Source organism: Sphingobacterium sp. UME9 (assembly GCF_014170215.1).
Taxonomy (GTDB): Bacteria; Bacteroidota; Bacteroidia; order Sphingobacteriales; family Sphingobacteriaceae; genus Sphingobacterium; species Sphingobacterium paramultivorum.
The window spans coordinates 749,730-865,072 of record NZ_LZZP01000003.1 but is presented as its reverse complement, the minus strand read 5'-3'; the positions used below and the strand labels follow the sequence as shown (position 1 = coordinate 865,072).

At 39.9% G+C, this 115,343-nt stretch carries 106 protein-coding genes and 1 tRNA gene (1 of these 107 only partly in view); 46 read left to right on the top strand and 61 right to left on the bottom strand.

Going from position 1 to position 115,343, the window contains the following annotated elements:
* A protein-coding gene (locus tag A9970_RS05125; protein ID WP_182981555.1) for a sensor histidine kinase crosses the window boundary here: on the bottom strand, positions 1 to 183 show its 5' portion. The gene continues 927 nt to the left of window position 1, outside the view; only the first 183 of its 1,110 coding nucleotides appear in the window; it begins with the start codon at positions 181 to 183; the stop codon falls past the left edge of the window.
* A 395-nt stretch (positions 184 to 578) separates the two neighbouring features.
* On the opposite strand from A9970_RS05125, the gene A9970_RS05120 reads away from it, so the two are divergent.
* The 4 genes from A9970_RS05120 to A9970_RS05105 all read left to right on the top strand — a co-directional run bounded on the left by A9970_RS05120 (position 579) and on the right by A9970_RS05105 (position 4,719).
* Positions 579 to 1,031, top strand: coding sequence for a DinB family protein (locus A9970_RS05120; RefSeq protein ID WP_182981554.1), 453 nt, complete (start codon positions 579 to 581; stop codon positions 1,029 to 1,031).
* Positions 1,032 to 1,215: 184 nt separating this feature from the next.
* The gene (locus A9970_RS05115) at positions 1,216 to 1,686 is read left to right on the top strand and encodes an OsmC family protein (RefSeq protein ID WP_182981553.1); all 471 of its coding nucleotides are present in this window, start codon (positions 1,216 to 1,218) and stop codon (positions 1,684 to 1,686) included.
* A gap of 135 nt (positions 1,687 to 1,821) precedes the next feature.
* Positions 1,822 to 3,057: a TCR/Tet family MFS transporter gene (locus tag A9970_RS05110; RefSeq protein WP_353852368.1), complete on the top strand. Its 1,236-nt coding sequence runs from the start codon at positions 1,822 to 1,824 to the stop codon at positions 3,055 to 3,057.
* A 426-nt stretch (positions 3,058 to 3,483) separates the two neighbouring features.
* Positions 3,484 to 4,719 carry an MFS transporter gene (locus A9970_RS05105; protein WP_182981552.1) on the top strand — a complete coding sequence of 412 codons (1,236 nt, stop codon included), beginning with the start codon at positions 3,484 to 3,486 and terminating at the stop codon, positions 4,717 to 4,719.
* Positions 4,720 to 4,834: 115 nt separating this feature from the next.
* Here the strand turns inward: A9970_RS05105 and A9970_RS05100 are convergent, their stop codons facing one another.
* Positions 4,835 to 5,704, bottom strand: a complete 870-nt coding sequence (locus tag A9970_RS05100; protein ID WP_182981551.1) for a pirin family protein — start codon at positions 5,702 to 5,704, stop codon at positions 4,835 to 4,837.
* A gap of 246 nt (positions 5,705 to 5,950) precedes the next feature.
* Here A9970_RS05100 and A9970_RS05095 point away from each other — a divergent pair, with 246 nt between their 5' ends.
* Positions 5,951 to 6,820: an alpha/beta hydrolase gene (locus A9970_RS05095; protein ID WP_182981550.1), complete on the top strand. Its 870-nt coding sequence runs from the start codon at positions 5,951 to 5,953 to the stop codon at positions 6,818 to 6,820.
* A 42-nt stretch (positions 6,821 to 6,862) separates the two neighbouring features.
* Here A9970_RS05095 and A9970_RS05090 read toward each other — a convergent pair whose 3' ends face one another.
* Both A9970_RS05090 and A9970_RS29020 read right to left on the bottom strand, forming a co-directional pair.
* Positions 6,863 to 7,789: an SRPBCC family protein gene (locus A9970_RS05090; RefSeq protein WP_259655331.1), complete on the bottom strand. Its 927-nt coding sequence runs from the start codon at positions 7,787 to 7,789 to the stop codon at positions 6,863 to 6,865.
* 51 nt (positions 7,790 to 7,840) lie between these two features.
* Positions 7,841 to 7,960, bottom strand: coding sequence for an EthD family reductase (locus A9970_RS29020; RefSeq protein WP_202883770.1), 120 nt, complete (start codon positions 7,958 to 7,960; stop codon positions 7,841 to 7,843).
* A 176-nt stretch (positions 7,961 to 8,136) separates the two neighbouring features.
* Here A9970_RS29020 and A9970_RS05080 point away from each other — a divergent pair, with 176 nt between their 5' ends.
* The gene (locus A9970_RS05080; RefSeq protein ID WP_182981549.1) at positions 8,137 to 9,126 is read left to right on the top strand and encodes a GlxA family transcriptional regulator; all 990 of its coding nucleotides are present in this window, start codon (positions 8,137 to 8,139) and stop codon (positions 9,124 to 9,126) included.
* Between the two features lie 7 nt (positions 9,127 to 9,133).
* Positions 9,134 to 9,934: a GNAT family N-acetyltransferase gene (locus A9970_RS05075; RefSeq protein ID WP_182981548.1), complete on the top strand. Its 801-nt coding sequence runs from the start codon at positions 9,134 to 9,136 to the stop codon at positions 9,932 to 9,934.
* Between the two features lie 60 nt (positions 9,935 to 9,994).
* Here A9970_RS05075 and A9970_RS05070 read toward each other — a convergent pair whose 3' ends face one another.
* Positions 9,995 to 11,197, bottom strand: a complete 1,203-nt coding sequence (locus A9970_RS05070) for an MFS transporter (protein ID WP_182981547.1) — start codon at positions 11,195 to 11,197, stop codon at positions 9,995 to 9,997.
* Positions 11,198 to 11,367: 170 nt separating this feature from the next.
* On the opposite strand from A9970_RS05070, the gene A9970_RS05065 reads away from it, so the two are divergent.
* The gene (locus A9970_RS05065) at positions 11,368 to 12,966 is read left to right on the top strand and encodes a sulfatase (RefSeq protein WP_182981546.1); all 1,599 of its coding nucleotides are present in this window, start codon (positions 11,368 to 11,370) and stop codon (positions 12,964 to 12,966) included.
* Between the two features lie 42 nt (positions 12,967 to 13,008).
* Here the strand turns inward: A9970_RS05065 and A9970_RS05060 are convergent, their stop codons facing one another.
* From A9970_RS05060 to A9970_RS29015, 7 genes are all read right to left on the bottom strand, one after another.
* A complete protein-coding gene (locus tag A9970_RS05060; protein WP_182981545.1) occupies positions 13,009 to 13,806 on the bottom strand; it encodes a GIY-YIG nuclease family protein in 798 nt (265 codons plus the stop codon).
* A 47-nt stretch (positions 13,807 to 13,853) separates the two neighbouring features.
* Positions 13,854 to 16,790: a DNA polymerase III subunit alpha gene (gene dnaE / locus A9970_RS05055; protein ID WP_182981544.1), complete on the bottom strand. Its 2,937-nt coding sequence runs from the start codon at positions 16,788 to 16,790 to the stop codon at positions 13,854 to 13,856.
* Positions 16,771 to 17,955 carry a DNA polymerase IV gene (gene dinB, locus A9970_RS05050; protein ID WP_120336176.1) on the bottom strand — a complete coding sequence of 395 codons (1,185 nt, stop codon included), beginning with the start codon at positions 17,953 to 17,955 and terminating at the stop codon, positions 16,771 to 16,773. The genes dnaE and dinB overlap by 20 nt, the downstream gene beginning before the upstream one ends.
* 162 nt (positions 17,956 to 18,117) lie before the next feature.
* Positions 18,118 to 20,151: a heavy metal translocating P-type ATPase gene (locus A9970_RS05045; RefSeq protein ID WP_182981543.1), complete on the bottom strand. Its 2,034-nt coding sequence runs from the start codon at positions 20,149 to 20,151 to the stop codon at positions 18,118 to 18,120.
* Between the two features lie 34 nt (positions 20,152 to 20,185).
* Positions 20,186 to 21,496, bottom strand: a complete 1,311-nt coding sequence (locus tag A9970_RS05040; protein ID WP_182981542.1) for an efflux RND transporter periplasmic adaptor subunit — start codon at positions 21,494 to 21,496, stop codon at positions 20,186 to 20,188.
* A 7-nt stretch (positions 21,497 to 21,503) separates the two neighbouring features.
* Complete coding sequence (locus A9970_RS05035; protein WP_182981541.1) at positions 21,504 to 25,826, bottom strand: CusA/CzcA family heavy metal efflux RND transporter; 4,323 nt, start codon at positions 25,824 to 25,826, stop codon at positions 21,504 to 21,506.
* Between the two features lie 152 nt (positions 25,827 to 25,978).
* The gene (locus A9970_RS29015) at positions 25,979 to 26,308 is read right to left on the bottom strand and encodes a DUF6660 family protein (RefSeq protein WP_346069325.1); all 330 of its coding nucleotides are present in this window, start codon (positions 26,306 to 26,308) and stop codon (positions 25,979 to 25,981) included.
* 509 nt (positions 26,309 to 26,817) lie between these two features.
* On the opposite strand from A9970_RS29015, the gene A9970_RS05030 reads away from it, so the two are divergent.
* Positions 26,818 to 28,422 carry a fimbrillin family protein gene (locus tag A9970_RS05030; protein WP_182981540.1) on the top strand — a complete coding sequence of 535 codons (1,605 nt, stop codon included), beginning with the start codon at positions 26,818 to 26,820 and terminating at the stop codon, positions 28,420 to 28,422.
* A 79-nt stretch (positions 28,423 to 28,501) separates the two neighbouring features.
* A complete protein-coding gene (locus A9970_RS05025; RefSeq protein ID WP_167512273.1) occupies positions 28,502 to 28,672 on the top strand; it encodes a hypothetical protein in 171 nt (56 codons plus the stop codon).
* A gap of 101 nt (positions 28,673 to 28,773) precedes the next feature.
* Here the strand turns inward: A9970_RS05025 and A9970_RS05020 are convergent, their stop codons facing one another.
* From A9970_RS05020 to A9970_RS04990, 7 genes are all read right to left on the bottom strand, one after another.
* Complete coding sequence (locus A9970_RS05020; protein ID WP_182981539.1) at positions 28,774 to 29,433, bottom strand: DUF6266 family protein; 660 nt, start codon at positions 29,431 to 29,433, stop codon at positions 28,774 to 28,776.
* Between the two features lie 384 nt (positions 29,434 to 29,817).
* A complete protein-coding gene (locus tag A9970_RS05015; RefSeq protein ID WP_153845979.1) occupies positions 29,818 to 30,984 on the bottom strand; it encodes an alpha-hydroxy acid oxidase in 1,167 nt (388 codons plus the stop codon).
* 99 nt (positions 30,985 to 31,083) lie between these two features.
* Positions 31,084 to 31,854: an SDR family NAD(P)-dependent oxidoreductase gene (locus A9970_RS05010; protein WP_182981538.1), complete on the bottom strand. Its 771-nt coding sequence runs from the start codon at positions 31,852 to 31,854 to the stop codon at positions 31,084 to 31,086.
* Between the two features lie 57 nt (positions 31,855 to 31,911).
* Positions 31,912 to 33,555, bottom strand: a complete 1,644-nt coding sequence (locus A9970_RS05005; protein WP_182981537.1) for a sodium:solute symporter — start codon at positions 33,553 to 33,555, stop codon at positions 31,912 to 31,914.
* 9 nt (positions 33,556 to 33,564) lie between these two features.
* Positions 33,565 to 34,785, bottom strand: coding sequence for an enolase C-terminal domain-like protein (locus tag A9970_RS05000; protein WP_182981536.1), 1,221 nt, complete (start codon positions 34,783 to 34,785; stop codon positions 33,565 to 33,567).
* A gap of 48 nt (positions 34,786 to 34,833) precedes the next feature.
* Positions 34,834 to 35,880 (bottom strand): alpha-L-fucosidase, encoded by a 1,047-nt coding sequence (locus A9970_RS04995; protein WP_182981535.1) that lies wholly within the window; start codon positions 35,878 to 35,880, stop codon positions 34,834 to 34,836.
* 45 nt (positions 35,881 to 35,925) lie between these two features.
* A complete protein-coding gene (locus A9970_RS04990) occupies positions 35,926 to 36,354 on the bottom strand; it encodes an L-rhamnose mutarotase (protein WP_259655330.1) in 429 nt (142 codons plus the stop codon).
* A 167-nt stretch (positions 36,355 to 36,521) separates the two neighbouring features.
* Here A9970_RS04990 and A9970_RS04985 point away from each other — a divergent pair, with 167 nt between their 5' ends.
* The 3 genes from A9970_RS04985 (at position 36,522) to A9970_RS04975 (ending at position 38,771) form a co-directional block, all read left to right on the top strand.
* Entirely contained in the window at positions 36,522 to 37,400 is an 879-nt protein-coding gene (locus A9970_RS04985; RefSeq protein ID WP_182981534.1) for an AraC family transcriptional regulator, read from the top strand.
* A gap of 135 nt (positions 37,401 to 37,535) precedes the next feature.
* Positions 37,536 to 38,027 carry a low affinity iron permease family protein gene (locus tag A9970_RS04980; RefSeq protein ID WP_182332100.1) on the top strand — a complete coding sequence of 164 codons (492 nt, stop codon included), beginning with the start codon at positions 37,536 to 37,538 and terminating at the stop codon, positions 38,025 to 38,027.
* A 243-nt stretch (positions 38,028 to 38,270) separates the two neighbouring features.
* Complete coding sequence (locus A9970_RS04975) at positions 38,271 to 38,771, top strand: hypothetical protein (RefSeq protein ID WP_182981533.1); 501 nt, start codon at positions 38,271 to 38,273, stop codon at positions 38,769 to 38,771.
* A gap of 33 nt (positions 38,772 to 38,804) precedes the next feature.
* On the opposite strand, the gene A9970_RS04970 is transcribed toward A9970_RS04975, so the two are convergent.
* A complete protein-coding gene (locus A9970_RS04970) occupies positions 38,805 to 39,038 on the bottom strand; it encodes a hypothetical protein (protein ID WP_182981532.1) in 234 nt (77 codons plus the stop codon).
* 134 nt (positions 39,039 to 39,172) lie between these two features.
* Positions 39,173 to 39,658, bottom strand: coding sequence for a DUF421 domain-containing protein (locus A9970_RS04965; protein WP_182981531.1), 486 nt, complete (start codon positions 39,656 to 39,658; stop codon positions 39,173 to 39,175).
* Positions 39,659 to 39,888: 230 nt separating this feature from the next.
* Here A9970_RS04965 and A9970_RS04960 point away from each other — a divergent pair, with 230 nt between their 5' ends.
* The 4 genes from A9970_RS04960 to A9970_RS04945 all read left to right on the top strand — a co-directional run bounded on the left by A9970_RS04960 (position 39,889) and on the right by A9970_RS04945 (position 42,439).
* A complete protein-coding gene (locus A9970_RS04960; RefSeq protein ID WP_182981530.1) occupies positions 39,889 to 40,632 on the top strand; it encodes a nucleotidyltransferase in 744 nt (247 codons plus the stop codon).
* Position 40,633: 1 nt separating this feature from the next.
* Positions 40,634 to 41,368 carry a metallophosphoesterase gene (locus tag A9970_RS04955; RefSeq protein WP_182981529.1) on the top strand — a complete coding sequence of 245 codons (735 nt, stop codon included), beginning with the start codon at positions 40,634 to 40,636 and terminating at the stop codon, positions 41,366 to 41,368.
* A gap of 177 nt (positions 41,369 to 41,545) precedes the next feature.
* Complete coding sequence (locus tag A9970_RS04950; protein ID WP_182981528.1) at positions 41,546 to 42,100, top strand: type 1 glutamine amidotransferase domain-containing protein; 555 nt, start codon at positions 41,546 to 41,548, stop codon at positions 42,098 to 42,100.
* 87 nt (positions 42,101 to 42,187) lie between these two features.
* Complete coding sequence (locus A9970_RS04945) at positions 42,188 to 42,439, top strand: Rho termination factor N-terminal domain-containing protein (RefSeq protein ID WP_182981527.1); 252 nt, start codon at positions 42,188 to 42,190, stop codon at positions 42,437 to 42,439.
* Positions 42,440 to 42,501: 62 nt separating this feature from the next.
* Here A9970_RS04945 and A9970_RS04940 read toward each other — a convergent pair whose 3' ends face one another.
* The gene (locus A9970_RS04940) at positions 42,502 to 42,705 is read right to left on the bottom strand and encodes a hypothetical protein (RefSeq protein WP_182981526.1); all 204 of its coding nucleotides are present in this window, start codon (positions 42,703 to 42,705) and stop codon (positions 42,502 to 42,504) included.
* Between the two features lie 279 nt (positions 42,706 to 42,984).
* Here A9970_RS04940 and A9970_RS04935 point away from each other — a divergent pair, with 279 nt between their 5' ends.
* Positions 42,985 to 43,200, top strand: a complete 216-nt coding sequence (locus A9970_RS04935; protein ID WP_182981525.1) for a hypothetical protein — start codon at positions 42,985 to 42,987, stop codon at positions 43,198 to 43,200.
* 134 nt (positions 43,201 to 43,334) lie between these two features.
* Here the strand turns inward: A9970_RS04935 and A9970_RS04930 are convergent, their stop codons facing one another.
* Complete coding sequence (locus tag A9970_RS04930) at positions 43,335 to 43,895, bottom strand: DUF4230 domain-containing protein (RefSeq protein ID WP_153845962.1); 561 nt, start codon at positions 43,893 to 43,895, stop codon at positions 43,335 to 43,337.
* A 202-nt stretch (positions 43,896 to 44,097) separates the two neighbouring features.
* Here A9970_RS04930 and A9970_RS04925 point away from each other — a divergent pair.
* Positions 44,098 to 44,171 (top strand) — tRNA-His (locus A9970_RS04925).
* Between the two features lie 189 nt (positions 44,172 to 44,360).
* Here the strand turns inward: A9970_RS04925 and A9970_RS04920 are convergent.
* Both A9970_RS04920 and A9970_RS04915 read right to left on the bottom strand, forming a co-directional pair.
* A complete protein-coding gene (locus A9970_RS04920; protein WP_182981524.1) occupies positions 44,361 to 44,690 on the bottom strand; it encodes a YegP family protein in 330 nt (109 codons plus the stop codon).
* A 970-nt stretch (positions 44,691 to 45,660) separates the two neighbouring features.
* Positions 45,661 to 46,440, bottom strand: coding sequence for a class I SAM-dependent methyltransferase (locus tag A9970_RS04915; protein ID WP_153845960.1), 780 nt, complete (start codon positions 46,438 to 46,440; stop codon positions 45,661 to 45,663).
* Between the two features lie 174 nt (positions 46,441 to 46,614).
* Here A9970_RS04915 and A9970_RS04910 point away from each other — a divergent pair, with 174 nt between their 5' ends.
* The 7 genes from A9970_RS04910 to A9970_RS04880 all read left to right on the top strand — a co-directional run bounded on the left by A9970_RS04910 (position 46,615) and on the right by A9970_RS04880 (position 52,571).
* Positions 46,615 to 47,571, top strand: coding sequence for a helix-turn-helix domain-containing GNAT family N-acetyltransferase (locus A9970_RS04910; RefSeq protein ID WP_153845959.1), 957 nt, complete (start codon positions 46,615 to 46,617; stop codon positions 47,569 to 47,571).
* Between the two features lie 153 nt (positions 47,572 to 47,724).
* Positions 47,725 to 48,258 carry an RNA polymerase sigma factor gene (locus tag A9970_RS04905; protein WP_182981523.1) on the top strand — a complete coding sequence of 178 codons (534 nt, stop codon included), beginning with the start codon at positions 47,725 to 47,727 and terminating at the stop codon, positions 48,256 to 48,258.
* Positions 48,239 to 48,511: a hypothetical protein gene (locus A9970_RS04900; protein ID WP_153845957.1), complete on the top strand. Its 273-nt coding sequence runs from the start codon at positions 48,239 to 48,241 to the stop codon at positions 48,509 to 48,511. The genes A9970_RS04905 and A9970_RS04900 overlap by 20 nt, the downstream gene beginning before the upstream one ends.
* Before the next feature lie 12 nt (positions 48,512 to 48,523).
* Positions 48,524 to 49,207 (top strand): ATP-dependent Clp protease proteolytic subunit, encoded by a 684-nt coding sequence (locus A9970_RS04895; RefSeq protein ID WP_153845956.1) that lies wholly within the window; start codon positions 48,524 to 48,526, stop codon positions 49,205 to 49,207.
* A 96-nt stretch (positions 49,208 to 49,303) separates the two neighbouring features.
* A complete protein-coding gene (locus A9970_RS04890) occupies positions 49,304 to 49,714 on the top strand; it encodes a glyoxalase/bleomycin resistance/extradiol dioxygenase family protein (protein ID WP_182981522.1) in 411 nt (136 codons plus the stop codon).
* 84 nt (positions 49,715 to 49,798) lie between these two features.
* Complete coding sequence (locus tag A9970_RS04885; protein WP_159726816.1) at positions 49,799 to 50,899, top strand: DNA alkylation repair protein; 1,101 nt, start codon at positions 49,799 to 49,801, stop codon at positions 50,897 to 50,899.
* Between the two features lie 118 nt (positions 50,900 to 51,017).
* The gene (locus tag A9970_RS04880; protein WP_182981521.1) at positions 51,018 to 52,571 is read left to right on the top strand and encodes a M20/M25/M40 family metallo-hydrolase; all 1,554 of its coding nucleotides are present in this window, start codon (positions 51,018 to 51,020) and stop codon (positions 52,569 to 52,571) included.
* Positions 52,572 to 52,575: 4 nt separating this feature from the next.
* On the opposite strand, the gene A9970_RS04875 is transcribed toward A9970_RS04880, so the two are convergent.
* The 8 genes from A9970_RS04875 to A9970_RS04840 form a co-directional block, all read right to left on the bottom strand.
* Entirely contained in the window at positions 52,576 to 54,168 is a 1,593-nt protein-coding gene (locus tag A9970_RS04875; protein WP_182981520.1) for an AraC family transcriptional regulator, read from the bottom strand.
* A gap of 39 nt (positions 54,169 to 54,207) precedes the next feature.
* Complete coding sequence (locus A9970_RS04870; protein ID WP_153845952.1) at positions 54,208 to 54,624, bottom strand: hypothetical protein; 417 nt, start codon at positions 54,622 to 54,624, stop codon at positions 54,208 to 54,210.
* A 165-nt stretch (positions 54,625 to 54,789) separates the two neighbouring features.
* Complete coding sequence (locus A9970_RS04865; RefSeq protein ID WP_200845523.1) at positions 54,790 to 55,335, bottom strand: DUF1573 domain-containing protein; 546 nt, start codon at positions 55,333 to 55,335, stop codon at positions 54,790 to 54,792.
* Positions 55,316 to 57,451 (bottom strand): DUF4838 domain-containing protein, encoded by a 2,136-nt coding sequence (locus A9970_RS04860; RefSeq protein WP_182981519.1) that lies wholly within the window; start codon positions 57,449 to 57,451, stop codon positions 55,316 to 55,318. The genes A9970_RS04865 and A9970_RS04860 overlap by 20 nt, the downstream gene beginning before the upstream one ends.
* Positions 57,438 to 60,254: a tetratricopeptide repeat protein gene (locus A9970_RS04855; RefSeq protein WP_182981518.1), complete on the bottom strand. Its 2,817-nt coding sequence runs from the start codon at positions 60,252 to 60,254 to the stop codon at positions 57,438 to 57,440. Before A9970_RS04855 ends, A9970_RS04860 begins: the two co-directional genes overlap by 14 nt.
* The gene (locus A9970_RS04850) at positions 60,247 to 61,683 is read right to left on the bottom strand and encodes a glycosyltransferase (protein WP_182981517.1); all 1,437 of its coding nucleotides are present in this window, start codon (positions 61,681 to 61,683) and stop codon (positions 60,247 to 60,249) included. Before A9970_RS04850 ends, A9970_RS04855 begins: the two co-directional genes overlap by 8 nt.
* A 12-nt stretch (positions 61,684 to 61,695) precedes the next feature.
* Positions 61,696 to 62,868 (bottom strand): HEAT repeat domain-containing protein, encoded by a 1,173-nt coding sequence (locus A9970_RS04845; protein WP_182981516.1) that lies wholly within the window; start codon positions 62,866 to 62,868, stop codon positions 61,696 to 61,698.
* A 338-nt stretch (positions 62,869 to 63,206) separates the two neighbouring features.
* Positions 63,207 to 64,319, bottom strand: coding sequence for a response regulator transcription factor (locus tag A9970_RS04840; protein ID WP_182981515.1), 1,113 nt, complete (start codon positions 64,317 to 64,319; stop codon positions 63,207 to 63,209).
* A gap of 275 nt (positions 64,320 to 64,594) precedes the next feature.
* Here A9970_RS04840 and A9970_RS04835 point away from each other — a divergent pair, with 275 nt between their 5' ends.
* Positions 64,595 to 65,167, top strand: a complete 573-nt coding sequence (locus A9970_RS04835) for a Crp/Fnr family transcriptional regulator (protein ID WP_182981514.1) — start codon at positions 64,595 to 64,597, stop codon at positions 65,165 to 65,167.
* Positions 65,168 to 65,243: 76 nt separating this feature from the next.
* The gene (locus tag A9970_RS04830; RefSeq protein WP_182981513.1) at positions 65,244 to 65,660 is read left to right on the top strand and encodes a DUF4440 domain-containing protein; all 417 of its coding nucleotides are present in this window, start codon (positions 65,244 to 65,246) and stop codon (positions 65,658 to 65,660) included.
* Positions 65,661 to 65,781: 121 nt separating this feature from the next.
* Here A9970_RS04830 and A9970_RS04825 read toward each other — a convergent pair whose 3' ends face one another.
* Positions 65,782 to 66,510: a CPBP family intramembrane glutamic endopeptidase gene (locus tag A9970_RS04825; protein WP_200845524.1), complete on the bottom strand. Its 729-nt coding sequence runs from the start codon at positions 66,508 to 66,510 to the stop codon at positions 65,782 to 65,784.
* A 107-nt stretch (positions 66,511 to 66,617) separates the two neighbouring features.
* Positions 66,618 to 66,806, bottom strand: a complete 189-nt coding sequence (locus A9970_RS04820; protein ID WP_182981512.1) for a hypothetical protein — start codon at positions 66,804 to 66,806, stop codon at positions 66,618 to 66,620.
* 235 nt (positions 66,807 to 67,041) lie between these two features.
* Here A9970_RS04820 and A9970_RS04815 point away from each other — a divergent pair, with 235 nt between their 5' ends.
* The gene (locus A9970_RS04815) at positions 67,042 to 68,394 is read left to right on the top strand and encodes a DUF3472 domain-containing protein (RefSeq protein WP_182981511.1); all 1,353 of its coding nucleotides are present in this window, start codon (positions 67,042 to 67,044) and stop codon (positions 68,392 to 68,394) included.
* A 493-nt stretch (positions 68,395 to 68,887) separates the two neighbouring features.
* A complete protein-coding gene (locus A9970_RS04810) occupies positions 68,888 to 70,408 on the top strand; it encodes a glycoside hydrolase (protein ID WP_182981510.1) in 1,521 nt (506 codons plus the stop codon).
* A gap of 108 nt (positions 70,409 to 70,516) precedes the next feature.
* Here A9970_RS04810 and A9970_RS04805 read toward each other — a convergent pair whose 3' ends face one another.
* Positions 70,517 to 70,924: a putative quinol monooxygenase gene (locus tag A9970_RS04805; RefSeq protein ID WP_159726826.1), complete on the bottom strand. Its 408-nt coding sequence runs from the start codon at positions 70,922 to 70,924 to the stop codon at positions 70,517 to 70,519.
* A 204-nt stretch (positions 70,925 to 71,128) separates the two neighbouring features.
* Between A9970_RS04805 and A9970_RS04800 the strand changes: the two genes are divergently transcribed.
* Together A9970_RS04800 and A9970_RS04795 are read left to right on the top strand one after the other, a co-directional pair.
* A complete protein-coding gene (locus A9970_RS04800; RefSeq protein WP_182981509.1) occupies positions 71,129 to 71,848 on the top strand; it encodes a DUF3575 domain-containing protein in 720 nt (239 codons plus the stop codon).
* 206 nt (positions 71,849 to 72,054) lie between these two features.
* On the top strand, positions 72,055 to 72,291 hold the full coding sequence (locus tag A9970_RS04795; protein WP_075992529.1) for a hypothetical protein: 237 nt from the start codon (positions 72,055 to 72,057) through the stop codon (positions 72,289 to 72,291).
* Positions 72,292 to 72,820: 529 nt separating this feature from the next.
* Here A9970_RS04795 and A9970_RS04790 read toward each other — a convergent pair.
* Positions 72,821 to 73,906, bottom strand: a complete 1,086-nt coding sequence (locus A9970_RS04790; RefSeq protein ID WP_182981508.1) for a hypothetical protein — start codon at positions 73,904 to 73,906, stop codon at positions 72,821 to 72,823.
* Between the two features lie 151 nt (positions 73,907 to 74,057).
* Between A9970_RS04790 and dapB the strand changes: the two genes are divergently transcribed.
* Positions 74,058 to 74,861 carry a 4-hydroxy-tetrahydrodipicolinate reductase gene (dapB, locus tag A9970_RS04785; RefSeq protein WP_182981507.1) on the top strand — a complete coding sequence of 268 codons (804 nt, stop codon included), beginning with the start codon at positions 74,058 to 74,060 and terminating at the stop codon, positions 74,859 to 74,861.
* A gap of 16 nt (positions 74,862 to 74,877) precedes the next feature.
* Here dapB and A9970_RS04780 read toward each other — a convergent pair whose 3' ends face one another.
* Positions 74,878 to 77,052, bottom strand: coding sequence for an ATP-binding protein (locus A9970_RS04780; protein ID WP_182981506.1), 2,175 nt, complete (start codon positions 77,050 to 77,052; stop codon positions 74,878 to 74,880).
* A 621-nt stretch (positions 77,053 to 77,673) separates the two neighbouring features.
* On the opposite strand from A9970_RS04780, the gene A9970_RS04775 reads away from it, so the two are divergent.
* Entirely contained in the window at positions 77,674 to 78,144 is a 471-nt protein-coding gene (locus A9970_RS04775; protein WP_075992526.1) for a hypothetical protein, read from the top strand.
* A gap of 124 nt (positions 78,145 to 78,268) precedes the next feature.
* Positions 78,269 to 78,679: a DUF6157 family protein gene (locus A9970_RS04770; protein ID WP_182981505.1), complete on the top strand. Its 411-nt coding sequence runs from the start codon at positions 78,269 to 78,271 to the stop codon at positions 78,677 to 78,679.
* A 34-nt stretch (positions 78,680 to 78,713) separates the two neighbouring features.
* Here A9970_RS04770 and A9970_RS04765 read toward each other — a convergent pair whose 3' ends face one another.
* Both A9970_RS04765 and xth read right to left on the bottom strand, forming a co-directional pair.
* Positions 78,714 to 79,181, bottom strand: coding sequence for an NUDIX domain-containing protein (locus A9970_RS04765; protein WP_182981504.1), 468 nt, complete (start codon positions 79,179 to 79,181; stop codon positions 78,714 to 78,716).
* Entirely contained in the window at positions 79,174 to 79,959 is a 786-nt protein-coding gene (gene xth / locus A9970_RS04760; protein WP_182981503.1) for an exodeoxyribonuclease III, read from the bottom strand. Before xth ends, A9970_RS04765 begins: the two co-directional genes overlap by 8 nt.
* Positions 79,960 to 80,188: 229 nt before the next feature.
* On the opposite strand from xth, the gene A9970_RS04755 reads away from it, so the two are divergent.
* The 3 genes from A9970_RS04755 to A9970_RS04745 all read left to right on the top strand — a co-directional run bounded on the left by A9970_RS04755 (position 80,189) and on the right by A9970_RS04745 (position 83,430).
* Complete coding sequence (locus A9970_RS04755; RefSeq protein ID WP_182981502.1) at positions 80,189 to 80,665, top strand: hypothetical protein; 477 nt, start codon at positions 80,189 to 80,191, stop codon at positions 80,663 to 80,665.
* A gap of 298 nt (positions 80,666 to 80,963) precedes the next feature.
* The gene (locus A9970_RS04750) at positions 80,964 to 82,145 is read left to right on the top strand and encodes a glycosyltransferase (protein ID WP_182981501.1); all 1,182 of its coding nucleotides are present in this window, start codon (positions 80,964 to 80,966) and stop codon (positions 82,143 to 82,145) included.
* Positions 82,146 to 82,239: 94 nt separating this feature from the next.
* Positions 82,240 to 83,430, top strand: a complete 1,191-nt coding sequence (locus tag A9970_RS04745; protein ID WP_182981500.1) for a hypothetical protein — start codon at positions 82,240 to 82,242, stop codon at positions 83,428 to 83,430.
* Between the two features lie 78 nt (positions 83,431 to 83,508).
* Here the strand turns inward: A9970_RS04745 and A9970_RS04740 are convergent, their stop codons facing one another.
* Positions 83,509 to 83,862, bottom strand: a complete 354-nt coding sequence (locus A9970_RS04740) for a helix-turn-helix domain-containing protein (protein ID WP_046676278.1) — start codon at positions 83,860 to 83,862, stop codon at positions 83,509 to 83,511.
* A 472-nt stretch (positions 83,863 to 84,334) separates the two neighbouring features.
* On the opposite strand from A9970_RS04740, the gene A9970_RS04735 reads away from it, so the two are divergent.
* Complete coding sequence (locus A9970_RS04735; protein WP_182981499.1) at positions 84,335 to 85,393, top strand: metallophosphoesterase; 1,059 nt, start codon at positions 84,335 to 84,337, stop codon at positions 85,391 to 85,393.
* Between the two features lie 76 nt (positions 85,394 to 85,469).
* Here the strand turns inward: A9970_RS04735 and A9970_RS04730 are convergent, their stop codons facing one another.
* Positions 85,470 to 85,862 carry a DoxX family protein gene (locus A9970_RS04730; RefSeq protein WP_220801515.1) on the bottom strand — a complete coding sequence of 131 codons (393 nt, stop codon included), beginning with the start codon at positions 85,860 to 85,862 and terminating at the stop codon, positions 85,470 to 85,472.
* Positions 85,863 to 86,148: 286 nt separating this feature from the next.
* Here A9970_RS04730 and A9970_RS04725 point away from each other — a divergent pair, with 286 nt between their 5' ends.
* Positions 86,149 to 86,682, top strand: a complete 534-nt coding sequence (locus A9970_RS04725; protein WP_182981498.1) for an O-acetyl-ADP-ribose deacetylase — start codon at positions 86,149 to 86,151, stop codon at positions 86,680 to 86,682.
* Between the two features lie 12 nt (positions 86,683 to 86,694).
* Here A9970_RS04725 and A9970_RS04720 read toward each other — a convergent pair whose 3' ends face one another.
* Positions 86,695 to 87,168 carry a hypothetical protein gene (locus A9970_RS04720; protein WP_182332144.1) on the bottom strand — a complete coding sequence of 158 codons (474 nt, stop codon included), beginning with the start codon at positions 87,166 to 87,168 and terminating at the stop codon, positions 86,695 to 86,697.
* Positions 87,169 to 87,769: 601 nt separating this feature from the next.
* On the opposite strand from A9970_RS04720, the gene A9970_RS04715 reads away from it, so the two are divergent.
* The 3 genes from A9970_RS04715 to A9970_RS04705 all read left to right on the top strand — a co-directional run bounded on the left by A9970_RS04715 (position 87,770) and on the right by A9970_RS04705 (position 93,796).
* Complete coding sequence (locus tag A9970_RS04715) at positions 87,770 to 88,147, top strand: hypothetical protein (RefSeq protein WP_153845926.1); 378 nt, start codon at positions 87,770 to 87,772, stop codon at positions 88,145 to 88,147.
* Positions 88,148 to 88,254: 107 nt separating this feature from the next.
* Entirely contained in the window at positions 88,255 to 92,652 is a 4,398-nt protein-coding gene (locus tag A9970_RS04710; RefSeq protein WP_182981497.1) for a CusA/CzcA family heavy metal efflux RND transporter, read from the top strand.
* Positions 92,645 to 93,796, top strand: coding sequence for an efflux RND transporter periplasmic adaptor subunit (locus tag A9970_RS04705; protein WP_182981496.1), 1,152 nt, complete (start codon positions 92,645 to 92,647; stop codon positions 93,794 to 93,796). Before A9970_RS04710 ends, A9970_RS04705 begins: the two co-directional genes overlap by 8 nt.
* Positions 93,797 to 94,011: 215 nt before the next feature.
* Here the strand turns inward: A9970_RS04705 and A9970_RS04700 are convergent, their stop codons facing one another.
* Together A9970_RS04700 and A9970_RS04695 are read right to left on the bottom strand one after the other, a co-directional pair.
* Positions 94,012 to 94,815 carry a DNA alkylation repair protein gene (locus tag A9970_RS04700; RefSeq protein WP_182981495.1) on the bottom strand — a complete coding sequence of 268 codons (804 nt, stop codon included), beginning with the start codon at positions 94,813 to 94,815 and terminating at the stop codon, positions 94,012 to 94,014.
* Positions 94,812 to 95,447: a peroxiredoxin-like family protein gene (locus A9970_RS04695; RefSeq protein WP_182981494.1), complete on the bottom strand. Its 636-nt coding sequence runs from the start codon at positions 95,445 to 95,447 to the stop codon at positions 94,812 to 94,814. The genes A9970_RS04700 and A9970_RS04695 overlap by 4 nt, the downstream gene beginning before the upstream one ends.
* Positions 95,448 to 95,540: 93 nt before the next feature.
* Between A9970_RS04695 and A9970_RS04690 the strand changes: the two genes are divergently transcribed.
* On the top strand, positions 95,541 to 95,882 hold the full coding sequence (locus A9970_RS04690) for a helix-turn-helix domain-containing protein (protein ID WP_075992508.1): 342 nt from the start codon (positions 95,541 to 95,543) through the stop codon (positions 95,880 to 95,882).
* A gap of 485 nt (positions 95,883 to 96,367) precedes the next feature.
* Here the strand turns inward: A9970_RS04690 and A9970_RS04685 are convergent, their stop codons facing one another.
* From A9970_RS04685 to A9970_RS04650, 8 genes are all read right to left on the bottom strand, one after another.
* The gene (locus A9970_RS04685) at positions 96,368 to 97,171 is read right to left on the bottom strand and encodes a class D beta-lactamase (protein WP_182332156.1); all 804 of its coding nucleotides are present in this window, start codon (positions 97,169 to 97,171) and stop codon (positions 96,368 to 96,370) included.
* A gap of 322 nt (positions 97,172 to 97,493) precedes the next feature.
* Positions 97,494 to 98,144, bottom strand: a complete 651-nt coding sequence (locus tag A9970_RS04680) for an HD domain-containing protein (protein ID WP_075992506.1) — start codon at positions 98,142 to 98,144, stop codon at positions 97,494 to 97,496.
* Positions 98,145 to 98,240: 96 nt separating this feature from the next.
* Positions 98,241 to 98,402: a helix-turn-helix domain-containing protein gene (locus A9970_RS29010; RefSeq protein ID WP_409079948.1), complete on the bottom strand. Its 162-nt coding sequence runs from the start codon at positions 98,400 to 98,402 to the stop codon at positions 98,241 to 98,243.
* A gap of 3 nt (positions 98,403 to 98,405) precedes the next feature.
* Positions 98,406 to 99,095 (bottom strand): hypothetical protein, encoded by a 690-nt coding sequence (locus A9970_RS04670; protein ID WP_182981492.1) that lies wholly within the window; start codon positions 99,093 to 99,095, stop codon positions 98,406 to 98,408.
* Between the two features lie 39 nt (positions 99,096 to 99,134).
* Positions 99,135 to 100,655: a phosphoethanolamine--lipid A transferase EptA gene (eptA, locus tag A9970_RS04665; protein WP_182981491.1), complete on the bottom strand. Its 1,521-nt coding sequence runs from the start codon at positions 100,653 to 100,655 to the stop codon at positions 99,135 to 99,137.
* A complete protein-coding gene (locus A9970_RS04660) occupies positions 100,642 to 101,475 on the bottom strand; it encodes a phosphatase PAP2 family protein (protein ID WP_182981490.1) in 834 nt (277 codons plus the stop codon). Before A9970_RS04660 ends, eptA begins: the two co-directional genes overlap by 14 nt.
* A 331-nt stretch (positions 101,476 to 101,806) precedes the next feature.
* Positions 101,807 to 102,733, bottom strand: coding sequence for an NAD-dependent epimerase/dehydratase family protein (locus tag A9970_RS04655; RefSeq protein WP_182981489.1), 927 nt, complete (start codon positions 102,731 to 102,733; stop codon positions 101,807 to 101,809).
* A gap of 131 nt (positions 102,734 to 102,864) precedes the next feature.
* Positions 102,865 to 104,217: a Gfo/Idh/MocA family protein gene (locus A9970_RS04650; RefSeq protein WP_182981488.1), complete on the bottom strand. Its 1,353-nt coding sequence runs from the start codon at positions 104,215 to 104,217 to the stop codon at positions 102,865 to 102,867.
* Positions 104,218 to 104,412: 195 nt separating this feature from the next.
* On the opposite strand from A9970_RS04650, the gene A9970_RS04645 reads away from it, so the two are divergent.
* On the top strand, positions 104,413 to 105,213 hold the full coding sequence (locus A9970_RS04645; protein WP_182981487.1) for a CPBP family intramembrane glutamic endopeptidase: 801 nt from the start codon (positions 104,413 to 104,415) through the stop codon (positions 105,211 to 105,213).
* 619 nt (positions 105,214 to 105,832) lie between these two features.
* Here the strand turns inward: A9970_RS04645 and A9970_RS04640 are convergent.
* The 4 genes from A9970_RS04640 to A9970_RS04625 form a co-directional block, all read right to left on the bottom strand.
* A complete protein-coding gene (locus A9970_RS04640; RefSeq protein WP_182981486.1) occupies positions 105,833 to 106,279 on the bottom strand; it encodes a VOC family protein in 447 nt (148 codons plus the stop codon).
* A gap of 81 nt (positions 106,280 to 106,360) precedes the next feature.
* Positions 106,361 to 108,595 carry a TonB-dependent receptor plug domain-containing protein gene (locus A9970_RS04635; protein ID WP_182981485.1) on the bottom strand — a complete coding sequence of 745 codons (2,235 nt, stop codon included), beginning with the start codon at positions 108,593 to 108,595 and terminating at the stop codon, positions 106,361 to 106,363.
* A 15-nt stretch (positions 108,596 to 108,610) separates the two neighbouring features.
* Positions 108,611 to 109,318 carry a hypothetical protein gene (locus tag A9970_RS04630; protein ID WP_182332162.1) on the bottom strand — a complete coding sequence of 236 codons (708 nt, stop codon included), beginning with the start codon at positions 109,316 to 109,318 and terminating at the stop codon, positions 108,611 to 108,613.
* Between the two features lie 793 nt (positions 109,319 to 110,111).
* Entirely contained in the window at positions 110,112 to 110,483 is a 372-nt protein-coding gene (locus tag A9970_RS04625; RefSeq protein WP_182981484.1) for a DoxX family protein, read from the bottom strand.
* A 91-nt stretch (positions 110,484 to 110,574) separates the two neighbouring features.
* Here A9970_RS04625 and A9970_RS04620 point away from each other — a divergent pair, with 91 nt between their 5' ends.
* A complete protein-coding gene (locus A9970_RS04620; protein WP_182981483.1) occupies positions 110,575 to 110,940 on the top strand; it encodes a helix-turn-helix domain-containing protein in 366 nt (121 codons plus the stop codon).
* Here A9970_RS04620 and A9970_RS04615 read toward each other — a convergent pair.
* From A9970_RS04615 to A9970_RS04600, 4 genes are all read right to left on the bottom strand, one after another.
* Positions 110,929 to 112,026 carry a DUF2891 domain-containing protein gene (locus tag A9970_RS04615; protein ID WP_182981482.1) on the bottom strand — a complete coding sequence of 366 codons (1,098 nt, stop codon included), beginning with the start codon at positions 112,024 to 112,026 and terminating at the stop codon, positions 110,929 to 110,931. The two genes, A9970_RS04620 and A9970_RS04615, sit on opposite strands and share 12 nt — an antisense overlap.
* A 32-nt stretch (positions 112,027 to 112,058) precedes the next feature.
* On the bottom strand, positions 112,059 to 112,748 hold the full coding sequence (locus A9970_RS04610) for a Sir2 family NAD-dependent protein deacetylase (RefSeq protein WP_182981481.1): 690 nt from the start codon (positions 112,746 to 112,748) through the stop codon (positions 112,059 to 112,061).
* 82 nt (positions 112,749 to 112,830) lie between these two features.
* Positions 112,831 to 113,286, bottom strand: coding sequence for a hypothetical protein (locus tag A9970_RS04605; protein WP_182332168.1), 456 nt, complete (start codon positions 113,284 to 113,286; stop codon positions 112,831 to 112,833).
* Positions 113,287 to 113,446: 160 nt separating this feature from the next.
* Positions 113,447 to 115,285, bottom strand: coding sequence for an alpha-L-fucosidase (locus tag A9970_RS04600; RefSeq protein WP_182981480.1), 1,839 nt, complete (start codon positions 115,283 to 115,285; stop codon positions 113,447 to 113,449).
* Positions 115,286 to 115,343 lie beyond the last annotated feature (58 nt).

Here is a 115,343-nt window from a genome sequence, read left to right as displayed (position 1 = left end):
GATATATGCTGTCACATAAAATATTGTCAACAAAGAAAATACGTCCTTTACAAACAAAATCCAGGAATTATCAATATCTATCCGCTGATAGGAAATGAATTGCATTCCCAAAACCAAAAACCAAAAACACAAGTGAAGGATAATACGTTTCCCCGTATTGTAATTTTGGAAAAACCTGTTCATAGATAGCATACTTTTCAATAATATCAGTCTAATATAATGATATCCTTTAGTTTGTGGTAGTCTGACTTGTCAAGTGATAACGCAAAAAGACATTTCTGCGACAAAAAACAACAACCTATAACGCTAACAATCTGAATATATCCCAATTAAGAACTGAGCAAATTCAAAAAATAGAATTACGCACAAAATAATTAAATTGTAACAAATATATAGCTTTAAAATGACTATGATTTTTAGCGTGAACACAACAGCTAGTTCATCCAGCAAATAAAGTAATTTGCTAGGTTATCAATATAGAATAGCGTTATTCTATAATTTTAATTAATTAGGTAATTTTCATTTACTTCTATCTTCCGTATATTTAATTTTACAGAACCCACATAAACAACAATTAGATGTCAACTACTTTTATGCAGCTTTGGTTATATAATAACTGGGCCAATACAGCACTACTGGATAAACTGAAAAGTGAAGGCGAAAAAGTACCTCATTCTTGCATACGGCTCTTTAGCCATATTGTCAATGCGCAGATTATTTGGTTAAGTCGATTAACTGGTGAAAAACCACCTGTTGGTGTTTGGGATGAGCATAGTATCATCGATTGCCAAAGGTATCACGATTTAGCTTCAGAAGGATTTGGGCAGCAGATTCAGCGCAGAAATGATATGGAGGATGAAATTATCAATTATACAAACACACAGCATCAGGCTTTTCATAATAAGGCCAACGACATTCTGTTACACGTCTTTAATCATGGCACCTATCACAGGGCGCAAATAGCAAGCGAAATGCGAAAAAATGGGATTGAGCCTATCAACACAGATTATATCACTTTTGTTCGCACATAACAGTACTGTAATCAGACGCCACTGTAGTCTGATTACAAACGAAGTAGTTTTATCGAAATGCCGATTTGCTCCAAATGATAAATATAAAATTTTGATCTAGTCAATTCGAGCTATCCTGCACATCTTGTAATTGGCGGACTAGACGTCCTATAATATTGGAGAATACCTTAAATTTGAAACAAAAATGAGTTACAAACATATCTTCAAAGCGTCCTTAACTTGGAAAAATCCTGAACAGCCTACTACTGTGGGTTCAAAAATTTATACAAAGAGCCATCACATCGCGATCGAAGGGAAAGCTGACCTGCAAGTTTCCGCAGCAAAAGCATTCAAGGGTGACCCCGCATTGTACAATCCGGAAGATTTGCTGCTTAGCAGCCTGATTTCTTGCCACATGATGTCCTATTTATACGTCTGCTCGAAAAATAGCATCGAGATTTTATCCTATATGGACAATGCTATCGCTACCCTCGAAACGGATGGAGACGGAAGTGGTCGTTTTACAGAAGTCACACTACACCCCGAGGTTCTCATCACAGATAAATCCCAGATAGAACTTGCTTTATCCTTACATGCCCAAGCAAATAAACTGTGTTTTATTGCGAATTCATGTAATTTTACTGTACGGCACCATCCAAAATGTCAAGCGATCTAATCAGACTTAGGCGTTCTATCGAAAGAAAAAAACTTCTTGTTTTCGGTTTGTTAACACTACCGAAAATATAACACGCAGCACAAATTAGTAATTAAATAACAAACAAGTTTTTAAGGATTTCATTACTTTTGACTCATGATGGAAAATTCCAAGAAAAAAGCAGCAATCGGATTCATATTTATTACACTACTAATCGATATTACGGGTTGGGGAATCATTATTCCAGTCGTTCCTAAACTTATCGAGGAATTGATTCATAGCGACATCAGTGAAGCGGCAAAATATGGCGGCTGGCTCGGCTTTGCCTACGCTTTCACACAATTCATCTGTTCTCCTGTCGTTGGTAACCTCAGTGATAAATATGGCAGAAGGCCAATTATTTTGATCTCACTTTTTGGATTTGCAGTAGACTACATCTTTCTTGCCCTCGCGCCAACTATAGGTTGGCTATTCTTAGGACGCGTTATCGCTGGACTGACAGGCGCTAGTTTTACAACGGCAAGTGCTTATATCGCTGATATATCCACGGATGAAGATCGGGCAAAGAACTTTGGTCTAATAGGCGCTGCATTTGGTCTAGGCTTTATCATCGGCCCAGTTATCGGCGGTCTACTCGGTCACTATGGTGCCAGGGTTCCCTTTTATGCGGCCGCAGGACTGTGTATGCTAAACTTCTTGTATGGCTATTTTATCTTACCTGAGAGCTTAGATAAAGAAAAACGTAGAGCTTTTGAATGGAAACGCGCAAATCCAATTGGATCCTTTAAGTTTCTTGGAAAACATCCAGAAATATCCGGATTAATCGTTGCCTTAATTTTAATATATATCGCAGGTCATGCAGTTCAAAGTAACTGGAACTTCTTCACCATGTATAAATTCGACTGGACAGAAAGAATGGTGGGTATCTCATTAGGTGTTATTGGATTATTGATTGGATTGGTTCAGGGTGTTTTAATTCGATGGACTACACCCAAACTTGGTGAACAAAAAAGCATTTTCTATGGATTGACCCTGTATGCCATTGGACTACTGTTATTCTCATTTGCAAGCGAGGGATGGATGATGTTCGTCTTCCTTATCCCTTATTGCTTGGGTGGTATTTGTGGACCAGCTCTTCAGTCTGTTATTACCAAAAATGTTCCTTCAAACGAACAGGGTGAACTTCAAGGTGCACTAACAAGCTTAATGAGTGCAACATCGATTATTGGTCCACCGATGATGACAAACCTATTTTATTATTTCACCCATGACAAAGCACCATTTAAATTTTCTGGCGCGCCGTTTTTCTTAGCATTTATCCTGATGACGATTAGTGTGTTCATTGTCTATAATGCTTCTCGGAAAAAGAGAAATCAGCAAATAAATCTTTAAACCTGATTGATCAGTCTGCACTATTTTCATCTAAAATTCAACTGGCCTATGCATATAAGAACTGCATAGGCCAGTTGAATTTTAAACCTTTGACTTTAAACGACACACGATCTCCTGTGAAATATTAAGATAAGAAGCAACTATTCTATTGGATAGCCTTCTGACAACCATTGGATTCTCATCCAACAATAAACGATATTTTTCAAGGGCATCTAGCATTAAAAATGGCATCCAGACGCCTCGCAATTGAAAAACCATGACTTAAGTCAAAAAACAGAAACACAATATCTGGTCCAGTACACAATCATCTCACTTCTGGATCAATTTAGGTTAATCAAACTTCAATTCTTCAATTCATGGATCGAATTCTTCAATTCCTACATTACTGATCGCTGTAAATTTGCAGGCAAGGAGATAAAATTCAAAATGATACATACAACAGACATAACAAATCAAAACATAAAACTCCACGTAAACTCAAAACGGGATACACCTATACTGACGAAGCCTCTTTTATGGCTTATTACCTTGACAACTGGAGTAGTCGTCGGCAACAACTATTATAATCAACCGCTTTTGGGATTGATGGCGAAAGACTTTCACGTTAGTGAAGCTGCAATTAGTATGATTGCTATGCTCACCCAGATCGGTTTTGCAACAGGGCTACTCTTTATCGTTCCTTTGGGAGATATGATAAAAAGAAAGAAATTAATATTATCAATTTTTCTACTCATCATAGCCTCCTTATTGGCAATGGTCTTCGCTCCCACTCTTGGGCTGCTCTATATCGCAAGCTTTATGGTTGGATTTAGCTCAGTCGTTCCCCAAATGCTCGTCCCCCTTACGGCCGAACTTGCTACTCCCGAAAAACGCAATTCTTCAATCGGAATGGTCATGAGTGGCTTACTATTAGGTATTCTGCTCTCCCGCGTCGCAGCAGGATTTATTGGCGATATCTGGGGATGGCAGGCGATCTATTATATGGCGATTGCATTAATGGTTCTATTCATGTTCTTATTAGCTTTCGCACTCCCCGATGTGAAACCGACATTTCAAGGAAGTTATCTACAATTAATGCACTCATTGATCCATCTGACAAAAACTCAACCGGTGTTACGGCTATCTGCACTCAGAGGTGCCCTAGGTTTTGCGGGATTCAGTGCTTTTTGGATTACATTGGTATTTCATTTACAGGAAGCTCCTTTCCACGCGGGGTCCGCTGTAGCCGGATCCTTCGGATTAATAGGGGCTGTTGGCGCTTTGGCAGCAGCATTGGTCGGCCGGATCGCAACGCGTGTTTCTACGTATACCGTTATTCTTGGTTCCATATGTATCCTGCTATTGAGCTGGATTGTATTCTACATCGGGGGGAATAGCTATATCGGATTAATAACTGGTGTAATCTTAATTGACTTGGGTTTACAATCAATGCATATCAGCAATCAATCTGCTTTCTTTGCCTTAAATATCGGGGCAACCAACCGACTAAATACAGTCTATATGTTTAGTTACTTTGCGGGTGGATCATTGGGTAGTTACCTGGCCTCTCTCGCTTGGAAATACTTTCAATGGAATGGCGTGGTATTGACAGGCTTTTGTTGTACACTACTGGTTCTCATCATCCATATCTGCTACGACAGACGGCCAAAAAAATTTTCTTAGTCGTTGAACACCATAATCTAAAGAAAAGCTAATTAACAGAAAATCTTCTATATGATGATATCCATTAATGGCCTACATGTTATACATGTAGGCCATGGATGGAAACTTATATCACTTATTCGAGCACACCAAACTTGCCAGCTTGAAAATCTTCAAAGGCTTGGTAAATCTCTGCCTGTGTATTCATTACAAATGGGCCATAGCTCACGATAGGTTCATCAATGGGCTCACCGCTTAACACAAGTAAAACCGCATTTTTATGGGCCTTTATCGAGATCTCTTCACCATCATGGCCAAATAAAACAAAACTATGTTCCTTCGCAAGTTCACCGTTGACCTCGACCTCCCCATTCACAACCAGCATCGCAGTATTATGATTTTGTGGAACTAAAAAATTCGTTTCATGTTGCTCCGCCAATTTGATATCAAATAGATTGACAGGCGTATAGGTGCTCGCTGGCCCTACCGTATCCTGAAATTTTCCCGCGATGACATTAACTACCCCTGCTGCGTCAGGCAATAGTACCTTCCCCATCTGATTGGCTGTAATCGCCTGGTAATGTCCCTCCGTTGATTTATCTTTCGCTGGTAAATTAACCCAGAGCTGAACCATTTCAAACAATCCACCTTTTTTTGAAAATTCCTCTTCATGGTATTCTTTATGTAATATACCCGCACCGGCAGTCATCCATTGTACATCACCCGGACGAATAACACCGCTGTTTCCCGAACTGTCGTGATGGGCTACACTACCTTTGTAGGCGATAGTAACGGTTTCAAATCCTTTATGCGGATGTACATCCACGCCTCTGATATGATCCGAAGGTCCAAAATCAAATGCTGCGTTGAAATCCAGTAAAAGAAATGGACTCATCCTCTTTTGGGAAATCCCATTCCCTGGTATCATATTAAATACACGAAATCCATCTCCTACCATACCCGGTTGAGCTGGACGTTGGAAAATTCTTTCAATTGATTTTTTCATGTTATGATCTCCTTTTTTATCGTTCTTGATGAATTTAAGTTGAAGCCCAAATTGATTCACTTCATTTTAAATTGCTATCTCAAAGGTACGACAAGAAGAAGCCTGCTTCCAACAACCTGGATTAAGGCATAAACTTAACCTAGATTAAGTTTATAAGAAAAGATACTGCTAAAACTAGGAATCCCACATTTTCTGGATGCCATAGAAATGTGTAACTTCAATAAAAATCATAGACCAAGTATCTTTATGCACTCAAACAATACCGTCACATTAACAAAATTCTACCGTCACCTTTGGTTACGTCCAATACTATTACTCTTGCTATTCATCTTTTTATACCCCGCAGTACATGCGCAATCCAACAGTAAATCTAAAGTGAAACCAAACTGGAATGAAATACTTGAAGAACAACTGTTTCCAGGTAAAAAGCTCCAAGATTCCACGTTCCGCTTTCAGGGCAAATTTGAAGAACAATTTATCACAACAGCAGATCATGTTAAACTCCATGGAATCTTGTTTAAGGCAGACAAGAGCAAAGGACTAATTTTCTATTTGCATGGCAGTAATGGGGCTGTAGATACCTGGGGTAAAATTGCCAATATCTATACTGATAACGGATATGATCTTTTTATGCTGGATTACCGAGGTTACGGAAAAAGTGAAGGTAAAGTAACCAATGAAGAACTACTTTATCGTGATCTGCAAACGGTCTATGATAAGCTGACACAACAGTATCCGGAAGATCACATTATCATAATCGGTCAATCTATGGGCACGGCACTTGCTTCAACTATTGCTTCGCATAATTCTCCAAAAATGCTTATTCTTCAGGCACCTTACTATAGTTTTCAAGATTGGACACAACATGTCGCTCCTGAACTCGATACAAGCGGGATCCCCTTTTATTTCGACAATGCCTCGGCATTGCAAAAAGTAAAATGTAGAACGATCATCTTCCACGGAGACCAGGATAATGCCGTCTATTTTGATTCTTCCATTAAACTGAGTAACTTTTTTAAAAAACAGGATAAATTGATACGTTTGGCAAAGGAAGGACATAATGATTTTTCTAAAAATAAAGACTATCTGCATGCGATTGCCGAGCTATTGCGATAGTCTCATTTTATACCAAAAATACACTATGCCCCTTCAGGAATTTTATACCTTAAATTCGGGATAAGGAAAACCCTTTCCTTTTTCACAGAAAAATTTTAAACTCCTGAAAAATAGTGCCCAATCAAAACTGCAGGAAGCAAATTCCGCACTATAATTTGCCCAGCCATCATGGTGAAACAGCAGCATACATCCCTTTTGCTGAGGTTCAAGTTCAAAGGTCAGTGTCGTTCCAATCCATTCCTCAAATGCCTTGACACAGCGCCACTCGACCCTGGAATAAGGCTTCAGCGAAATAACTTCCATATTTTTAAAATAGCTGGGACCAAATCCAAACCGCAGGATCGCACCAATCTCCGGCTTTGCCTTGGTATCTGGTGTCCACCAGCCTGCTAGTCCTTCCGCCGTTGTAAGCGCCTTGTAAACAGTCTCTACAGGGGTTTCAATTAACAGCCTATGGTAGATACTTTTTGTCCCAAGATCATGTGGTATGCGATTCTCTTCCATAGCCCCCAGCGCTATTTCCTCCTTTGGAGTAGGCTGTCCCAGCCCAGTTAAAATCAATTGTCTTAGGCTGTCCGTTATATAATACGTCCAGGCATCATGACATACCTGATAACATTCCATCTGGGAATTAAGCCCACGATGGGTGAAATGTAATGTAGTTGTACCCGCATCTTCCACAATATCGAAGATAATGGAACTATTAGTCCATTCCCGTTCATCCTGGGTGAATTTAAAATAGTTTTCGAGGACCCGCCAGACTACTTTACGATCTGTTTCCATCGTTTCTATTCGTATTCGACAACGATGTACATCCTGATAATGATATATAAACTCATCATGCAAAGCAGCAGTTGGCCCTTCAATATTTTGAGACCACCATCCGCGGACATTATTGATTGCTTCAAATACACGTTGAGCACCTGCTTCAACGGTAATGCTTATTTTAAAATCTTCCTTTTTCATCATTCATCGTATTTTATAACGTTAACTCATACTTCTTATATTCCTATACCTCAATCAAATATGTAAATCTAAACGAATAAGTCCCGGAAGCGTTTTTGCCAAGGGAATATGTGTCTCAAAATAGTGTTTGTCAAAAAACTCCCTATTCGTAGGAGTCTTATATATTGCGATCATTCGTACCATCTTGTGGTATTAATTTAAATTTATAGATCAAATATAGCGGACTTCAAAATACAAAAAGGGGTGTAAAATAGACATTCTCAGCGGTTGATTTAGACAAGTCGTTTCGGTATATTTGAATAGTATCAAATAAGCGTATTATCGTTTATTCAATCTTATAAACTTTCAACATGAAACATCTAACGATCTTAGTTCCAGACAGTCAGACAGGCCCTAATACCATATCGTGCATTGTTGGAACATACCATGTATTCACAGAAGCGAACCGCTATTACGATCAACTGAACAGGGAACCTATATTTAATATAGAATTGGCAGGAGTTTCCAAACAGAGTAACTTTGTCAATGGATTATTAACGGTCATGACGCAGAAAGATATCGCTACGATTCAAAAGACCGACCTCATTATTGTACCCGCTGTCATTTCTAATTTTAGTGCGATAGAAGCTGGTAATAGCATGCTCTCAGCATGGATATTAGACCATTATACCAAGGGAGCAAATGTTGCAAGCATGTGTACCGGCGCATATCTGCTCGCATCCACAGGGCTTTTGGATAACAAAAACTGCTCTATCCACTGGAAATCAGCGGCAAATTTTCATAAGCTCTTTCCAAAGGTTAACTTAAAAACAGAACAAATTATTACTGATGAGCAAGGAATCTATACCAATGGTGGCGGTTATTCGTTCCTTAATCTCCTCCTTTACCTGGTCGAAAAGTTCTACGACAGACAGACGGCTATTTATTGCTCCAAAATATTTCAAATTGATATTGCCAGACAAACACAGTCCGATTTTATGATCTTTAATGGTCAAAAATCACATGGAGATGAAATGGTCATGCGTGCACAGGACTACCTCGAGAATAACTTTTCAGAAAAAATTTCCATGGAGAAGTTATCTGAAAAATTCACTGTCGGACGTCGGAATTTCGACCGTAGATTTATTAAAGCGACAGGCAATACGCCCGTGGAATATCTTCAGCGGATAAAAGTAGAATCGGCAAAAAAAGAGTTGGAAAGCTCGAGGAAAACGGTAAATGAAGTGATGTACGCTATTGGATATACAGACATAAAGGCTTTTCGCGAGATATTCCGTCGGTTTACAGGAGTCTCTCCCCTTGAATATAAAAACAAGTACAATAAAGCAGTAATAAAATAGATGTTAGATGAATTTTGAACCGATTCAGTTTTCTGATCTCCCCGTCATCACAGCATTAAGTCCAGAAGGATGGGGTAATGTGCCGATCAAAATACAGCATTATATAGAAAGCCCTTTTTGTTTCCCCATAAAACTCCTGGTCGATCAGAAAATTGTGGCCATAGGTACGACCATTATCCATAGCAACGTTGCCTGGCTCGGACATATTATCGTCGCTCCCGATGAAAGAGGAAAAGGCTATGGGAAACAAACCACCCAAGAACTTATTCGTATAGCAAACAGCAAAAAATGCAACAGCATTCAACTCATTGCAACGGATATGGGCGCGCCTGTTTACACAAAGCTCGGCTTTAAGGAATCTTCTTCTTATCTTTTCTTTGATGATATACAAGCACCCCATCTTGAAGAAGCGGACAATAATATACAGCAATATCAATCCCGATACAAAGAGCAACTTCTGAGGCTCGACCTGACAACCGCAGCCGAAAATAGACAATGCGAAATAGAACCGCATTTCATTTCAGGTTTTCTATATGTGAAGAACCAAACGCTCCGCGGTTATTATCTTCCTTCTTTGGGAGAAGGCCTTATTGTTGCCAATGAACAAGCTGCTGGAATGGCATTGTTAAAAATGTATTTAATGGAAAATTCCAAAGTTGTGCTACCGAAAGAGAATACAACCGCAGTTTCCTTTCTATTGAACCAAGGTTATCCAATAAAACGCCAGGCCAAGCGCATGTACCTAGGTGAAAATATCGATGTTCAATTTCAGTCCATCTTCAATAGAATTGGTGGAAATCTAGGTTAACACCAATTCTATACGTTATTTTTTTAGGACCGATAGCAAATTTCAAAACAACATAACGGACTACGAAAGCTGACCTACGGCATCCTCAAGAACCTTTTTGGCAGCCACAGCCGGATGCTTTTTGCTTCGTTGGATATAACATAATGAAATTACGATTCCTAAAGCCGCCATTACCGCACCAACCAAGGCCGGAGAAGTATAACCATGGCCTTGATTAATGGGTACGCCACCTAAAAAGGCACCCAATGCATTCGCAATATTAAAACAAGCAGGTCCTAAAGAAGCAACCAACATTTCAGCATCACTTTTTACCGAGTTAAGCAATAATAAGGTTAACGAAGGTACGAGCGCAAAAGTAGTGACTCCGGTTAAAAAAGTCATTACCAAGGATATCCAAACGTTGTCAGACAGCCCGTAAATAACCAACATACATAAAATCTGAACCACCAGTACGGCTACAACCACCTTTGTTGAAGAAAAAGCGTCCGTCAACTTCCCTCCGATCAAATTCCCCACAAACATACCTAATCCAGCCAAAACCATAATATAAGGCAGGTATTTATCAGCAACACCAGACACTTCAGTCATCAGCGGAGCTATATAACTTATCCAGGCAAACAGTGCCCCTGGAGCTATTGAAAATAATAAAACCATAAACCAGACATTCACATTGCGAAAAATGCCAAAGTCCTTCCAAGGATTATTTTTAGGTGCTGCTTTCATTTTAGGCATCCACAACTTTAAGGCTAACATGGTCAAAATACCGACGATAACAATCAATAGAAAAGTATAACGCCATGAAAAATGATGTCCAATATAGGTACCCAATGGAACCCCAAATAAATTGGCAACTGTCAATCCGGAAAACATCGTCGCTACAGCCTGCGCTTCTTTACCAGGATCGGCCAATCGACTGGCAATAACAGACCCTACACCGAAGAAAGCACCATGTGGCAATCCCGAAATAAAACGCGATACCAACAAAAGACCATAGTCTGGAGCAACTACAGATAATCCATTAAATAGGGTAAACAATCCCATGAGGATAATCAAGGTCTTAAGTGGCGAGAATCGATTCATAACAACCACCAACAGTGGGGCACCGATAACTACACCTAAGGCATAAGCTGTAATGAGATAACCAGCTTCCGGAATTGAAACTTGCAGACTTTGGGCAACGTCCGGTAGCATCCCCATCATACTAAATTCGGTAATTCCTATCCCCAATCCCCCCAGTGCAAGTGCTAATAAACTCTTCTTCATATATAATTGAAATTATTAATAACACAAATTTCTATCAGAATAATTTAATAAACAAATCATTTAAATAGTACAATCTATCATTAAACTAATAGCACCGACATTGTCTCAATGAAAACACCTATATTAGCCTGAGGTAAAATCGATCAGCATAACACATTCAAACCTTAACCATGAAACTGCATCATTATATACTTACTTTCACCTTGTACACACTTGTACCTTCTTGGGCATTGGCACAAAAAGGCCATGCAAAAAAGCATCCAAATATTGTATATATCATGAGTGATGACCATGGTTATCAAGCGATCAGCGCTTATGGTTACGGATTGAACGAAACGCCCAATATTGACAGATTAGCAAAGGAAGGTGCCATTTTCACACGTGCGACCGTGACAAATTCATTATGTGCACCCAGTCGGGCTGTACTCCTAACTGGGAAGCACAGTTATATGAATGGGAAAATTGATAATGAGGCAAAATTCGATTGGAATCAGGACAACTTTGCCAAGATTCTCCAAAAAAATGGGTATCAAACGGCATTAATCGGTAAAATCCATATGGATGGCCTACCCCAGGGATTTAACCACTCAGCGGTCCTTATTGACCAAGGCGAATATTATAATCCAAACTTTATTATCAATGGTGTAAAACAACAAATACAAGGCTATGTATCGGATCTCACCACCGATATGACCCTAGATTGGATCGCTAAAAGAGATACCAGCAAACCTTTCTGTGTGCTCTATCATCAAAAAGCGCCACACCGAGAATGGCTACCTGCTTTGCGACATCTTCAACAATATACATCAAAAACCTACAAAGAACCGAATAATCTATTCGACACCTACGAAGGAAGAGGAACTGCTGCTAAAACCGCTGAAATGAATATCCTTAAACACATGAACTGGGCTGGTGACAACAAGATACCTCCTGCGCTAATGGATGAATTGGGACTAAAAGAATATCTATCCTGGGATAAAGCTGCCTTTAATGGAAACCTAGGAAGAATGACTGCAGCGCAGCGCGCAACATGGGATTCAATCTACAACCCAATCATGGCAGATTTTAAGATGAAATATCACAACATGTCCAAAGAAGACCTGATGCGCTGGCGATATCAACGTTATATACAGGATTATCTGGGTACCGTTGCTGCAGTGGACGACGGTGTTGGACGTCTATTGGAATTTTTGAAAGACAATGGACTCGACGAAAATACAATTGTCATTTATACCTCAGACCAAGGGTTCTATCTGGGTGAACATGGTTGGTTTGACAAACGTTTTATGTATGAAGAATCGCTCCGAACCCCCTTATTGATCCGCTATCCAGCAGAAATTAAAGCTGGCCAATCCTCAAAAGCACTTGTTCAGAATCTTGATTTTGCCCCCACAATCCTAGATTATGCAGGACTTGCAATCCCGAAAGATATGCAGGGAAAATCTTTTCGTGGTCTACTCAATGGAAAAGAAAAACAATGGCGCGATGCAGTATATTACACCTACTATGAGTACCCTTCCATTCATATGGTAAAACGACATTATGGGATTCGTACCGAAAGGTACAAACTGATCCATTTCTATTATGACAAAGATGAGTGGGAATTATACGATCTAGAGAAAGATCCACAGGAAATGCAGAATGTATACAATGTACAAGCATACCAAAACGTACGTGAAGAAATGCATCATAAACTGGACGAAGCCCGAGCCTACTATAAAGATTCCGATGAGAACGACAAAAAGTTCTTACCGAAGGTAAAACAATAATTTACTGGCCTACTAAGCCATTAAATTATTGTTGTTAAAAATCTAAACAGGGTTGAGTTTGAAATAACGTCTCAAAATACGTCTAACATCTCTATTATCGGCTTTGAAGATGATGGCTTCTCGCTTTTTCTTTTCGCTATATACACGCTTATTACAGTAGCCAAATCCTTTATACCGACCATCCAACAAGTAAACAAGTCCCTTTTCTTTGGGATTACGCCCTAAAAACTCCAAAAATATTTCGCCCATCGGAAGCTCCGAAGAGGCTACAAATTCCTGCACTCTTCGATTATAGTCTTCTGGAAGCTCCTGCCCAATACATGCCCCTTTGCAGGTCTTCAACATATATTGAAAACAATGTTTCGTATACGTCTGTAATTTGTTTATTTTTTGGCAGAGCTGATAAGCTTCCACAATATTGAATAATTGCTCGCGCCCCTCCTGGTAACTCGAAAAGGTCATGAACTCTTCTCGCTCGGGATCAAGCGCCTCAACTTGAAGAACTTGATAGCCCAATGGATTCACTGCTAGATAAAGGCCAAATCCGTAGTAGGTTCGACGCTGCGCCCGGTTATAATAGGGTTGATATTTTTTGATCAGGTCAGATTCATGCAATAGCGCTAGTAATTCATGGCCAGTCAGTTCAAATCCAACTCTGCAGGCTGCTTCTTGGATTTTGCGTTCCTTAAAATCTGTACTTCTAAAATGCTGCAATAACCTATTTCTAATATCGATACTCTTGCCGACATAAATTAGCACATCATGCTTATCATAAATATAATATACGCCGACTGCAGAGGGTACCCCTTCAAGCAATCCGGCAATTTGCTCTTTCGTCATCACTTTAACAGCAGGTAATATCTTACAAAGGTAATTTAAAAAATAGGCTATTCACTTCGTGGATCAGATTTTAAGGGCATCTTGGCGCATCGTCTCACTTCGAGTGTGGGGCAACCATAGTCAACCACAATTTTCCCTTCGATCAAATAAATGCCGTTTCCCCGAAGTGGAAATTCGACAAGTGTCTGCGGGAAATGAACGGTATCAAAAAAATGCCCTTCAGCATCCAAAAAGGTCCCAAATTTCATTTGCCCTCCATTGCGCATCCTGACAATTTTTTCACAGACGAAATCGCCGACCATCCGAATTGTTTCACCTTCATGCGCCGTCATGTCTTCTGCAAAAATATCACCTCTATAGCTGCTTTTTGCCAAATCAAACAATGTCCCCGTAACACAGAAACCAATCAATTCCAGTTCATCATAATAGTCTTCCAAGATGTTTTCTTCAAGCAAAGGAAGTAGCGGTTTTCTGGTTTCGATTTCAAAGAGAACATTTCCGCCACGGGTAGGTTTATATTTACTCATCATCAAATGGCCTTCCCACAATAATTGCTTTTTCCCTATGGCGGTAAAACGCAAGGCTCCCACACGGATTAAAATGATCAATTGCTCCAAGCTAATTTCCGTCCGGCCAATAAAATTTTCTAAACTGAGATAAGGTCCATTCAATTCCCGTTCATTAACAATCCGTAAAGCCAATTTTTCCTCCAGATGCTGTAGGCAATCAAAGCCCAGATAGATATCCTTTCCAAAAATACGTGCATTTAAACGAGACTGGTTGACACAGGGCCGGCAGATGGTAGCGCCCGCAACGCGCGCTTCATTGACGTAAACTTTACGATTATAAAAACCACCATAATTATTGAGTACCGCAACCATAAACTCCAATGGAAAATACGTTTTTAAGTATAAACTCTGGTAACTCTCAACAGCATAGGAGGCTGAATGTGCCTTGTTAAATGAATAGCCCGCAAAGCTCTCCATCTGTCTCCAGATTTCCAAACTTCCCTGCTCCTCGTATCCTCGAGTTTTGCAATTGGCAAAAAAACGTCCTTTGATGGCCGCAAGATGATCTTTATCACGATACTTACCCGACATCATTCGTCGCAGTACATCTGCATCTGCCATGTCAAGACCACCGTAGGCATTCGCAATTTTCATCACATCTTCCTGATAAACCATCACACCATAAGTTTCCTCCAACTGTTCTTTGAATACTGGATGCGGATAATTCGCAACATAAGGATCGTGGTGACGTCGAATATACTCGCTCATCATTCCTGAACTCGCTACACCAGGACGAATAATGGAAGATGCTGCCACTAATGTGTTATAGGTATTACAGGACAGTTTGGTCAAAAGTTGCCGCATCGCAGGACTTTCTATATAAAAACACCCAATAGTATGGGCTGACTGTAATTGCGTTGCTATGAGCGGATCATGAAAGAAAAGCTTGGGATTGTCGGTATCGATCAGCTCGCCCAAATTCTCACGTACGATTGCTTTACAGTCTTTGATATGCCCTATTCCCCGTTGCGATAGGATATCAAATTTTTCAAAACCAATATCTTCGGCAACATACATGTCAAATTGCATCGTGGGAAGTCCTTTAGGTGGGTAGTCCATAGCTCCATAGCATGCCAAGGGAGCCTCGGAAATGAGGATACCACTCGCATGAATTGAACGCTGATTAGGAAAATCCGCCATCCGATTATAGACACTCAAAATGGTATTCGTTACCTCATTTTTGTTAAGCATATGTTCAGGTTCGTTGATCAACCGATCTATTTCTCCTTTAGGAAGACCATATACCTTTCCGAGCTCACGCAAAATGCTGCGCGACCGAAACGTACTCATTGCGCCCATCAATGCAACATGTCCACTTTTATACTTATTAAAAATATAACTATACATAGCATCACGTTCATTCCAGCTAAAGTCAATATCGAAATCGGGGGCACTCTTCCGTTTCGGATTTAGAAAACGTTCAAATGGCAAATGCAGAGCGATGGGGTCAACATCGGTAATTCCCAAACAATAAGCAACGGCAGAGTTTGCTCCAGATCCACGCCCTACGTAATGAAAGTCGCTATGCCGTGCATAGCGACAGATATCATTCGTTATCAGAAAATAGCTTGAAAATTTAAGTTGTTCAATAATTTCCAATTCCCGCTGGATTCGTTTCCTTGCAACGGAATCATTTTTTCCATAACGTCTTTCCAGCCCCGCGAATGCCTGACTAAAAAGCAATTGCTGATCTGCATAATGACTGTCTGTAAATGTGGTTTTATTTTTAACTGTCTCAAAGTCGAAGTAAAAAGAGCATTGGGCAAGCAGTTGCTCTGTATTGTTCATAAGCTCGGGCAAATCCGAAAACATTTCAGTTAAGGTGATTCTTGACAAAAGTACTTCATCCGGATGGGCCACCTGATCCGCTTCCAATTGTGATATCAACAGATTATTGTCAATGGCACGCAATTGCCTATGTAACACATAGTCATTTTGTTGGAAACTTACCGGTGCTAATATGACACAATTCGCCAAAATTTTCCGGTCCAGCAAACGTACTTTGGTGCGTTCCGAAGGCCTTATGCCAATATATTCATAGTCGCGCAAGCCATGGTGGCTGATCGCTGAAAAAGGATAAACAACAAATACCTCCTCAAAATCAGGAGCACGTTGCGGTACCGATCGTTGCTCCATATTGAGTTTGGTACGATAGGCATTAATCTCCTGAAAACCACGTTCGTTCTTCGCTATAGCGACAAAACAAAGCTTATTATCGGCTCGAAACTCCATTCCTGCGAGTAAATTCAGTCCCTTTTTCCGACCCAACCGAATAAAATCCAATGATCCGGAAGTATTGTTAATATCGGTTAGTACGGCAGTATCGTAACCACCGGACTGAATACCTTCGATAAGGTCTTCTAGACTCAATGTGCCGTAACGCAAACTATAGAAACTACGAAGATTTAAGAGCATCTACCCCTCCTTTCTCCCCGGGCATGGGCACACAGATCCCTTTCATCAAAAACGCTGTACCGTAACGACTTTTAATACGATCCATCGCCTGCATCAGATTTACCTCTTCGGCATTATCCGCAAATAGATCGGTTTGGTAAGCTCCATAGATCAAACCAGAAAACTTAACCCCCACCAACCGAATTAACATGCGGCGACTATATAATTTTTTAAATAGGGATAGCACAACTTCAATCAATTTTCGATCGGAATTGGTATAACCGATCTGCAATTGTTGGGTATGGGTATCAAAATTACTATAGCGTATCTTCAACGTAACACAGCTGGTAAGCCGCTGTTCTTTACGCAATTCAAAGGCAAGATTATCAACCATACCGATGAGTGTCCGCCGCAATACATCCATATCAATCGTATCCTGCTGATAGGTCGTTTCTTTGGACATGGATTTCTGTTCACGAAAAGGGACCACAAGCGTATCATCCAGACCATTGGCCTTCCGCCAGATATTTACACCATTTTCTCCTAAGACCTGTTGTAACGTGAAAATCTCCATTTGTTGCAACGTTCCAATTTTAGAAATCCCCATATTACGCAACAAGGTATACGACTTATCGCCGACCATCGGTATTTTCCGAATAGAAAGCGGCGCCAGGAACTGCTTCTCTGTACCTCCATTTACTTGCAGCTCACCACATGGTTTCGCCTGGCCGGTCGCTATTTTAGACACCGTCTTATTGACGGAAAGGCCGAAACTGATCGGAAGCCCCGTTTCCCGAATAATACGCTGCCGCAATTCCTGTGTCCATTTCCAGCATCCAAAGAAACGGTCCATTCCCGAAACATCAAGATAATGTTCATCGATGCTTGCTTTCTCTACAACCGGTGTCTCAAGCGAAATAATTTCGGTCACCATATTGGAGTAATAACTGTAGAGATCATGATCGCCTTTGACGACAACAGCATCCGGACACATTCTTAATGCCAAGCGCATCGGCATCGCGGCATGCACCCCTGATTTTCTGGCTTCATAGGAACATGAAGCCACCACGCCCCGATCACTGCTACCGCCAATAAGTACCGGTACACCATTAAGTTTACTGTTTATCAGCCGCTCAACTGATACAAAAAATGTATCAAGATCACAATGTACGATGCTCCTTTCCATATCATTCATGTATTGACGTCTTATATCGCCTAAAAGCAATAAAAATCACGCTCAAATATACTAATATATTTAGTATTTATAAATGATAGCGAATAAAAATAGGAATACACCCGCCCTTCATTTCGTTCAATGAAAAGGACGGGTGTAACTTAGCGCCAATTGTTAAAATTTCATTTTCTGAATCCTAATGGCATTCAATATCGCAATTAACGATACGCCAACATCGGCAAATACAGCCTCCCACATTGTTGCCAAACCTCCAGCTCCAAGAATCAACACGATCCCTTTGACTATAAAAGCAAGGCCAATATTCTGATAAACAACTTTTTTCGTTTGTTTCCCAATGCGAATGGCCATTGGAATCTTCGAAGGTTTGTCATCCTGTATCACGACATCTGCCGTCTCGATCGTCGCATCACTGCCCAGTCCACCCATCGCTATTCCAACATCACTCAGTGCGACAACCGGAGCATCGTTAACGCCATCACCAACAAAAGCAACAGATTCATTTAGCCCCTTTATTTCCCTGACCTTATTCACTTTATCTTCCGGAAGCAGGTCACCATAGGACTGATCTATTCCAAGTTCCTTGGCAACATAGGCGACTACCGTCGTCTTATCCCCGCTCAACATCGTCGCTTTTACACCGAGCTTATGCAGTAGCTGAATTGTAAGCGCGGCATCTGCTTTAATGCTATCGGCGATGGTCATGAATCCTACAAATTTACCGTCCAAAGCGATGGCAATGGTCGTATATACGATACTATTCGGATCGATATCATAGGCTACATTAAATTTGTCCAGCAATTTAAAGTTACCCACCAGCAACTCTTTGCCTTCAGTAATTCCTTTTAATCCATGTCCGGCGATTTCTTCTATATTATTGAGATTAATAGACTCGTCGATCGCACCTGCATATTCCCTAATCGCTGTTGCAACTGGATGGCTACTGTGGCTTTCTATTTTATTGACGAGCTTTAAAATTCTTGCCTCGTCGTAACCAGCCTGTAGCTTAATTTCCTGCACCTTAAAAACACCGGCAGTCATTGTTCCGGTTTTATCCATCACCACATGCCGGATATCTGCCATCGCATCCAAAAAATTACTGCCTTTAAAAAGTATACCATTTCTACTCGCGGCACCGATTCCACCAAAATACCCCAAAGGAATCGAGATGACAAGTGCACAGGGACAGGATATCACTAAAAATACGAGTGCTCTATACAACCAGTCGCTAAATACATATTGATCGACAAACAAGTAAGGCAGGAGGCAAATTCCAATAGCCAAAAACACGACAATTGGGGTATATATCTTAGCAAATTTGCGGATAAACAGTTCAGTAGGCGCTTTTTGAGCTGTTGCGTTCTGTACAAGCTCTAGGATTTTACTCAGTTTGCTATCTTGATAAGCTGTTGTCACCCGAATTAAGCTCACCGTGTTCATATTAATCATTCCTGCCAGCACAACATCACCTTTCATTTTTGTATCTGGCTTGCTCTCGCCAGTCAGCGCAGCAGTATTAAATGCGCCTTGTTCAGAAAGCAACTCACCATCGAGCCCGAGCTTTTCGCCAGGTTTCAGCTGAACAATTGCTCCGATACCTGCGCCTGCGGCCTTGATTACTTTGCTCTTTCCATTCTCCAAAATGTTCACTTCATCCGGACGCTGATCCAGTAGTGCCTTAATATTACTTTTAGCTCTACTCACCGCTAAGGTCTGAAATACCTCGCCCACGGCGTAAAATAACATCACCGCTACAGCTTCTGGGTATTCTTTGATCGCAAAAGCTCCTATCGTAGCAATACTCATTAAAAGAAACTCCGAAAAGATTTCCCCTTTAGCAATACTCTTTAGGGCATCTCTGATCACAGGATACCCAACAGGCAGATAAGATACGATATACCAGCCCGAACGAACCCAATCCTTAAACCATGCTTGCGCAATCCAATTATCCATGGCTATTGCTGCAATGAGCAAAATAAAGGAAATTAGCGCGGGTAAGAACAACTGCATCTGACTAACCCCTGCCGTTGAGTGGTCGTGACCGTCTTCATCGTGGCTATGATCATGACCATGACTGGAAGCCGGAGCTTTCCCAATAAGGTCTTCTGCTCCCGCCTGACTATATATTTTTTCTGTCTGTGTACAACAAAGCTGTCTGCCTTGTGCATCATAACGATGTTGATGTTCCATAACTTGCTTTGATTATGTTAACAAATACTGTCAATTAATGTTCGTGCCCACCTGTATTGCTCATTTTAGCATTGATAAAAAAGGCACCCTTTACAACAATTTTCGTCCCGGCAGGAACTTCGGTAACCGGGATAATCGCCGTATATCCCAAAGCAGACACGCCTTTTTGAATCTCTATTTTTTCAAAATTGATGTTTTTAGCCTGTTCTTCACCATGCTGCCCAGCTTCTTGCTCATTTTTATGCGCATGTTTTGCTTCACCTTCATCGTGCGCATGCCCGTGATCGTCGTGCCCTTCTTCATGCTCCTCAGGTTTCTTGTCTGTCTCCACAAAAATATAATACTTGCCGTCAGCCTCCACGATTGCGTCATTCGGAACAGCCGGAGTCCGTACATTATTGACACCGATCATACCCGTGATGTTCATCCCATCAATCAACCCCACTTTGCTGCCCACAACCGTACTGTGCACAGCGATGGTCTTGCTATCATTTTCAAAGGAAGATCCAATTGTAAAAACTTTGGCGGTATAGGTCTTATCCGGGTTGTTGGTCAGTTGAAAGTTGATGAGCTGTCCGACTTTAACCAAAGGTAGATCCTTTTCAAACACCTGCAGATCCAAATGCAACAGACTATTGTCAACAATCTCGATCACTGGCGAAGAGACATCTACATAACTCCCAATTTTCGCAAAAACATTACTTACTGTTCCATTGATAGGACTTGTTACGGCCAATGAGGTCCGCATATTAGAAAGATTCACGCTATTGGGATTTATGCCCATCAATTGGATCTGTTGTTGCAACGAGGCCTTTCGAGCCCGTAAACTGTTGAAGTCTGCTGTTGCTGCCTGCAGATTTTTCCGTGCGCCCGCATTACCTTCATTGAGTTCCTGTTGCCTTGCCATTTCTTGTTCCGCCAAGGTAATCTTACTTGCAAGGGATACATATTCCTCCTGTAACTGTACAAACTGGGGGTTGGTAATCGTAGCGATCACCTGCCCCTTGCGTACGTTATCCCCCAACTGCACGTTTAATGTCTTTACAACACCACCGTAAAGCGTCGTTGCATTCGCTTTATTGTTATTGGGTACACTCAAAAGCCCATTGGCCTTGATTGTAGCTGTTAGTTCCTTCTCTTCAATACCTCCAAAAACGATGCCCACAGCTTTTATTTGTGCCGCACTCAGTGCCGCTACGGTAACCGGTCCTTCCTCATGCCCCTCTTCGGATTTAGGCGCTTCCTTTCCCTCCGCTTGACCTTTACGCTCCGACTCATTAGAACCGCAACCGTAAAAAACAGTAACGGCTATACATACGATAAATATCTTTATGAAAACTTTCATTGTTGACTTATTTGTTATTGAAGTAATTATATTGAATTGCTGATTGATTATACTGATTGAGGACTTCTAAATAATTCTGACGAATCCCAATAGCCTGACTTAAAAATTGACTTAATTCAGCAAAATTGATCTCCCCCGTTCTATACCCCAAACTAGCCGCTTTAATGATGGCATCAGCTTGTTTTAAACCCGAAGACTCGTAAAATTGTAGTAACGCACTATTCTTGTCAATTTCAGCAAGTGCATTCCCTTTATTTGTCTGGAATACCTGCGTATCATATTCCAACTTACGCTGTTCAACTTCCATTTCAGCGTTGGCAGCCTTCACTTTACTTTTATACGCGCCTAGGCTAAAGACCGGAAAAGATGCGGAGACCGAAAATCCCGATAAGGGATCCTTGGCTCCCCAAACACGTTGGGAGAAAAATCGACCCGAGAACTCAGGCTTATTTGTATTTTTCTGAACACCGATATTCGATGAAGCGATATTTACGTTTTGCTGCTGTAAAACAAGTAAAGGATGTACTGTTTCCTCAGATGGACTGGCGTTCACGACAATCTTCTCCAAGGACTGATCCAATGGGAGCATCCACTCGTTACGGTCCAACAAGAGCATAAGTTGCTGTTGCTGGATAACAATGTCCTTTTTGTTTTGAACAAGCTGCGCCTGCAGTTCCTTCAGTTTTGCCTCAGCTGCGATCTTATCCAGCGCAGCCACGTCACCCGTTCTAAAGCGAAGTTCAGTTGCTTTGAACATGGCTGTATAGATGCTATCCAACTCCATATACAGCTTTTGGCGATCCTGGAGATACCAAAGTTGAAAATAGGCTGTCCTTACGTCTTTGGTAATCGCAGTTTTCAATACATCCGTATTCAAATTCGCATATTTTAGTTGCTGTTTAAAATACTCCTTGCGCGCCGCATAGAGCCCGGGCCAGGCAATACTTTGCGTTATACCAATTTTCAATAAGCCGGCCTTATCCGTAGGACGGTAATCTTCATTTTCTGCAAAAATCCCGGTCTTGGGGATTTCGGTCGCCGTTTTAACATTGAAACCAGCGCCCACGATTTCAGCCTGGTTGATCTGAAACTGGCGATTGCTCTTCAGCGCAGTTTCCACAGCTTCTGTAACAGAAATGCGCTCTTGGCCAAACACCTGAGATCCCAAGGCCATAAATAAGAAAACAAGTACTGTAACAAAGGTCTTAGCACCCCTACTTCGTTTCATATTCAATTTAGAATTAAAAATTATATACAATAACGGCAGCACAAACAACGTCAGGAAAGTTGCCGTTATCAATCCGCCGATAACAACCGTTGCCAAAGGCTTCTGAACTTCAGCGCCGGCACTTGTACTGATTGCCATCGGTAAAAAGCCCAGTGAGGCCACCGTCGCTGTCATCAGTACAGGACGTAAACGAGTCAAAGTACCTTCTTTAACGCGTTGAAAAATATCATCGACGCCCTCTTTCTTCAACTGATTGAATGTCCCAATTAAAACGATACCGTTGAGTACGGCCACACCAAACAAGGCGATAAAACCGATACCGGCACTAATACTGAAAGGCATGCCACGCAACATCAATGCAAATACACCCCCGATAGCACTCATTGGTATTGCGGTAAAAATTAGCGTCGCCTGCTTAAAGGAATGGAACGTGAAATACAACAGCATAAAAATAAGCAATAAGGACACTGGCACAGCAATCAACAGGCGCGAACTCGCTTTTTGCAAATTCTCGAACTGACCTCCATAGGTGAAATAATAACCCGCAGGAAGTTTTACATTTGCAGTCAATTGTTGTTGGATATCTTTTACTACGGTTTGAACATCACGCCCTGCCACATTAAATCCAATCACAATTCTTCGTTTACCAGCTTCGCGGCTGATTTGGGCCGGCCCCAATTTATAATCAATGGCAGCAACCTGAGAAAGAGGGATCTGTGTGCCCGTATCTGTAGGAATCATCAGATTACGCACATCATCAATACTATTTCTGTGCGTTGTATCTAACCTGACGACCAGATCAAAGCGACGTTCATTTTCATAGATCTGTCCCGTACTCCGACCGGCAAAGGCGGTACTCACCACATCATTGACGTCCTGAATTGTCAATCCATAATTCGCTATACGGGTGCGGTCATAAACGATATTAATTTGCGGGAGACCGGATACGCGCTCCACTTGTGGAGAAGTTGCTCCTTGAACGGATTGAATCTGAGCGGCAACCACATTGGCGTAAGCGGCCAGTGAATCGATGTTTTCACCGAAGATCTTTACAGCAACATCCTGACGAATACCCGTCATTAACTCATTGAAACGCATTTGAATAGGTTGATTTTTCTCAAAGAAGACACCCGGAATTACTTCTAGCTTCTCCAGAATAGCGCTCCCCAGTTCTTCATAAGAACGGCCCGACTTCCACTCTTTTTGAGGCTTCAATACCACCATAATATCTGTCGCTTCCGGTGGCATAGGGTCTGTCGGCACCTCCGCAGCTCCTGTTTTACCGACGACCATCTTCACTTCATCGAACTCCTTGATAATCCGGGAAGCCTGCATAGAGGTTTCAATACTTTGCGAAAGCGAGCTTCCCTGAGGAAGTATGCAATGGAATGCATAATCGCCTTCCTGCAATTGTGGAATAAACTCGCCCCCCATATTCTTAAAAAAGAAGGCTGACAAAGCAAAAATGGCAACAGTTAAACTCACGATCAGGTATTTAAACCGAATGGCTTTTTGTAATAAAGGCTCATAAATACGTTGTAGTCCTGCAATCATCCGGTCACTCAACGTTTTCTTGTCGCTGTGTTTTTTCGGCAGAAACAGCGCACACATCATGGGGATATAGGTTAACGAGAGAATCAATGCTCCGAAAATGGCAAACCCAACTGTTTGTGCCATTGGACGAAACATTTTCCCTTCAACACCCACCAATGTTAAAATTGGAATATAGACAATAAGAATAATAATCTCACCAAAGGCTGCACTGGTACGAATCTTTGAAGCAGACTCAAATACCTCATGATCCATTTCGGCCTGGGTCAATTTCTCGGTTGACTTTCGTAAGCCTAAATGGTGTAGCGTCGCTTCCACCACAATGACGGCTCCGTCCACAATCAAACCGAAATCTATCGCACCCAAACTCATTAAATTGGCGCTTACGCCGAAGACGTTCATCAGTCCAAGTGCAAACAGCAGCGCCAGTGGAATTGCTGAAGCAACGATAAGGCCTGCCCGCAAGTTCCCAAGAAATAATACCAGGACAAAAATTACGATCAGGGCACCTTCAATCAGATTTTTTTCAACGGTACTGATCGCACGCCCAACGAGATCTGTCCGGTCTAAATAGGGCTCTATAACCACATCATCAGGCAAAGACTTTTGGATAGTCGGTAGTTTTTCTTTCACACGATTGACCACCTCATTGCTGTTTTCACCCTTTAGCATCATGACAACGCCACCCACAGCATCTACCTCACCATTGTATGTCAAGGCTCCATAACGCACAGCATGACCAAAACGTACATCTGCAACATCTTTTACATAAATCGGTATAGACCCTGATTTTCGGATAGCGATATTTCTGACATCTTCCAAAGAGGTCGCCAGTCCAATCCCCCGGATAAAGTATGCATTCGGTTTTTTATCAATATAGGCACCACCTGTATTTTGATTATTTTTCTCTAGGGCAGTAAATATCTCTGGAATCGTGATATTCATCGCCTTAAGTCTATTCGGATCAACAGCTACTTCATATTGCTTAAGCTCGCCACCGAAACTATTGACCTCGGCAATTCCAGGAGTTCCATAAAGCTGGCGGGCAACAATCCAATCTTGCATGGTTCGCAAATCTTTTGCGTTGTATTTCTTTTCGCTTCCCTTTTTGGGATGGATAATATATTGATACACTTCTCCCAATCCGGTACTTACTGGAGCCAACTCAGGTTTACCAATACCCTGTGGAATCTGATCCACCGCTTCTTTTAAACGCTCACCGATCAGCTGACGGGCAAAATAAATATCTACATCATCGTCAAAAACAACGGTAATGACAGAAAGTCCAAAGCGTGAAATGCTCCTGATCTCTTCAATTTTGGGTACAGTTGCAATACTTTGTTCAATTGGAAAAGTGACCAATTGCTCTACTTCCTGTCCGGCAAGAGTTGGACAAGAGGTAAAAATCTGGACTTGATTATTGGTAATATCGGGAACGGCATCTATGGGTAGTTTCGTCGCACTCCATGCCCCCCAAATGATAAGCAACAAGGTCATTAAACCGATAACGATCTTGTTCTTAATGCTAAATTTTATAATATGATCTAACACAATATACGTGATTAATGCTTAAATAATAGCTCGTTAGAATATCTTCATCGCTTGGCGTAATAAAATGCAACAAACGGATTCCGAGCACAAAGCTGAATAAAGAACAGCATAGCGCGCTCCATCAGATTTGTTTTTAGAATTTTTACGAAAAATTAAGCATTAACTTTTGGCGGCTGCCAGATGCTTCCAAAATAACTGGAAACAATCGCTGTATTGAGGACAGGATTACGATTATCAAAATAAATTGATACCGGGACACCATCTATTTGCGGAAATTGATACGCATAAGCCGTTATATTTCCACTACAACAATTGCAATAGCAGAAAATAGAACAAGCATCAGATGCGTCATCACTATGGTTATGAGTTTGGTTTAATTGTGTTTCCATAGCAGTCTGCTCACAGCGATTGCTAGAATCACTGCAGGGAACAAAAGAAAGTCCCATAATATATGCTATCAATATGAAAACAATTAACCTCATGAATACGCAAATTTAAAAAAAATAAATCATAATCTCCCCTTAACATCGGAAATCTATTGGTTCGCATCATCTCCAGTGCCTACTATAAAATAAAGGGACATGCGCTCTCAACCGAGCGTTTTTTTCTTTCCCTAGGCCTCATAAAACCGCACAATCCTACACAGCACTACTACTTGATACACATATTAATTATAAGTAAATTATTATTCAAATAAAACGAATTGTAATTAACAGAAAAACGCATAAAACATGTTCAAACAGCATTTTAAATACAAAACAACACTATTGTAGATATTTCTCTACAAGAAATATAAGATAACATAAATACAGTACATTAAGTAAAATGCTATTTATATAATTGCATCGATAAAAAATAACAGCAATAAAAAAGCAATGGTATACCACATTTCAAACACAAATCGGCATACAACTGCAATAGTTTTTGCAAAACAAATCAACAACGAAATCAAATAATCAAAAATCAATAACAAAACAAAATGTCAATTAACATGAATCTAATCCCCCATCGCCGACTGACAAACCTGTTCATGCTAGGCTGCAGTGCTTTCGCACTTAGCCTCTACTCATGTAACAAAAGTGGAGAAAACACCGCATTAACAGGAGAAACTGTCGTTAAAATCAATCTATCGGGCGTAGAAGCTTACAATGAGACAGACAACAATGCTGTTCAAAAGCAAGCATCTGCAAACGCTTCGCATTCATCAAGCAATGCACCTGATGTACAGGAAATGACTGTACCGTTAGAAAACGGAGGCTCAGTTGACGTTGTTCTAACAAACAATTCAGCGGTTACAAAAAGCCTCGTTGCTTCATCCAACCCCAAACTAGCGGCTGTCCAAACACAAGAGAAGCCATTGGACAAAAACGTCAAGTATAAAGTTGTTGTCTATGACAACCAAGGAGCTTACGTAACGGCAAAAGATTATAGCTACGGTGAGGAAGCTACTGCCGCAGGTATCGTTCTTGACGCCGGAAAATCATATACGTTCATTGCCTATTCGATCAATAGCACCACAGCATTACCGGCTATTAATAATCAAAACACGCTTTCTGCAGCGAACTTGAGCAATATTAGCGGTGATTTAATGTATTACACAGGTACATTAACGTTAAAAAATGGTGTAAACAACTTAAATGTTGTATTAAAACACAGATTTAGCCAAATCACCACAACATTGACCATGGATCCAAGCATGACCGGAGCCATCACTCAAATCGGTACTGCAGTATTAAAACCTAGTCACAGTAGTGCAAATTTGAAATTCTCAGATGAAACATTAACATACAATGGCTTGAACAACGCCGGTGTCACCACACAATTCCCGGCTTTGGGAAATGGCTTACGTACTGTGATCAGTAACCCAGCGTTATTGATCCACCCCACAACCAGCAACGGGACATTGATGCTCGGCAGTCTAACCCTTGATGATGAAACCAAAACAAATATCACCATTCCAAATGTTAAAATCAATCCTGGACAGAAATACGACCTGAAACTTAACTTCAGAACCTGTACACAAGATGTAACCAGCAGTGGTTTGGACTGGAGCTATCCAGCAACAACATCGGGTGGCAAAACCGGTATTATGAAAGACGGTAAATTCTATGCCAATGGAACAACAATTGATAGAAGCTTTACTGCTCCAGCCGCAGACTATGGTTTTGTTTTCGACATGACCGAATTGGACAATGCATTCAACATGGAAGTAAATGGTGTCAAATTAGCGAAACAGGAAATTCAATTTGAGGTAGGCGCTTCTTCTGCTCAAAACATCCAGTTTGTTGATGGAAGCAAATACGCTGGCAACAATATTGAAACCAACAAAAGAATCGATCAGGTTTACAACATGAAAGGCACAAGTACAAGTCCATTGATCAAACTTGTCATCAGCAGAACTGGCCAAGTAACCATGTTTGGTAGTAAAACATCCGGCGGTCCTTTATACGAACTTAAACTCGTGAATGGCAACAGCTTCAATACATTCCCTTGGAGTGCAACACAAAGCAACACTGTAAAAGTAACCCAACTTGTTGATGGACGTACTATTATCAAGGGTGTAGGTGCTGGAAAGAAGAAAATCCCTTGCCAATAATCAATAAATAGAACAGTAATCAGAAAAACTAAAACTTGCTGCGTATAACATAAAAAACAGCAAGATAAAAACAGCTATTATGGAAAAGAAATTAGCATACATCGCCCCCAAAATTAATACAACGACAATCGAACTTGAGCAAGGTATTGCAGCTGGTTCGGCCTACGCCAGACCAGAAGATGCCAACAGCGGTAAAGTAAACGAACAATGGGAAGTAGGATCAACAGATAATAGAAATATCGACTGGTAAACTATTTCCAATAGTAGACAAAAGGAAGGGGCTATCCAAGTTTGGATTGCCCCTTTTTTATGCAATTTTATAATACACGATCGTGTCATCCATATTTATACTCAAACCTTTAGCGTACCCAAGTGCAGGCTATCTGTATTCCCTCCACCATAACTCTCGATAAAAAAGATATATACCTCATAGGTCGTTTCCTTTCTATGTTTTGGAATTTCAACAGTCTGTTTGCCAGACATTAAGCTGCTTTTCAAATCGTTCATCACAAGTGGATATCCACCCCCGTTATCCGCTGCATTATACAGGATTAAGAACGAATCGTAAGATCCCGTGTCAAACTTTTCCTCCAGATAGGCATCATATTCCCAGGTGACCAGAAGCACTTGGTTTTCTTGATCGAAATCCATTGTGTAGGAAGTAATGGGATTGGGGCTTCCTTTGGCAATCATAAATTTTGTCCAATCAACGACAAAACCGTTTTCTTCCCGGATAAGCGCTTCGTTCAAATTATAGGACATCGCGACATCGTATGCCCGTTTAGGATAGCTGTACGCTTTATAACCCATATTGATGATCGGTTTTAATTGGCTAATATGTGACCTCACAATTTTGAAGCGTTTTCTACTCAGCAATTGCTCAGGAGTCGGCTCCCGTTTTTTAACGCTAGGGAGAGATCGTACATAATTTCCCGTTTTAGTCGACACAAACACAACAGAACCTGCTTTCCCGGAAACAGTTCCATTTACACCATTTTTGATGATTGCCATAATTAATTGATTATGTTATAGATAATAAAGATAAACATTAATACGGTAACATACGCATACCAAATTATAACAAACAACAGTTTTCAATCAATACTTAGACAGTAATTAGTCACTGTTTATTCAGTCTTCATTGAGCAAGCACTGAACAATCACTGAACGAGCACTGAACAAGCACTGTTTAAAAGTAGAATTTGGTTACCATCTGTTGCATCGAAGAACTAAAGGAGAAAAGGTAAAAGCCGACGGCCTTTCATGCGAACCTATAAAGCAAAAAAAATGTCTCCTACATTTGCTTAATACAAACATAAGAGACATCTTCTTCTTTTTATCGTAGGTCTGATTGCCACCCCAAAGCTGGATCGAAAACTCGACCTGCTACTGCAGTTATAGGACAGCCTGCAGACGTTTTGGAAAATCTTCGATCTTTGAAAGACTCAATTGCTTCATAACCTGAAACAAATGCGTCTTAAACATATTGATTGTATGTTCCCCACCTTCATTGCCCAATGCGCCAACGCCATACATAAATGGTCTTCCCATAAAATTGAAATCTGATCCAACTGCATGTGCCCGCGCAAGGTCAACCCCCGATCGAATACCACCATCTAACATGATTTTTATTTTCTTTTTATATTCTGGGTTGCTCGCCAAGTGGATCAATGAATTGATCGAAGATTCACTTGCATCGAGCTGTCGTCCACCATGATTTGACACAATGACTCCATCAACACCCAATGCGATAGCAGCCTGCATATCTTCATCGGTGGCAATCCCTTTAAGCACCAATGGCCCTTTCCAAAGATCCCGAATAGCTTTAATTTTCTCAACATCAACTTTACCCGTAAATGTCCTGTTCATAAACTGCCCCAGCTGCGCTAAATCAAGTCCCTTTTCCATATAAGGTTTCAATGTTGCAAAAGAAGGAATTCCATGTCTTAATGTTTCTATACCCCAAGTCGGACAGGCAAAGGTTTGCAAGATATTGGCGATACTCATTTTAGGCGGCATAGACAATCCGCTTTTTATTTCACGATAACGAAGTCCAAAAGCAGGCACATCCACCAGAACTACCAATACCGGACATTCAACAGCCTCCAGACGTTTAATAATATCATCGCGCAACCTGTTTTCCGTAGGATGATAGAGCTGAAACCAGGCTTTCCCATCAGATACCTCGGCAATACGTTCAATACTACTTGTTGATACTGTACTCAAAATATAGGGAATATCATTTTTTGCTGCCGCTTTCGCAAGAATCTCCGGTGCATTCGGCCACATCAACCCCTGAAGCCCAATAGGTGAAACACCAAAAGGTGCACTGTAACGACGACCGAATAATTCTACAGACAGGTCTATTTCTTCACTCGCAAGCAGATATTGCGGCTTCAACAGAATATTATCAAAATCATTCTCATTTCTGGCAAGGTTCAATTCTTCATTTGCACCTCCGGTCAGATAATCAAATGCAAATCGGGGAATCCTTTTCTTTGCTTTAATCTTTAGATCTTCAACAGAAGGATAACGTGTATTATATATAAATTTCTGGCTCATGATTGATGTATTATTTATAAACAGTCTATGACTGCGCGCCAAACTTAGATAAATTGCATTTCAAATGCAAGCTAATTGTAGCTAATATAAAAAAATCTGTCATACATTTCTGCGATACCCCAATTCAGCACCACCACTTACAGGTAGATTTACCCCTGTGATAAAGCGTGCTTGGTTTGACAGCAGAAACACACAGGCGTCGGCAATGACATCGCCCTCAGGACAGTATCCCAGCAAATGAATATCCTTCAAAAAGTCAAAAACCTGTGTTGGATGCGCTTGCTCCAGGGTCCATTTGTTGAGCATGGGTGTCATAACAGCTGCAGGCATTACCGAATTGACACGAATACCGACAGGTGCATAATCTATGGCCATAGATTTTGTCAACGCGTTGATAGCACCCTTTGTGGCGGCATATGCCGCATGGTTCTCCTGGCCAATATCCCCCACTAAACTGCTCGTATTTAGAATACAACCAGCAGATTTCTTTAAATGAGGATAACCATACCGTGTAGTCAGAAGAACACTTTTCATGTTGGTTTCCAGCAACCTTGTCCATTCATCGTCCGTAGTTTCATGCAAAGGCTTTGACGGGCTTGCCAGACCAGCATTGTTATGGATTGCATCAAGCCGCCCAAAAACAGCAACAGTCTTTTGGATGGCCAAATCAACTTCTCGGGCTTGCGTAACATCCACACAGATACCAATATGTGGCGCGCCGATCAGTTCGGCTGTTGCATCTACCGATACTTGATCGAGACCAATAAAGGCCACCTTTGCCCCTGCTTTGACATAGGCTTTTACACATTCCAAACCGATTCCAGCACTTCCTCCTGTAATCAATATTATTTTATCTTCTAAGATTTTCACGTTTTTATTATTCTTGTATTTAGCATCAAGTTCCAAAGAATCGGAACAAATTAAAAATTAGTTGAAAATTACATATAAAAGCACGACAATAGCTAACAGCAATGTCGACAAAATACGGTAATTCCCGATACCCGGCCAGGCTTTACCCCGAAGTGGATCCATAGGGTTCTTCCAGTACAAATCCCGACTTTGTGCAGTATGCTGCACGGGATACTTATACGATAACAAAACCTGAAGTAACATACAGATCAAAAACAAATAGAAAGCCATCATCATAAATGGAGTCTGTCCTACCCACGAGTCAGGTAGCAGCTTATTCAGCAAAAATACGGCAACCCCCAAAACAGAACCTATCCACAAGGTAAGTTTTGCAGCTGTTGCCGATGCCCCTTTCCAAAACACACCTAAAAGAAATACGCAGGTTATTGGTGGTGCAATATGTGCAATCACATCATTTATGCCATAAAAAATACTCTCATAGCGATCCAATAGCGGTAAAAGAGCCAGGGAAAATCCCATGGCAATAACTGCGGCAATTTTCCCGATACGAATCAGCTGCCCATCAGAAGCAGCAGGGCGCCGCTGTTTAAAGATATCGTAACTCACCATGGTCGATATCGAATTTAGCGCACCCGATATCTGACTCATTAAACCCGATAAGAGCGCCGCTACCAACACACCGATCAATCCCGAAGGCAAAAGTTGGGTAATCATGAGTGTATAGATACCTTTTGAATTGACCTGCCCTTGATGGTCTACGCCAAGACTGCTTAAATCCAATTGACCTGTTTTAAACAGGGTATACGCAAATAGCCCGGGAAGCACAAAAATAAATACTGGCAAGATTTTCAGAAAACCACAAAAAAGGGCGCCCACACGTCCATGGTTTTCGTCCTTAGCTCCTAAAACACGCTGAACAATCGTCTGATCGGCACACCAATACCAGATACCCAAAATCGGATAGCCAAACAATACGGCATACCAAGGCATTCCACTTCCATCGTTGCTACCACGGAGCATAGAAAGACGATCAAGGGCATTATCCTCTACCAGAACAGCTTTCATCGGCATCCAACCGCCCATCTTGTCAAAAGCTGCAAAACTGATAATAAAAGCCCCAGCAAGCAACACAATTGTCTGGATAGATTCCGTCACCACAACAGCGCGCAATCCGCCCAATATCGTATATATTCCAGTTATCACACAGATTACCGTAATACTCAAATACATATTAAATCCAAAAAGTGTTCGCAGCACAATCCCTCCGGCCAACATCGAAAAAGCGATATGAATAACAATGGCCGATAGTATGGATATAAACGTGAGCCAATCTCTGCTGGCACGATCATAACGCCGTTCCAGAAAGTCGGGCAAGGTTGTAACACCCGATTTGAGGTAAAATGGCACAAAAAAAAGCGCCAGTAAGATTAAAGTAAAGGCAGCCATCCATTCAAAGTTGCCGTTAAGCAAGCCTGTATCAAATCCGCTCTGTGCCAAACTAACCAGATGTACCGTTGAAATATTAGTTGCAAAAAGCGCCAACCCAATGGCCGGCCACCGGAGTGTCTTTCCAGCCAAAAAATACCCCTCAGCGCTTATTTCCTTTACTTTCTTAAATCGCCCTGAGCCAGCCAATATGCCGACAACCAAAATCAACACAATATAAAAGATGGCGATACCTAAATCTAAATTTCCTAACATAACGTCAACTTATAACAAATCACAACTGCTTCCAACATCCATTGGGGTACGGTACACGCCATTCGCTATAGACACAGGATGTACAAAATGAGACTTTAGGTGTGGAATATGCTCCAAAAACAAAGCCTCATGCCCTAGGCTTATATGGTTAAACAAAACAAGATGCTGATGAAGCTGCCCCATATCACCGACATGCGGCACAACGGGAATATTATATTTTCGACAAAGTAGACTCACTGAAATAAACTCGCTCACACCGCCGACCCGAACAGCATCCACCTGTACAAATCCCGCCGCACCCATTTGAAGATAATTTTTAAACAAGATGCGGTTCGGCACATGCTCACCCATGGCAACTTTTATAGGCGCAATGTGCTCGGCTAAGCGCTTATGCCCAACAATGTCGTCGGGATGTGTTGGCTCCTCAACCCAAAAAGGGTTCATCTCTTTAAGCTCTTGACAGATGGATAGCGCCTGAGGTAGCGTCCATTGCTGATTCGCATCGAGCATTACTTTGGCTTCATCACCCGCAACCTCCCGTACAATATGCGCACGACGAATATCCCGTAATGGATCTTCACTGCCTACTTTGAGTTTCATTGCGGAGAAACCGTTGTCTAAAGCGCGTTTACAATTCTCCCGTACTTTTTCATCAGAATAGTTAAACCAGCCTACTGATGTGTCGTAGCCCGCATAGCCCTTTTCAATAATGTCCATTCTTTTATGACCAGTTGAGATAGTCGACTCCAGCAGGCTGATGGCTTCAGCCTTTGTAAATTCATCTTCCAAATAGGAAAGATCCAACGTATTGACAATCTCTTCAGCGCTGAGGTCGGTTAACAACTTCCAAAGTGGAACTCCTCTTGTTTTAGCCCAGAGGTCGAAACAGGCATTTGTTACCGAAGCTAGGGCCAAATGAACGATACCTTTATGGGGACCCAACCAACGAAATTGCTGTTCGTTGCTCAACTTATTAAACAATTGACCAAAATCTGCCATAAGATCTTCAATTGGAATCCCTTTCAATCGTTCGGCATAAAATGCTGCGGCACGACAGACCAACTCATTTCCTGCACCCAGTGTAAAAGCCAAACCTGTCCCTACGCGCCCCTTATCATCTGCCAATCGAGTCACGGCATAAGAATAGATCGGATCCTTGTGAATCGCATCACTGCCCGCACCTGTAGCCAAAGGAAATCTCCGATCCTGAATATCAAACGTCTTTATCATAAAATCTTAACGTACTTGTTTTTAGTGTTTAGGTTAATCTATTTTGAATTACAACTTTAACTTATCTTTTAATTTGCGCAAAATATCAACATCCGAATCCTTTATGCGTCCCATCCGATTGGGACCAACGTTTAAGATCAGGATATTGTCTTGTGCTGTTGCGGTCTGATAAATCCCCGCAAGCTCTTCCAAAGACTTATACTTCTTGTCCGTGGTATTATAAAACCAGCGTTCTCCAAGTACCACTGTTGTCTCAAAAGGCATATAATACGTATTCCCCTGGGCCATAAAAAGCTTAGGGTCAGGATCGACTGGAAGGTAAGGATCGCCTAGCCTAAAATCACTTGGAAAGTAACGTATAGGATAATAATTCTGCTGATCCTTCGGCAAAACAATGTGTTTGTCTGTGTTCTCAGGTGATCCTACACTCCAGTTTATACCAATTTGACATCCGGGAACCTTTTTCTTGATCAAATTGTAAATCGCCTGCGTGGGCCATCGATAGTTCTCTTTTTCCCAGCCACCGTCCAGCCAAAGCTCAACGATATCTGTATACTTTTTGGTTATATCAACTAACTCATTAAGCTGGTTCAACATATATTGATTATATGCTGCATCTGCAGACATGTCTTTTACATTGGGATTCTGCTTTCGGTCCCATAAAGAATAATATAAACCAAGGCGCATCCCCTGTTTGGCGCATTCTTTAGCAAGCTCCTGCACAACATTTGTCGCGTTTGAAGAACTCGCCACATCGTAGTCCGTATACTTACTATCCCATAAACAAAAACCTTCATGATGTTTCGTAACCAAAATCATGTACTTCATCCCAGCGTCCTTTGCTGTCGAAACCCACTGTTTAACCTCAATAGCCGATGGTGCATACGAGCTAGCGGGTTTAGATCCGTCTGTCCACTCCTGGTCATGAAATGTATTCATGCCAAAATGAACGAACATACCATATTTTCGGTCAATTTGCTCCCGCTGATAAGCATTGGGATGTATCGATGGAACAGGTACAATAGTCTTTGTCTGAGCACAGAGATTTGTTCCCAATACAGCAAGTGCCAAAATAAATAATAATTTCTTTCTCATGGTTATATAATGTTGGTTATTACAGCATTCATTCTTTTTCTTTCTTTATTTCGTATGGAATACCTCCGCCATACCAGACCATATTTCCCCTTTCTCCTGTGCATCGGACAGGGGTTGCTGACAAGGATCCGTTTCTTTCCACCAACGCTGTGTCTCTGGATCGGACGCCATCTTCTGCATATCAAGCTTGAAATTTTGTCCTACATATTCGAAATAGCTGAAAAGAAAAAATTTACCATCTATTTCCTTCAAAAAAATAGAATAATTGCGGATATGACATGCCTTAATCTTTTGAAGTACTGTGGGCCAAACCTTGGCATGAAGTTTCTTATAATAAGCTACTTTCTCTGCTTTTAATCCTGTTATAGATGCGTAGCGAGTCACAGGGCGACTTCTTTCTGCAGACCGAAAGGCTGTCGCACAAAGTACGACAAAGACGATCATGATGTTATAAGGATATAATTTAGGATTCATAAGTTCTGCACGTTATTTTATACTATTCGAAATTACGTGCTTAACAGTACCGTGACTACTGCTAGATTGCTCATTTCTCCCACTATATTAACATTTTCACCTCTGTTTACTTATTTTTAGGACAAAATAAGCTATCTTGCTTGTTCTTAATTAAAATAACCAAACGCATGAAACCTGTTTTTGCAAAAATTCTGGAAGGTGCAGCTATTACGACTTTTGCGACCAAGGATGTGCAGCGACCATTCTTCTCCACCGAATTTCACTTTCATAGCGCCTGTCAGATGACCTATATTGTGGAAAGTGAGGGAAAACGGATTATTGGAGATAATGTGAGTAACTTTGCTTCTGATGAACTCACTTTTGTAGGACCCGATCTGCCACATGTCTGGCACAATAACAATATAAATTGCCCAGGCTCTGCTATTGCGGAGACAAAGACATCCCGCTCTTTGGCCTTGTATATAGAACCTAAATTAATGATTAAAGTTTTAGGGCATTTCTTTCAGACACACAAAATCGAAGCATTCTTTTCGGCCTCAAAACGTGGTCTCCTATTCCGTGGCGCAACAAAGGAACAATTGAAGGTAAAGCTAAAAAAGATCGTACAGCTGGATTATGGCTTTGAGAAAACCATTTTGTTATTGGAGATTATCGAATTGATGTTATCAACAGATGAATTTGATTACCTCTCCAGCGCGGGATACACCCACAACTATAGTCCTATTGACAATAGTAAAATTGACAGCATCTTTAAATTCGTATTTAACAACTATACTGGAGAAATTCAATTGGATCAAGTTGCGCAGCTATCTAATATGTCGAAACATTCCTTTTGCCGTTACTTCAAATCCCGTACGCAGAAAACCTTCGTCCAGTTTGTCAATGAGGTGCGCATTAGCGAATCCTGTAGATTGATCGTTGAAAATAAGCATCAAATCACGCACATTGCTTATGCCTGTGGTTTCAATAGCCTTTCAAACTTTAATAAAATTTTCAAGTCAATTAAAGGAGTCACACCTAGTCAGTACAAATCTCAAATACGATAGTAGCAACAAAGCAGGTAGGTCATTCTTAGCTATGGAGCAGACAAACCTTTGAAAAACTTATCTTTTAAGATAAAGCTAATAAATGCAAACAAATTCGGTTTCAGTGGGGTCTCTATAGAAACTTAAAGTTTAGCGATGAAAAAGAGAAAAAACTTATTTGAACGGTTCTCAAACTGGGCGACACACGCAACTGGTAGTTCAGCAGCATTTATTATTGCAACCTCTACAGTTATCATTTGGGCAGTGAGTGGTCCCATATTTAACTACTCTGAAACCTGGCAATTGGTCATCAATACAGGTACGACAATTGTTACTTTTCTAATGGTATTTCTTATTCAAAAATCGCAGAATAAAGATTCAAAGGCAATCCATCTTAAGCTCAATGAATTGATTGCCTCTCACGAGGGCACCAGCAACCGAATGGTTAATTTGGAAGATCTCAGTGAAGAAGAGCTTGATCAGCTTGCGAAATTTTATGCCCACGTCGCTAAACTGGCGCTTCAGGAAAGTGATCTTACCTGCACACACTCAATTGATGCCGCAAAGGAAAATCACGCTTTTAAAATGAAGGCTCGAAAAGAAAGACACGACGCATCAGACGATAATAGAACAGACAAGACGGATTAGCATTTCAAATTATGGATGATAAAAAATAAATCCCCGTATTTGAAAACATCTTGATCAAATTAAAAATATGCAGCCTTCAGATCCTTCGATAAGTGATATGCGCATTACACCCAATGAGCCATCGCCAGCAATCAAGAAAAAAGTACCCAAACCGACATTAAAATAAAAACATATTTATTCCATTCATTCACTCCGGAAGACAAAGTCACTAATGCTCTGTCCTTCGTTAATTCTCATAATACCATGGAACAAACATTCGACTACATACATGAACTTCTTAATAGACAAATGGCGCTACGTGCTAAAATTGAAGAAAGCCCTATTGCGGGCGAAATTAAAATGAGTTATGGGCTGGATTTTTATCAGGAAGAAGTGCGGTCTATGGGTCTAGCGATGATTCGCGATGGCTGGGACATGGAGGGCGAACAACTGATTCTCGAATACGTACACGAACACTATCCGACACGATCGAGGGATGAACTTATCTGGATCAACAAAATGATGCATTACCTGGACGTTATTACTGATACCTTTATCGATAATCTACATGCCGAGGGCTACCGCTGGTTACAAGGGAATGTGGATATGCCCAATGAGCACGCGATATTCTACCCAGTTCATGACTTAGATGCATTCGGAAAATTAGCCCAAGGACTAGGGTTGAATACACTTGTAGATCTGAAAATACCAAACCCATTGGAACAGTTGCCGGGTTGGATCTATTATCGTTCTGGAAGTAAATAATTTTGCGCCATTGTTCGAAAAGATACAACCAGGTCAATCCGCCCTTTTATCGCGATCCAAATTGTCTAATGGCACCCCTTCTTTTGCGCTCCCATCCTCATTTTTTGTCGTATCTTTTCCACGGCTTCGGTGAATATTGTCCAAGGGTAGACCATTTTGGTTGACTACGGTGTCTATCTTAGTTTCCTCTCCTCCATTATTAGCGCTATTATCGCAAGATATTGCTGTTGCAGCAAATGCGATGGCCAAATACACGTATTTAATCATAATCTATATTTTTAATTTATTCTTCTTTAACCCTTCCCAGTTTAGCTATGCGGAGTGTCAACAGGCTTTGATTCAGGTGATCCTTTTTGACGTAGAAGTTTAGTTTTACCAAGGAAAAGTTACCTGTTAAGTATTTATTTTCTTTCCTTGAGTGTAAAGCTTATTCGACCATTCGGTTCCATCAAAGCCATATCAACTTCATCGAGGTGCTTGCTGTTTGTTTCTAGCCGCAAGCTCGTCAGTAGATCTGTGCGACTTACCCCCAGTCGATCCATCTGATCCCATTGGATTTTACCGTTCTTGTATAAAACAGCCGGCTTACCTTTTACCATATTACCCAAATAGGGAAGCCGGGCCGATACCTGGGCCAGGATTTTATTGACAATAATCATTACAAAGCCTGCAAACACCGTTGACAGGAACGGCGAGGCGCCAACTACTCCTCTAGCCAACACTGCACCTAGCATAATAATGATTACGAAATCCACCCCCGACTTTCGACCCAGAATTCGAATTCCTCCTAATCGAACCAAAAAAAGCGCTATAATAAACATAATAAACGCGCGCGATCCCATCTGTAACATCGTGAGATCCTCACCAGAGCCAAAAAAACTGTCCATATTTATGCTGTTTTTATATCTTTGTTATACGCCCATCCATACTTCATCGGGCAATGAGCCTTTACTTTATTTCAGAACATTTTATTTCAGAACATCGATAAGAGCCCTCCGAGTTCCAACAATTTTTAAATTGAGTACTTTTACCTATTAAACAGGTGGATAATACGTTTTCATTGACTATCAACAAACTACTTCATTTATTTGACTGTCTTTAAGGAAAAGTAGACAATATGATTCATTTAGATAATCCACCTGAGGATTGCTTGGCTTTCTTTCAGGATACATTGAGGCTGCTGCAGGAGAACGGATGTCAATTTATGGTAGGTGGTGGTTTGGCCATGTTTCACTACACTGGGATCATACGGCCTACGAAGGATATGGATATTTTTTGCAAAAGCAGCGAATACCCAAAAATTCTCAAACATTTTGCCGCTAGCGGTTATAAAACAGAACTGACGGATGTGAGATGGCTGGCCAAGATTTACAAGCCCCCCTACTTTATTGATATTATTTTTGATAGTGTTAACCACAATTGTACTGTGGAACAAGATTGGTTTGACAGGGGGCCTGAGGGAGTGTTGTTTGATACAACAGTACGTTATATACCCGCAGAGGAACTCGTTTGGTGTAAACTGTATGTGCAAAACAGAGAGCGGCACGACAGCGCCGATATAAACCATATTTGGCTAAAATATGGAAAGAAACTGGACTGGGATCGCTTATTGGCGCGGATGGATCAACATTGGCACCTCTTGTTGGCTCAAATGCTCATCTTTCAGTTTACCTATCCGCATGACTATCGCGATATTCTTCCAAAGGACTTATTTGATCAGCTTATTAAGCGGGCAGCAGATCAATATGAACTACCTCCTTGCTTAGAGAAAGTTTGCCTGGGACCGCTCATCGACCAGACGCAATATGAGATCGATATTAAAGAATGGGCGTATAAATCATATACCATAAAAACTGTTTGAGATGAATAAAAAGACAACAATAGCCGCTTTGGGCGATATACATATGAATGCTAATCAGCATGGAAAATGGAAAACAAAATTTGAAGAGATTTCAGAAAAGGCAAAAGTCCTGCTATTATGTGGTGATTTAACCGACACGGGTGATGAAGAAGAAGCTGAATTACTCGTTGCCGAACTTCAATCCATCAAAGTTCCGGTCCTCGCCGTATTAGGAAATCACGATTATGAAAAGGGACGGCAGAAACAGATTCGCCAAATTTTGACCGACAGTAAAATTACGGTTTTGGACGGCGAAGCAATCGTGATCGAAAATATTGGTTTTGCTGGGATAAAAGGATTTGGTGGAGGATTTGACCGTTATATGTTATCGATGTTCGGCGAAGATGCCATGAAAAGTTTTGTGCAGGAAGCTGTTAACGAATCATTGCTCCTGGACCGCGCTTTGGCAAGGTTAGAGCAAGAGCATGCAGCTATAAAAAAAGTCGCTTTGCTCCATTATGCACCTATCGCAGAAACAGTATTGGGTGAACCCGAACAGATTTATCCTTTCTTAGGCTCAACACATTTAATGGAGCCGCTCCAGCGGCGTAAAGTTACTGCTGCCTTTCATGGGCATGCGCATGCGGGAAAATTCAAAGCCCTATCCCCCGCCGGAATACCGATTTATAATGTGGCAGTACCTGTATTGAAAGCTCATCATGGCGACGATACATGCTTTGCACTTATCGATATTTAATTAAATTTTATTCATTTGGTGTAGCTTTATCCGATACTTTTTATTCAAAATCAACTTTAGCTTCACATTATGGCAACTGACAAACCCCAGCTCGAAGGTAATTTATTTCAAACCTTCATAGGTTTAGATCCGTTCCCTTTAAGAACACAAAACATATAATACAAACAAACTTTAGATATGGAAAATTTAAAAAATAAGCGGATTGCCATATTGGTAGCCGATGGATTTGAAGAAATTGAATTAACCAGTCCCAAAGAAGCGCTGGAAAATGCAGGCGCCAAAACAGATATTTTATCACCGGCTAAAGGAAAAGTTCGCGCAAAAAATGGTGATGAATGGTCAAATGATTATCCTGTCGATGTTGCTCTTCAGGAGGCAGAAGAGGATCAGTACGATGGATTGCTGCTACCCGGCGGAGTCATAAGCCCAGATAAATTGAGAACCAATAAAACTGCTATTGCTTTGATCAATGCTTTTTGGGAACGCGATAAACCGATCGCGGCAATTTGTCACGGTCCACAATTACTTATTAATGCGGATTTGGTACGTGATAGAAAAATAACATCTGTCGAAGCCATTCAAATGGACCTGATTAATGCAGGCGGATTATGGGAAGACAGTAACGTCGTCGTTGACGATAAACTTATTACGAGCCGCACGCCCGACGATTTACCCGCTTTTAATAAAGCCATTATCAAAGCATTTGCTATGAAAAAAAAGAACAAAGCGTAATAGTACCATCCAATAACGTATTAAAACGACCAACCTTTTGTGGCTGCAACATGTTCAGCATATAAGTAACAAATAAAACAGAACATTATGAATACAACAAAAAGTTCAAGCCATACGACTGCCAAAGGACAATCGCAGGGCAACAGCAGCAACAAAGAAAAAAAATCAGCTCCAGCAACTGCTAAAAGCGCTTCTGCGTCTAAGAGTTCACAAAAGGGAAGTTCCGAAAAAACCAAAGCTGAGCTCTTGGAAATGGCAAAGAAAATGGAGATCACAGGACGTCATGATATGACAAAAGATGAACTTATTAAAGCCATCGACAAACAGGGCAAAAAATAGAACCGTTTTTAACGCATAGGTTCGGCCACTATAAAAAGACCCGCAGCAAATGCAGGTCTTTTTTATTTCTTCCTTTCCTTGGGCCTATCGGCAGGGTCATTGGGCATGTCATTGAGCTGATCCACCTGCGGGTCTACACCAGCCTCGGCATCTCCTTGATCCTTATCGTTTACATCCCGGAGTGCATCCCCGTTCACTCCAAGCTTGACCTTTTTCTTTTTTTCCATTTCGGTCCCGACAACGCAGTTTTCATTCTTTGTAGCCATATTCCTGTATTTTTTGTTGTTTAATTAATGTAAAAGCATGTCATGATAACCAAATCGGACAAGGCCAGCGGTGTTTTTTGTATTGGTTTTCTCGATCATAGGACAGTACTCAATTGCAAAAAGTTTTTGCAATGTAATTTACCTAAAAAATAATAATATAAGATGTGTTTTCTTTTTATATCATAATAGCTAATTTAAAAATCCGAAACCATTTTGATTTGACCTTTGTTCTTCGGCTGAGTGTATGCAGCGGCATGCCATCATTAAACAATAAATAATATGAAAAACTCAACAAAATTAATTACCGTCGGTCTAATTTGCTTAGCAACCTATGGATGTAATGGCGTTAAAACTGATGATCAAAAATCAAAGGAACTGATGCGGGACTCCGTTCCCAACGATACCACGACGATACAATATCGCGATACCACATCTGCAGAATCCCGTGGAGAAATCCCGCCAACACCACAACCCGATACATCAACAAAAAAGTAAAACGAATATAACTTGGCTATTGTTCTTTGCTTGATAATAGCATAATTATGAAATCCACCCGTCGAGAGATGGCCGGAGATTAGATGTATTGTAGAGAGCTAGGCAATGTTAACATTGCCTAGCTTTTTTTGAATTTATTCGAAAGTCAGATTGATTTTCGAAAACCCCAATCCCTGTAAGAGCGGTTTAAACACGGTGGTTGCGTTGGCCTTGGTTTGCTGCAGAATATCTGATTTCTTAACATCATCAGCAACAGCTTTTTCCGCAGCTTTGTAAGCTTCATCCACAAGCTCTGCTTCGCGCAAGAAAGCCATTTTGGTATCATAGACTTTGGATGCTTCATGATCGATCTTAATGTAGCAGATTTCTGGAGCCGGCAATTTGATGGAAACCGAATCCCCTACCACCTTGATATCTTCCGGACTAAGTTTTGTAAGGTTCACACAGCCTACTGCATCTGCTTTGACAATTAACAATACACTTGCATCCGGTAAAAACGTATTCACGTTTTTATGCTCCACCACATCGCTGTATCGGTATTTGACCAATTCCAGTTTTCCCATTGCTTCAATACGATCCACCAACAACTGATGTTTGCTTTCCACCGTCGGTCCGCTGTTATATTTTTTATACACGAACCAAGCGCCCACTGCCAAAATGGCTACGATAATTAAAAATTTTAAAAATTTTCCCATAAACTATAGTATACAAATTAAAGACCAAGCTGCTTTTTTAGGCATTTAACCTGAAAATATTACCTAAATATTATTCTCCAGGGTCGCTAAACGGACATGCTTGAAAATTATACCTTTTGATAGACAATTGTTTAGTCAAAAAGTTTAAAAAACATTTGGAACATATAAGCTATAATACTACTTTTGTGACATCAAAATCATGGTAGGTATAGCTCAGTTGGTTAGAGCACTAGATTGTGGTTCTAGGGGTCGTCGGTTCGAGCCCGATTACTTACCCAAAAGGCAGATCAAATGATTTGCCTTTTTTTGTTTTCTTGTAACTCCTTGTTAATCTAATCTATTCAAAAAAACTGAACTGACCTATACGGTTCGATGTAGTAGGTTTTTGTAAGTAGATCATTCAGGAAAAATAAAGGGCTACATTATTGGACATTAAATATTATCCTAAGATCATTAAACACATGACTAAAGAGTCCGGTCATTGATCAATGCTGTTTCAGAAAATGATCTGACGAATTCAATTGCATTTATTAAACTGGCCAAGCTTTCATACTTTAGGCCACTACCTATGATCTGGCCATTATCCCCTGTTAACTCAAAATAGAGTTTTCCACTAATAGCTCTACACTTAATTTTAGTATCATCTTTTGCATTTCTACGGATGGAAGCAATGCTATTTAAACAATTTTCTTTAGTTATATAACATTCACTATTTAAAATTACCTGTCCATTGTCTGCGATTAATTGAAACTGATATTCGCCATATTTCGTTAATGTAATCTCAAATATTCCCATACGTTAGTGCTATTTTACTCTTATTGTATCCTTAAATTATTCCCCTTATCCAATTTGAAAAAAGTTATACTATCCAAGGGAATTCATTATAAAACATAAAAAATCCCACTCATACAGACACGGTGGGATTTTTAGCAGCCTATTTGACGGATTCTTTGGGAACCGGAGCTAGGCAAATTAAATGTTATAGCTAATAATTTTGCCATATCGTAATAAGAACAAAGCTAATTCATTAATCCTTTCTTTCATTATCCTAATCATTCCATTTGTTTACAAATTTATTTATCAACTAGGCTAGTATTTTTTTCATCTGATCAGTCCTCAAAAACAATAAAAAATGACTTGAATTCATTTTCTATTGTTTTTTATTCTAAGTGAACAAATAGTATAAGTAAAAATTTAAATCGTGCAAGGAATAAAGCAAATTATCCAATCTATAAAATGATATCCACTATACTTTTGACACTCATATATTAACAGCATACATATTACTTAAATCTTCTCTAAAAGGAAAGCCGAACTAAATTCCGAGGATCTACGTCGGAAAAATCGAAATGGAGCATTATATTGCGGCAAGATCATCCAACATTAACACAATAGAATCTGTGAATATCAAAAAGGATAGACTACAAATTAATTAAATATTGCAGTGCTAAAGGAATAAATGAACATATATTATTGGGTAAAGAAACTTACCCACTCCGGCGGAACTTGACGGATTCTTGGAGACCGAAGCGAGGTAAGTATATCTTTTGTAGATGTAGTTTTTGTTACATTACAAATGTAATCTATTGAAGCATAAAACATGTTGCCATAATCATTCCTTCCGTTTACAAATTCAACTATTTTATAATTTTTCAAGACTCGTTTACCCTTTATTACCCCGTGACGATGGGAAAAATACGTTTTAAGCATCTTTTTCAGATAACAACAACACAATACACATGAAAGGAGCTATCTCTACAAACTATTAACGCCACATAAACCCGCCAATACGGAAAAAACGGAGCAACTTGTTAATCATGGTCAAAGCAGGTTTCTTAATCTTCCATTTTAATCCATCGAATCCTGTGGGAGCCGCATTGAAATCTTTCACTGTCGCCGCTCCTGTCTTCATATGTATCGGCGCTTCATCCCTTCGATGCTTCTCCACGACCAAGATGCTATCATAGTAGTGTAGGGAACTTACCGAACGCGTAAATCCATTGACCTTCAGTCCACGTTGTTCGGAATGGTAAGCATTGATGTAATCAATAAAATTTTTACTGTATTCAATAAAAGTACCATTCCTTTTATGGCCACCACCATAAAATACCTGATAAGATGTATGTAAATCTTCGCAAAGGTAAACGCCATTATCTTTCACATGATCAAAAAGCTCCTCAAATGTCACAATCTGTTGTATCATCGTATGGCCGCCATCATCGATCAATATATCGATCGGCGGAATGGATTCTTTTACCTGGCGTAGGAACTTCCGGTCCGACTGTGAACCAATAAATATCTCTACATTCTCTTCTTCGAGTTCCTTACAGTGCGGATTGATGTCGATACCGTAAATTTTCGCACGATCACCAAAATAGTTCTTCCACATCTGAAGACTTCCGCCCTGAAAAACCCCAACTTCCAACACCACGATCTCTTTGTCTTTGAAACGACTAAAATGTCTGTCGTATACATCGAAATAATGCATCCATTTATTGATTAGCTTCGCATCATTATTTCGGAAATAAGTTTCTAACTCGTTCATGTCCTTCGGTCTATTTTAAGGGGTTCTGGTTTTTTATGCTTTGAATTTATTGAAATATAACGAAAAAAGCAACGATATATTTTTGTTTCAGCAGAATTTTAAAATTTAAATTTTACAACATTTAAATTATTTTCCTACATTTACATAACTGGTTATATAATTACTTATAATACAATGGAACTATTTGAAAAAACAGGAAAAATAGCATTAGGAAGCAGATTGCGCTACATGGCTTCAAATATCACAGAAGAGGCCGCCCGATTACATGAGCTTTATCAGATTGATTTTGCGCCCAAGTGGTTTCCCGTTTTCTTTATCTTGTCTGAGGGTGATTCAAAAACAATTACCGATATAGCAACAGAGATTGGCCACTCCCAGCCATCAGTCACTAAAATCGTTAAAGAAATGATCAACGCAGGTCTTGTAGAGGATAACCTTCGCTCTGTGGATAAACGGCGAAATATGGTTGCATTGACCGATAAAGGAAAAATGCTTTGGGAAAGAATGAAAATTCAATGCATCGATATCGATCGCGCCATAGATGGGATTATCCAGGAAGCCACGCACAATCTATGGGAAGCTTTAGCTGAATGGGAATTTCTACTTGAACAAAAATCCTTGTTGAAACGCGTTCAGGAACAAAAGAAAATGCGTGAAAGTAAGGATGTCAACATTGTTCCATACAATTCAACATACCGCCTGGCATTTAAGTCTTTGAATGAGGAATGGATTTCTACCTATTTTGAAATGGAAGAAACTGACCATAAAGCACTTGACAATCCCGAGGAGTATATTTTGGCAAAAGGGGGTAAAATTATGGTTGCTCTTTATAACGATGAACCTGTAGGTGTATGCTCACTTATTAAAATGAATCATCCCGATTTTGACTATGAATTGGCAAAAATGGCGGTATCCCCAACAGTGCAAGGCAAAAGTATAGGCTACCTTTTGGGAAGAGCAATTATTGAAGAAGCAAAAACCTTAGGGGCATCAAAACTGTTTCTCGAGAGCAACACCATTTTGAAACCTGCAATCAATCTCTATTACAAGTTGGGTTTCCAAAAGATTAGCGGCTATCCAAGTCCTTATCAACGATGTAATATCCAGATGGAACTGGATTTAAAAAAATAGCCTTGAGCAGTAGAAACATAAACTGGAATAAGCGAACTCAGATAAGCGAATGAATGCTTCCCTTTTTTGGGGAAGCATTTTTGTTTAACTAATTTTTCAAATAAAAGGTGATACTTTTCGCTAAATTGGTACATGTCTATAAATGATATTGCTATGCAACAATTGATCAATTCAAATCGAACAATAGACCGACAGGTGCTCTTTATGAACTTGTATAAACGTACATTTCCCATCGTGGCTAAGTATATCAGTCGCATGGGAGGTAATTTGGATGAAGCCAAAGATGTATTTCAGGACGCTTTGCTGGTGTATTATGAAAAGATTCTTTTAACAGCAGCACCACTAAACAACGATATTGGCTATTTGGTTGGAACAGCCAAAAATCTATGGTTAAAACGGTATGGTCAATTCAGTCCAAACCTTCCCTTAGATCAAGTGGATATTGCTTTGACAACCGAAGAGTCTCCTTCTAGCGCAAGGCTGTTTCGTTTTTTGGAGATTGCTGGGCGTAAATGTTTAGAACTCTTGAAAAGCTTCTATTATGACCAAATGTCGCTGCAGGAAATTGCAGATGAACATGGCTATTCGGGAGCAAGGAGCGCCACTGTACAGAAATTTAAATGCCTGGAGAAAGTTAGAGAATCCGTTAAAAAAAAATCCCTGGTTTATGATGACTTCATGGAATGAAACTCAACAGATAGAAGCGTATATCTTTGGAATAGCGGAGCCGGAAGATGCACTGCTTTTTGAAGCGAAATTGGTGTTGGACGAAGAGTTGGCACACAAGGTTATTGCGCAACAAAAAGCTTATGCAGCTATTCGGCAATTCGGGCGCAAACAAGTGAAAATGGAAATTGAAGCCATAACGCAGGCATTATTTACGCATCCTGAACATGTCTCTTTTAGAAAAAAAATAATAAAGCTATTTAGCAAATCCTAAATTCCTAATATCATGACGATTGACAAAAATGAATTCCGCAAATTTGCGGTAGGGCATTGTTATGTCCAAAAAGATCTGGTGGATCATTATATTTCAGGCATCGAACAGTCGCGCATTCCGCTGGCCATGACGCCATATATCACCGAAGAACGCGAATTGCGCGTATCACAAATGGACGTATTTTCCAGATTGATGATTGACCGTATTATCTTTATGGGTGCTCCCGTAGAATCCAACATCGCCAATATCGTACAAGCCCAACTGTTATTCCTTCAATCTGTCGATCCAAAAAAAGATATACAACTGTATATCAACTCTCCCGGAGGCGAAGTTTATGCCGGATTAGGTATTTATGATACAATGCAATTGATCAGCCCGGATGTTGCAACGATCTGCACTGGTATGGCACTCTCCTTTGGTGCGATATTACTCTGCGGCGGTGCTGCTGGCAAACGAAGCGCGCTGGAACACGCACGGGTGATGCTTCATCAGCCACTTGGCGGTGTTCAAGGACAGGCTTCGGACATCGAAATTACAGCCAATCAAGTGCTGAAAATCAAGAAAGAGCTGTATGATATTATTGCCAAACACAGTGGACAGAGCTATCAACGCGTACATGATGTCAGCGACCGGGATCACTGGATGGTTGCTGCAGAAGCAAAAGAATTTGGAATTATTGACGACGTACTAATCTAGCAAGGATAAGTAAATTTATTGACAGTTTCAATCGGGCTATTGACAGACTATTGTCAATGGCCCTTTTAACTTTGTCATCAATAAATTTATATCAGCATGAAACTAACATCCATTCGACTGATTGCAAATGACATTCAGCAGTCCGTCAGATTCTATGAAGAAATACTGGGGCTCACCGCACAATGGTTTACACCAGATTTTGCCGAGCTTTCCACCAGTTCGATTACCATAGCTATAGGAAGTACTCGTACGATGCAAATGTTTAGCGACAGCCCCATTATCTTTGGTAACATGGCCCCTACTATTATTGAATTTTTAGTGGAAAATGTAGATCATGAATATATTCGGATCAAAAATAGTGCTTCAAAAATCATTCAGGAGCCGACAACAATGCCTTGGGGTAATCGCTCATTGCTTTTTTGTGATCCCGATGGTAACATGCTTAACTTTTTCACTCCGCTGAGCCCTGAGGCGATCAAAAAATTTGGCGTAGAAGCCACGAACTAACCCGCTCACATGACAAGATACTAAAGTCTAAAAATTAGTATCTTGTCTCCCTTAATCGATATTTAACAGCTATTTATTCAACTCATGGCCCTAATTAAAGATATATATACACCGGAATTTTATCAGTTTATTGCCGATCAGTTCCACCGCGTTGACAACAGTTTTAACAGAGAACAGTTTATCAAACGCGTTTTTTCAGGCAGTTTTCATGAAATGGAATGGAAACAGCGTACAAAACATAGCACAGCGGCCTTACATGAATTTATGCCGGCATCCTTTCCCGAAGCAGCGGCCTTACTAACACAAGTGGTGGAACATCTCCTAGAAACGAAGCATCGGGGAGGCCTTGAATATGTTATTTTTCCGGACTATATCGAAACTTACGGTATCGGAGATTTTGAAACAGCTGTGCAGTCATTTGAAATCGTCACGAGATTCATAACCTGCGAATTTGCCGTCCGTCCATTTATTATCAACTATGGATCTCGTATGATCGCGGAAATGGAAAGATGGTCCAAAAGCCCACATCCTCAAGTTCGACGCCTTGCAAGTGAAGGATCTAGGCCCCGACTCCCCTGGGCGATGGCAATTCCAGCGTTGAAAAACGACCCTTCCCCTATCCTGCCTATCCTCCAAAACCTCCATAATGACCCATCCGAGAGCGTCAGAAGAAGTGTGGCCAACAATCTCAACGATATTGCCAAAGATCATCCCCATCTCGTTCTGACCATTGCCCAGCAGTGGAATGGCATCAGTAAAAATACAGATGCCATCATTAAACATGGCTGCCGCACCTTACTCAAACAAGGACATCCAGCGATTCTAAGCTTTTATGGACTGGATAGTAGCGATTTTCATATTAGGAATCTCAGTATCCATACACCGGCAGTTAAAATAGGTGAACACCTTATTTTTTCCTTTGAAATTGAGAATGGAAGCAGCAGCGCCAGATCACTACGTCTGGAGTATGGGTTGTATTATCAAAAGTCAAATGGTCAGCTATCTCGAAAGGTATTTAAAATTAGTGAACGAATCTATCAGGGAACTGAAATAAACCGTATCGAGCGAAAGCAATCTTTCAAATTGATTACTACCCGGAAATTCTATGCAGGGAAACATAAAATTTCAATTATCGTCAATGGGCAAGAAACAGTTCAACAGGAATTTGAGCTATTGCACATTTAACGGGAAATAAGAAACAAACGAAGGGCTTTCGTGTTCTACTAGAAACAACAGGATATACGCTGGACAGGTTTTTCCCAGCGTATATAAGGTAAGTTCTTATGTTAATATGAGGTCTGTTATGAAGAAAATTCTCTTAATCCTTTTTGTCTTACTTATCCTATTTATCATTGGGCTTTTAATTAGAACGCTGACTTACCCGTTTACGCGTGTCAAAAAATCTGCTGCAACGCCTGTGCAGCCAGCGGCCAATGATAGCATTGTTGCCCGATTTGCCGGCGGCATCAAAATAGCCACAATCTCTATTGGCGACTCGACATTATTTAATCATGTTCCTTTTGAAGAACTTAATAGTTACATCAGGCACAATTTTCCACTGATCTATCGCTCTCTGGAAACCTATACGGTCAATGGCCACGCGCTGGTCATTCGACTCAAGGGAAGCGACAATAGCTTGCTTCCGCTACTCTTTCTTTCGCATATGGATGTTGTTCCTCCCGGTTCAGCTGCTATAAAAAACAACGATTCAACGCTATTTCAGCCTAGAGACCAGGCAATACCCCCTGTTAGCGAAATAGCCGAAGAATGGGACTATGCACCTTTTTCGGGAGCAGTAGCCAACGGCCGCATTTATGGCCGCGGAAGCTTAGATATGAAAGGCATGCTCTTCTCCTTACTTGAAGCTACGGAACAGTTGGTTCGAGAACAGGTACAGCCCAAGCGGGATATCTACCTCGCTTTTGGTTTTGATGAAGAAGTTGGTGGCGTACGCGGCGCAGCTAAAATAGCAGACTACTTCAAAGAAAAAGGCCTTAAATTCGAAGCCGTTTATGACGAGGGTGGACTCATTCTGGAAAAGGGCTCGGTCAAGGGAATCAGCTCCGATGTAGCATTGATCGGTTGTGCGGAGAAGGGATTTTTATCCCTGAAAATAAAGGTTAAAGGTCTTGGTGGGCACTCTTCGATGCCACCAACAACGAGTGCAATTGGTAAAGCGGCAGTCATCATGCAGCGCTTAGAAAATCACCAGATGAAAGCACAGATCGGCCCTATTATCCAAAACTTCTTTCAACAGGTTGGTGGTAGTATGCCTTTTGCCTCCCGCTTTGCGATCGCTAATCGCTGGATTATGGAACCTTTACTTCTGGCTCAACTAACGAAAAACCATTCGACTAATGCCCTCGTGCGAACAACTACGGCACTGACGATGATGAAGGGCAGCGATGCCCCCAATGTACTTTCACCTGAAGTTGAATTTGTCGTCAATTTTAGGCTATTGCCTGAAAACACCCTACAGGAAGTTCGGGATCATGTCGAGCAGGCTACAAGCGGGTTTGATGTTGAGATCGAACAGGTCGACAATGCCCGAGAAGCATCCAAAGTCTCACCAACAGACGTTAAAGCGTATAAGATGATGGAAGCTTCTATCCGCAGACTATACCCTGATCTTATTGTTACGCCTTACCTGACCGTTGGCGGAACCGACGCTATCAAATACCAAAATCTCAGTGATCATATTTATCGCTTTATGCCCATTAAAATTAATCACGCTGAACAGCAGAGTATGCATAGTACCAATGAATACATCAGCATTGAAAACTACCTGAAGATGATAGACTATTTTTATTACATTATGCGTCACTACGACGATGAAACTAGTGCCAAAACGGACTAGCTTGCTAAAGGTTATATTGCTCCATTTCCATTTTTACAAAATGTACAAATGCCGAAGGTGGCATTCCGGTAACGGTTTTAAAGGAAGAAGAGAATTTACTTAATGATGCAAAGCCACACATATCTGCAAGATAGGATAATTTAAAATCCAGGAGCTCCGGAGAAGTACGGATCTTATCCACAATATAATCAATCCGCCTTGTCTGGAGATAATCGTAAAAGTCTTTGCCTTTGAACTTTTGGATGATATAGGTTACATAACGGCTGTTCGTTCCCATGCTGGCTGCAAGCTGGCTCAGTGTAACTCCCCTTTCCAGATAAAATAACTCGGCTTCTTTTTTGAGCAGGAGCTGATATAATCGGTCTTCCGTTTCTTTAGACATATTAACCTCTTTCGCTTTGATATTGCCCGGATTTTCTACGCGCTCATTTAGCAGAAGTTCGGGCTTGATCTGCGGGCTGCCAATAACCATTTTTGCAGGTTGTTTTTCCATTAGATCAACATACTTTTTTCGATAATTCCGTTGTTTTTCATAAAAAAACAAGATCACGCCAGTCGCCAAAAGTAAGATCACAGTGATACCGCCCAATGCGAAGATTAACCTATTCCTATAAAAAAACTTTCTTTCATTGAGGTTTTCTATGAGATCATCGGAAATACTCTTCGCTACATTGTCTCTTTTCTCCTTGAGGTCAATAAAAAGGGAACGATATTGAAGTGACTTTTTTTCATCTATACTTTCCTTATAATATTTTGACAACGTTTCGTAGGTTAACATGCTTAGTTCCTCTACGCTACCATTTTCGAGATAAGGTTGTACCAAATCCAGGTATTTCTTTGCGTTTTTCAAATCATTGCGTGCAAGTGCCACTTCGGCCTGAGCACGATAGATATACGGTTTGAGATTACTTTCAACCGTTTTAATTTTATCGAAGGAAGAGTTCAAAAAAGAATCTGCAGCCGCCAAATCGCCTAAATTCAAGGCACAAATTCCCATAAGCTGATCATTTGTAGCTTTAATGAGCAATGCCTTTTTATCATCATTGGCATTGTGTTGAATATAGGATGAAGCCTTAACCACATATGCTTTGGCATCCAAATAATTACCCTGGGCAAAACTGTGAAATGCTCTTTCATGTAAAATATTGATACGTGTAAGCATTTTCATGATCGGATCAGTTTGATTTTCATTCGAAACTTCAGCTTTTCTCAAAAAACTCTCGGATGCTTTCAGTAGGCCCAATTGACGGAACGAGGTTGCCAGTGAGCCCGAGGTCGTTGCCTGCCAGGAAAAGTTCATGGTTGCATTGGAGATTGTATCCGCGCGCATAGCACTTTGAATACTCTGTTTCATATCACCTTTATTTTCATAAAGCTTAGACCACAACATATAAACTTTAATTTTCTGTTCATCGGTATTAGCGACATGTCGCAAAGAGTCTGCAACGCGTTCCGCCTCCTTTATGTCAATGGCTACCAAAGATACAACAACATCCAGGTAACGTTTGTTGAACTGATCCTCCTTTAATTTCTGGCCGTAACTATGCTGTAGCAAAACGAGAAATAATAAAAAAACAAAAATAAATGGCTTCATCATAAACCTATACAGCAGTAAAATATTCGTAAAACTTATATTCTAATCCAAAACAAAAAACCACGACAGCAGTAGTGTCAATAGTCCTCCGAGTAACGCAGCCAAGAACACATCTTTGGTCTGCCATTGTCTTTTTTGCACTAACTTTTTTACATCTTTCCTCACGACATATTCATTGTAATCGTAGTATGCGCGTAGATTATTGGAATCAATAACAACTTCGATCGTACGCTCTATTTCCCGTTCCAAATGTATAAGGGCCAATTGTGAGGAAAGATAACCGATCTCATTGTCGGCGACTTCACGCAATTGCAAAAAATCCTCGAGTGCCTTATCCAGATCCTCTGATAATAGTAACTCATTATTTGGGCAATATTTTCCAAGTGCCGTGGCTAACCTTTTCTCCAATTCAATCAAGGCCACCAGCAATTCTTTCGGCTCGTATATTACAGTATCCATATATTAGATAAATAACCATATAGGCAAACCTATCATCGGCGCTAAATATCCTATTTTAAATTTGTGTTAAAAATGACAACTATCATCTCGAAAATGACTGACATCACTAACGTATTATAAACTAATAATTAACAGGAATTACATCTCCCAAGATATAGCCCAGAGCTATTTGTCATGAATGCTCTTATTAAAATCTTCATCCATAAAATATCCCTTATTATTTTCTGCACCGTCTACGAGGGTTTTCAATCCACCCTGCGCCCGGATCTCTTCACTATAGAGCTCTTCATAATCTTTCGTATACATCGCATTTGGCACCACATTGATATCAAATATTATTTCGCGAATGGGTGATTTCTCAAAATTTCCGTATAACGTAATATAATGTTTGACGTAACCCACATTTTTTGCGCTATTGTAACTGAATGTCAATAAGCGTTCCTTACCTGGGGGGATGGAAAATGCCCCTAGCCCTTCTTCAACTTTCAGGCAGCCACAGGAAGTAATGATATCAGTGATCATCATCGGATTCTTACCTGTATTTTTCAAGTTGAAAGAAAGATCTTTTTCCTGGCCGGCTAGCAATGGATAATAGTGCCGCTCATTATCTTCAATTTCTATACTGGTCTTGCGGTTTGCGATATCCATACATGACCCCAATAGCAGCATAGCAGCTGCGAAAATTGCATTTTTAATATATCCGTATCTCATCACAGGCAATTACTGATTTTTTAATATCCTTACTCTTGTATATTCTTAGTTGAACCGTTCCATTTTTCTCCAGTTCGACCTCCCTTTCCAACACAGCAACTCCCGATTGTAATTCAAAATCATCGGCCGTATAAGTTGCTACTTTGCGGCCATTGCAAAAGAATTCAACATGATCTGGCACTAGCATTCGATGCTTGGCATGCACCAGGCAACGTAGTGTAAGTCTCTTTTTCTGCTCGGACTCATTATGAAAGATACCGTCAACTACGATATCTTCACCCGCTAGGAACCAGCCCTGATTAAAATCACTGGCAAAACCGTCTAACCCATCACTTAATAAGTAACTATCTTCACAACTTTGCTTCGATATCAACCCTGTTGCTTGTGCTTGCGCAAAGTCATTCCGCTTGAAGGAATTTTCCTCAAACGCTTTCCAGTCCTGGATATACCTATGAATTGCTCCATCCTCTTCCTTGTAGTTCTTCAGGTCAGCATAGTTTGTATAGGCAGACAGTCTATCCAGTGCCTCTTCTTTGTTATCGCTATTGGTTTCCAAATTTGGCGTCCTTTTCCTATCGCCCTGCATTCTTCCTGCGCTGGCATATTGAATTTGAAGTTTGGTATAAGCCAATGCCGTTAATAATTTGTCGATTTTCTCCCGTTCATTACCCACGGTGAACTTATTCAATTGGATCAATTTCTCATAGAAATGAAAAAACTCTTCCTGGTCAATATACGTCCGTAAAGCCTCGCGAAAGGAGGAGTAAACATCCGTTGGGTGGTTTCTTTTAAGGGCGCTACGCTCCAGTCCAATTAAGTAATTTGATAGCAAGTTTCCGGTACTTGGATAAAACCGTTGCAGGTAGTTTGTTATCAATTGCGGCACTTCCAACGATGGGTCGATCATTAAGGCGGCAAATACATAAGTTTTTACATCTTCGAACGAACTATAATCATAGCCACTACCATTTAGAAATAGCCCATCAATGCCAAGGCTATTAAAAAAAGGTAGCTGTTTCTTTACACGCTCCATGACCGGAAATGGCGTGAGATAGTCGTCAAAATTTGAAACATAATCCCAGCCGTACAGATGCCTTACCTTTGTTTTCCAATTGTTCGCTAGCATTGAAAAATTAAATACAGCAACCGAATTCAAATCGAGAACTGCAGTTTTTGGCAAATCGATCGTGCTAACAAATACACCAACATTCTCCATCAACATTCTTTTCGGCGCTTCGGCAGTGGATCGATAAGCGAGGGTAAAAAAATGGTGTTTTGGAAATTCCTGTGCCAGCCGATTAAGCAGATCGCCAACTGCTGCAGTGGCACTGGTTTTCGTATTCCCCTTTTTTTGGCAGTCGTTACAGGTACAAACCAAGTCATTGTCATTTGGAGCTATCATAAAATGGGTTGGTGCCTTTGTTCCATCTCCATATTGATCTCTTATATATGAACTAATCGCATTGTAGGTTTCCTGTGCTGAAAAACAATACTGCTCATTTATTCTCTTTCCGTCTACGAATGCATAGGAATTGGTCGGTATGCTATTTCCAAAAACGCGTTTTAGATTATGCCCCCAAATTCCCCAGTCGCGATCTGTAGCTTTGGTCAACAGTATCCCAGCATAGTCCGCGTCCAGATTTGATGGTAAATGCGGCTCGCGGTATTGCATCGAAAAATGTCCTTTATGACTGTTAAAATTTAGGTAGTTGGGTGGCAGGTCAGCGACATCCAACTGATGGAAATTTGAGAAATGATCAATTAAAAGATAGGAAATCCAACATAGTGTAGCATACTCGCGTCCAAAGATAGAAAGCCGATCTTTTTCATTACGGATTTCATAATCGGAATCCAAATCCGGAACAAGCTCCAGGTACACCGTGTTTGCTCCCTGAAGATTGATCTGATCCGAACGTTTTACCTGAAAGGCCGTTCTATTTTGAATGCGTTTTTTTAGGTGATAGTATAAATAATCTGCCGCATTACGACTGCTTTTATCACCATTGGATGCTATGGTGAGCTGTGGCGACTCAAACTTGAATGTACTCGCCTCACCCGCACAGCTTAACAGCAAAATTTGTAAAATAAATAATATGGCGACCTTAAAAAGATACATTTAACTGAAGATATAGATTATATAAATTTCGGTAAGTACTGTTGTCCAACTCTTTTCCTGTTTGGAAATTATACCAGGTACCAATTGCGCTCACGCCAATATTACGGCTGATAGATCGTCCTAATCCTGCTCCTACCATCGCATTGAAGACATTAAAACTATTATAGAATTGATTGTCCAACAAGTCAATATCGGGTGAGTTACCAATACTTCCCATGGCTAATACATAGTTTTTGGGACTATTCATAAAGTACTGCGCTTTTCCCATTAGACTATAGAGATATCGCCCTTGACCAGCGCTATTCAGATAGAAATTGCTCAACTTGGCATTAAGGCGAAAATCCTCGATTTCCTTGCTGATTCCGAGATTCAGATTAAACAGATTTTGCTTGGTATAGAAACTCCGAAAACCCAATCCCGCCTCGGCTTCCCAAGAGGGTTTCCAGGTATAAATTGCGGCTGCATTCAAGGCAATTTTAGCAAAATACTTATTGGCCCAAGCGACATCCAAGCGACTGGACAAATCTGCTGTCCATGGTCTTGCCCATTCAAATTGTCCCTGAACTCCCTTGCCTTCAGCACGGCCAGCATAATTTACCCGCCCCGTGTAAGTGCTCCCGTATGCATTTAGTCGGGTATAATCGACTGTAGAGATCGTTGAAATGGCATAGTCATCACCAAACCTAGCCCTTAAATGCGATACTGAAACCGTATTATGGAAAGATTTTTGCCCCAGATAATTGAGATGGCTTTTGAAATCATCCAATTCCAGCAGTGAGGGTTCATAAAATTTCTGATAATAGTATGCCGAATCGTAATTTCTTAGTCCCTCGTAAGCTAGGCCTTTCATATATTTCAGCACCTTGTTGTCTTTGTAGTGCAATGCAGTGTCGATGACGGTCAAGGCCATCTCATGCTCCTTTCCCTTTAGCAAGCGTCCGGCGTATTCCTCTGTCGTATTTGTGAAAGTATTTACCAAAGGTATGTGGAAGGGATTGAGTTTTACCTGGCTATGTAAAAGTGCCCAAGAGTCCGCAAGTTTCTCTACCTTATGAGTCATTGCTTCAGCGAGTTTTATCTTAAACGCGACATCATCGGCATATTGTCCTTCGGCAATCTGTGCATAACGCAACATGGCATCGTTGTCTTTCAGCTGATAACAGATATTGATCATATAAAGCAGTGCATCTTGATTATATTGATCAACGGTGAGCCACCTGTCGACAGACTGTTGCGCTTCAGTGAGTTTATACGCTTCAAGTAGGTTTTTGACGCGTGGTATCATGATGTCACTATAGCCGCTCAACAAACGCTGACGCTCTTCCTCATTCGCTCTACCCAACACCTGTTCGTAAATCAAAAGCGCTTGATCGTAGCGCCCCTGCTTATTGTACAGATCCGATTTCTTTAACAGCAATGTTGCATCGCCTGGCTCGTCAAGGAGAATATCGTCCAAAACAACAATCGCCTCCTGATACCGACCTTCTGTCACATAAGCATTGTACAATCCCTGTTGCGCTATCGCTATCGATGCATCATCCCCATAACGTATGACATCTTTCCAATCACTAATGGCTACCCCAATTTTTCCATCCTGAAAACTCGTTTTCGCCTGCTGTAAAGTGAGCGTGACATAGGATTCCCGGAGATCGGTATCTCTGGGATATTTTGCAAAATAGGTTTTCGTCAAAGTTGATACTTTGGCTTGATTACCCATACGCTTGTACACCATCAATTCTCTCATGTCTAACTCCTTACTCCCGCCTACACTACGACGATGTTTAGTTAAAGCAACAATAGCACCTTCATACTGCTCCTTTGCTATTAGGTCATTATACACATAATCAAAAGCCTCCTTATTTCCAGGTGCGCCATCAAATATTTTTCCGTATAAGCTCGCAGGGTCGTTATTTTTAGCATTTCGTGCCGCTTCAAGCAAAAAATAATTGTATTGCGATCGCAAACTGCCACTACCACCATGTTTAAGTTGATCATCCAAAAATGCCAAGATTTCAGGATATCGTTGTTGATGCTCTAATATTGCAATCTTCTTCTGCACAAAAGCAGCATCTCGGGGAAACTGATTTAGCGCCCTTTCGGTGTAGACCAGTGCATTATTAAAATCGCCCGCCTTGATATAGTTATCGATAATCGAAAAGTAACTATCCTGTTTTCGAGGTTGATCTTCGACCAATTTTTTGCCCATTTCAATGGATTGATCAAGCTTGCCTGATTTTTTAATTTCTGCGCTACGTTTCTCCAGGAGATAATTCTGATCCGATTTAAGTTCGGTATCCTCTGGATAAATCTGGGCGATACGCTTCAATAAGCGATCTGCCTCGACCTGGTTGCCCATGGTCCGGTACAATTCAATTTTCTTGCGCCACAAGCCTTTCCAATAAGGATTGACCTCCAATAGTTCATTGATATAACAGATCGCGCTCGAATAGCGCTGTGTTTCGGTCTCCACAGCAACAAGCATATGCTTGGACTCCACATTTGCGGGAGCATATTCAAGTGATTTTACAAGCTCATATCGCGCTTTATCGTACTGTTGCCGATGAAGATAATATTTCCCGAGCAGCATCCGCATATCTGAATCTTTGGGATTTTTTTGAAGAAATTCATCGACTTTTTTCTTTCCTTCCTCCCACTTTCCCTGGCTATAGAGTTCATTAATTTCGTTGGCATCTTTATTTCGTTCAATTGTCGTTCCGGCCCTTTGGGCATAGCTGGGATTTGCCAGCAGTAAAGCGCCAGAAATTCCTATAAAAAGACTGGCGTATGTAAACTTCTTAAACATTGTTATTGGCAGCGTTAACATTTTTTGAAGGCGAAAACCCTTGACGGGTCATCTGTCCCCATTTGAAATTTCGTTTAGTTAAATATTGAATGTATCCTCTAAGGGTAAAAACCACGACCAAAGGATGGTATATAATAGCTTCAAATGCCGAAAACAGCACGAGCTTGAGGTATTCCCAAAAGTTTTTGTAAAGCTTATTCAATACCAGATCATACGATACGGTAATGATAGATACAGAGAGACCAATGAGGTATGCATAAAGCAACATCATCCAAAATGTATCAAAATTGACCTGATGCGTAAACAATAAAAACAACAGGAATAAAAATCCAGTAAACTCGATTATTGGAGCCAGAAATTCAAAAAAGACAATGTAAGGCATCACAAGCAATCCAAGCCGGCCATAGTCCTTGTTTAAGAAGAATTTCCGATGATCGATAATGAATTGCAGCATACCACGTCCCCATCGGGTACGCTGCCTATTCAGCACTTTTATATTTGGTGGTCCTTCTGTCCAACAGAGACTATATGGGCATTGTGCAATCTTGTATTTCTTTCGGTTTTCCCGCATATAGGCTACCATCCGTACGGTCATATCCATATCTTCGGCGTGAGAAGCCGAATCAAAGCCGCCTGCAGAGGTCACCACTTGAGTATCAAAGAGACCAAACCCGCCGGATACGTTTGGAATAGCATTGAGCATCGACCAGCCCATTTTGGCTACCAGATAAGATCGGAGATATTCTGTTTCCTGAAAAAGAGGAATAAGGCCTTTTGGTGGTCTTACACGTGTAATTTGTCCTTTATCTATCGAACAGCTATTCACCATACGCATGGTCGCTCCGACTGCTATCACATGCTGTTCACTATCCAATACAGGTAAAATAATTTTGCTCAGGGTATCCTTGGCAAGAATACAATCAACATCGGTATTGATAAAATAGGCGTATTGAGCCATATTAACACCTGCATTCATTGCATCCGCCTTTGTTCCACCATTCTCCTTATCGACGACAATGAGCTTACTATAAGCCGGATTTTTGGATCGTAATATGCGATGAACAGGCCTACAGTATACTTTATAGACATAATAATAAGGAACTTCTTCTAATTCAAATTCGTCTATTAAAATCGCTAAGGTCTTGTCTTTACTACCATCGTTAACAATAATTACTTCAAAGGTTGGATAATCGAGATTTAAGAGAGAGTTGACACTATCAGAGATAATCACTTCTTCGTTGAATGCTGGCGCAACAATAGATATTCCTGGCGCCTCATTCGGAAAGTTTTTTAGATAATGTTCGTCTCTTTTTGTATAAGAATAACGATAACGTATCGTTTTAAAATAGCTCATTACGAGCAATGCTATATAGAAAATAGCAAGCGTAGTTGCATAAAAGTAAATAAGATAAGTAAAGAAGTATACCATTTTTCTAAAAGTTTAGGCTGATACGAAAATATTTTCTGAAAACACCTGATCCAGCAGCAGGTGCTCTTTCTCCTTGGCTCCAGATCGGGCGTCTTCTTTGAGCTGATGAAGTTTCTGCTTTCCCTGTTCACCATGACATTTAATAGAGCGTGCCACCAGCAATTTGATATTTACATCTGCTGTTGACTGATAGGTCTCTACAAGGAAAGCCAACGTGTGTTCATCTCGCAGACCGCCCAGCGCTTTAATGATAGCCTCTCTGACACTGCTATTCTCCAAGGCGAACCTATCGATTAACACAGGTGCACATTCAAAATAGTCGAGTTCTCCAAGTGTCATTACGATCTGTGCCCGCACATCCTTATTCTCTTGTTTATCGAGAAGTGTCAATAAAGTTGCTGAAGCCTCATATTGCTTGAAGAAACCAATCTCACGAAGCACAAAAATGATATAATTTGGATTTTTTGAATTATTAATCCAGCGAAGTAAATTGGGCAATTTACCTTCATTTGACTTTTTAATCAATGTGGCATGGAGACGTAATTTATCCAACTGAGTGAAAGCTTCATCAAAGTTTTCCTCCATAAACCGGAATGGGTTATAGGTGTCTTGACTGGTATACAGGTCACGTGCTGCCTTACGCAGTTGGATATCTTTATGAAATGTTGACTTGGAGAGCACTCCACTATTCACTCCATTATCTATTTCACCCACAATTTGTAAGACTTCACGCCGACGGTCAATGGCAGCAACGCGCATACGCTTTTCCCAAAAACGCGTCAATCCCAACGCTTCAAGGCAATTCTTATAATTAATAACATTAAGTGCACTTGCCTTCTCTACCGTATTTTTGACCGAAAGAACAAGATCGGTCACTAATTCCCATTTCCACTTTTTCACTTTACTTACATCATAGTCTAGAAGAGCCTGGATTTCCTCGACATCATAGTTCGCTTTGTTACGCATAACAAAATCCAGTTTCTCCTCAAAATGTTGTTTCGTTTTGTTCTTTCGCCGTTCTTCCCGATTTATTTTATACCCTATAAACAATAAGCGCAGTATGCCACATAGTGTAATTACTGCCAACAACATGACCATCACCAAGGTCATTCGAATAATTAAGGGATATCCATTGTAAAGAGAGCTCAGGTAGCTCAAATAATACAGATAAAAATCGTAATACATAATCTTCTTTTTTTGGGTTGATAAACAGTCCTCAGTTTTCTACCTTACATCCATTCAGATACGAATAGATTCATTGTCAAAGACATAAAAACTTATTGACAAAGATTATCAATCGATCGGAATAGCATGTCTCAAACAAAGGACATATCATCGCGGATAAATTTATCGTTCAGCGATAACACAAAAAGGAATAAACCGTAAACAATTAATAACAAGCTTCTTACAAAAGAAAATAAGCCTAATGTCCCTTAAGGCGGGACAACTGTTTTTACGATAAAAAGAAAACATTTCTTTTGTGAAAAAATAAAATTGCCCCCATAAATTGAGACAATTCAAATTTATCCACATACCATTGAAAGACAACCTAAGCGATATTGATGGGGGGAACAACCAAATTCAGTTTGGAAATTGCGATAAAAAGAAGCCCTAGAATTAAAACCACAAACAAAAGCCAGATCGCTGATGGTGTAGACGAGCTCATGTGAGCGCAGCTGTTTGGCTGCATAGCTTAGTCGCAATTGATTGATAAATCCATTCAGCCCTTTATCATACTCATCTTTGAGAAAAGCCCCTACCTGATGTACAGGAATACCCACTTGCTGGCAGAAGCTTTCCTTATTGAGATCGCTATCCAAATATGCTAAGGTTTGTATAAAATAGTCAATGGCTTTTCTATATTCTAGCTGTTTTTCTGCACTCATTGGAGGAAGAGAAAGTTTGCCTTTCTGTTTTTCCAACTGCCGCACTATATCGAGCTCGAGTATCTGTTGTGGAATTACAGAAATTTTACTTGCATTAAAGGCTTCTGTTTGTATTAACTTTGCATCTGGAGGCACAACAAACTGGATTGCCGACAGGAAGATCACATATAAGCCTATACTGAATCCCCGATGAATATTAAAATTAACATCAAAATAGGCCATTCTAAAGATCAAAAAAGAGGACAAAAAAACAAAAACAATTATACTAGCAAAAAAGATTATTCTTTTAAGGTTAAATTTTAGAAAATCGTTTTTCCGCATTTCAAACCACAACCAAACCATGTACCCTAGTAGATGGATGTAAGATAAAAAATTAAGAAAGATGGAATAGTCGAGGTTATACTTGTATCGAAGGGTAAAATTGCTGCATAGCAATACAAAGATCAGCATGGCTCCAAAAAAAGGGAACATATGCTTCCACAAACCAAATACCGTAGATCCGGCAATGAGATCATGAACTAATAGTGCCAATGCGGGTCCATACAATAATCCATTAGGAAAGATCAGCAAAAGATATAGCCACTCAGGAAACAAGTGGTTGCATAAAAATCCGAACAGAATCTGAAACAAACCCAATGAGAGAATAATCATAAGGTGTCTCTGAAATAATGTATTTTCTCGTCGAATACTGAGGAAAACAAGCGTAACATTCAATAAAAATACCAAAACAGCAACTACAGATAAAAGCATATTCTTTACGTTAATAACATCGATATCCAGCGAAGAAGATACACTAAGGTGTAGGTTTCGACGGAATAGGTATCATAAATGTAGTTCAAAAAAAAGTTAAACAATAAGTTAAAATCGATATTCAAAAAACCTGTAGCCGAAGCGCTACAAACAGCTCGCTAAGAAAACCTTAGCCATTAAATAAATAATTACAACTCTTCAAAAAATAGTTCCCAAAATTTCGACAGTAGAAAAATAGGCTTTAGGCGCACTCAATTTTTTTTTTAATTTTGACCATGGACAATCTTCGCAATTACATTCACGCACTGGTTGACTTTTCGACGGATAGCTGGCACTTGCTGCAACCAGCATTGACATTGCGTAACTTCAAAAAAAATGATTTACTGCTGGAACAGGGTAAAGTTTGCAATTCGCTCTTTTTTATCGACAAAGGCTATTGTAGAAGTTATTATGTTATTGATGGAACTGTCAAAAACACAGGATTTTTCTTTGAAAACGATATCGCTACCAATATTCAAAGTTTTGGCAGTGGGCAAAAATCCGAATTTAACATCGTAGCCTGTGAGGACTTAAGGACCATTATTTTTGATAAGTCGACACTATTTGAACTTGCTGCACAGGCTATAGAAATAGAGCGGTTGGGACGGCATTGTATCAGGCAGTTTGCTTCACGCCAGGAAGAGTTTGCCAATCTATTTAAACTCTATTCGGCTGCTGAACGCCTGTCTTATCTAGAACGCAAATATCCTGAAATCCTACAACGTGTGCCACTTTCTCAATTGGCTTCCTTTTTGGGAGTAGCTAGAGAAACCTTAAGCAGAATTCGTAGGAGAAGGCTAAACTCTTGATATTATGTGACGATAGTCACAGGTTAGAATAATTTCATTTTGGGAACTTTGTATCAATTAAACAAAGATAAAAGATATGAAAACAGCTAATAATGCACTCTTGGATTTCGAAAAATTTATGACTATCCGTTTAAAAGCCTCAACAGATTTTGTGGAGGGTCATTTTGATTCCCTAAAAGATATTTCTGTCTCAAATGAGCCTGCAACAATTTTTCCGCCCAATGGAATATATATTTCTGGGGTATTACAGGTCAATGATTTTAACCAAAAAGGAGCTTCCAATTTCCTTCCGGGTGCACAAAACAAATTTGAAGTGATACATCAAGATGCAAGTGATACGCTAGCCTATTGGACGGGTATACAACGTTCGTCTGTCAACATAAAAGGGCAAGATACCGTGGTGATTTTCAATCTCAGAATCACCGAAATCTTCAGAAAAGAGCAAGGTAGCTGGAAGCTTATGCATCGACATGCCGATACACTGTCCGAATAGTCTAAATGACCTAGGAAGCAGCAGTTTATTTATAGATCGCTATAGTTTGTGCCCTCTGCTCCTTATGGTCAGATACTCAAAATTGATCGGCTATGTGCAGCAATGGTCCACCAGCGATTTCCTACGATTTGAGTTCGGCATCGCTGGTTGATCCCTTGAATTTCTTATTCCAAAAGAGTAATAAAATAATAAACAGTATAAATAATAACAGGGTGACTAAATTTGTCTTCCCCAAAAGTGCGTGTAAAGTAGCTGGAGCTATAATTGAATTGGTTCTTATGGTGGAGAAAGTCAATACAAACGAAAAGACAATACACAAAAGCACAAATCCGGCAAAGCCACCAAATTGGCTAAAATTATCAAAAATTAAAAGATGCCAAATCGCCCAAAATATTCCCGTAATCACACTTTTAATGGGCCATTTTATTTCTCCTAGACTATCATTCAAATAGCCCCGCCAAGTAAATTCCTCCATGATATCATAGAGCAATGTAAACAGGCAGAACAACAATGCCCACACGTGCTCATCGACACCGTAATTATTTTTGAATCCATAAATACCATATCCTGCAAATAAAAGGAATGGAAACAAAAGTGACTTTATTTTATTAGGACCAAAAAGTGTAACGGTGGAAACGACTTTTGACAAAGCATAAAAAAATGCCGAGATAATCAGAATAATAAATCCGTGATTCATATTCCAAGGCAATGGAAAACTAAAAACATCTTTCATAGCCATCTGGAAAATATTAGGAAGCTTTCGTATGGCAAAAGTTCCCAATATCAGCAACCCGTAAAATAATGCGATACGCAACCAATTCGTCTTTTTTATGCTTTCAATAATATTCATACACTATTTATTAGTCTATTGTCCCTACAGCAACTGTTCATTGTTTAATAACGTCCACAAATTTGAAGTCGCGAACTTACAAAAAAACGACGAAAGCAGGTTTGCATTCATAAGTAAAATTGCTTAAGCACATATCTTGCTGCTGTCAACCCCTCGGTGGTCAAAGGTCGACTTTTTAATTCAATCTCGGCAGCTTCAAGCACAGAAGGCTCATAGTGATCGGGATTGTCTACCACAGACAACAACTGATCCGTAGACCAAGTTTTATAAAGTTCAGCAAAATTATTTTCGGACATTGGCTTAATTTTTATAATTGGCCTCAGCCCATTTCTTTGAAACCAACCATTGGGGACGATTTAAACTATTGCGCATTGCAATGTTTACCTAACGACAGTTCATTAAATGGATAATGACTATTACTTAAAGTATCCCTTTTGTTACAAAAGCAATTCACACAAACGATTGCATTGCATAGTTTTCGTTTAATTTAATTGTATTTATAAAATTAGGGTGAACAATTAAATTTAAATTATGAGATATCCTAAAATTACGCTACTGCTCTGTACAGTATTGGCAAGCTTTCTTTCTTGCCAAAAAAGCGAGGTACAAACAAATTTAGAAGAGAAATTATCGCTACGGGCCGCATCCCCTGGTCTAAGTGGATACGAAGTTCCCTTAGGTGGCAATGCTTTTGTTACTTCGGCACCTTCCGGTGCAGTAGAAGTCATCAATAGCAATGGATTGGCAAACTGGACCAATGCCAATAGCGTGATCAGTACCTATGCTAAGGTCCCCCAAGCGGGCGCTTTACGTGTTAAAATAAGAGCTAAAGTGTTACCTTCAGGCGATAGTAGTACGGTGAAGTTAACAATCAACGGTGTAAGCAAACAAATCAAACTTAAGGGTGGAACATTACAGGATTACACGGTCGGTACCTATTCGCTAAATACGGCGGGATATATAAAAATGGATCTTCAAGGTGTGACCAAGTCAGGCGGTTATTTTGCAGATGTATCACACTTGATTTTAGACAGTTCGGCAACAAATGGCACTGTAATTTATAGTGACAATAATGTTGATAATACTTACTATTGGTCGCGACGGGGCCCATCCTGCCATTTGAGTTATACCATTCCAACAAATCAGCAAGTATCCTATTATTATAGCGAGGTGAAAGTGCCTGCCGGAGAAGATAAGATAGGTTCTTACTTTATGGCAAACGGGTTCGGCCAAGGATATTTCGGTATGCAGGTCAATTCAGCGACAGAGCGCAGAATACTATTTTCTGTTTGGAGTCCATATAGCACCGATAACCCGTCCCAAATACCAGCAGAGGATCGCATCACATTAAATAGAAAAGGGACAAATACGACAACAGGTGAGTTTGGTGGCGAAGGTTCTGGTGGACAAAGCTACCTCAAGTATAATTGGACTGCCGCCACTACCTATAAATTTTTATTGAAGGGAGAACCTGATAACAATGGAAGTACTGATTTTACGGCATGGTTTAATGATCCTTCGACCAATAATTGGATACTCATTGCAAGCTGGAAACGTCCCAAAACAAACACCTATTTAACGGGCTTTCATAGCTTCCTCGAAAATTTCAATGCCGACAACGGCTTCCTTGGCCGTTCTGCAGAATATAGTAATCAATGGGTTCATACAGCTACTGGAACTTGGCTGAAAGTCGTGGAAAGTACCTTTACAGTTGATGCGACCTATTCAAACAACCAACGTATAGACGCTATTGGCGGAACAACCGGAAATAGCTTCTTCCTGAAAAATGGCGGTTTTTTCAATACCGTCGTAAATCCAGGAACGAAGTTCACACAACCGGGTTCTGGCACAGCACCTTCAATAAATTTAACAACTCTACCTTAACAAGCATATTTACAGCAAATTATTCTTAATTTACATCCATTAAAAGGGACAATACTTCATGAAGAAGTGTCGTCCCTTTTAAACTCAACCTTGTCATATTTACAGTAACAATTCGTACCTTTCAATAACACTTTATTATAAATAGCTGAGCATCTGACTTATAGCAAAGACGATGGATTTCAGTTTTTAATGCATAATCAATGACAAGCTTAATCTTCATCTTCGGCAGAAAAGAAGGAATAGAATTAAGTTATCATTAAAAAAATATGTATTTATCTTTAATTCAATAAAAAATAAAATTAAAATAATAGGAGTAATAATAAATTCTCCCAAAATATTATTAATTTTCGGAAACTAACCAATGTGGAAATCGGTGAATGTTTATTTTTTTAACTAAAGAAAGGAGGCAAACAAAACAACGACGATGAGAACCGCTTGGAAAACCAAGCACAATTAAATTATTGATTCATTCACAAATCTTAAAAACTAAGTTATGTTAAAATTAACCAGTCGCTGGAACAGACTTTATACTGTTTTGGCCGTAGTTTCCACATTTTCTATTTTTAGTTGCCAAAAAAATTCATTGACTCTAGAGAGTCCGGAGGCACAACTTAACAAAAAAGCTGCAGTATCCGCGCAAGCAGGAGCTACAATTGCAACATTGAATTGGGATCAAACCTATCAAAAGATTGATGGATTTGGTGCATTCGGAGGTCGGATTGTTCCATTCTTTGAATCCGCAAAAAGAGATAGTATCCTGGATTATTTATGGGGAGGCAGTGGGTTGAAACTGAATATCCTGCGTGGTAAGGTACTTCATACCTACCCTTTTAACCAACAGACCAAGGTCGTTACCATTAAACCGGCAGGAGTTTCGATTGACGTGGATCCCAATAGTACGACTTATCAGAATTTGACAGCAGACGAAAAAGAACAGCTTGGGCAGGTCTGGATCATCAAGAAAGCGAAAGAACGCTATGAAGTTCCCTTCGTTATGGCAAGTACTTGGACTCCGCCATTATACATGAAGACCAATACGAGTAGTATTTCCGCGAAATGGTTTAATGGACTTAATTTTAATACTTCTTCAACAGCTTTTGCTCGCTATCTGACTGGATTTGTAAAATCGTTTCAGAACGAGGGAATTACAATCAATGCTATTTCTCCGTCAAATGAGCCTGAAAATGTCTTTTCTGACTGGGATGCTTCTTATTGGGACTCTTCACATCTGGGACAGTTTATTACCAACAACCTCCGTCCCGAATTAAACAGTGCGGGCCTTCAATCCACCAAGATCATATCTTCTGAGAATGCGGCCTGGGGAACAGCCGATAATTTCCTTTCAGGCATGGACAGAAGCAAAGTCGACATCCTCGCCGGGCATGGCTACGTAGAGATAAGCGGCATCATCACTGGTCAACGTGGATTTAACCAGAGTCCTTCCATGTGGAATTTTAGTATTGGAGGTAAACCGATGTGGGTAACAGAAGCTTCCGATGATGGCGGCAATTATGACAATGGCATTGAAGGTGGCCTAAAACTAGCGGTTAATATGCACAAGCTTCTTGCGGATTGTAACGCCAATGCGTATGTGTTTTGGCTAGGTATGCTAGCATTTCAAAATAATGAGGCGCTTATTTGTACAAAGAGTGATGGTTCCTTGGAATTTCCAAAAACGTATGATGTGATGGGACATTATTCCAGATTTATCAAAGCAGGTTATATGCGAATCAATGTAGCGGTTCAAAATGGAAATGGGTTATTGATTTCGGCTTACAAAGAGCCACAAACAGGTAAGTTTGTTTTAGTTGTCACTAACACGGGTACTGCGGCTGTTCCATTGGATATCAACCTTACAGGTTTTGCAAGCGGCGCATTGAACAATTACCAAACCACCGCAAGCAGTTCGGGGCATTGGGGTAACGTCGGCGCTGTAAATCCGAATAGCTCAGGCGTCTATTCTTTAACAATACCTGCTAAAAGTATAAGTACTTTAGAAGGCAACAAACTTTAATTTGTTAATTATACTGAGGGAGTACGCTCCCTCAGCATATAATTTAAAATCCGATATGCTTTAAATCCTACATGTTACTGATCGTCAAATTCCTTCTCAGCACCGCACCTATTCTTTCATTTTTGTAAACATAAGTTTTGCAGTTTCTGGATCTAATACGTCCATATCAATGAGCTTCAATAATTTCACCATATGGAGTGTAGTTGACTTATATTTTAAAAAGTGTGCTGTTTTCAAATGGGCAAGGTAGGCTTGCTTGTCCCGATAGATTTCCAAGATACGTATCTGTGTCGGATTATCTTTTTTGAACATTGGAAAGATCGCAACAACACCTTCTTCGAGCGCCATAGATGCAGCAGCCTCTTCTTTTAAAATGGTCTTGTATTCTTCGAGGTGTTCAACATAAACCTCAATTTCAGAAATACGTACCATAGACTCCTTATCTTGTCCACGAACAATATCCCCGCATAAGAAAAGTATGATTAGCGTTAAGGGTAAAGACAATAATGATTTCATGTGATTAAGTTTAAAAGTTTTGGCCCTGATCATTTTTTGCAATCAAAGCCCTTCACAAATTTCGTTATACTAGATGATAACACCAATATATATTACAGAAATATCTACCAGTTTTACGGATTTAGGTCAAAATATCGATGTCTTAGATTTCTCTGAAATCATATATTCCAATATCTTTGCTACCTGAATTTTGGAAAAACTACGATGAAATTGCACTACCTTGCGGTGCTTACACTTGGGATATGTACTATCTCTGGATTAAAAGCACAAGAAAAATCAAATCTTATCAAATTAAATCTTTGGCCTCTATCTGTTGGGAATATTGCACTGGAGTATGAAAGATCGCTCAATGAGCATCTATCGATCAATGGAACGATCAGTTATCGTCCAAATGCCAACTTACCCTTTAAATCCCTATGGGAATCTTCTTTTGACGATGATAATAATATTTTGGGTGAAGCTAAATTAGGGGCTTTTTCCATCACCCCAGAAGTACGTTTCTACATCAATAATAAAGAAGTGTTAAAGGGATTCTATATCGCACCATTTGTCAAATACGCCAATTATAGTGTACACACAAAGATTACCGTCGATGAGTCAAATTATCACAAAGAAGTACCTATATCGGGTGGCTTAAATGCTTTTACCGCTGGTGTGGCTGTCGGTAATCAATGGAGGCTTGGACAAAATATCTATTTAGATTGGCGCATTGTCGGTCCCAGTTATGGCTTCAACAATGGAAAGTTCGAAGGGAAAACCCCATTAAATGCGGGCGAGCAACGCGAAGTAAAGAGACAACTGGATGAATTTGACAGTAATCTCATGAAGATCAAAAAAGAAGTAAATGCTGATGGTGTAACACTAAGCACTAGCGGACCCTTTGCCGGTATCCGCACCGCATTATCCATAGGTTACCGGTTTTAATTACAAAATCCTACCCTCTTCATGTCATCCATTCCAATAAGCGCTTCCCCTTTTACATTCGCGCCCTATGGAACGAAAACATATACTATATATAGAGCGGCCTAAGGGAGCCGTCTTTCCAGATTTTAATAAAATGTCCCTAATTTCATCTTTAATATCATTTCTCCAAATACTCTTGCTACCTTTGTTCTTCAAATTAAATTAACATGCCAAAAGAGACAAGAACAGGGCTTTATCAGGGAATCATCGAAAAAGATGATAATGGGAACTACTTTTGTGGTCCCTACCTACTGGATTATCAGACCGTAGAAACTTACTATAAATTGGGCGATCGCGTTAGTATCAAAACCATTATCAAAAATACAAGCCGTAAGAGTATGGAGGCTTATCCGCAAAAATCAGTTAAATTTTCATTTGCGACAGAAGATCATGGAAATGATTAAAACTCACTTAGATTGAACAATATAAATAACAAGGCCTGTTCCACAGAATTGGCCTTGTTATTCAAGATTACGTTTGACCTGAGGCTAAAAACAAAGCCTCTGATTTTTGGTAAATCGAGAGGCTTTTGCATAATCAAATTGATCGATTACTTTATAAAATAGGTGTATTTTTTTTCGGGATAAAGCATGCACTATTGGAACACTCATCTAAACGATGCATTTAAAATTCATTTTCCATAAAAATTATTCAAGCTTCACATGCTCTTTGAGCGACTCATCCGATCGTCGCTGCTGCCATTTATTGTAAGTTTCATTGCTGATTTACTCCTCAAATATAAATACTAGTTTAATAGCCTCCGAGCCGAAATGATTGTCTTGTCTCATTTTTCGTCGAAATAGCAATTCAGTACGATGAAAATTAACGAGCGAAGTCGTTCGTTTTTTCTATAATAAATCTACATTTGCACGAAACAATTAACCTCGCAATGAATAATAGACATCTTAATTACCATTGTGCAATTAACCGCGGCTAGTACCTAATCTTAAGGGCAATAGGTTGCAATTCCTCATTCGGTATCTGGGGAACATATACGGTTTGCCCTCCCCTTTCGTCGATCAATAGGGCCAATAGACTGCTAATATCGTCGATCGTGTCTAATCCGATAGGGTTGTCTACGATCGCTATATCCTGATCTGAAAGAATCTTTACGGCTTGATGGAAGCTCTCTTGAACGACTAGGATATCCCCACGGCCGTCTTGACATGCACGATAAATTTCTTGCAGATCAGTGATCACTAAACCATTGCCCACAGCTGCTTCCAGCTCTTTAAAGTAGTCTTCATTTTTTCGTACCAACTCCTGTTTCATAAAATTCCAGGCACGGCTCTCCAACTGATGTGTTTCAATGTTATTGTAATCTATTGGTAAATATCCATAATAGATAGAAGGTCTATCCGCAACCTGTAAGAGCTTACTATAATTATCCTCCGTGCAAAACACGAGTGTTACGCTCTTTGTGTCCCCAATATAGCGCAGGAGAGCTTTGTCCACCCGATTAAGATATTCCCTTAAGAGGTCATCAAGATGTTTGGCATCGCTACTTTTATCGGGAAATGTATTGTAAAATTGATTTTCGGCAATAGGAAACTCTTCACTACTGATATCCTCAACAATGCGCCCATTCAAGGCACGAAAAAGATGAACACCGCTTTGCGAGAGCAACATCACAAGATAACTGGTTTGGCGGCCAATCTCCTTAACCAAAGGGCGTACAGCAAATGTATTGCTAATATGGACACCTTCTTGGTTTGTCTCCCATGATGACTTGAAAACTTCTGCTATTGTATCTGAAACGAAGATATGCAGACTTTCAAGATTATAATTAATATCAAGTTCATGCGCTATCTGTTCCAATTGTTTGATGAGACCAGCAACGACCCTCTTATCATATTTATCCGTTAGTCTATCAATCGCTTCTCCGATAAAATTTTTGATCTTTATTCGGTCGCTTAGGTTATCAGGATGTGTGCGATGGGTATTGATGGAAATGGTAATGCATAACTCATCCTGAACTCGGATAAGCATTTGTAGAAGTTGTTTTTCGGTCATAATCATGGACAAATAGTTAAAAAATTGAACACACTTTACTAATACAACAAATTAAAGATCTTTCTTGTTTGTGTAAATTAAAAGTAAGTATTACCTCATTTAGGTGATTATTGAAACAAAAACAGCTTATTTATAGTTATTAATAGTTAAAAAAACAATGATGAAAAAGGTGTTTATTGCGGGAGCAACAGGCTGGGTCGGTAAAGAATTGAGTAAAAATATAATCGACGATACAAACTATAAATTGGTTGGCGGACTTTCACGCTCTTATGCAGGAGAAAATCTCGCTGAGATTCTAAAGATAAAAACGTCTCCGGTTCCCCTATTTGATACAATAGAAAATGCAATGGGGGATATTGATTTTGATATTTTAATTGACTTTACCACTCCACTTATTGCCAAGAAGAACATCCTGAATGCGATAGATAAAGGTAGGCATGTCCTTATTGGGACTTCAGGGCTCTCAAGTCAGGATTATGAAGAAATTGAAGAACATGCGAAAGAAAGCGCGGTATCCGTTCTAGCTGCCGGTAATTTTTCGATTACCGCTGTTTTACTGAAAAAATTTGCGGAGACTGCTGCTCAATATATCGATCAATTTGAAATTATAGATTATGCATCCCAAAGAAAGGTAGACTCACCAAGCGGCACAGTCGCAGAATTAGCCTATAGTCTTTCCAAAATTAAAACGCCGAAGGTTGAAGTTCCCATAAAAGATACCATTGGCAACAAAGAGACTCGTGGTGGTGATATCAATGGTATTCAGGTGCATGCAATAAGACTGCCGGGTTATGTACTAGGTGTCGAAACAATCTTTGGTATGGAAGATGAAAAATTAATCATCAAACATGAAGCTGGAACTGGTGTAGCACCCTATCTGAATGGAATTAAGATTGCCCTTGCCAAAATGGGTACCTTTAAAGGATTAAAACGTGGTTTGGATACCATAATGGATTTGTAAATTACATCATTATCTATCAACCTCTAAATTTAACACAGAATGTTGTACCCACGCTGAGCTCGCTTTCTACAGTAACTTTCGCATCAAGACGATCCGCTATACGTTTGACAATGGAAAGACCAATCCCCGATCCTTCAAAGCCCTGCGAATTCGGCAGACGTTTAAAGATATCAAATATATTACTGTCGTCCTGAATATCTATGCCAATACCATTGTCCTTGATATAGTAGTAAACTGAATGGCCGTGTTTTTCACTATAAACTTCCACCCTTGGCTGATCTTTTTTACTGCTATATTTTACAGCGTTGCCGATCAGATTTAAAAACAGCTGATATAACAGTGTTCTTTCCCCAAGAATGGGCCAGGTCTCCCCTAAGACAAATTCCAAACTTGTACTGTCAAACTGTTGCTTACAACTTTCGAGAATATTAAGAATTTTGTTCCGTGGGTCGATCAGTTCCGTTTTGAAGGCTACATAATTAGACTGTGTGAGTTGATACACCTTATCCATCATCTCAGTGATCAGCACGGTAGCATCCATAATATTTAGTGCCATTTTGCGTAGTATATCCTTAGGAAGATCATCTTTCATCAACATCATCTGTGCAGCAAGCTTTATCGAAGAAAGAGGGTTTTTAAGATCGTGAGTCAATGTATAGCCAAATGTATCTAAGGCATTGTTCGATCTTACGAGCTCCTTATTGAGCTGAGCAATCTCCCCGCCCCGTTGCGCAATAGCTTGTTGGGTTATTTGTGCAACTTTTTCAATAAAAGAAAGCTCGGCATTTTTCCATTTGATGGACTTGCCTTTCATCGTTTCACGCCAAGCTTCAAAAGATGTCCTAGGTGACGGAAACTCTATTTCCCTTTCGGGATCATAATGATATATTTTTTCGGGTTTTCCGGCCCATACATCTTCGTATACATGCTCTTTACGGAACAAATAGATGTGCCATTTATTACTGGGAAGGATATTTATACGTAAAATACCGGGAAATATGAGCGATTGTTCTAAGTCAGCACCATCATAAACAAAATTTGATGTAAAAAATAAGTCATTCTCGCCCTGTTTTTCTATATAAAGATCAATCTGCCGTTGCTCTGATTCTGTCGGTACCTCACCCCAAGATTTGAAACCACGGTCATGTTTGATCATCAATCCATCTGCCCCTACTATTTCCAAGATTTGTGGTGCAAAGCGTTCAAGCACAATTCCAATATCGCTGTTTACCAATAACTCAGACTTCAGGTCACGCTCCATAACGCCCATAATAGTCTGTGCGACAAGATTTTCTTTTTGATATTCTGAAAGGTAATAATTTATGGCATACTGGGTTAAGAACGCGCATAAGTGGCGTTGGCCAAGGTCTACATTCAAAGGTAGACTATTCTGGCAGGCCACAAGTCCCCAGAGTCTTCCCTCGATAACGATAGAAAAACTGGCACTGGCACGTGCACCCGCATTCTTAAGATATTGTAAATGTACGGGAGACAATGCTCTGAGGCTACAGCGTGTCAAATCAACCTCTCGAGCCTCCAGGCCCTGTATAGCAATAGTCGGTGCCTCAATATCTGCTACATGGCGCGCAGGGAATTTCACATATAGCGCGCGTGCTTGTGCCGGAATATCAAATTCCGGATAACGGTACCCCATCAATGAGGTCATCCCGTCTGCAATGGACTCTGCAATTACCTGTCCGCTATTGTCCTCTTCGAAACGGTATACCATGACACGATCAAAACCAATAATCTGGCGGATCAGTACAGTCAATGATTGCCAAGCATTACCATGACGCTCTTCAAGGTATTTCGCATAATAGAATAAACGGGTCGCTTTTAATTGATTCTCACTACAGATCTCGACTTCAAGATATGTTTTCTCATCATACCGGTAAATGCTTAGATAATAATCTACATTTTTGATACGGATACGTTCTACAAAACGTGTAAATATCTCCCCTGTGATCTGTCTTTCAATTTCTTTGAGATTCAACTCCGGTTCGGACGATATCAAAGGCAGTAGCTGCTCGATCGATCTCCCTAAGATTCCGTTTATAGGAATATTGAGTACTGCAGACAGGTTTTCACTTGCGGCAATACACCCACTCTCATCAAAAATACAAAGGAAACCGAAATATTGGATCTTACCGCATAGTTGGATTTCTTCTTCGTGGCACTCCAGTTGACGCATATTTTGCTAGTTTTTAATCATTTAATTTACTAATAATAGGAAATTCTCAAAAGAGATAATTTGCCACGCATAATAAAATCTAGCACCCCTCTTCAAACATGTCATATCTAAGGCTAATATAGAAAAAAATAACTACGAAAAGCGGATCAAACGATTGTCCAATAATTATTCAGAATCTGAATAATCTGAATGGCTGGCATTGAGGCTTATTAATTGGTTATTTCGGTGAAAAATAAAAAAGCTAGGTTGGAAAGGTGCCTAGCTTTAAAACTTTCTTCATGACCGGACAAGCAGTCTGTATTTAATCAACAATACTTTTGACCACTTTGTTTGGATTATCTTGGATATTACTCAATTAAAGTATAAATAACGTCATATAAAGAATTCGAAAGAATATAAGCTATCAGCGAAATTTTTATACGGTTTTATATTATTGGCTAATAGATTGAGAAGTCCCCAACCAAAACGCCACAAATCTCATAATGAACTATTTATAGCAAAACAAGTATAAACCACATTTTCCGTAATATTTACGCAAAGATGGGATGGTAGTCTTTGGATAGTAAAACTATTCATCAGTAAATCTTGTCATTTAAACATTGTCACTAAATAAATAATATTATGATTTCAAACAAAACATTACTCGCTTCATTAGCGACTGCAGCAATTCTAGTTTCATGTAACAATCAAACACCACAAGAAAAAGCAACCGAGCACATGGAAAATGCGGAGGAAAAAGCAGCTGACGCTAATGAAGAGGCCATGAAAACCTCAGAAGATGCTGCAACAAAAGATGCGGAAGCAGTCGTTTATTCAGATAAAGCCGCGGCCAATGCAGCAATTGCTTCAGTGACTGCCCCAGTCCTCTCCAATGATAAAGCTAAAGAGCTTTATACAAAGCTAGGCAAAACCTGGGTAGACCGCATCAATGCAGAATCTGCAGAAAAAGCATTGGACAAAGAAAAATCGATATTGGATATAAAAAATGAGATTGAAAAAAATCTTGTTGAAGGAAAAATCTCCGCTTCGGATAAAGATAATATCATGAAATATCAGTCCGATTGCCTAGCCGCTATAAAAGCAGCACTGTAATATAGAACAGCAACAATAATCAGTAATTCATAAGATATCTTGCGATCCACTATCAGATCGCAAGATATTCTATTATTTTTGTTTCTATCATTACATGCCTTTTGATTAAAGAAAAATAAAAATTATGAAAACCCATTCGACAAATTACTTCAATACTTTAATTGAAGCTGCGACAGATACCAAAGTAGTTAAGGGTACTATTCCACCATCAAAACGCCATAAAACCGTAGCTGAAAGACAATATGAGTTAATCGCCGCAGCACCTTATCAGTATACATCCGACGATATTATTTTCCAAGTCTATGCGGAAAGAAGGGACCTAACGCCAGACGAATATCCCGAAGCAAGAACAGTTTTTTTCTCTAGAGGACAAGCATGCCTGCGCGCCTCCCCTCTTACAAAGACATATGGGTATGGGATTCATAGTAATAGTGAAGGCAAGGTCGCGTTATGCGGAATGGAAACAGCTATTTATCAGAAATTTGTAGCAGATGATAACACAATAAAAGTTAAAGCAATGAAATCTGCTAGATAGCGTTTGCAGAATAAACTTGTATTGAAATAAGCGATCATTTCTCATGAGCAATAACTTGCTCCAGAAAAGAAATCTGTTGTTCGTTTATTTTCTTCCTGGCTTCCGTAAATGTAAACCAATCGCCACGATCTATTTCAGGATAAGTTTGCATTTTCCCTGATTTCGGCGGCCATTCCATTTCAAAGGTATTGCTTACAAGTCTAGCAGGATCTATATCTCCTTCAATTGCCCAGCACTTAACTATTTTGCCTCCTTTTTGTTGAATAGCATTTAGCGCAATAAAATTTCCACGGGGAAGATAGCCTGTCTCTTCAATAAACTCTCTTTTGGCCGCATCAAGTTCATCTTCGTTCAAATCGATTTTCCCTTTAGGGATTGTCCACGAGCCTTCATCTTTTTTAGTAAAATAGGGTCCTCCAGGATGTACTAAGAAAAAATAAATTTCTAACGCCTGAAATTTATACAATAACAATCCCGCACTGATATTTATCTTCTTAGCCATTCGTGCTGATATTTCGTAATCGAATCCATGTAGGCGCATGATCGCTACTCTTCTCCCATCCGCGCACATCGCGATCAATTCCACCTTCAATTAAACGATCCTGAATTGAAGGGCTCAATAGGATATGGTCTATACGTAAACCAGCATTTCGACTGTAAGCCTGGCGAAAGTAATCCCAGAACGTATAAACCTGCTGATCTGGAAAAAGCTGACGAATAGAATCCTGCCAGCCCTCTTCAAGAAGTTGACTGAAAACCTCCTTCACCTCCTTTCTAAACAATGCATCGTTGACATATTTTTCAGGTTTATACGCATCCATTTCTGTTGGAATAATGTTAAAATCCCCAATGAGTATCGCTAGAACATCCATACTAAGCAGCATTTTGGCCCGCTTTGCTAAGCGCTCGATCCACTTCAACTTATAGTCAAATTTGGGCCCCGGAAATGGATTGCCATTGGGCAGATAAAGACAGCAAATCACGACTTGCTGGATCATAACCTCCAAATAACGGCTTTGTACATCTTCGGGATCGCCTGGAAGAGCTCTAGCTACTTCTTCGATCTCATATTTGGAAAGTACCGCAACTCCGTTCCAACTTTTCTGACCGTGCCAAACCGCATGATATCCGATGTCATTAATTTCTTGCAATGGAAAACGTTCTTGCGGAGATTTCAACTCCTGCAGACATACGACATCAGGCGATTCTTCTGCTAACCAACGTAACAACACGGGAAGACGTGCGTTGATGCCATTAATATTATAGGTGGCTATTTTCATGAAATTGTCCTTCTAACTAAAATAGACAACCAAAGAAGCTTTTCAATTGTTTGAGAACTGCTCAGAAAAATTTAATAGCATAATTTAACAAGTCCAGTCTGCAGGGGGGGCTTTATTCCACCTGTCTGCAGGCCAATGGCGCTATTCACGTTAAAATCATTCACAAATAGGTTAAATAACATTAAATTAATATTATATTTATGTAACCATATATATAAAGCATTAGATCATGGCAAAAACATCCTCTAAAAAAGTCTTTCGAAATGACATTGTCATTAACCTAAAAGATTCACTACCGTACCTAAAAGATTATTTAAGTGACAAAAAACTCAACTCTCGCATAGAAAAAGCAGCTAAATTATTAAGCAAGGGTATCAAAAAGAAGAAAATTAAGAAATTAAACCATCGAGAACTTAAAAAGACCGATAGTAAGACTAAGGCTTCCTCCAAGAAAGATCTTGATCAGCCGGCCGTTGATCCTACGCTAAATGATACTGCAGAAAAAATCACAGTACCCGCCAAAAGTACAGCAAATAGAAATGCTGATACAACAAAAAAGCCAGTTGCCAAACAAACGGATACAGACCACAACGATAGCGAAAGTAAGTCTCTTAAGGTAAAAGATGTTCAAAGTAAAAGTTCCACCACTGCAGTTGGCGTAAAACCACCTGTCCCTCGAAGCAAAAAAGAGAAGGTCGAAAAATAAATCAGGTTCTTTAGCGCTATAAATACGTAATCGCCCTGTTTTTTTCGGGACTATCTCACTTAAGCTACGTTATTTCCTTTCAAAAACTACGGTTAAAGCTTTTCAACGTCCTTTGGGTATAACTTTTGATCCAACTATAGCAAAAGAATTTAAACTCAAACAAAGTACTGAATATGGAAAATATCGATAAAAAAGCGAAAAAAATGGGTCTAGAGAAGGGCTATTATTTATTGTTAATGGCGATTCTAGATCTTCCAATTGAAGACGTACAAAATGCTGTAAAGGAGGATTAAGTCATATGAAAAAAATAGCAATCATTAGTACTTGTCCTCCACAAGAATGTGGGTTAGCAACATTTACCAAAGATCTCAAACAGGGAATGGAGCTCGATCCGAATGTTCAAATCGATATCGTCGCTGTATCTAAACTCGGTTCGGAAGATTTCGACCAATCGATACGATTTGTCATATACAGGGATCGACTAGATAGTTATCATCAGGCAACCCGTATTATTAATGAAGAATATGATTATTGCATTATTCAGCATGAATTTGGAATATTTGGAGGAGCCGATGGCATTTTCATAACACAAATTGCCAACAATCTAAAGATACCCCTGCTAACCGTGTTCCATACCATTCTTCAAACCCCATCATTGCAGCAGAAGGAAATCACCGAGCTGTTGTTGAAGAAATCTCAGGCAGTTGTTAGTTTGTCACCCAAAGGCATCGAATTATTGGAGGAGCAATTCGATTCTACGCATACAGATAAGATAAAAGTGATACCACATGGCGTACCACAATTTGATTACAATCAGGGACTCGCCAAATACAGATTAAACCTTCAACACAATTTTGTAATGATGACTTTTGGTCTCATCGGAAGAAGTAAAGGACTGGAATATGCCATTCAATCCTTGTCGGAAGTTGAGCTCCCTGGGTTTAAATACCTGATCATCGGAAAAACACATCCGAATGTTCTGGCCCATGAAGGGGAATCTTACCGTTTTGAACTCCAAAATTTAGTCGATCAGCTTGGTTTACAGGACAAGGTTGTTTTTATCGATAAATTCTTAACGGATGAGGAGCTTAAGGAGTATTTAACAGCCTGTGATATTTATCTGTCTCCTTATCCACACGAACAGCAAATCAGCAGTGGGACCTTATCTTTTGCTGTCGGTGCAGGTGCAGCTGTTATTTCGACACCATATTGGCATGCAAAAGATTTATTGAAAGACGAACGTGGTATCCTAAGTCCATTCAACGATATCGCCGCAATGCGTGATAATATTAAAATGCTGTACCAATCACATCGATTACTAGCCTGGCATCGTTTCAAAGCGCGTAGTTATGGTGAACAAACAGTTTGGGGAAATGTGGCAAAAATGTATCTGGAGCTTCTACAAGGGCTAGCAACTCCAGTAAGATCTTTAATTGATTATGAACAATATATTGCAATGGATCTAAAGAGGGAAGCGTAAAATGATAGAAAAAGCATAAACATTTTATATGATATGCATGTTAAGTAAAAAGACGATCTTTGTACGCTAACATTAAGATAAAATCCATCATCACATGATATATTCGAAAATAGCGCTGTCAACAGTTCTTTTATTATTGATGGCGCTCACTTGTACGGGCCAGATTTTCGATCGCGAACTGCGGGATCAAAAGGAAAGGACGCAAAAAGAATTTTTGAAATTTATTACTGAAATAGGAAGCAAAATAACGGATTCAACCTTAACGAAAGAACAACAAAATGCACTATTTAACCCAATCGTTGCGTATGCTCATAAAGAGCATGCTGACTTAACACGATTGCGCAAAAAATATTTAAAAAAAATACAGGCTCCACCATCAGTACTTAATACATTTATTTTTGATAGCGAGCCTCCTGCGGAACTATCGAAAATGTTGGAAACTCCACAATTCACGACAGTAACCCTGCTACAGTGTTATCGACCTCTTGAAATAGGCCGACTTATCAGTGGAATTATTCAACCTGTGATTTATCAGCAATCGAATACAGGAACAAACGAAGCTACAATAGCTTATACCTTTGGAAATCAAGTATTCGCTAAACAATTAAAAGAGGATATTTGGCAAATTTGGTTAGTAAATAGGCTTTATATGCTTAGGTTTAACCTGGATCTACAAACTATGGTTATTCATAATTCGGAATATACGCTGCCCAATAAAGCGGAATATTTACGACTTCAGTTCCCGTTCGTAATTCAGAAGACAGCCAATGAATTAGAGAAACTCTACCAAGAAATGGATGAAATACGCTGGAATAGCTATTCATCAACAGGTATACAGCAAGTCAGTCCTCAAGACTGGCAAGATACTATTGATAAGCGATTATCGGCGTTTTACCTAAAAAATCAGCCCCGTTTTATAAAAGTTCAAAATGAAATACTCAAGGATATAGAAAAAGGAAACGATTTGGATGCGAACTGGCAGGAATTACATTTATCTTCCGATGAAAATATACAACTGACACAAACTTTAAAAAACAATATGCTGCAACCCGATGAAACTGCACAGCAGCTATTTTCATTTTCAAATAGCATTATCCCCTTTAATCAAGATATTGAAGAAATTGGAAAAAATGCAATGTCAGGGTTCTTGCACTATATAGTTGGCCATGAAAAAGACCAGGTGTGGAAAATTAGATCTGTAGGCTATTCCATTGCCTTCGAATATACCTGGGATCTAAAACAAGGTCGATTTTCTGAAATAAAAATCTTTAAGAGACAATCATAGTGTAAATTTCCATTGCGCCCATAATAATCTTTTTTGATTTAGGTATTGATAAAAAAATTACAGGAAACAACGTTGCCGTTACGTTATCATTTTATGCTTGGCGCCCCATTTTTCCAACTGACACCAAATAGGGATAAGTTCTGCCGCAATTTCAGTCAATTGATATTCCACTCGGGGGGGCACTTCTGCATAGGCAATCCTTTTAACAAGTCCTTGCTTTTCCAATTCTTTGAGCTGCAAGGTGAGCATGCGATCGGTAATCCCTGTAATCAATTGTTTAATTTCACCAAACCGCAACTTTCCATGCTGCAATTTAGCAAGTATCAGCAGCTTCCATCGGCCGCCGATTTTGCATACAGCATATGCTAAATCACATTCAATAATATACTGTTCATTAATCCTATTTGTCGAATTTTCTTTTCGTTTTCCCATGATTTAAAATTTCTTTAATAGCGTACAATTCGTTGCAAATAGGGACAAATTTAAAACTTCTACCCTACATCTGTGACACCACATTCGTCAATAATATGACACAAAGCAATATGAGGTTATAGGCTCCAAAGCGTAATAGTCTTTATCTATGAAAATAATTTAACACTGAAATTATGATTACGGAAAAAAACACCTATTTTAGGTTTTGTAATCCAATTATTTATTCCAAATATGCCTGATCCAAATTAGTTAGACTTCGAATATGCTCCAACAGTTTTATGCCTATCTAAAAATTTTAATGCTATTCATTTTTTTAGATCTTTTAATCTTCTTAAGAATTCGGACATTGTCAACTTGGAAATCCAATCCAAAGTTACTAAACATAGTCTGGTGGTCTGTCAGTATACTTTCCTATCTGTGCATATTTCTTAATTTATTTTTTAAATGGACTAGTTTTGAATCTGCCTGTTTCGTGTTTTTTCCACTTTCGTTGCTATTTGGTAAGATAATCTGTCTTTTCTTTATCGGTATTGATACTATTGTATATACGTTCAAAATCATCAACAAACGTTTTATAAAAACTAAATCTTCGCCGAAACAGGCTGGAAATTTACCTCCTATAAAAAGATCAGATTTTATAGTCAAAAGCGGCCTCCTGCTAGCCAGTGTCCCTATCGTTGCATTTACACGTGGATTTGCCTTCAATTTGTATAAGTACCAGGTCAACCACCTCGATTTAATCTTACCTAATTTACCGAAATCATTTGAAGGAATTACTATAGCGCAAATTTCCGATATACATGCAGGTAGTCTATTTAATTCAACTGCTGTAAAAAAAGGGATAGACCTCTTATTAGCACAGAAGCCTGACATCATCTTTTTTACAGGGGATCTAATCAATGATTTTGCGACCGAAATGGAGGATTATTTATCCATATTTGATAAAGTGAAGGCTCCATTAGGAACATTCTCTATACTTGGAAACCACGATTATGGAGATTATCATTTTAACAGATATCATTTCTTTGATCAAATGAACTTGACCAAGGAACAAAATCTTTCAAATCTCAAATCCATTCATCAACAACTAGGCTGGCAACTACTTCTCAATGAATCGAAAGAACTGATACTGAATAACGAAAAGATTACCATTATAGGCGTCGAAAATTGGGGAGCAAATAATCCCAAAAATTATGGGAATATCGATTTGGCCATGTCTAAAGTAGATAAATCTTCGCCCATCAACTTAATGCTTTCACACGATCCCTCCCATTGGCGCGCGGAGATCATACCCAAATATCCCACAATCGACGTCACTTTCAGTGGACACACACATGGGGGACAATTCGGTTATAACCACCCGAATTATCAGTGGAGTCCAGTGAAATATGCTTACCGTGAATGGGCCGGCCTGTACCGTGAAAAGCATCAGGCACTGTACGTAAATGTTGGATTCGGTTATCTGGATTATCCAAGCCGAGTTGGGATACTACCGGAAATCACCATATTTCATCTGAAGAGCAAAGGTTAAAGTATTAAATACTGTTCCTGATAGGTCGGTAATCCAGTGCATATTTTCGAATAACTCATTAAATTCATCACAGGTTTCAACACGATTTCAAATCAAGTTTTCTATCGACTGGTCTGAAATGCCAAGAAGTAGCAATTAGAATAATATATAATAGTGCCGGAGCCATTAAAGCGAAAGAATCTCCCGATGCAATATGTGAATACAAAGCACCAGTAGCTGTAAAGAAAATACCCGCATATGCCCATTCTTTCCAAAGAGGCTTTTTGGGCCAAAGCAAGGCAACCACGGCTAAAAGCTTCCAGATTCCAAGTAAAGGAAGTATATAACTAGGATATCCCAAATGAGTCATATTTTGTATTCCACCTGCTCCTTCCGTTTGAATTTTAAAAATCTGTATGATAGCAGTTGACAATAATCCTACAGCCAACCATACGGTTGCTATCCAATAAATTATCCTATTTCTTTTCATAATGCTATGATTTACTTATTATACTGTTAATTACTTCACATTAATAGTCAACTCTCCTATCTTCAACACTTGGTCTTATTCTTATTTCCTAAAATAAGCTGGGTCTTTTACCGGCCGCTCCTTATTATGTAGCTATTTGACTACAAATATAAGAGTAGCTATTTAACTACACAATATTTTATTTCATTTTTTTTTATCTGAGACATTAACTTCAATAGCTATCCCCCTAATACACTGGTTAGACCTGCTATTTTATTTTTCATATCTTTGAATTAAGATTAATCTTATGTCACATAATACCGATAAAATAACCGTAGTAAAGGGCGATATAACAAAAATTACAGTTGATGTTATTGTAAATGCTGCCAACACATCGTTACTTGGAGGTGGAGGTGTTGATGGGGCTATTCATCGCGCCGGCGGACCGGAAATTCTGGAAGGTTGCCGTAACATTCTGGCTAAACAAGGAGGCTGCAAAGTAGGAGAAGCCGTCATCACAACGGCAGGCAAGCTAGCCGCTAAATATGTAATTCATACAGTTGGCCCTGTGTGGAATGGAGGGAAAAATCACGAAATTGAAAAATTAGAAAGCTGCTATTATAATGCACTCAAATTAGCTGTAGAAAATGGTTGCCGTTCGATCGCCTTTCCCAATATCAGTACAGGGATTTACAGATTCCCGAAAGAACTAGCTGCTCAAATATCCATCCGCGTCATTACGCAGTTTCTGAAGGCGGATACGACACTTACGCAAGTCAAAATAGTCTGTTTTGACGATGATAACTTCCGGCTGGTCAATCAACTAGTAATGCAAGCCTAGGGGAAAATTATCCTAGTCCGTTTCAAATTCCCATATACATTCATAGGAAGGAACAGACTTTTCGATGTTTGGAAATTGCAGTTTTTTGAGCTCCTTAATATTCTCGAAATCTTTATTTAAAAGCAAATATATACCTGTGTTCTTACTGATTTCTCCCAATATTTCTGGAGTGATCTCTCTTTCTCGACTGTTGGCAGATATGATCATTTTCACAATTTGCTTTCCTGATGAAGTTATATACTGGTTCAGCTTATAGGGGCCCGGAATACCATCATTTTCATGCGATTGTCCTGCCAATACGTCATTGATATAGATAGCATAGTCTACATTTCTTATTTCATGATAGAGAAAATATGATTTTACGACCGAGGCTATTCCGTTTTGAGATACTTCAGCAACCTCATCATTTCCCCTATCTTCATCCCTATTGTTACACGACATAAACAACACAACACAGTAGACAGCAATGACGATAATTTTTTTCATTTCGTATTTTCTCCTTATTTTTAAACGGCAGCAATATTCCTTTGACAAAGTTTCGAAGCCAATATGACCAACAAGTTAATACCCCAATTTAAGGCCTTAAAACATGAGATTGCGGATGGCTATACAGTTTATTAAGATACAAATTAGTCAGAACAAAAAGGAAGTAAACAAACAGATATGGCCATCTTTTTAAAATTTCTTTATAAGTCATTAGAATTCACGATATTTAAAAAAAATAAACACCCTACCAGTATCTGTTTAAAACATTGGTTATCCAATATCTGGGTAACCTTTTTTTTGCAAGAAGCAATCATGAAGCTGTCTCCTCACAATACATTATATCGAACCATACCCAAACACAACTTGAATATTGTTCGACGGTCATTTAAATACTATAATGCACAAACGATTGCAACAAAGCCACAAAAACGCACAAAACAGTAAAACGGCACCCGATTGGCTCACCTAGATTAATACTTGGCCGTCTGAAATCGGCTCGTTATGGCATCGTTTCAAAGAAGGCTTCCCCTTCCCCGGTCGATCTGCATAATAAGTTATAGTTTTGTTGCGAAATTGATTGAACAACTGTATTTTTACAGCGGTGAAAAGATTTTTTCTTTACATATTTCTATTTTTGGTCATTGGAGAATCAACGATGCTGTCCCAGCTGGCGAAACTGCCCAAGCTGTATCAGCATTTTACAATCCATAATGAGATAGGTCCGCCCATAACCTTTGTGGAATTTCTTTCCATGCATTATTGGGGCCAGGATCTTCCTGACAACGATGAGCAGGAAGACATGAAACTGCCCTTCAAAAAATACGATCTAACAGCATTTTCATTTGTCTTTGTGTCCAACCATAAGATTCATTATGTTAGGCCGCATCAAGTCGCAGTGGATAGTGCTTTTGGTTTGCCTAAACCGAATAATTATTCCCGATCGTATATTTCCGCATTATTCCGTCCGCCTCAAGTCTAATTTATATTAAATCAGTATGTTAAAACAACCTGATTTTTCAAGTTGCAGATCTTTTTTTGTCCCAAAATAAGGTTTGCACGATTTCTTATAATTTAGATTTTACTAAAATGCTTAATAGAATAATACAATTCTCAGTTCGAAACAAACTGGCAATTGGTCTATTTATATTGGTATGGGTCGGCTATGGCATCTACCAATTGACCAAATTGCCTATCGATGCCGTACCAGATATTACGAACAATCAAGTTCAAGTTATCACGACCGCGCCCTCCCTTGGTGCCGAAGACGTTGAGCGCCTTATCACCTTTCCCGTGGAATTGGCTGTCAGCAATGTTCCCGAAATCAAGGAAAGCCGAAGTATGTCGCGGTTCGGTCTATCTTTAATAACCATCGTATTTGAAGATGGCACCGATATCTACTGGGCGAGACAGCAAGTCACAGAGCGTCTCGCACAAATTGAAATAAACGAAAATGCAAGTGCTCCTACACTCGCTCCCGTCACTACAGGACTTGGTGAAATCTACCAATATGTCCTCAAACCTCAAAAAGGTTATGAACAGACCTATTCGCTGGCAGACTTGCGCACCATTCAGGACTGGACCGTACGCCGTCAACTTCTCGGAACTCCCGGAGTTGCAGATGTTGCTACATTTGGTGGAGAACTCAAACAATATGAGGTTGCTGTAAACCCATCCAAGCTGAAAGCCTTGAATATCAGCATAAGCGACGTCTTTACGGCACTCGAAAACAACAATCAAAATACAGGCGGAGCCTATATCGAAAAAGGCCCCGCAGTATTATATATCCGAAGTGTTGGCTTGACAAAATCAATAGCCGACATCAATAAAATTGTGGTCAAAGATAATGGTGGCGTGCCGATCCTCATCCATCATATTGCCGAAGTCAGGTTGGGCTCAGCGATCCGTTATGGCGCACTAACAATGGCAGGACAAGGCGAGGTATGCGGTGGTATTGTCATGATGCTCAAAGGTGGAAACTCTTCGGATGTGATCAAAATCGTCAAAGATAAAGTCGATCAAATTCAGAAAACACTTCCCAAAGGAGTCCTTATCGAGCCCTTCCTCGACCGCACGAAAATGGTAAACAACGCCATTGGAACCGTAGAACACAATCTCTTGGAAGGAGCTCTCATTGTCATACTGGTTCTTGTGCTGTTCCTAGGTAATCTGAGAGCAGGTTTAATTGTTGCTTCGGTCATCCCGCTATCCCTACTCTTTGCCATCAGCATGATGAACACATTTGGCGTCAGCGGCAACCTAATGAGCTTAGGAGCACTGGACTTTGGTTTAATTGTCGATGGTGCTGTTATCATTGTTGAAGCCATCCTACACCATATTCATTTTTCAAAAAAATATAAGGGCATCGATAGTTTATCCCAACAGGAAATGGATCAGGAAGTGACTTCTTCAGCTTCCAGAATGATGAATGCAGCGGTTTTTGGACAAATTATTATCCTGATTGTCTATCTGCCTATTCTTTCCCTTACTGGAATCGAAGGGAAAATGTTTAAACCGATGGCTCAAACGGTAGCATTCGCTATTTTAGGCGCTTTCATTCTATCTTTGACTTATGTCCCAATGATAAGCTCACTGGTGGTGAGCAAGAAGCTCAATCATAAACCCAATATTTCGGATCGGATTATGACCCGTCTCGAACGGGGTTATCAAAATGCACTCACTGGTGCACTTGCTATCCGTAAAATACTCGTTGCCATCACAATTGCACTTTTCGCTATTTCAATCGTTGTATTTTCAAAAATGGGGGGTGAATTTATACCCCAACTGGAGGAAGGTGACTTTGCTGTAGAGACAAGGCTGCTCGTTGGTACCAATCTCTCGACAACGATAAATGCAATTGATCGGGTTTCAGAAGCCTTAAAAAATCGTTATCCTGAAGTTGAAAAAATCGTGTCGCGGATCGGAAGCGCAGAAATACCAACAGATCCAATGCCTATTGAAGGTGGTGATATGATCATTGTCTTAAAACCAAAGTCGGAATGGAAAAATGCTAAATCATTTGTGGAGTTGGCAGGTAAAATGTCGGCAACAGCACAGGAAGTTATGCCTGGGATAACGACAGGCTTTCAATTTCCTGTACAAATGCGTTTTAATGAATTAATGACTGGAGCAAAACAAGATGTCGTGTGCAAGATTTATGGAGAAGACCTCGATAAACTGGCAAACTATGCGCAGCAATTGGGCGATATTGCAAAGACAGTAAAAGGAACTGCAGACTGGTACATCGAATCAGTCACGGGAATGCCCCAGATTGTCATAGACTACAACCGGGATGAGATAGCAAAATATGGTCTCGATATCGCTTCCATCAATCGTACTGTTAATTCGGCTTTTGCAGGAGCTTCCGCAGGCAAGATCTATGAAGGTGAAAAAAGCTTCGATCTTGTTGTGCGCGTAGGTAATGAAGGCCGCCGTAATATTGAAGATGTCAGAAATCTACAAGTAACGACCGCCAAAGGGATACAGATTCCACTTAGCCAAATTGCACATATTGATGAAGTAGAGGGCCCTAATCAGATCCAGCGGGAAAATGCGCGGCGCCGTATTATCGTGGGCTTCAATGTCAGGGGGCGTGATGTGCAAAGCATCGTGGAGGAACTGCAGCAAAAGGTTGCTGCGCAGCTTAAAATGGATACAGGCTACACATTGACTTATGGTGGTACATTTGAAAATCTGCAACAGGCTAAGTCCCGCTTGAGCATTGCTGTGCCCATTGCCCTGCTATTAATTTTTGGTATGCTTTACTTTGCATTTTCGTCGTTAAAAGATGGCGCCTTGATCTACACTGCAATTCCCCTGTCGGCGATCGGAGGTGTTTTTGCCCTGGCACTTCGGGGGATGCCCTTTAGTATCTCGGCAGGCATTGGTTTCATTGCCCTATTTGGTGTTGCCGTTTTAAATGGCATTGTCTTGATCTCGGAGTTTAACCGTATTAAAAAGGAAGGGATTATTACCGACATGCAGGAACTGATTATGGTGGGCACTCGCAATCGTCTCCGACCGGTACTGATGACCGCCGCCGTAGCGTCCTTGGGATTTTTACCAATGGCATTGAGCAATGGTGCAGGTGCTGAAGTACAACGTCCGCTGGCAACGGTTGTTATTGGCGGTTTAATCTCAGCAACATTTCTAACCCTCTTTGTTTTGCCCGCATTATATCTGTTGTTTAATAAATCAGACAAAGCCCTTAGCAAACCAAATTCGGCTGTAACCAAAATAGTCCTTTTGGTTCTATTGTCTTGTTCCTTTTTTCAGGACGCTCAGATTTCGGCACAAACGATCAACAGCACACAGCATATATCCTTAGCGCAGGCCATACAGCGGGCAGAGCATAATAGTCCACGTATCCAACAGCTCAGGATCAATGAACAAGCTAAGGAAAAATTGGCCAAAACCGGATTCGACCCTTCTAAATTAGCTATTTCAGGCGATTACGGTCATGTGAATAGTGCGTATACCGATAATCGCATCGGTATCAGCCAAACGGTTAGTTTTCCTGCTGTTTATAAAAAACAGACAGCAGTCTTACAAAACGAGCTCTCTTTGGCGCGTGAATCTACCAAGTTTAATCTCCTGGAGATTCGAACCGCCGTTAAGAGTCTGTATTTCGATTATCTGGCAATGGGCAAAAGAAAGAAGCTCTTGTTACGCGCAGATAGTCTGTATCGTATTTTTGAAGCAAAGACAAGCAAACGCTTTGAAGTTGGCGCAGCAAATATCCTGGAGCAAACCGCAGCCCAAACACAGCGTCAAGAAATCAATAATCAATTAAAGCTGCTTCAAAAAGATATGAACATCACCCTGAACAGATTCAATTTCTTATTGCAGGACAGCATTCGTTACATCCCAGCCTCCGACACAATTAAATATCAAGAAGTTATGTCGATTCACCCGGACTTATCCAGTCAGGCTGAAGCACTTCCGGCCTATAAGATTGCGCAACTTCAGACACAGACAGCACATGCTCAATGGCAACTGGAGCGTTCAAAGTTGCTTCCTGAAATTACAATAGGATATAATAGTCAAACGTTGCAGGGAGTACAAACCTTCCGTGGTCAGGAGGTATTGTATCGTTCGTCCGACCGTTTGAGCTACTTCAGCGCCGGCATCAGTGTACCCCTATTTTTTGGAGCGCAGTCCAATCGAATAAACGCGGCAAAACTCGCATGGAAAGGTCAGTTGAAAGAACTTGAATACGTAAAAAGTGAATTGAAGACAGAATCAAACAATGCCATCGAGCAGGTTGAGAAGTTTAAAGAAGTACTAAAATATTATGAAGATCGTGGATTAAAGCATGCAGATACAATTTTTGTAACAGCCGACAAACAATTCGTTAATGGCGAAATAGACTACCTACAATGGGTCATTCTTGTCAACCAAGCCATTGGCATACAAAGCGAATACATCAATACATTAAACAGTTACAATCAAGCAGCCATCCAATTAAGTAAGTTATACAATGAATAAATCGTTAAAAAACACAGTATACAGTTTGATCCTTTTTTCCTTCGTTGCCTGTGCTCAAGGAGAAAACACCGAAAATAACAATCCAGCGCCCGTGGCAGATTCTACACCTGTAGCGCAAAGTGTTCAACTTGAACCCAAACAGATTGCAGCAGCAGGTATTGTCATCGGACCCCCTACAATCGAAAATGTCAGTGGCAAAATTACATTACAGGGCGATGTCGCTGTTGCGCCGGAAAGCACTGTGAGCCTAAGTTTTCCCATTGGTGGCTATATTAAATCGACGACTATGCTCCCTGGAAAACCCGTGCGAAAAGGTCAGGTATTGGCAACTATCGAAGATATGCAGTTTATCCAGCTCCAACAGGACTATTTGACTGCACAGACAAATTATGTGCTCGCCGAAACAGAATATAAAAGACAATACGAGCTCAATCAAAGCAAGGCAAGCAGCGACAAGGTGTTCCAGCAGGCTAAAGCAGATATGGATCGTGAACGTATCCTAATTCACTCATTGGCGGAAAAACTGCGTCTTATCGGAATCGAGCCGAAGAAACTGACGACGACAAGTATCAAAAAAGAAGTACCTATATTGTCTCCAACGAATGGTTTTATCACCAAAGTGAATGTCAGTGTTGGGAAATACACCGCTCCCACAGATATCCTATTTGAGATTGTTAATCCATCAGACATGTATCTTTCCCTACAGCTGTTCGAAAAAGATCTGGCTAAAGTCAAGATAGGAAATACTGTTTCTGCATATGCAAATACGGAAGTCGCTCGAAAAATTCCGGCCACAGTCTTTCTTGTCAACCGCACTTTTGATGAAAATAGAATGGCCGAAGTGTTATGCCGTTTTCAAAAATCCGATGCTATTTTGACTCCAGGGATGTTCATGAATGCCGATCTTCATATCAATAATACCAAGGCAATGGTTGTACCAGAAGAGGCTATCGTACGTTGGCAAAATAAATATTTTGTATTTGTACAACATAGCGCTGGTTCATTTCAAATGAATGAGGTAAAATTAGGTATCCAAGAGAACGGAAAACAGCAGATTCAGGCCGATAACATTCAACCGAACACACAATTAGCACTAAAAAATGCTTTCGCGTTACTAATGAAAGCACAGAATAAGGAAGAGTAAAATCATACGTATCGAATAAATCATTTCAAGTGATAGCCGCCATTTATCGTCCTTTTAAGAACAATGAATGGCGGCTTTTAATTTCGAATAAGCCGATCATCCATCTAAACTGCTTTAGTTAAAGTACGCAAACTCAGATTTATTGCCCTAAACTGAGGTCAAATGTCGCTCAAGCGGGCGATCATCATTTTTTGTTCGATAATTACCGGACATATTTATTTCAGGATAGTTCGAAGTGCTTTTCGAATGATGTATTGCGTTTCCTTGGTATCGCTTTCCTGTTCCCAGCGATTACAAAGTGCCCTAACAAAACCGGGTTGGCTTTTGCTTGCGTCATTCAGCCAATTTCCAACACTATCCTGAACATATTTTGAAGGGTCAGATTTTAGCGGTTCTAAAATAGACAAGGCTAGACTTGGCTCCTGCTTCAAGCGATCGATGTGCTTACACCATACGCCTCTCGGTCGGGTCGCCTCCGAAGCAAAACGTCTCAAATTTTCATCCTTCTCCACCGTCCATAGACTCAGACTGGCAATACTCCTTTCCAAGTCCAAAGCTATCCTATTACGTATCGCCATCCAGCTGATTTCTCGCACCCCAAAATGCCGATCTGCGGCAAAAGGACGCATTGACAACAGTAATTTCTCAATTTCAAGCTGCTTATCATCTCCGACCGTGTAGGTTGCCCAGCAACGCACGAGATCTGCTGCATGATCGGATAGTATTGTCAGGAAAGTATTATCACGATATTTTGTGATCAAATCGAGCAGCGCCCGCCCGATCGTTTCATTGATGGAATTTACCGTCGGTTTCTGTAACTGATCGAGCAGTACCAAGATTGGTTTCAAGTAATGAATGCGCCCATTTTGCTGAAGGATATGCTCGAGTAAAAACCGTTGGTCAACAGCGAGCCACTCCATAAGATTTGCAGTTTCAATTTCTCCGCGGTTCAGACTGGCCAGGCAATCTATCGAAATATCCGCTATCCGTCTTGCTCCTTTACGTTGTATTTTACTCATAGCTGTGCTATTAACTCTTCAATATTAAGCCTATTCATATAGTTGACATCCATAAATCGATAAGATATCGTATAATCAGGATCGATCACAAAAACAGCAGGGACCGGCAGTATGTTGCTGTCATTACCATTGTAGGCGGACAAATTGATTCCCAAGCGATCATAGCTTGAAATGGCATAATCCTGAAGTTCAAATGAGATGCCAACACTGATTGCCAAAGTATTATCTTCGTCAAACAACAACTCGAAATCCAAATTGTTGTCCTTCAGAAGTGCTTCGTTAAATTTAGGCACTTGTGGCGAAATTGCAAGAAGAGTGGCTTCAACAGCAGTAAAATGAGCCAAATTCTGTTGTAAAGCTCTTAACTCGAGATTACAGTAGGGACACCAGCTACCGCGGAAAAAGGCCACAATGACTTTTCCTTTGTTCAGAAGTTTTCCCAGCTCAATTTCTTCACGCTTCGAATTCACCAAACTAAAATCAGGGAACTTCTCCCCTATCTGCAGGCCCTTTTCGGTTAGATCCCCAGACTGTAGATCCTGAATCGATCTGCCAAATATTTCCTTTATTTCGAGAGGAAGAGTTGCTAAATTCGCATTTAATTTAGCAATTTCGTATTCTAAATTTTTCATGATGCTGTATGTTATTTCTGCAAAGTTTTAAAAGTAAATGCACAATCACAATACCGCATTTTATTATCCCTATGGGACAAAAAAGTCAATTTTATGCGTATAACAGAGAAAGCAATAAAACAAAAAATATGTCCATTGGAATTTGCCGTCAATGCAATTAGTGGGAAATGGAAAATTCCGATTGTATGGCGTATCAATGAAGGGGAAAAACGCCCAAGTGAAATGCTTCGTGGTATTGCAAAAGTTGATAGACGAGTGCTAAACCAACAATTGGGTGAAATGGTCAATGATGGCATTCTAATCAAACAATCTTTCCATGAGCTTCCTCCAAGAGTGGAGTATTCATTGACCCCCTTAGGAAAAAGTTTGGTGGAAGTACTCTGGAAATTGAATGCTTGGGGAGAACTTTTATTGGAAAATTCCAATAAAAGTTAGCACAAACGGGCAGATTCGATCGACACAACGATGCTCTATTTGCGAGAGAAGTATTCGACCCTGCTATAACAGCTCTTTACGAAAACTGCAAAACACAAAACGCTGTTTCGTGTCGAAGGGTGTTATATGGTCAATATCTATACATTCAATTTTCCTAAAATATGTCTGGAACAAATCGCTTATCGATTGTGCTGAATATTGTTTAATTGTCATGCCACTGCATTTCGTTGGTCCCTGTTCAGAAAAGGTTCCAACAACCAAAACACCTCCCACTGCAATTGCTCGGTCTGCGATTTCGATGTAGCGTTCAATCTCCTGTCGAGCAGTCAAAAATGTAGTGATACTTCTGGGGTAGGCTGATACCAGCTAACTGATTCCAGCGGCTTATTTTCGTATATCTCTTCCCAATGCTTTTTTCGATTGAAATTTTCCATCTGTCTATTGTCCTGATAAAATTTATTGACTGATAACCATCAACCTTGGTGTTAGGGCAAAATCTTTAGGTCCTTAAAAATTTTCCGTGTAATCGCCTTGCGGCAGCTCGAGAAATCAGGGCTGTTGAACTTCCGGTCCTGAATAAGTCGCGTTGCAAAGAAATAAACATTTTCCTTTTGTTCAACATAGCCTATCCACCATCCGGTGTTGATCTGATTGGCCATTGTCCAGCCCGTTTTAGACCGAACCGTATAGTCCGCGTTTTGTTCCGAAATCATGACACCTTTAACAATATCCATATTTCTTTTTGAAAAAGGTAAATTTCCATCATAAAGCTTTTTTAAAAATTCAACCTGATTAATTGGTGAGATGCCCATTGGACCAAAATTCCAGAAGTCGGGACCTGATTCGGAAAGGTCCACATTCCCGTAGTTACAAGCTTTAAGATACTTCCGATAGACAGAACGATCAATTTTCTTTGCTAACTCGATAAATGCCCAACCTGCAGACACCGTAAATGCTTCTTTTACACTGATATTTTTATAAATATCTGGTCGGTAGCCATATTTTAAGGTATCTGTTGATCCGGGCCATTGAACAATGCTATTTTCATCTTTTATCGTCTTCGTTTCCAAGGCAATCAACATATTTATAATCTTAAAAGTTGACGCAGGTAATGTTGCAACTTGTGTGTCCGATGTATCGGACAAAATCCAAGCTCTTTTGTTATTGTCATAAAGTGCAACAGCGCCCTTAACATGACACTCATCAAAATATTTTTGAAAATCAGATCTAATGATCTTCTTCTCAGGATTTCGAGCTTGGGCCAACAAGTCAAACGAAATCACCGTCATTGTTATAAACAAAATCGATTTGAAAACCATCCGATAAATACTATTTAAAACCATACGTTGATACCATTAAAAAGCCATTATACAAATTGAAACTTGAAAACTATACTAGAGTCTTTATAAAGTTAAGACATAAATTTAACCAATTTCAAATATCCAATAAATGATATACATACAAGATGTGCTTTAGCTCGTTTAGAAGTCAGTCATCGATTATTGCAATAGTATTGAATAGGAGAAAATAGATCGGGACTATTGCTAAAGCAAGATAGCCCCGAAAGCTATGTGATCCGAACCTGTTATTCAGTCCTCGGACTTAGACTTACTATTCAGACCAAGGCGAATGAAGAATACAATCGCAAAAGTTCTTTCGCTCAAAATTAGGGATCATAAAAGCGCACACATCTGCCTTTATATTGCCAAATGTGGTTTCTGTCTTATGCTCAAAACCTTCAAAAAAAGTCGGAATAATTTTCTTTTTAAAATTATCCCTAGGAAAGGCTTGAACAATCTCTTCTCTATTTTTGGCACTTAAATGCGCATAGCCCTCTCCCATCACATCAAGCCCAACGCCCGAGTACATCAGGGCAACTTCATTTTCTTTGTGTTCGGCAATTCCTATGCTTGTATGGAGTGCTATGGTATCCCATACGAGCTGTAATTTCGTCGACTCTACACCATGGCTTTTTAGAAAGTCTCGGGCGGCGTTGGCGCCATCCACTTCAAAACGAAGATCTGCACTGCTGTAATGCGATACTAAGCCCAAATCATGAAATACGGAAGCTACATACAACAATTCACTGTCGTAGACCAAATTTTTGCGTTTTGCATTCAAAGATGAAAATAGGAAGACACGCAACGAATGGTTGTAGATAAATTCAGTACCATGTTCCAATAGTAATGCTGTCGCTTGCGTTGCGATTTTACTGTCCGGAATAACAATGCCGGCCACTTTTTTTAGATGATTTACTGCCATAACTTTAAGATATTTAGGACAAAGTTATGATGGTAACAGCCCCATAGGAATAGCAATAAGTACGTTTGAAATGTCAAAATTTACCGTGTGCAACTTTCAATCTGCATCAACAAATTGATTACGGTAGTTCAGGGGAGACAGTTTTGTATTCTTTTTAAAAAAATGACTAAATTGTTCTGCCGAATTAAAATTAAATGAATAGGCGATTTCTTTCACTGTTATCGCACTAAACTGCAGCAATCGTTTCGCTTCTGCTATGAGCTACCCATTAATGATCTCCTTCGCCTTAATCCCGCTACATCGTTTACAAAGTTCGCTTAATCTTCGTGCTGAAATATGAAGCATTTTGGCATAATCCGACACGGCATGATATTGATCAAACTGTGCACTGAGCATTTCCATAAATTTGCGATACAAGATGTAATCCTGACTATCGAAAGTTGCTTCCGCGGTCAGTTTAACGTTCGCAAGTTTAATCATAATAATTTTCAAAAACGCCGCAAGAGCATCCATCTGATTGATATACTGAGGACTACAATATTCCGACAACAGTGCATTGAATAGAAATAACAGCCCCACTACTTCGGTAGTATTAGGCTTCAGATATGGATTTGCACTGGTGTTATTGAACAATACAGCTTTACAGTTACTTGCGCTCGGAGGTGTCTTTTGCCAAAAACAATCTCCAAAGGAAATGGAAAAACCCATTACCGAAGTCTGATCTGAAAAAGCATAGATCTGTCCCTTGGATAAGAGAAAAATGCTATTGTCATGTAGCTCAAATACATTATTATCAATAGAAAGATAGCCAGCACCGGTTTCGACAAAAAAAATACGATGATAGGTCAGTCTATTAAATGTTTCATGATCGTTAAGGTGGTGATCTATCCGACTTATAGAAAAAGAATCATCTATTACAGGTTCAATTATAATCTTCTTAGCTGATTTCATACTGTAAAATCAATAAACCTTGACAATCTCTATTGCTCGCTATTTGAAAATATCCATATTCTCGTCATAGATAGGGCTCTTCATATCCAGAAATTTCAGCACACTATGAAATACATGATTTTGGGTCAAGGTTTTATTTGGTTTCAACTGTTTTGAATGATCAGACACCCAGACAATAAAAGGAATCTCGTATTGCTCTTTTGGTGCAATGCTCATCGGCAGTCCGTGCATATACAGGTTATTTTCACCCAGTGATTCTCCATGATCCGAGACGAACAACATAGCACTGTTATATTCCTTCAATTGCTTTAGATCCTCAATCAGATTATGCAAAATATAATCTGTATAAACAACGGTGTTATCATAAGCATTTATCAATTCTTCTTTAGAACAGTTCCCTAACTCAACACTATTGCAGACCGGCTTAAACTGCTCGAATTGAGCGGGATATTTCTTGCTATATGTTGGTCCATGGCTTGTACTTGTGTGGAGCACAACAAAAATCTTATCTTTTTTACTGGATGATATCCGCTCCTTTAGACCTGTTAAAAGTACCTCATCGTAAGCACATCCTTCACCTTTACAGTTTGTAGCAAGTTGATCATTCGTTTCATATTCTTTAATATGTACAGGTGGTTCCCCCCAATTACTTGTTCGCCAGATCACATCTACATCATTTCTATAGAGGTAATTTGGCAGGATTTCGTACAAATCATCCGTATTTTTATGTTCCAAAATACATTTTACTCCAGCTGTCGTATAGGTAGAGCAAGAAGTTGCGTCAAAATGATAAAGATTGGGTGTTTTGGAAAGCAGAGGATTTGTATTCTTCTGATAGCCATACAACGAAAAATTATCTCTTCGAGCAGATTCACCTATAACAAGTACAACGACTGTCTTTTTGTGGTCAGTTATCGTCGCATCCGGCAATAAAATCTCTTTCTTATTTTTTTGATATTCATGAATATAAAAGCGCGAAATATTGACAGTATAAGACCAAGGCATGGCAAGTGCACCCAAAGTCTTCGAATTCTTATCGATCCACAACCAATTAGTCGCATTGGCAAATATTAAAATAACGATAAATAATAACGAAAGTGAGGAAGTGATAAAAAACTTCTTTGGTTTATCCTTTACTATTTTGGCTTTAATGATGAAGATACTGGGAATAATACCGAGAAATACCAGATAGACGATCAGTTTCAGGGAAAAGAAACCGCTGGACTCGGAATATCGGGTATTCAAGATATTACCGATCATTGTTTCATCCAAAATAACGCTATAGGTGTTAACAAAATAAACGGCAACTGAATTGATCAGAAAGAACAAAACAAGTATGGATTTCCCGAAGCGACGTGACGCCGAAAAAAATAGATAAAGTACAAAAGCATTCATCACCAGCATCAGAACCATTAAACTACCGATCAGAACAATACCCCCAAAGCTGCTGTAATCAACATTATTAAAAACAAAAGTATAAAATGGAAAATGGAAGAATATAAAATTCAACACACTCATGAAAAGGACAAAATGAATTAATTTTAAGCTATTTTTTAGCATAAACCGTAATGATTTTATAAAGTGCACTAATTAAGCAGATAAATGTAAAATAAAATATTAGCAAATTATCATTAATTATTCTATTGATCAATACAATACTGAAAACGAGGAACAATAATATGAAAATTGGATAATACCGTTTGTTGTTGACCCAATTCCATGTTTTAAATTCCCTGCTAAAAAAAATTCCGAACAGCCCCGAAAGATATCCTATAATACAGCCACTGACCACGTCTAAAGGATAGTGTGCCCCCAATGCGACGCGAGATAAAGCAAGCATTAACCCAATAAATGTTAAACCTAAAAACCACATTATTTTATAACTCAATCGTTGCGGCATAAAAGCATACATGATAACGGTCAACGTTGTAAATATCGTGATAGAATGGCCAGAAGGCAAGCTATTGTTCCCCAGAAGCATCTTACCGGTAATCAAAAAACTAGTATGATTAAATACTGCTGCGGGTCGTGGCACAGCAAATAGTACTTTTAAAAGGATTGAAAAGAAGGCAGAAATTAGAGATGCTGATATTAACGCCTCCCATAATTTAGGACCATAGCGCAGAAAGACACTCAAAAGCGAGAGACTGATTAAACAATCTCCAAACTGTGTAAAATTGGACTCAAGATTTGGATATTGCCCCAGATAAGCATTTATCGCGAAAAAGCTACTCTTCTGAATGACGGTATAGCCGTATACATTCAATGCATGATTAAAATAAAGAAATAGAATGAGCAGAACTAGCAGAATTATAGGTAGAAAGAACAACGATTTTCTAAGCCTAGCATAATTATGGATTATCGTCGAATTAATATTCATCTTGCACGCGTCTTTTTAAACGCGTAAAGAACGGAACGAATTCTGTAGAAATTTAGAATTTACAAATGCAGGGTAGGTTTTCTTATTCCGTGCCCATTATTGATTCACTTGCTCCTCAAAAAAAGCTTTATCATAAAAGAAAACCGATATTCAACGTATTTTGCTTCATCTCAGGCCACAAGGCTGAAGATCGGTTTCCTTATCTTACAGTTTTCCCAGCAGCTGTGAAAAAGCGCTGATGACCAAAGTTGGCTCCTCAAGCATAATATTATGACCAGATGCGGTTGTTGCCAGGTGAACAAAGTCGCTTGCGCTCTCATTTATGCATAAGTTAAAACTTGTCTTGCTGAATCTGTTCGATTCCTTGCTCGTAAGAAGTAACCTCAAATTCAGGAAATCTATTTCTAAACTTTGAATCATCAAATAGATTATTGTGTTCGTATCGTGGAAGAAGTTCCAAAAGCTCCTTTAACCGCTTATTGAACAGAGCCCCTATTTTAAAGATAAATTTGGGAACTACAGTATATTTGAATTCCCTACCGTAAATATCTGCTGCCATTCTGATAAACTCCCGGTAAGTGGGATGCGCTTTATCCACGGGCAAATGCCAGGTCTGTCCATATGCATCGGGTGTATTTCCGATAAGTGCAGTTGCTCGACTTGCGTCGGGAGTCCAAATCAAACTTCGTTTTTTATCGACCCGTAAAGGCACTTTCAGTTTTTTATCCGCTTTGATGTTATCAAAAATTAGGGTATTGGTAATGCTTTGTGTTTTGCCAGGACCATAAAATTCAGGTGCTCGACAAATAACGGCTTCAAGCTGGCCCGATGCTATCTCAGCAAGTACCATTTCTGCCATGTTCCGCCGCACTTTCCCCTTTCTTCCGACAGGAGCAAAGGTACTTTCCTCCGTCAAAATACGATCGTCTTGAGGATACATATATGTATTATCAAAAAAGACAAGCTTAGTACCATTGATCTTACAGGCATCAATCACATGACGAAGAATAGCTGGAAACTGTTCCTCCCATAGATCCGAACTTATAGGAAGCCCTAAAGTGAAATAGGCAATATCACTCCCCTTCACCGCCTCGATTGCCTGTTCACGGATCGATAGATCCGCAGAAAAAACTTCGTCAGTATCATTTACTTTTTTTGCGTTTCGACTGACTATGCGGATAGCAGAAGTAAAATTTCGCTTTAGCTTGCGCGCCAGTTCTTCTCCAATTTGTCCATTGGCACCCAATATAGTCTGCATAATATTCCTTTTTCTATGTTGTGACCATCTGATACCAATATATTGATATTTGTTCAATTTACCGCACCGTTGCGGTTCAATACCGAATAACTCCCGACCTCAACTTTGCTCAGTGCCCATGACCTATGCTATTAAGGATGTTGCCATGGACTGCGATACGGTCTTTGCAGTAATTGAGTTGCTTCAGGATCATCAACACATATTTTTTGTATTGGATCATAAATCAAGGGGCGATTCAACTGCATCGACAAGTTTGCCAGAATGCAGCTTGCGGTGGATATATAGCCCTCTTCAATATCAGCTACAGGCAGATGATTATTTTCAATTGCCGATAAAAGGTCAAGCATATGTTGTCTGGTTGCAGGCGCTGTATGCAACTCGATTCGGTGCTCCGTCAAATCTTTGGGGAACTTCTCCTTTTCTAAAATAACATCCTGTCGAATGGGCTTGCCTTCTCCGATTGGAATAAATTCATATTTCATCACACTTCCCTTTAAAGTACCCTTGTCACCATATATCACAAATGCCCAAGGGTATTCAGGGTCTGCTGCTGCCCCCCATGTCCTATGCTGCCAAACACAATTAAGATCTTCGTATTCAAATAAGGCTGTCTGCGTATCCGCGATCGTCGATTTCCCTCCTTTTTGCACATAAATACCACCTTTCGCATGCACGCTTTTGGGCCATTTAAGCTGCAGAAGCCAACGCACAGTATCAAACATATGCATTCCCATATCCCCGGTTATTCCATTCCCATAGGCCATAAAAGTTCGCCACCAGCCACCATGAGGCAAACCATCATAAGCCCGCAAAGGTGCTGGACCCGTCCAAAGTTCGTAATCCAAGAAATCTGGAACCGGCTCGATCGGTGGATTGCCGTTTTTTCGCATATGATAATAGCAGCACATTTCCACATGCGAAATCTTACCAAGTAAGCCACTATCGATCACTCGCTTCTTGGCGTCAATGAGATGGGCTGTACTTCTCCGTTGTGTTCCCACTTGAACTTTCCGGTTATATTTTCTTGCCGCACGCCATATAGCATCCCCCTCAAGCACATCAACACTGATCGGTTTCTGCAAATAGAGATGAGCACCCGAACGCATCGCATCAATAGCCTGTCTGGCGTGCCAGTGATCTGGTGTTCCAATGAGAATTAGATCGAATTTATGACTAGCGAGCATCTGCCTATAATCTTTATACAGTTTTGGAACTTTTTTTGAAATTTGACGCTCACTAATCAGCCGCCCAGCTTCCTGCAGTTGATTGTCGTCGACGTCGCATATGGCGATGACATCGACATCCCGAACCTGAATTAAACGGAATAAATCACTTTTCCCATACCAACCTGCACCGATCAATCCGACCCGAAAATTTTTAATCGCATCACGAAATGAAAGCCCCTTAACTTCTAAGGCTGATAAAGTTAAAACTGCCCCCGCTCCTTGAATAAATTTTCTCCGATTTAGATTGACCATAGCCATAATTCATTGGTTTATTGCCTAATATAAGAAAAAACAAACGATAAATCAACCTGTGTTAAGCCGCAAAATACGTTACAGGCAAAAGAACCTACCTACAGGAACAAGACCTGCACTTTAAGATCAACAAGTAGCACAGCATTTTTTTTCATTTAAGCCAAAATAGCGTAAATTCATATCGAGCTAAACAATTAAGACATGAAAAGAGAAATGGTATTTTTGAAAGTAATATTATTTTACTTTGCCTCCCTCGTGGTGTTTGCTTTCGCTGCAGGCATAACCAAACAAACAATGTTCCCCGATTTACTTTCACTCAGCCTCGCGACATTCCTCAGCTTGGGTTTAGTTTACCTGTTTAAAGCTTGGGATAAAATTAGTTTTTCTCAAATTGGGTTAGGATTTAACAAAAAGAGTGTGCTCAATTTTAGCGCTGGCTTATGCTTAGGTATTGTTATGGTCGGCCTTATGGTTATAATACTAACAAATTTTGCCGAAGTATCTTTTAAGAAACAGGCATTTATCGACACTAAATTATTGGCAATACATATTCTTCTTTACTTTTTCGTCGCTTGTCGGGAAGAGTTGGTTTTTAGAACCTATTTCTTATGGCGCCTGAAAGATAAACTCGGCACTGTTGTAGCCTTTTCGATTATGGTACTTGTTTTTATTTTAGAACATTTATTTACCGGTTTTACACTAAAGGCGGCAGTACTGGGTTCGGGACTTGGAGCTGTACTTTTTGGTCTTGCTGTACTAAGAACCCGCAATATTGCACTATCTATTGGACTGCACTTCGGCTGGAACCTAACCCATTGGGCTTTGGGGTTTAAAAATAATACAGGGTTATGGGTAGAAAGTGTTGCAAAGGGCAGTGAACATCAGTCTGAAAACATCGCGTTTATTGCCTATACCATCGTAATGCTTTTAGGTATTCTGATCGTCTATATGCTATCAAAAAAAACATCGTTTCAGGGGAACAATAGTAGCCTGATCGATTAATCCCAAAATCGATGCACAAACCATCGTTAAAAGCTTTTGCCAACATATAATTCCCTTTTTTATATCGACTATCCTGTAGACACGAAGCTACAACAATCAGACTCACTGCAAGTTCTAAAAATAAAGGCACGGCTTTTGTAAACTACTAAGTAAAAAAAAGTATTATGAGAAGAACGCCTTACACCACATCTGTTATTATATTGCTCGTCCTATGTGTGATTGTACTAATGACCACATGTTCAAAAATTGCCTAAATTACATCCAGTTTGGGCAAAATTGTAAAACCAGTCATGAACGTAATGACGAGTTCATCATTGAAAATAGAGTCTAAAAAATAGATTCTTAGGCCTTCCCCATGGCTTTCATCAAGCAGATAAATTTCACTTTATTGATCAGGAAAGAACACAATCCGAACAGATTGTGCTAAACTTCGTTATTCCTACACGTATAATTACAAAAAAGCCCTAGAGCGGGGAACTCTAGGGTCTTAGCCATATATTAACCTATTTTATGAAAAGTATTTGTATCAATAACGTCTTAGTTTTCTATTTATTTTGTACAACATAGAAATTTCTTAAATTTTCTTTTTTCGCACAAAGATTCGATTCAATTATTTACCTTATAGCGGTTGGGCTAAACCAATCAATAATCCCTCTACTCCTCTTAAATAACAAAGGCGATAAACATTTTCGTATTGTACCACCTCCCCTACGAGGACAGCGCCATGATTGCCAATTAGCCTCCGCAGTACATCATCTAGATCTTCAACCGTAAACATTGCCCGCAAATAGCCCAAGGCATTGACCGGAGCATTTCTATGATCTGCAATTATCGCTGGATCAATAAATCTTGAAAGCTCCAATCGGCTATGCCCATCTGGTGTCACCATCATGGCGATCTCGACATGCTGCGCACCGAGACCAGTCACTCTACCTGCCCATTCACCTTCAATCTGTGCTCTCCCTTCCAGATATAAACCAAGCTCTGAAAAAAACGAAATCGCGTTGTCCAACGACTCCACCACGATACCCATATTATCCATTCGAAGTAACTTACTCTTTTCCATAATACATCATTATTTACAAGGAGTTATAATCCCTATTAAAGATACAAAGGAAAATTTTAAAGCTACCATCGCGCCCAGTCTTTAGAATTTATAACTCAGACCCGCTTTTACCATAAAAGGTGTTCCAGGAGTGAAATGCAATTCAGAAACGGACTGCTGTTCATTTCTTAATCGAGTCTCGGTCTCAAACTGCGCTTCATTCCACTTGGTGTCAAATAAGTTTTGGACCTGCACCAAAAAATTCCATTTTCCCAGGCCATAGTTTAGCAGGAGGTCATTGACAAAATAACCTTTAGCACGTACCGAATTATCTTCTATCGCTGGTTTTGTATTCATATAACGATAGCGCAAATTGGCCGAAATGCCAAGCGGTAACTTCACAGATACCCCTCCTGTACTTGTTAAGGAAGGCACCAGCGGGATATAGTTTTCGCCTTTAGGTTCGTCAATCGCCCGCGCGTAAGCATAATTTATGTCGCCGTCAAAATATAACCAAGGGGTAGCTTGATAGCGTAAACTCAAATCTGCCCCCAGACGTTTCGTTTTCCCTGAAGGCTCTACGACAGCTTCATCCCCGACATACACAAATTCTTGCTGAAGGTACACCCCCCATAAAGCAGGCTGAATAAAGAGGTTATCGGTTGGCTTCCAGATCAAGCCAAGATCTGCACCATAGGAAATGGGCATAATATCTTTTCCATGTTGTTCCATCACCACGCGGATATCATTGGAATGAAATCCCATACCCGTTTTCAAATATAATTGTGCGCGATGACTGAACGTATATCCAAAATTAAGCTTTGGACTAATCCTTGTCGCGGAAGCCTCTTGTCCGGCGGGGTCACTTTTCAGCTTATCATGCAAGTTGAAAATCAAATGATCGACACGTATTGCAGGATTAATAGTCCATTTACCAATACGCCAATCCAGATTGCTATAGGCATGCAGATTCATTTCTACGCCCGAAATATGCGAAAGCCGATCCAATAATTCGTCGCGCTGATAAACATGGTTCAGTTGAAGATCTTTGATATCGTCCACTCGGAGTCCAAAACCCGATGTCCAAGAAAGCTGACTATGATCAAACTGAAATTGGCGATTGTATTTGTTTTCAATCCCGTACAGGTATCGATTATCAACCTGCTCTATTTCATCGCCATGAATGGGATCTTTCAGAAAAAAAGTGAAATCGGAAAACAACTGAAATTTATAGCGCGACAAGTAAACATTGCTTTCCCAGCTTTCCTGATCACTGATCAGCGCACGATATTGCATCGCTAAATTCATGCGGGATGTATTTCCGCCTTCAGTAGAATCGATCGACCCCCAACGGCTAATCAGTCCCTGCCGAACGGCCCGCTCCGGAATCTGACCAGATGCATTCCAACCCGAACTGAATATGGACCCCTGGAGATTGATATAATGTTTCTCATCGATCCACTGATTATACTTCGCAAATAGATTGACACGACTAAAATTTTGCTTGATGTCAAAAGGACCGTTCGAATAATTGAACTCACCTGCAGCATAGGCATACTTATTCTGCTCATGGTTATTCACCAGATTGAGCATGGCTACCGTACGCCATGAGTCAAAAGAACCTCCTTCAACCTTAAAAAGATTATGATCCAAATGATCCAAGGTTGTAAAATTAACATAACCCGATGTGTTCAAATCACCTTTGTCTGCATAATAAGCCCCCTTGCCAAAATCAATATCTTTAACCGTTTCTGGAATAATAAAATGAAGATCTGCGTATCCTTGACCGTGCGCATGAGAGACCATATTAACTGGGATACCATCTGCAGTAATGGCAATATCTGTACCATGGTCATTATCAAATCCACGCAAAAATATCTGCTCAGCCTTTCCACCGCCAGCATGCTGTGCTATAAAGAGCCCAGGAACTTTCCGTAATAGATCTTGCGCCGAATTAACAGGAATCTTACTTAAATCAACTTTGCTCAATGTTTTACTGCTATTGAATGCATCCACCTGAATTTGACTCAACTGCACTTCATTTTTTTGCATCTCGATTTCAATAGGAGACTTTGCTTCTTTTAGGATGTACATCTGATCGAGATAGCCTATCCTGCTCAACAGTAAGGTGTCCGGAAATGTTCCCGGCTGTACGGAAAAAGCACCATTCGATGCAGTATGACTATGCTTTATTCCACGTTGGTAGCGTATATTGACTTCTTCTAATTGCTGTTTACTATCCTTATCTTTCACAGTTCCCTGAATCACATGTTGCTGTGCATAACTGTGGGTCGCAGCCAGTAGGCCTATAAAAAAGGTGATTTGACGTTTGTTCATATAATATTTAAAAAATTACCATCCCAGAAATAACATACCCGCACCGCAAATTGACAGGACAGCGCCACTAATGGCGTGTACATATCGATCAAGTTTTTCGGTATTGAGCAAGTTATAACCATAAATTCCCAACAAGACCATTCCGACCATGGTTACCACTGTCGTAATGGTAAAAGTGCTAATCAGGGTAATCACCTCCGCCATTGAGCGGTGTGCACCTGAAAAGAATAAAAGTGGAATCAATGGTTCCGATGGTCCCATGACGAAAATTGCAAATAATACCAAAGGCGTTACCTTCGTTTTTTGATGATGGTGATGCCCTGATGCGCTTTTCCCATGGGTATGTTCATGCACATAAACTTCATCGCCCAGCACATCAAAATGCTTATGGGAATGCTTCTTTGACATTTTCCAGATCCCGTAAATCAAATATCCAAGTCCAAAAATAAATAGTGCCCAACTCGAAACATTGCCACGCACGTCCTGTAACCAGCTGATTTTATTGAGCTGCCATCCAAGATAAACGCCAATAATCCCCAGGATGACCGAACTGAAAACATGCCCAAGTCCACATATAATTGTCCATAATATAGTTTTCCCCAACGACCATTTTTTCGATTTGGACAATACAATAAAGGGTAGATAATGGTCGGGGCCCGATGCAGTATGAAAAAAACTGATCGTAATAGCTGTAATAGCTAATGCGTAAAGTGTTGTGTTCATATAAATAATTTAATAGCAAAGCAGATGATTAAGCCGCTTTCTTCAAGCAACGATTTGTTACATAGGTTATATAGCCGTGTTTCGACTCAACCGATGATATTCACCAAAAGAAAAAGGGTTTTAACCGAAAATTTTAAAGGAATGGTATAGGATACACTTGTCTGGTAGTCTGTTAGACAAATATTTATTTTGGAGTTCATAAAAACTATGCCACGACTTCTTATCCGTAAATAGCAAGAAAATAGGCAGAATCAGTCCCAAAGCACAGAGCCGAACGGCATATGCTAAATGTTGATCATAACTCAATTCGAATGAGCATTCTTCGATCGACCCGAGATAAAAATCGAAATGAGATTGTGATGAAGCTATTGACGGTTTTGACGCGTTTTTATAGGCAGCATGTGAAAAGACATCCTTGTTTATTTTACCTGTAATAAACATACAGGAAAAAACAATGGACAATAACATTAAAAGATGTCTTATATACCTATACATAGCATGTCACATCCCTATGGGATTGATAGATCAAATTTATTATAAGTTTGACCTTATAGAGTAGCACAAATCTTGAATTTTATAGCCTTTTTATAACCTAGAAAAAGAAAAGACAGCTAGATAAATAAGAAAAAAACTTCGCTTAAACCGATAATAAACCAATAAAATATAAAAAAACAAGGCTTTTACGAATAAACCAACAGACTCAAACTAGCACAAATCACGACTTCACATTCTCACCTACTATTCATTTTTTTTTGGCTATCGGCCATAAATAAACAAGGATAGTCCAGGTTATTTAAAGTATAATTTTAAAGGTTCTGTCTGTGGCCAACAGTAAAATACTGAGTATGCACATAAGCAATGAGTTGTAGAAATGATGATATTCCTGATGTGCCATATGCGCTGTAAATGCTGCTACTGCAAACGGGAACAATACCAGTACTGCCCCATTCTTAAATTGCGGGTTATACAAACCTATTAAGAGCAATACCACTCCTATAAGTTCACCTATTCCAATAATGTCCGTCCAAGTCTTATTAAAACCCAGAGACTGCATGCTTTGCATCATGGAGCTTTTCTGAAACACTTTGAACAATGATGCATAACCAAATACATAAAGGTAGTACGCATAGCTCAACCAATGAGCGACTGATTTAATCATTTCCATTTTATACTTTTTGTTTTCCTACAAATTTCTTTATTAATTTGCATGAATAACAGTACATACAAGATTGTATGATACCAACAAAAAAGTTCGTATGAACACGCGAAAAGAGAATTCAACCAATCACATCAATGAGCTATACTGGAAAGATCGTTGTGGTATTGCATTTACCTTAGCCACCATAGGTGGCAGATGGAAAATCAACATTCTTTCCTATCTGCTAAATGAAGGTAAACTCCGCTATAGTGAGTTGCGAAAAAAGCTCGTAGGCATATCAGAGCGTATGCTGATTGCTAAATTAAAGGAGCTGGAACAGGACAACCTGATCACTCGAATAGTATATCAACAAGTCCCGCCAAAGGTAGAATATGAATTAACTGCGCTCGGCCATTCACTCGAGGAAATATTAACACTAATGGATAAATGGGGAGAAGATAATCTCCCCGAATCAATGCTTTGATAGTGCATAGAGTGCAAATGTACCTAACCAATGTGACCCCATATAATCATCCTTGGTGGTAATATTGGGCAAAGAGTACTTTAAATGTTTATTTGCCAACTTATGCAAGTAACTTAACTCAGGTAGCGCTTTTGCGATACCGTTTAAACAGTTTGCGCGACTAAAATTAAGTCCATCCAGATGGACCAAATGTCCGTCTGTTCGATCTTTCACGATACCTGGTTCTAAATTGAAATCGGGATTAAACAGATCTGGCATAAAATCCTTTAACCATTTACGGTAATCCTCCTGTTGCAACACCAAACTCATACAGAGGGCTTCTTCAAGACAAGGAGAAAGAAAGTCGCTTCCACTTGGCTCAAAAGAAATGTTGCAGTTCTTATCCTGACTATATAAACGAGAAGCATTCGTCATTAATGATTTTTCAAACGTCACATTTCCCGTACTTCTTGCATAGTCCAGGGACAGAGAAAGGCCAAATGCCGAATTATCATGATACCCTGTTCTAATCGGATAGACTAATTTGGGCAGATATTCTTGATAAGATTTTACGACGTGTTTCACCAACGGTTCAAGATTCGATGCCCAGCGTTTTGCATCTGTATCTTCCCAAGTTAATAATTCCTTCTGCAGCTGCAACAACCAGGCCCAGCCATACGTACGCTCAAAGTTCTTATTGTTCTTATCTTGAAAGAAATCTAATTCAACAGCCACATTTTCCGCTGTAATATTTCGGTTCAATTGGCGGCGAATTTCACCCGAACTGTCCAAATTTGGAAATTCCTTCAAAATATGCACAATTGACCAATATCCGTGTACAGAAGAATGCCAGTCAAAACAACCGTAAAAAATTGGATGTAATGTGCGCGGTGCTTTTAGATCACTATCACTGCCGAGTACCTGCCCTAACTTATTGGGATACTCCACTTCGATGCAATGCAATGGCAAACTGAGCAAATGCTTGGCTTGGACACTATCCAAGGTCAAAGGCTGATCATTTGAACTCGTATTTACTTTGATTTCCGAATTATTTTGACATGCAGCAAGAGCAACGGATAGGCAAATAATCCCTAATATTTTTTTCATAAACCTCTATTTTATATACTACTATACAACACTTAATAAAGTAATTGTTCTACCAACTTAGGAACAGCTATTGTCGCTGACTCCTCAAAACACTGTATATTACGTAAAGCCCTGTCACTAGGTATTTTTTTGTCAATTAAAAACGTTTGACAGTGACTAGGCGCAAATTCTTTAAGTCCTGCAGCAGGATAAACCTGTAGGGAGGTTCCAACGATAATCAAAATATCGGCATTCGAAACCAGGCTTATGGCCTCCTCAATGGCTGGCACAGCTTCTCCAAACCAGACTATATTTGGCCTCAGCTGACTACCTTTCTCGCAAAGATCACCCATCTTGATCTCATCACCGACAACGGGATAAACCAAGCGATCATCGATAGACGACTTGGCCTGATCCAAGCGGCCATGCAAATGAACAATATGAGATGATCCCGCCTGTTCATGCAGCAGATCTACATTCTGCGTTACAATACTCACGCGGTACGCTGATTCTAATCTTGCCAGCGCATAATGAGCTGCATTTGCCTGTGCCACCAAAGCCGCTTTCCGTCTCAGATTATAAAACTCCTGGACTAAGGCTGGGTTTTTGTGCCAACCTTCAATTGAAGCAACTTCCATGACGTCATGCCCTTCCCACAATCCATTGGCATCCCTAAATGTAGGTATACCGCTTTCAGCCGAAATACCGGCCCCCGTCAATACAACAATATTTTTCTTTTCCATCTTAAGTCTATTTGTTACGCTATATTATAGTTAAGATTGACTTTTTATATGACTTTCATCATGTCTATAGATCTGATCTGGATCATTCATTTATCAACAAGGATGCATAGTTATCCGGCAGCTCAAGTCGGATAGAATCTTTACTCAAGACAGCCTTTCGGTTCATATCATCAAAAGAACGTTGGTAATACACAAAAGCGCTATTTGGAATATGCAGTTCACTAGCTTTCTGCACATTGAACTCATAACGATTATTTTTCAGTCTGACATGCTGATAAATTCTGTAAGTAACAACTTGAATCTGTACTTTATCAAATTTTGGAATAACCTTTAAATCTGCCTGTTCATGAAAGTATTTATCGTTGAAATACATAAATTCATTGGACTCTGCTAATGTTGCTATATTTAACTTTCCATCGACAACTTCATTCACTAACGAATCTGCCCGCAACCGCTCGGATTTACTTCCGTCACCGGAAGAACAGCAAATACAAAGAAAAACAATAATTGGGATCAAAACAGCTTTGATTAGATTCATAGGTCTAAGTTATAATAAAAAATGCTTCCGTGCCACAATTCAAGAGAAAATGCATCGAATACCCCCAAAATTGATCAGAATGGTTTACATCACCCATAAAAAAGCCCAGGATATTTTGTTATCCTAGGCTTTTTTTTAACGCTAAGCGCTATCCGACGTCTTAAAGATTATTTTCGATAGCCCCCACTTTCTCGCGATATAGTTGTATTGGCGCATCCAACAACACAGCGATAACTGTCATATTTTTATCCAAGCGCTCCGCTGGTGTCTGAATGTAGATAATACCAGGTATGCTACTCCAATAGAGCTTATTGAAAACCTCATGGTTTATCATGGAACCGTCACCGACTACCCGGATTCTAGCGACTCCATTTTTAACACCTTTTAATGCAATTGGGCCTGTAGGTTTTCCTTCAACAAACAAATACAAGGTCTGGCGATCTTTGGAGAGTGCACTTAATCCTTCATAATGTCCTTCAGGCAAGCCTTTTCCAGTCTCGTAAAGTGCTTCGGCATGGTCCTTAATCCACTTCAATACCGTCGGATTAGTCGCGTTACCACTCGGCAATTTGGTATCTAAGCCATCTACGGTTAATCCGGAATTATCAAAAATATTTTTTCCTGCATGCAGTGTTGAAGCGATCTGACCTAAAGCACGATCTGTCAACTTATTATCCAGCACAGATTTCAACGTAACTTCAGTCTCCTGAGGCACAGCCCAACGGAGCGCTTCCGCAAAGTTCAGTGCAATCACGGTAACATCCTGATCAAAGTTTACTTTCGTCAAATCTACTTGAACGGTTCCATTTTCCGACTTAACACTTACTTTCGCGGATGCATCACCGACTACTGAAACGCCTTTAATGGACGTATTATTGACTAAACCTTTGAGTTGCAATTCGGGCTTCTGTTCATACACATACAGATAAAGTGTTTTTCCGTCCTTTGATAAAGCAGATTTCCCGCCGTAGTTCACAAAAGGAATACCAGCCCTTGTACCGTAGATCGCAGCCGCATGCTTATGCGTCCATCGCCCCAGCTGTTTCAAAATATTTATTTGCTCCTCAGGGATCGTACCGTCTGCTTTTGGACCAATATCCAATAATAAGTTTCCACCCATGGAAATACAATCGACCAGCGTTCGGATGATCATATTGGGTGATTTGTACTTTTTATCAAAGGGTTGGTAGCCCCAAGAATCATTCATGGTATAACAGAGTTCCCAAAATTTAGCATCGGGGCGCGTGACCGGAATCCCTTGCTCAGGTGTATCGTAATCTCCATGATGATTCAATCGCGAGTTTATAATAATATTCGGATTATATTTCCGCAAAAGATTTAAGGTCTCTTTCGCTTTCCACTCTTCGGCACTATGCTCCCAATCCCCATCAAACCAAAGTAATTCTGGCTTATACTGTTCAGATAGCTCGGTCAATTGCTTTTGGTAATATTTCACATAATTATCCCAACGCGTAGGCTCGGCTTTCAATTCATAACGCTTTCTATTGCGCGTAAAAACATCATAATATGGGTGGCTCCAATCGGGCAACGAATAATAAAGTCCAGTGTGCAAGCCCTCTTCTTGTATTGCTTTCACAAACGGTGTAATTACATCCTGTTTTGCAGCCGCGTCTTGTAATGTAGTGATCGCTTTATCAGCCTTCGTATTCCACATTGAGATTCCGTCATGGTGTTTGGTCGTAATCACGGTGTATTTCGCACCCGCTTCTTTAATCAATTTGGCCCATTCCTTCGGTTTGTAATCCTTTGCTGTAAACCCATTAAGTTGTTTGATATAATTGTCGTGGTTAATATAATTATTGAAGAAAGACCAAGACTCTGAGATTCCATCTACAGAATAAATCCCCCAGTGAATAAAAATACCCAATTTGGCATCTTCAAACCAATCCATTTTTTGCGTTGATACATTGTTCTGAGCTGAAACGTTTAAGCACGCAGACGCCAAAAGAACAAAAAGAGAAATCTTTCGAAACTTCATAAAGCTATTTTATCGATTACATAACGAGTTTAAGCCGGCAAAATACACATAAATCAGC

Excerpts from the sequence above, each read along its gene's own strand:
- A9970_RS05120 (WP_182981554.1), top strand. The coding sequence starts at position 579 with ATGTCAACTACTTTTATGCAGCTTTGGTTATATAATAACTGGGCCAAT.
- A9970_RS05115 (WP_182981553.1), top strand. The coding sequence starts at position 1,216 with ATGAGTTACAAACATATCTTCAAAGCGTCCTTAACTTGGAAAAATCCT.
- A9970_RS05110 (WP_353852368.1), top strand. The coding sequence starts at position 1,822 with ATGATGGAAAATTCCAAGAAAAAAGCAGCAATCGGATTCATATTTATT.
- A9970_RS05105 (WP_182981552.1), top strand. The coding sequence starts at position 3,484 with ATGATACATACAACAGACATAACAAATCAAAACATAAAACTCCACGTA.
- A9970_RS05100 (WP_182981551.1), bottom strand. The coding sequence starts at position 5,704 with ATGAAAAAATCAATTGAAAGAATTTTCCAACGTCCAGCTCAACCGGGT.
- A9970_RS05095 (WP_182981550.1), top strand. The coding sequence starts at position 5,951 with ATGCACTCAAACAATACCGTCACATTAACAAAATTCTACCGTCACCTT.
- A9970_RS05090 (WP_259655331.1), bottom strand. The coding sequence starts at position 7,789 with ATGATGAAAAAGGAAGATTTTAAAATAAGCATTACCGTTGAAGCAGGT.
- A9970_RS29020 (WP_202883770.1), bottom strand. The coding sequence starts at position 7,960 with ATGATCGCAATATATAAGACTCCTACGAATAGGGAGTTTTTTGACAAA.
- A9970_RS05080 (WP_182981549.1), top strand. The coding sequence starts at position 8,137 with ATGAAACATCTAACGATCTTAGTTCCAGACAGTCAGACAGGCCCTAAT.
- A9970_RS05075 (WP_182981548.1), top strand. The coding sequence starts at position 9,134 with ATGAATTTTGAACCGATTCAGTTTTCTGATCTCCCCGTCATCACAGCA.
- A9970_RS05070 (WP_182981547.1), bottom strand. The coding sequence starts at position 11,197 with ATGAAGAAGAGTTTATTAGCACTTGCACTGGGGGGATTGGGGATAGGA.
- A9970_RS05065 (WP_182981546.1), top strand. The coding sequence starts at position 11,368 with ATGAAACTGCATCATTATATACTTACTTTCACCTTGTACACACTTGTA.
- A9970_RS05060 (WP_182981545.1), bottom strand. The coding sequence starts at position 13,806 with ATGACGAAAGAGCAAATTGCCGGATTGCTTGAAGGGGTACCCTCTGCA.
- dnaE (WP_182981544.1), bottom strand. The coding sequence starts at position 16,790 with ATGCTCTTAAATCTTCGTAGTTTCTATAGTTTGCGTTACGGCACATTG.
- dinB (WP_120336176.1), bottom strand. The coding sequence starts at position 17,955 with ATGGAAAGGAGCATCGTACATTGTGATCTTGATACATTTTTTGTATCA.
- A9970_RS05045 (WP_182981543.1), bottom strand. The coding sequence starts at position 20,151 with ATGGAACATCAACATCGTTATGATGCACAAGGCAGACAGCTTTGTTGT.
- A9970_RS05040 (WP_182981542.1), bottom strand. The coding sequence starts at position 21,496 with ATGAAAGTTTTCATAAAGATATTTATCGTATGTATAGCCGTTACTGTT.
- A9970_RS29015 (WP_346069325.1), bottom strand. The coding sequence starts at position 26,308 with ATGAGGTTAATTGTTTTCATATTGATAGCATATATTATGGGACTTTCT.
- A9970_RS05030 (WP_182981540.1), top strand. The coding sequence starts at position 26,818 with ATGAATCTAATCCCCCATCGCCGACTGACAAACCTGTTCATGCTAGGC.
- A9970_RS05025 (WP_167512273.1), top strand. The coding sequence starts at position 28,502 with ATGGAAAAGAAATTAGCATACATCGCCCCCAAAATTAATACAACGACA.
- A9970_RS05020 (WP_182981539.1), bottom strand. The coding sequence starts at position 29,433 with ATGGCAATCATCAAAAATGGTGTAAATGGAACTGTTTCCGGGAAAGCA.
- A9970_RS05015 (WP_153845979.1), bottom strand. The coding sequence starts at position 30,984 with ATGAGCCAGAAATTTATATATAATACACGTTATCCTTCTGTTGAAGAT.
- A9970_RS05005 (WP_182981537.1), bottom strand. The coding sequence starts at position 33,555 with ATGTTAGGAAATTTAGATTTAGGTATCGCCATCTTTTATATTGTGTTG.
- A9970_RS05000 (WP_182981536.1), bottom strand. The coding sequence starts at position 34,785 with ATGATAAAGACGTTTGATATTCAGGATCGGAGATTTCCTTTGGCTACA.
- A9970_RS04995 (WP_182981535.1), bottom strand. The coding sequence starts at position 35,880 with ATGAGAAAGAAATTATTATTTATTTTGGCACTTGCTGTATTGGGAACA.
- A9970_RS04990 (WP_259655330.1), bottom strand. The coding sequence starts at position 36,354 with ATGAATCCTAAATTATATCCTTATAACATCATGATCGTCTTTGTCGTA.
- A9970_RS04985 (WP_182981534.1), top strand. The coding sequence starts at position 36,522 with ATGAAACCTGTTTTTGCAAAAATTCTGGAAGGTGCAGCTATTACGACT.
- A9970_RS04980 (WP_182332100.1), top strand. The coding sequence starts at position 37,536 with ATGAAAAAGAGAAAAAACTTATTTGAACGGTTCTCAAACTGGGCGACA.
- A9970_RS04975 (WP_182981533.1), top strand. The coding sequence starts at position 38,271 with ATGGAACAAACATTCGACTACATACATGAACTTCTTAATAGACAAATG.
- A9970_RS04970 (WP_182981532.1), bottom strand. The coding sequence starts at position 39,038 with ATGATTAAATACGTGTATTTGGCCATCGCATTTGCTGCAACAGCAATA.
- A9970_RS04965 (WP_182981531.1), bottom strand. The coding sequence starts at position 39,658 with ATGGACAGTTTTTTTGGCTCTGGTGAGGATCTCACGATGTTACAGATG.
- A9970_RS04960 (WP_182981530.1), top strand. The coding sequence starts at position 39,889 with ATGATTCATTTAGATAATCCACCTGAGGATTGCTTGGCTTTCTTTCAG.
- A9970_RS04955 (WP_182981529.1), top strand. The coding sequence starts at position 40,634 with ATGAATAAAAAGACAACAATAGCCGCTTTGGGCGATATACATATGAAT.
- A9970_RS04950 (WP_182981528.1), top strand. The coding sequence starts at position 41,546 with ATGGAAAATTTAAAAAATAAGCGGATTGCCATATTGGTAGCCGATGGA.
- A9970_RS04945 (WP_182981527.1), top strand. The coding sequence starts at position 42,188 with ATGAATACAACAAAAAGTTCAAGCCATACGACTGCCAAAGGACAATCG.
- A9970_RS04940 (WP_182981526.1), bottom strand. The coding sequence starts at position 42,705 with ATGGCTACAAAGAATGAAAACTGCGTTGTCGGGACCGAAATGGAAAAA.
- A9970_RS04935 (WP_182981525.1), top strand. The coding sequence starts at position 42,985 with ATGAAAAACTCAACAAAATTAATTACCGTCGGTCTAATTTGCTTAGCA.
- A9970_RS04930 (WP_153845962.1), bottom strand. The coding sequence starts at position 43,895 with ATGGGAAAATTTTTAAAATTTTTAATTATCGTAGCCATTTTGGCAGTG.
- A9970_RS04920 (WP_182981524.1), bottom strand. The coding sequence starts at position 44,690 with ATGGGAATATTTGAGATTACATTAACGAAATATGGCGAATATCAGTTT.
- A9970_RS04915 (WP_153845960.1), bottom strand. The coding sequence starts at position 46,440 with ATGAACGAGTTAGAAACTTATTTCCGAAATAATGATGCGAAGCTAATC.
- A9970_RS04910 (WP_153845959.1), top strand. The coding sequence starts at position 46,615 with ATGGAACTATTTGAAAAAACAGGAAAAATAGCATTAGGAAGCAGATTG.
- A9970_RS04905 (WP_182981523.1), top strand. The coding sequence starts at position 47,725 with ATGCAACAATTGATCAATTCAAATCGAACAATAGACCGACAGGTGCTC.
- A9970_RS04900 (WP_153845957.1), top strand. The coding sequence starts at position 48,239 with ATGATGACTTCATGGAATGAAACTCAACAGATAGAAGCGTATATCTTT.
- A9970_RS04895 (WP_153845956.1), top strand. The coding sequence starts at position 48,524 with ATGACGATTGACAAAAATGAATTCCGCAAATTTGCGGTAGGGCATTGT.
- A9970_RS04890 (WP_182981522.1), top strand. The coding sequence starts at position 49,304 with ATGAAACTAACATCCATTCGACTGATTGCAAATGACATTCAGCAGTCC.
- A9970_RS04885 (WP_159726816.1), top strand. The coding sequence starts at position 49,799 with ATGGCCCTAATTAAAGATATATATACACCGGAATTTTATCAGTTTATT.
- A9970_RS04880 (WP_182981521.1), top strand. The coding sequence starts at position 51,018 with ATGAAGAAAATTCTCTTAATCCTTTTTGTCTTACTTATCCTATTTATC.
- A9970_RS04875 (WP_182981520.1), bottom strand. The coding sequence starts at position 54,168 with ATGATGAAGCCATTTATTTTTGTTTTTTTATTATTTCTCGTTTTGCTA.
- A9970_RS04870 (WP_153845952.1), bottom strand. The coding sequence starts at position 54,624 with ATGGATACTGTAATATACGAGCCGAAAGAATTGCTGGTGGCCTTGATT.
- A9970_RS04865 (WP_200845523.1), bottom strand. The coding sequence starts at position 55,335 with ATGAGATACGGATATATTAAAAATGCAATTTTCGCAGCTGCTATGCTG.
- A9970_RS04860 (WP_182981519.1), bottom strand. The coding sequence starts at position 57,451 with ATGTATCTTTTTAAGGTCGCCATATTATTTATTTTACAAATTTTGCTG.
- A9970_RS04855 (WP_182981518.1), bottom strand. The coding sequence starts at position 60,254 with ATGTTTAAGAAGTTTACATACGCCAGTCTTTTTATAGGAATTTCTGGC.
- A9970_RS04850 (WP_182981517.1), bottom strand. The coding sequence starts at position 61,683 with ATGGTATACTTCTTTACTTATCTTATTTACTTTTATGCAACTACGCTT.
- A9970_RS04845 (WP_182981516.1), bottom strand. The coding sequence starts at position 62,868 with ATGTATTACGATTTTTATCTGTATTATTTGAGCTACCTGAGCTCTCTT.
- A9970_RS04840 (WP_182981515.1), bottom strand. The coding sequence starts at position 64,319 with ATGCTTTTATCTGTAGTTGCTGTTTTGGTATTTTTATTGAATGTTACG.
- A9970_RS04835 (WP_182981514.1), top strand. The coding sequence starts at position 64,595 with ATGGACAATCTTCGCAATTACATTCACGCACTGGTTGACTTTTCGACG.
- A9970_RS04830 (WP_182981513.1), top strand. The coding sequence starts at position 65,244 with ATGAAAACAGCTAATAATGCACTCTTGGATTTCGAAAAATTTATGACT.
- A9970_RS04825 (WP_200845524.1), bottom strand. The coding sequence starts at position 66,510 with ATGAATATTATTGAAAGCATAAAAAAGACGAATTGGTTGCGTATCGCA.
- A9970_RS04820 (WP_182981512.1), bottom strand. The coding sequence starts at position 66,806 with ATGTCCGAAAATAATTTTGCTGAACTTTATAAAACTTGGTCTACGGAT.
- A9970_RS04815 (WP_182981511.1), top strand. The coding sequence starts at position 67,042 with ATGAGATATCCTAAAATTACGCTACTGCTCTGTACAGTATTGGCAAGC.
- A9970_RS04810 (WP_182981510.1), top strand. The coding sequence starts at position 68,888 with ATGTTAAAATTAACCAGTCGCTGGAACAGACTTTATACTGTTTTGGCC.
- A9970_RS04805 (WP_159726826.1), bottom strand. The coding sequence starts at position 70,924 with ATGAAATCATTATTGTCTTTACCCTTAACGCTAATCATACTTTTCTTA.
- A9970_RS04800 (WP_182981509.1), top strand. The coding sequence starts at position 71,129 with ATGAAATTGCACTACCTTGCGGTGCTTACACTTGGGATATGTACTATC.
- A9970_RS04795 (WP_075992529.1), top strand. The coding sequence starts at position 72,055 with ATGCCAAAAGAGACAAGAACAGGGCTTTATCAGGGAATCATCGAAAAA.
- A9970_RS04790 (WP_182981508.1), bottom strand. The coding sequence starts at position 73,906 with ATGATTATGACCGAAAAACAACTTCTACAAATGCTTATCCGAGTTCAG.
- dapB (WP_182981507.1), top strand. The coding sequence starts at position 74,058 with ATGATGAAAAAGGTGTTTATTGCGGGAGCAACAGGCTGGGTCGGTAAA.
- A9970_RS04780 (WP_182981506.1), bottom strand. The coding sequence starts at position 77,052 with ATGCGTCAACTGGAGTGCCACGAAGAAGAAATCCAACTATGCGGTAAG.
- A9970_RS04775 (WP_075992526.1), top strand. The coding sequence starts at position 77,674 with ATGATTTCAAACAAAACATTACTCGCTTCATTAGCGACTGCAGCAATT.
- A9970_RS04770 (WP_182981505.1), top strand. The coding sequence starts at position 78,269 with ATGAAAACCCATTCGACAAATTACTTCAATACTTTAATTGAAGCTGCG.
- A9970_RS04765 (WP_182981504.1), bottom strand. The coding sequence starts at position 79,181 with ATGGCTAAGAAGATAAATATCAGTGCGGGATTGTTATTGTATAAATTT.
- xth (WP_182981503.1), bottom strand. The coding sequence starts at position 79,959 with ATGAAAATAGCCACCTATAATATTAATGGCATCAACGCACGTCTTCCC.
- A9970_RS04755 (WP_182981502.1), top strand. The coding sequence starts at position 80,189 with ATGGCAAAAACATCCTCTAAAAAAGTCTTTCGAAATGACATTGTCATT.
- A9970_RS04750 (WP_182981501.1), top strand. The coding sequence starts at position 80,964 with ATGAAAAAAATAGCAATCATTAGTACTTGTCCTCCACAAGAATGTGGG.
- A9970_RS04745 (WP_182981500.1), top strand. The coding sequence starts at position 82,240 with ATGATATATTCGAAAATAGCGCTGTCAACAGTTCTTTTATTATTGATG.
- A9970_RS04740 (WP_046676278.1), bottom strand. The coding sequence starts at position 83,862 with ATGGGAAAACGAAAAGAAAATTCGACAAATAGGATTAATGAACAGTAT.
- A9970_RS04730 (WP_220801515.1), bottom strand. The coding sequence starts at position 85,862 with ATGAAAAGAAATAGGATAATTTATTGGATAGCAACCGTATGGTTGGCT.
- A9970_RS04725 (WP_182981498.1), top strand. The coding sequence starts at position 86,149 with ATGTCACATAATACCGATAAAATAACCGTAGTAAAGGGCGATATAACA.
- A9970_RS04720 (WP_182332144.1), bottom strand. The coding sequence starts at position 87,168 with ATGAAAAAAATTATCGTCATTGCTGTCTACTGTGTTGTGTTGTTTATG.
- A9970_RS04710 (WP_182981497.1), top strand. The coding sequence starts at position 88,255 with ATGCTTAATAGAATAATACAATTCTCAGTTCGAAACAAACTGGCAATT.
- A9970_RS04705 (WP_182981496.1), top strand. The coding sequence starts at position 92,645 with ATGAATAAATCGTTAAAAAACACAGTATACAGTTTGATCCTTTTTTCC.
- A9970_RS04700 (WP_182981495.1), bottom strand. The coding sequence starts at position 94,815 with ATGAGTAAAATACAACGTAAAGGAGCAAGACGGATAGCGGATATTTCG.
- A9970_RS04695 (WP_182981494.1), bottom strand. The coding sequence starts at position 95,447 with ATGAAAAATTTAGAATACGAAATTGCTAAATTAAATGCGAATTTAGCA.
- A9970_RS04690 (WP_075992508.1), top strand. The coding sequence starts at position 95,541 with ATGCGTATAACAGAGAAAGCAATAAAACAAAAAATATGTCCATTGGAA.
- A9970_RS04685 (WP_182332156.1), bottom strand. The coding sequence starts at position 97,171 with ATGACGGTGATTTCGTTTGACTTGTTGGCCCAAGCTCGAAATCCTGAG.
- A9970_RS04680 (WP_075992506.1), bottom strand. The coding sequence starts at position 98,144 with ATGGCAGTAAATCATCTAAAAAAAGTGGCCGGCATTGTTATTCCGGAC.
- A9970_RS04670 (WP_182981492.1), bottom strand. The coding sequence starts at position 99,095 with ATGAAATCAGCTAAGAAGATTATAATTGAACCTGTAATAGATGATTCT.
- eptA (WP_182981491.1), bottom strand. The coding sequence starts at position 100,655 with ATGCTAAAAAATAGCTTAAAATTAATTCATTTTGTCCTTTTCATGAGT.
- A9970_RS04660 (WP_182981490.1), bottom strand. The coding sequence starts at position 101,475 with ATGAATATTAATTCGACGATAATCCATAATTATGCTAGGCTTAGAAAA.
- A9970_RS04655 (WP_182981489.1), bottom strand. The coding sequence starts at position 102,733 with ATGCAGACTATATTGGGTGCCAATGGACAAATTGGAGAAGAACTGGCG.
- A9970_RS04650 (WP_182981488.1), bottom strand. The coding sequence starts at position 104,217 with ATGGCTATGGTCAATCTAAATCGGAGAAAATTTATTCAAGGAGCGGGG.
- A9970_RS04645 (WP_182981487.1), top strand. The coding sequence starts at position 104,413 with ATGAAAAGAGAAATGGTATTTTTGAAAGTAATATTATTTTACTTTGCC.
- A9970_RS04640 (WP_182981486.1), bottom strand. The coding sequence starts at position 106,279 with ATGGAAAAGAGTAAGTTACTTCGAATGGATAATATGGGTATCGTGGTG.
- A9970_RS04635 (WP_182981485.1), bottom strand. The coding sequence starts at position 108,595 with ATGAACAAACGTCAAATCACCTTTTTTATAGGCCTACTGGCTGCGACC.
- A9970_RS04630 (WP_182332162.1), bottom strand. The coding sequence starts at position 109,318 with ATGAACACAACACTTTACGCATTAGCTATTACAGCTATTACGATCAGT.
- A9970_RS04625 (WP_182981484.1), bottom strand. The coding sequence starts at position 110,483 with ATGGAAATGATTAAATCAGTCGCTCATTGGTTGAGCTATGCGTACTAC.
- A9970_RS04620 (WP_182981483.1), top strand. The coding sequence starts at position 110,575 with ATGAACACGCGAAAAGAGAATTCAACCAATCACATCAATGAGCTATAC.
- A9970_RS04615 (WP_182981482.1), bottom strand. The coding sequence starts at position 112,026 with ATGAAAAAAATATTAGGGATTATTTGCCTATCCGTTGCTCTTGCTGCA.
- A9970_RS04610 (WP_182981481.1), bottom strand. The coding sequence starts at position 112,748 with ATGGAAAAGAAAAATATTGTTGTATTGACGGGGGCCGGTATTTCGGCT.
- A9970_RS04605 (WP_182332168.1), bottom strand. The coding sequence starts at position 113,286 with ATGAATCTAATCAAAGCTGTTTTGATCCCAATTATTGTTTTTCTTTGT.
- A9970_RS04600 (WP_182981480.1), bottom strand. The coding sequence starts at position 115,285 with ATGAAGTTTCGAAAGATTTCTCTTTTTGTTCTTTTGGCGTCTGCGTGC.